The organism is Mycobacterium sp. ELW1 (assembly GCF_008329905.1).
GTDB lineage: Bacteria > Actinomycetota > Actinomycetes > Mycobacteriales > Mycobacteriaceae > Mycobacterium.
On sequence record NZ_CP032155.1, the window covers coordinates 5,717,984 to 5,831,806 of the forward strand.

113 protein-coding genes and 4 pseudogenes (2 of these 117 only partly in view) are annotated in these 113,823 nt (G+C 65.7%); 62 read left to right on the forward strand and 55 right to left on the reverse strand.

Annotated features, from left to right (window positions below):
- From D3H54_RS27440 to D3H54_RS27460, 5 genes are all read left to right on the forward strand, one after another.
- Positions 1-295, forward strand: partial view of an acyl-CoA dehydrogenase family protein gene (locus D3H54_RS27440; RefSeq protein WP_168214984.1) — the 3' end only. The gene continues 914 nt to the left of window position 1, outside the view; only the last 295 of its 1,209 coding nucleotides appear in the window; its start codon lies beyond the left edge, outside the window; its stop codon occupies positions 293-295.
- Positions 292-1,323, forward strand: coding sequence for an acyl-CoA dehydrogenase family protein (locus D3H54_RS27445; RefSeq protein WP_432246431.1), 1,032 nt, complete (start codon positions 292-294; stop codon positions 1,321-1,323). Before D3H54_RS27440 ends, D3H54_RS27445 begins: the two co-directional genes overlap by 4 nt.
- Positions 1,324-1,338: 15 nt before the next feature.
- Complete coding sequence (locus D3H54_RS27450) at positions 1,339-2,481, forward strand: acyl-CoA dehydrogenase family protein (protein ID WP_149382869.1); 1,143 nt, start codon at positions 1,339-1,341, stop codon at positions 2,479-2,481.
- 110 nt (positions 2,482-2,591) lie between these two features.
- Complete coding sequence (locus D3H54_RS27455; protein WP_149382870.1) at positions 2,592-3,332, forward strand: FadR/GntR family transcriptional regulator; 741 nt, start codon at positions 2,592-2,594, stop codon at positions 3,330-3,332.
- The gene (locus tag D3H54_RS27460) at positions 3,329-4,153 is read left to right on the forward strand and encodes a PaaI family thioesterase (protein WP_149382871.1); all 825 of its coding nucleotides are present in this window, start codon (positions 3,329-3,331) and stop codon (positions 4,151-4,153) included. Before D3H54_RS27455 ends, D3H54_RS27460 begins: the two co-directional genes overlap by 4 nt.
- 17 nt (positions 4,154-4,170) lie before the next feature.
- Here D3H54_RS27460 and D3H54_RS27465 read toward each other — a convergent pair whose 3' ends face one another.
- The 4 genes from D3H54_RS27465 to D3H54_RS27480 are packed head-to-tail and all read right to left on the reverse strand — an operon-like array spanning position 4,171 to position 7,681.
- Positions 4,171-4,401, reverse strand: coding sequence for a fibronectin-binding protein (locus tag D3H54_RS27465; protein WP_286199024.1), 231 nt, complete (start codon positions 4,399-4,401; stop codon positions 4,171-4,173).
- Positions 4,402-4,455: 54 nt separating this feature from the next.
- Entirely contained in the window at positions 4,456-5,295 is an 840-nt protein-coding gene (locus tag D3H54_RS27470) for an enoyl-CoA hydratase/isomerase family protein (RefSeq protein WP_149382872.1), read from the reverse strand.
- Between the two features lie 11 nt (positions 5,296-5,306).
- Positions 5,307-6,467 carry a thiolase C-terminal domain-containing protein gene (locus D3H54_RS27475; protein ID WP_149382873.1) on the reverse strand — a complete coding sequence of 387 codons (1,161 nt, stop codon included), beginning with the start codon at positions 6,465-6,467 and terminating at the stop codon, positions 5,307-5,309.
- Positions 6,464-7,681: a Zn-ribbon domain-containing OB-fold protein gene (locus tag D3H54_RS27480; RefSeq protein WP_149382874.1), complete on the reverse strand. Its 1,218-nt coding sequence runs from the start codon at positions 7,679-7,681 to the stop codon at positions 6,464-6,466. The genes D3H54_RS27475 and D3H54_RS27480 overlap by 4 nt, the downstream gene beginning before the upstream one ends.
- Positions 7,682-7,785: 104 nt before the next feature.
- On the opposite strand from D3H54_RS27480, the gene D3H54_RS27485 reads away from it, so the two are divergent.
- Genes D3H54_RS27485 through D3H54_RS27500 form a run of 4 tightly spaced genes read left to right on the forward strand, consistent with a single transcriptional unit; the run spans position 7,786 to position 11,690 of the window.
- On the forward strand, positions 7,786-8,664 hold the full coding sequence (locus D3H54_RS27485; RefSeq protein WP_168214985.1) for an SDR family oxidoreductase: 879 nt from the start codon (positions 7,786-7,788) through the stop codon (positions 8,662-8,664).
- Positions 8,661-9,809, forward strand: a complete 1,149-nt coding sequence (locus D3H54_RS27490) for an acyl-CoA dehydrogenase family protein (RefSeq protein ID WP_149382876.1) — start codon at positions 8,661-8,663, stop codon at positions 9,807-9,809. Before D3H54_RS27485 ends, D3H54_RS27490 begins: the two co-directional genes overlap by 4 nt.
- A complete protein-coding gene (locus D3H54_RS27495) occupies positions 9,806-10,897 on the forward strand; it encodes an acyl-CoA dehydrogenase family protein (RefSeq protein WP_149382877.1) in 1,092 nt (363 codons plus the stop codon). The genes D3H54_RS27490 and D3H54_RS27495 overlap by 4 nt, the downstream gene beginning before the upstream one ends.
- Before the next feature lie 13 nt (positions 10,898-10,910).
- Positions 10,911-11,690, forward strand: a complete 780-nt coding sequence (locus tag D3H54_RS27500; protein ID WP_149382878.1) for an SDR family oxidoreductase — start codon at positions 10,911-10,913, stop codon at positions 11,688-11,690.
- Between the two features lie 57 nt (positions 11,691-11,747).
- Here the strand turns inward: D3H54_RS27500 and D3H54_RS27505 are convergent, their stop codons facing one another.
- A complete protein-coding gene (locus D3H54_RS27505) occupies positions 11,748-12,575 on the reverse strand; it encodes an enoyl-CoA hydratase/isomerase family protein (protein ID WP_149382879.1) in 828 nt (275 codons plus the stop codon).
- Positions 12,576-12,735: 160 nt separating this feature from the next.
- Between D3H54_RS27505 and D3H54_RS27510 the strand changes: the two genes are divergently transcribed.
- From D3H54_RS27510 to D3H54_RS27530, 5 genes are all read left to right on the forward strand, one after another.
- The gene (locus D3H54_RS27510) at positions 12,736-13,566 is read left to right on the forward strand and encodes a mycofactocin-coupled SDR family oxidoreductase (protein WP_149382880.1); all 831 of its coding nucleotides are present in this window, start codon (positions 12,736-12,738) and stop codon (positions 13,564-13,566) included.
- A gap of 13 nt (positions 13,567-13,579) precedes the next feature.
- On the forward strand, positions 13,580-14,377 hold the full coding sequence (locus D3H54_RS27515; protein WP_149382881.1) for an SDR family oxidoreductase: 798 nt from the start codon (positions 13,580-13,582) through the stop codon (positions 14,375-14,377).
- A 59-nt stretch (positions 14,378-14,436) separates the two neighbouring features.
- On the forward strand, positions 14,437-15,549 hold the full coding sequence (locus D3H54_RS27520) for a cytochrome P450 (protein WP_286199332.1): 1,113 nt from the start codon (positions 14,437-14,439) through the stop codon (positions 15,547-15,549).
- A gap of 90 nt (positions 15,550-15,639) precedes the next feature.
- Entirely contained in the window at positions 15,640-16,266 is a 627-nt protein-coding gene (locus tag D3H54_RS27525; protein ID WP_149382883.1) for a cysteine hydrolase family protein, read from the forward strand.
- On the forward strand, positions 16,263-16,733 hold the full coding sequence (locus tag D3H54_RS27530; RefSeq protein ID WP_149382884.1) for a lipoprotein LpqH: 471 nt from the start codon (positions 16,263-16,265) through the stop codon (positions 16,731-16,733). The genes D3H54_RS27525 and D3H54_RS27530 overlap by 4 nt, the downstream gene beginning before the upstream one ends.
- A gap of 29 nt (positions 16,734-16,762) precedes the next feature.
- Here D3H54_RS27530 and D3H54_RS27535 read toward each other — a convergent pair whose 3' ends face one another.
- The 8 genes and pseudogenes from D3H54_RS27535 to D3H54_RS27570 form a co-directional block, all read right to left on the reverse strand.
- Entirely contained in the window at positions 16,763-18,223 is a 1,461-nt protein-coding gene (locus tag D3H54_RS27535) for an MCE family protein (protein WP_149382885.1), read from the reverse strand.
- Between the two features lie 2 nt (positions 18,224-18,225).
- Positions 18,226-19,368 carry an MCE family protein gene (locus D3H54_RS27540; RefSeq protein WP_149383782.1) on the reverse strand — a complete coding sequence of 381 codons (1,143 nt, stop codon included), beginning with the start codon at positions 19,366-19,368 and terminating at the stop codon, positions 18,226-18,228.
- A pseudogene (locus D3H54_RS27545) lies at positions 19,368-20,704 on the reverse strand (MCE family protein). Before D3H54_RS27545 ends, D3H54_RS27540 begins: the two are co-directional and overlap by 1 nt.
- On the reverse strand, positions 20,701-22,080 hold the full coding sequence (locus D3H54_RS27550) for an MCE family protein (RefSeq protein WP_149382886.1): 1,380 nt from the start codon (positions 22,078-22,080) through the stop codon (positions 20,701-20,703). The pseudogene D3H54_RS27545 and the gene D3H54_RS27550 overlap by 4 nt, the downstream one beginning before the upstream one ends.
- On the reverse strand, positions 22,077-23,105 hold the full coding sequence (locus D3H54_RS27555; protein WP_149382887.1) for an MCE family protein: 1,029 nt from the start codon (positions 23,103-23,105) through the stop codon (positions 22,077-22,079). The genes D3H54_RS27550 and D3H54_RS27555 overlap by 4 nt, the downstream gene beginning before the upstream one ends.
- 28 nt (positions 23,106-23,133) lie before the next feature.
- Positions 23,134-24,402, reverse strand: a complete 1,269-nt coding sequence (locus D3H54_RS27560) for an MCE family protein (protein ID WP_286199025.1) — start codon at positions 24,400-24,402, stop codon at positions 23,134-23,136.
- A 56-nt stretch (positions 24,403-24,458) separates the two neighbouring features.
- Positions 24,459-25,313, reverse strand: coding sequence for an ABC transporter permease (locus tag D3H54_RS27565; protein ID WP_149382889.1), 855 nt, complete (start codon positions 25,311-25,313; stop codon positions 24,459-24,461).
- Entirely contained in the window at positions 25,310-26,020 is a 711-nt protein-coding gene (locus D3H54_RS27570) for an MlaE family ABC transporter permease (RefSeq protein WP_149383783.1), read from the reverse strand. The genes D3H54_RS27565 and D3H54_RS27570 overlap by 4 nt, the downstream gene beginning before the upstream one ends.
- A gap of 1,298 nt (positions 26,021-27,318) precedes the next feature.
- Here D3H54_RS27570 and D3H54_RS27575 point away from each other — a divergent pair.
- On the forward strand, positions 27,319-27,828 hold the full coding sequence (locus D3H54_RS27575) for a CAP domain-containing protein (protein ID WP_149382890.1): 510 nt from the start codon (positions 27,319-27,321) through the stop codon (positions 27,826-27,828).
- A 538-nt stretch (positions 27,829-28,366) separates the two neighbouring features.
- Here the strand turns inward: D3H54_RS27575 and D3H54_RS27580 are convergent.
- Both D3H54_RS27580 and D3H54_RS27585 read right to left on the reverse strand, forming a co-directional pair.
- Entirely contained in the window at positions 28,367-28,981 is a 615-nt protein-coding gene (locus tag D3H54_RS27580) for a TetR/AcrR family transcriptional regulator (protein WP_149382891.1), read from the reverse strand.
- Positions 28,974-29,987, reverse strand: a complete 1,014-nt coding sequence (locus D3H54_RS27585) for a Rieske 2Fe-2S domain-containing protein (RefSeq protein ID WP_149382892.1) — start codon at positions 29,985-29,987, stop codon at positions 28,974-28,976. Before D3H54_RS27585 ends, D3H54_RS27580 begins: the two co-directional genes overlap by 8 nt.
- 147 nt (positions 29,988-30,134) lie before the next feature.
- On the opposite strand from D3H54_RS27585, the gene D3H54_RS27590 reads away from it, so the two are divergent.
- The 5 genes from D3H54_RS27590 to D3H54_RS27610 all read left to right on the forward strand — a co-directional run bounded on the left by D3H54_RS27590 (position 30,135) and on the right by D3H54_RS27610 (position 34,406).
- Positions 30,135-31,130, forward strand: coding sequence for an LLM class flavin-dependent oxidoreductase (locus D3H54_RS27590; protein ID WP_149382893.1), 996 nt, complete (start codon positions 30,135-30,137; stop codon positions 31,128-31,130).
- Positions 31,131-31,208: 78 nt separating this feature from the next.
- On the forward strand, positions 31,209-31,994 hold the full coding sequence (locus D3H54_RS27595; RefSeq protein WP_149382894.1) for a FadR/GntR family transcriptional regulator: 786 nt from the start codon (positions 31,209-31,211) through the stop codon (positions 31,992-31,994).
- Between the two features lie 69 nt (positions 31,995-32,063).
- Positions 32,064-33,293, forward strand: a complete 1,230-nt coding sequence (locus tag D3H54_RS27600) for a CaiB/BaiF CoA transferase family protein (RefSeq protein ID WP_149382895.1) — start codon at positions 32,064-32,066, stop codon at positions 33,291-33,293.
- 246 nt (positions 33,294-33,539) lie between these two features.
- On the forward strand, positions 33,540-33,908 hold the full coding sequence (locus D3H54_RS27605; RefSeq protein ID WP_149382896.1) for a DUF732 domain-containing protein: 369 nt from the start codon (positions 33,540-33,542) through the stop codon (positions 33,906-33,908).
- A 12-nt stretch (positions 33,909-33,920) separates the two neighbouring features.
- Complete coding sequence (locus D3H54_RS27610; RefSeq protein WP_286199026.1) at positions 33,921-34,406, forward strand: CAP domain-containing protein; 486 nt, start codon at positions 33,921-33,923, stop codon at positions 34,404-34,406.
- Between the two features lie 87 nt (positions 34,407-34,493).
- On the opposite strand, the gene D3H54_RS27615 is transcribed toward D3H54_RS27610, so the two are convergent.
- A complete protein-coding gene (locus tag D3H54_RS27615; protein ID WP_149382897.1) occupies positions 34,494-35,096 on the reverse strand; it encodes an Rv1363c family protein in 603 nt (200 codons plus the stop codon).
- Entirely contained in the window at positions 35,093-35,692 is a 600-nt protein-coding gene (locus tag D3H54_RS27620; RefSeq protein ID WP_210419612.1) for an Rv1363c family protein, read from the reverse strand. Before D3H54_RS27620 ends, D3H54_RS27615 begins: the two co-directional genes overlap by 4 nt.
- 472 nt (positions 35,693-36,164) lie before the next feature.
- Between D3H54_RS27620 and D3H54_RS27625 the strand changes: the two genes are divergently transcribed.
- The 10 genes from D3H54_RS27625 (at position 36,165) to D3H54_RS27670 (ending at position 48,522) form a co-directional block, all read left to right on the forward strand.
- Positions 36,165-36,572 (forward strand): hypothetical protein, encoded by a 408-nt coding sequence (locus D3H54_RS27625; protein ID WP_149382898.1) that lies wholly within the window; start codon positions 36,165-36,167, stop codon positions 36,570-36,572.
- A 1,332-nt stretch (positions 36,573-37,904) separates the two neighbouring features.
- Complete coding sequence (locus tag D3H54_RS27630) at positions 37,905-38,591, forward strand: MlaE family ABC transporter permease (RefSeq protein ID WP_432246435.1); 687 nt, start codon at positions 37,905-37,907, stop codon at positions 38,589-38,591.
- Entirely contained in the window at positions 38,588-39,463 is an 876-nt protein-coding gene (locus D3H54_RS27635) for an ABC transporter permease (RefSeq protein ID WP_432246436.1), read from the forward strand. Before D3H54_RS27630 ends, D3H54_RS27635 begins: the two co-directional genes overlap by 4 nt.
- A 3-nt stretch (positions 39,464-39,466) precedes the next feature.
- Positions 39,467-40,897 carry an MCE family protein gene (locus D3H54_RS27640; RefSeq protein ID WP_149382900.1) on the forward strand — a complete coding sequence of 477 codons (1,431 nt, stop codon included), beginning with the start codon at positions 39,467-39,469 and terminating at the stop codon, positions 40,895-40,897.
- A 44-nt stretch (positions 40,898-40,941) separates the two neighbouring features.
- Positions 40,942-41,970 (forward strand): MCE family protein, encoded by a 1,029-nt coding sequence (locus D3H54_RS27645; protein ID WP_149382901.1) that lies wholly within the window; start codon positions 40,942-40,944, stop codon positions 41,968-41,970.
- Positions 41,967-43,310, forward strand: a complete 1,344-nt coding sequence (locus tag D3H54_RS27650) for an MCE family protein (RefSeq protein WP_149382902.1) — start codon at positions 41,967-41,969, stop codon at positions 43,308-43,310. The genes D3H54_RS27645 and D3H54_RS27650 overlap by 4 nt, the downstream gene beginning before the upstream one ends.
- Positions 43,310-44,650 (forward strand): MCE family protein, encoded by a 1,341-nt coding sequence (locus tag D3H54_RS27655; protein WP_149382903.1) that lies wholly within the window; start codon positions 43,310-43,312, stop codon positions 44,648-44,650. Before D3H54_RS27650 ends, D3H54_RS27655 begins: the two co-directional genes overlap by 1 nt.
- Positions 44,647-45,783: an MCE family protein gene (locus tag D3H54_RS27660; RefSeq protein WP_149382904.1), complete on the forward strand. Its 1,137-nt coding sequence runs from the start codon at positions 44,647-44,649 to the stop codon at positions 45,781-45,783. The genes D3H54_RS27655 and D3H54_RS27660 overlap by 4 nt, the downstream gene beginning before the upstream one ends.
- A gap of 1 nt (position 45,784) precedes the next feature.
- Entirely contained in the window at positions 45,785-47,248 is a 1,464-nt protein-coding gene (locus D3H54_RS27665) for an MCE family protein (protein ID WP_149382905.1), read from the forward strand.
- Between the two features lie 758 nt (positions 47,249-48,006).
- Positions 48,007-48,522 (forward strand): DoxX family protein, encoded by a 516-nt coding sequence (locus D3H54_RS27670; RefSeq protein ID WP_149382906.1) that lies wholly within the window; start codon positions 48,007-48,009, stop codon positions 48,520-48,522.
- A 196-nt stretch (positions 48,523-48,718) separates the two neighbouring features.
- Here D3H54_RS27670 and D3H54_RS27675 read toward each other — a convergent pair whose 3' ends face one another.
- Complete coding sequence (locus D3H54_RS27675) at positions 48,719-48,937, reverse strand: sensor domain-containing protein (RefSeq protein ID WP_149382907.1); 219 nt, start codon at positions 48,935-48,937, stop codon at positions 48,719-48,721.
- 89 nt (positions 48,938-49,026) lie between these two features.
- Here D3H54_RS27675 and D3H54_RS31355 point away from each other — a divergent pair, with 89 nt between their 5' ends.
- From D3H54_RS31355 to D3H54_RS27685, 3 genes and pseudogenes are all read left to right on the forward strand, one after another.
- Positions 49,027-49,188, forward strand: a complete 162-nt coding sequence (locus tag D3H54_RS31355) for a hypothetical protein (RefSeq protein WP_168214986.1) — start codon at positions 49,027-49,029, stop codon at positions 49,186-49,188.
- 108 nt (positions 49,189-49,296) lie between these two features.
- Complete coding sequence (locus tag D3H54_RS27680; RefSeq protein WP_149382908.1) at positions 49,297-50,658, forward strand: Mu transposase domain-containing protein; 1,362 nt, start codon at positions 49,297-49,299, stop codon at positions 50,656-50,658.
- Positions 50,655-51,326, forward strand: a pseudogene (locus D3H54_RS27685) (ATP-binding protein); the annotation flags it as partial. The gene D3H54_RS27680 and the pseudogene D3H54_RS27685, both read left to right, overlap by 4 nt.
- A gap of 64 nt (positions 51,327-51,390) precedes the next feature.
- Here D3H54_RS27685 and D3H54_RS27690 read toward each other — a convergent pair.
- From D3H54_RS27690 to D3H54_RS27700, 3 genes are read right to left on the reverse strand one after another with little or no spacing between them, the layout of a single operon-like run.
- Positions 51,391-53,022, reverse strand: coding sequence for a tyrosine-type recombinase/integrase (locus D3H54_RS27690; protein WP_210419600.1), 1,632 nt, complete (start codon positions 53,020-53,022; stop codon positions 51,391-51,393).
- Between the two features lie 34 nt (positions 53,023-53,056).
- Positions 53,057-53,371, reverse strand: coding sequence for a helix-turn-helix domain-containing protein (locus D3H54_RS27695; protein ID WP_067393169.1), 315 nt, complete (start codon positions 53,369-53,371; stop codon positions 53,057-53,059).
- Positions 53,368-54,435, reverse strand: a complete 1,068-nt coding sequence (locus D3H54_RS27700; RefSeq protein WP_149382636.1) for a tyrosine-type recombinase/integrase — start codon at positions 54,433-54,435, stop codon at positions 53,368-53,370. Before D3H54_RS27700 ends, D3H54_RS27695 begins: the two co-directional genes overlap by 4 nt.
- Before the next feature lie 139 nt (positions 54,436-54,574).
- On the opposite strand from D3H54_RS27700, the pseudogene D3H54_RS27705 reads away from it, so the two are divergent.
- A pseudogene (locus D3H54_RS27705) lies at positions 54,575-54,748 on the forward strand (ATP-binding protein); the annotation flags it as partial.
- A gap of 1,559 nt (positions 54,749-56,307) precedes the next feature.
- Here the strand turns inward: D3H54_RS27705 and D3H54_RS27710 are convergent.
- From D3H54_RS27710 to D3H54_RS27730, 5 genes are all read right to left on the reverse strand, one after another.
- The gene (locus D3H54_RS27710) at positions 56,308-56,937 is read right to left on the reverse strand and encodes a 3'-5' exonuclease family protein (RefSeq protein ID WP_168214987.1); all 630 of its coding nucleotides are present in this window, start codon (positions 56,935-56,937) and stop codon (positions 56,308-56,310) included.
- Positions 56,937-57,692, reverse strand: coding sequence for a hypothetical protein (locus D3H54_RS27715; RefSeq protein ID WP_149382910.1), 756 nt, complete (start codon positions 57,690-57,692; stop codon positions 56,937-56,939). The genes D3H54_RS27710 and D3H54_RS27715 overlap by 1 nt, the downstream gene beginning before the upstream one ends.
- Positions 57,693-58,403: 711 nt before the next feature.
- A complete protein-coding gene (locus tag D3H54_RS27720) occupies positions 58,404-59,789 on the reverse strand; it encodes an alpha/beta hydrolase (RefSeq protein ID WP_168214988.1) in 1,386 nt (461 codons plus the stop codon).
- Between the two features lie 152 nt (positions 59,790-59,941).
- Positions 59,942-60,655, reverse strand: a complete 714-nt coding sequence (locus D3H54_RS27725) for a hypothetical protein (RefSeq protein WP_149382912.1) — start codon at positions 60,653-60,655, stop codon at positions 59,942-59,944.
- Between the two features lie 130 nt (positions 60,656-60,785).
- Positions 60,786-62,456, reverse strand: a complete 1,671-nt coding sequence (locus D3H54_RS27730; RefSeq protein WP_149382913.1) for an FAD-binding dehydrogenase — start codon at positions 62,454-62,456, stop codon at positions 60,786-60,788.
- Between the two features lie 44 nt (positions 62,457-62,500).
- On the opposite strand from D3H54_RS27730, the gene D3H54_RS27735 reads away from it, so the two are divergent.
- Together D3H54_RS27735 and D3H54_RS27740 are read left to right on the forward strand one after the other, a co-directional pair.
- Positions 62,501-62,866 (forward strand): hypothetical protein, encoded by a 366-nt coding sequence (locus D3H54_RS27735; RefSeq protein ID WP_149382914.1) that lies wholly within the window; start codon positions 62,501-62,503, stop codon positions 62,864-62,866.
- Between the two features lie 60 nt (positions 62,867-62,926).
- Entirely contained in the window at positions 62,927-63,949 is a 1,023-nt protein-coding gene (locus tag D3H54_RS27740) for an iron-containing redox enzyme family protein (RefSeq protein ID WP_149382915.1), read from the forward strand.
- Here the strand turns inward: D3H54_RS27740 and D3H54_RS27745 are convergent.
- Positions 63,926-64,156, reverse strand: a complete 231-nt coding sequence (locus D3H54_RS27745) for a CDGSH iron-sulfur domain-containing protein (RefSeq protein WP_210419613.1) — start codon at positions 64,154-64,156, stop codon at positions 63,926-63,928. The two genes, D3H54_RS27740 and D3H54_RS27745, sit on opposite strands and share 24 nt — an antisense overlap.
- Complete coding sequence (locus D3H54_RS27750; RefSeq protein ID WP_432246624.1) at positions 64,153-64,848, reverse strand: HemK2/MTQ2 family protein methyltransferase; 696 nt, start codon at positions 64,846-64,848, stop codon at positions 64,153-64,155. Before D3H54_RS27750 ends, D3H54_RS27745 begins: the two co-directional genes overlap by 4 nt.
- Before the next feature lie 127 nt (positions 64,849-64,975).
- Here D3H54_RS27750 and D3H54_RS27755 point away from each other — a divergent pair, with 127 nt between their 5' ends.
- Positions 64,976-65,674, forward strand: a complete 699-nt coding sequence (locus tag D3H54_RS27755; RefSeq protein WP_149382917.1) for a phosphodiesterase — start codon at positions 64,976-64,978, stop codon at positions 65,672-65,674.
- Here the strand turns inward: D3H54_RS27755 and D3H54_RS31360 are convergent.
- The 3 genes from D3H54_RS31360 to D3H54_RS27765 all read right to left on the reverse strand — a co-directional run bounded on the left by D3H54_RS31360 (position 65,671) and on the right by D3H54_RS27765 (position 67,440).
- Positions 65,671-65,844: a hypothetical protein gene (locus tag D3H54_RS31360; protein ID WP_168214989.1), complete on the reverse strand. Its 174-nt coding sequence runs from the start codon at positions 65,842-65,844 to the stop codon at positions 65,671-65,673. The two genes, D3H54_RS27755 and D3H54_RS31360, sit on opposite strands and share 4 nt — an antisense overlap.
- Positions 65,845-65,952: 108 nt before the next feature.
- The gene (locus D3H54_RS27760) at positions 65,953-66,939 is read right to left on the reverse strand and encodes an LLM class F420-dependent oxidoreductase (protein ID WP_149382918.1); all 987 of its coding nucleotides are present in this window, start codon (positions 66,937-66,939) and stop codon (positions 65,953-65,955) included.
- 36 nt (positions 66,940-66,975) lie between these two features.
- The gene (locus D3H54_RS27765) at positions 66,976-67,440 is read right to left on the reverse strand and encodes a GatB/YqeY domain-containing protein (protein ID WP_083120853.1); all 465 of its coding nucleotides are present in this window, start codon (positions 67,438-67,440) and stop codon (positions 66,976-66,978) included.
- A gap of 99 nt (positions 67,441-67,539) precedes the next feature.
- Between D3H54_RS27765 and D3H54_RS27770 the strand changes: the two genes are divergently transcribed.
- From D3H54_RS27770 to D3H54_RS27790, 5 genes are read left to right on the forward strand one after another with little or no spacing between them, the layout of a single operon-like run.
- A complete protein-coding gene (locus D3H54_RS27770; RefSeq protein WP_149382919.1) occupies positions 67,540-68,754 on the forward strand; it encodes a DUF7847 domain-containing protein in 1,215 nt (404 codons plus the stop codon).
- A gap of 13 nt (positions 68,755-68,767) precedes the next feature.
- Positions 68,768-69,421, forward strand: coding sequence for a DUF4129 domain-containing protein (locus D3H54_RS27775; protein WP_149382920.1), 654 nt, complete (start codon positions 68,768-68,770; stop codon positions 69,419-69,421).
- Complete coding sequence (locus D3H54_RS27780) at positions 69,418-70,539, forward strand: DUF4350 domain-containing protein (RefSeq protein WP_149382921.1); 1,122 nt, start codon at positions 69,418-69,420, stop codon at positions 70,537-70,539. The genes D3H54_RS27775 and D3H54_RS27780 overlap by 4 nt, the downstream gene beginning before the upstream one ends.
- Positions 70,536-71,519, forward strand: a complete 984-nt coding sequence (locus tag D3H54_RS27785) for an AAA family ATPase (RefSeq protein WP_168214990.1) — start codon at positions 70,536-70,538, stop codon at positions 71,517-71,519. The genes D3H54_RS27780 and D3H54_RS27785 overlap by 4 nt, the downstream gene beginning before the upstream one ends.
- Complete coding sequence (locus D3H54_RS27790; RefSeq protein WP_149382922.1) at positions 71,519-72,841, forward strand: DUF58 domain-containing protein; 1,323 nt, start codon at positions 71,519-71,521, stop codon at positions 72,839-72,841. Before D3H54_RS27785 ends, D3H54_RS27790 begins: the two co-directional genes overlap by 1 nt.
- A gap of 1 nt (position 72,842) precedes the next feature.
- On the opposite strand, the gene D3H54_RS27795 is transcribed toward D3H54_RS27790, so the two are convergent.
- Positions 72,843-73,835: a stage II sporulation protein M gene (locus D3H54_RS27795; protein ID WP_149382923.1), complete on the reverse strand. Its 993-nt coding sequence runs from the start codon at positions 73,833-73,835 to the stop codon at positions 72,843-72,845.
- Between the two features lie 28 nt (positions 73,836-73,863).
- On the opposite strand from D3H54_RS27795, the gene D3H54_RS27800 reads away from it, so the two are divergent.
- Positions 73,864-74,748 carry an RDD family protein gene (locus D3H54_RS27800; protein ID WP_149382924.1) on the forward strand — a complete coding sequence of 295 codons (885 nt, stop codon included), beginning with the start codon at positions 73,864-73,866 and terminating at the stop codon, positions 74,746-74,748.
- On the opposite strand, the gene D3H54_RS27805 is transcribed toward D3H54_RS27800, so the two are convergent.
- On the reverse strand, positions 74,745-75,209 hold the full coding sequence (locus D3H54_RS27805; RefSeq protein ID WP_149382925.1) for an anthrone oxygenase family protein: 465 nt from the start codon (positions 75,207-75,209) through the stop codon (positions 74,745-74,747). The genes D3H54_RS27800 and D3H54_RS27805 overlap by 4 nt on opposite strands.
- A gap of 83 nt (positions 75,210-75,292) precedes the next feature.
- Here D3H54_RS27805 and D3H54_RS27810 point away from each other — a divergent pair, with 83 nt between their 5' ends.
- Positions 75,293-76,225, forward strand: coding sequence for an AraC family transcriptional regulator (locus D3H54_RS27810; RefSeq protein ID WP_149382926.1), 933 nt, complete (start codon positions 75,293-75,295; stop codon positions 76,223-76,225).
- On the opposite strand, the gene D3H54_RS27815 is transcribed toward D3H54_RS27810, so the two are convergent.
- The 6 genes from D3H54_RS27815 to D3H54_RS27840 are packed head-to-tail and all read right to left on the reverse strand — an operon-like array spanning position 76,212 to position 80,792.
- Complete coding sequence (locus D3H54_RS27815) at positions 76,212-76,553, reverse strand: hypothetical protein (protein ID WP_286199027.1); 342 nt, start codon at positions 76,551-76,553, stop codon at positions 76,212-76,214. The two genes, D3H54_RS27810 and D3H54_RS27815, sit on opposite strands and share 14 nt — an antisense overlap.
- 44 nt (positions 76,554-76,597) lie before the next feature.
- Complete coding sequence (locus D3H54_RS27820) at positions 76,598-77,770, reverse strand: cation:proton antiporter (protein WP_286199028.1); 1,173 nt, start codon at positions 77,768-77,770, stop codon at positions 76,598-76,600.
- On the reverse strand, positions 77,752-78,129 hold the full coding sequence (locus D3H54_RS27825) for a hypothetical protein (protein ID WP_149382927.1): 378 nt from the start codon (positions 78,127-78,129) through the stop codon (positions 77,752-77,754). The genes D3H54_RS27820 and D3H54_RS27825 overlap by 19 nt, the downstream gene beginning before the upstream one ends.
- A 25-nt stretch (positions 78,130-78,154) precedes the next feature.
- Positions 78,155-78,655 (reverse strand): nuclear transport factor 2 family protein, encoded by a 501-nt coding sequence (locus D3H54_RS27830; protein ID WP_286199029.1) that lies wholly within the window; start codon positions 78,653-78,655, stop codon positions 78,155-78,157.
- A complete protein-coding gene (locus tag D3H54_RS27835) occupies positions 78,648-79,397 on the reverse strand; it encodes an SDR family NAD(P)-dependent oxidoreductase (RefSeq protein WP_149382929.1) in 750 nt (249 codons plus the stop codon). Before D3H54_RS27835 ends, D3H54_RS27830 begins: the two co-directional genes overlap by 8 nt.
- Positions 79,398-79,445: 48 nt before the next feature.
- On the reverse strand, positions 79,446-80,792 hold the full coding sequence (locus D3H54_RS27840) for a carotenoid oxygenase family protein (protein WP_149382930.1): 1,347 nt from the start codon (positions 80,790-80,792) through the stop codon (positions 79,446-79,448).
- An 89-nt stretch (positions 80,793-80,881) separates the two neighbouring features.
- On the opposite strand from D3H54_RS27840, the gene D3H54_RS27845 reads away from it, so the two are divergent.
- The 3 genes from D3H54_RS27845 to D3H54_RS27855 all read left to right on the forward strand — a co-directional run bounded on the left by D3H54_RS27845 (position 80,882) and on the right by D3H54_RS27855 (position 83,505).
- Positions 80,882-81,406: a PadR family transcriptional regulator gene (locus tag D3H54_RS27845; RefSeq protein ID WP_149382931.1), complete on the forward strand. Its 525-nt coding sequence runs from the start codon at positions 80,882-80,884 to the stop codon at positions 81,404-81,406.
- 83 nt (positions 81,407-81,489) lie between these two features.
- On the forward strand, positions 81,490-82,251 hold the full coding sequence (locus D3H54_RS27850) for a PadR family transcriptional regulator (protein WP_149382932.1): 762 nt from the start codon (positions 81,490-81,492) through the stop codon (positions 82,249-82,251).
- Between the two features lie 174 nt (positions 82,252-82,425).
- Complete coding sequence (locus tag D3H54_RS27855) at positions 82,426-83,505, forward strand: histidine phosphatase family protein (RefSeq protein WP_168214991.1); 1,080 nt, start codon at positions 82,426-82,428, stop codon at positions 83,503-83,505.
- Here the strand turns inward: D3H54_RS27855 and glpK are convergent.
- Complete coding sequence (glpK, locus tag D3H54_RS27860; RefSeq protein ID WP_149382934.1) at positions 83,502-85,067, reverse strand: glycerol kinase GlpK; 1,566 nt, start codon at positions 85,065-85,067, stop codon at positions 83,502-83,504. The genes D3H54_RS27855 and glpK overlap by 4 nt on opposite strands.
- 1 nt (position 85,068) lies before the next feature.
- Between glpK and D3H54_RS27865 the strand changes: the two genes are divergently transcribed.
- The 3 genes from D3H54_RS27865 to D3H54_RS27875 are packed head-to-tail and all read left to right on the forward strand — an operon-like array spanning position 85,069 to position 88,055.
- Entirely contained in the window at positions 85,069-85,824 is a 756-nt protein-coding gene (locus D3H54_RS27865; protein ID WP_149383790.1) for a class I SAM-dependent methyltransferase, read from the forward strand.
- A gap of 47 nt (positions 85,825-85,871) precedes the next feature.
- Complete coding sequence (locus tag D3H54_RS27870; protein WP_149382935.1) at positions 85,872-87,350, forward strand: glutamate-cysteine ligase family protein; 1,479 nt, start codon at positions 85,872-85,874, stop codon at positions 87,348-87,350.
- Between the two features lie 27 nt (positions 87,351-87,377).
- Positions 87,378-88,055, forward strand: coding sequence for a class I SAM-dependent methyltransferase (locus D3H54_RS27875; RefSeq protein ID WP_149382936.1), 678 nt, complete (start codon positions 87,378-87,380; stop codon positions 88,053-88,055).
- Positions 88,056-88,243: 188 nt separating this feature from the next.
- On the opposite strand, the gene D3H54_RS31365 is transcribed toward D3H54_RS27875, so the two are convergent.
- Positions 88,244-88,561: a hypothetical protein gene (locus D3H54_RS31365; protein WP_168214992.1), complete on the reverse strand. Its 318-nt coding sequence runs from the start codon at positions 88,559-88,561 to the stop codon at positions 88,244-88,246.
- Here D3H54_RS31365 and D3H54_RS27880 point away from each other — a divergent pair.
- On the forward strand, positions 88,548-89,591 hold the full coding sequence (locus tag D3H54_RS27880) for a cysteine peptidase family C39 domain-containing protein (protein WP_168214993.1): 1,044 nt from the start codon (positions 88,548-88,550) through the stop codon (positions 89,589-89,591). The genes D3H54_RS31365 and D3H54_RS27880 overlap by 14 nt on opposite strands.
- Positions 89,592-89,616: 25 nt before the next feature.
- Positions 89,617-90,717 carry a C39 family peptidase gene (locus D3H54_RS32400; RefSeq protein WP_502707701.1) on the forward strand — a complete coding sequence of 367 codons (1,101 nt, stop codon included), beginning with the start codon at positions 89,617-89,619 and terminating at the stop codon, positions 90,715-90,717.
- Between the two features lie 22 nt (positions 90,718-90,739).
- On the opposite strand, the gene egtE is transcribed toward D3H54_RS32400, so the two are convergent.
- From egtE to D3H54_RS27930, 9 genes and pseudogenes are all read right to left on the reverse strand, one after another.
- Positions 90,740-91,855, reverse strand: coding sequence for an ergothioneine biosynthesis PLP-dependent enzyme EgtE (gene egtE / locus D3H54_RS27890; protein ID WP_149382939.1), 1,116 nt, complete (start codon positions 91,853-91,855; stop codon positions 90,740-90,742).
- Entirely contained in the window at positions 91,852-92,817 is a 966-nt protein-coding gene (gene egtD, locus D3H54_RS27895; RefSeq protein ID WP_149382940.1) for an L-histidine N(alpha)-methyltransferase, read from the reverse strand. The genes egtE and egtD overlap by 4 nt, the downstream gene beginning before the upstream one ends.
- Positions 92,814-93,506, reverse strand: a complete 693-nt coding sequence (gene egtC / locus D3H54_RS27900) for an ergothioneine biosynthesis protein EgtC (RefSeq protein WP_149383791.1) — start codon at positions 93,504-93,506, stop codon at positions 92,814-92,816. The genes egtD and egtC overlap by 4 nt, the downstream gene beginning before the upstream one ends.
- On the reverse strand, positions 93,506-94,792 hold the full coding sequence (egtB, locus tag D3H54_RS27905; RefSeq protein WP_149382941.1) for an ergothioneine biosynthesis protein EgtB: 1,287 nt from the start codon (positions 94,790-94,792) through the stop codon (positions 93,506-93,508). Before egtB ends, egtC begins: the two co-directional genes overlap by 1 nt.
- Positions 94,789-96,077: pseudogene (egtA, locus tag D3H54_RS27910) on the reverse strand (ergothioneine biosynthesis glutamate--cysteine ligase EgtA). Before egtA ends, egtB begins: the two are co-directional and overlap by 4 nt.
- A gap of 77 nt (positions 96,078-96,154) precedes the next feature.
- Positions 96,155-96,796, reverse strand: a complete 642-nt coding sequence (locus tag D3H54_RS27915; RefSeq protein WP_149382942.1) for a sensor domain-containing protein — start codon at positions 96,794-96,796, stop codon at positions 96,155-96,157.
- Positions 96,797-96,800: 4 nt separating this feature from the next.
- Positions 96,801-97,229, reverse strand: a complete 429-nt coding sequence (locus D3H54_RS27920; RefSeq protein ID WP_210419614.1) for an organic hydroperoxide resistance protein — start codon at positions 97,227-97,229, stop codon at positions 96,801-96,803.
- Positions 97,230-97,312: 83 nt separating this feature from the next.
- Positions 97,313-98,761, reverse strand: a complete 1,449-nt coding sequence (locus D3H54_RS27925) for a catalase (protein ID WP_149382943.1) — start codon at positions 98,759-98,761, stop codon at positions 97,313-97,315.
- A gap of 148 nt (positions 98,762-98,909) precedes the next feature.
- Entirely contained in the window at positions 98,910-99,374 is a 465-nt protein-coding gene (locus tag D3H54_RS27930; protein WP_149382944.1) for a hypothetical protein, read from the reverse strand.
- A gap of 128 nt (positions 99,375-99,502) precedes the next feature.
- Here D3H54_RS27930 and D3H54_RS27935 point away from each other — a divergent pair, with 128 nt between their 5' ends.
- Positions 99,503-100,003, forward strand: coding sequence for a hypothetical protein (locus tag D3H54_RS27935; RefSeq protein ID WP_149383793.1), 501 nt, complete (start codon positions 99,503-99,505; stop codon positions 100,001-100,003).
- Between the two features lie 346 nt (positions 100,004-100,349).
- Here the strand turns inward: D3H54_RS27935 and D3H54_RS27940 are convergent, their stop codons facing one another.
- Genes D3H54_RS27940 through D3H54_RS27950 form a run of 3 tightly spaced genes read right to left on the reverse strand, consistent with a single transcriptional unit; the run spans position 100,350 to position 103,807 of the window.
- Positions 100,350-101,459, reverse strand: coding sequence for a DUF4185 domain-containing protein (locus D3H54_RS27940; protein WP_149382945.1), 1,110 nt, complete (start codon positions 101,457-101,459; stop codon positions 100,350-100,352).
- Between the two features lie 45 nt (positions 101,460-101,504).
- Positions 101,505-102,539 (reverse strand): aspartate-semialdehyde dehydrogenase, encoded by a 1,035-nt coding sequence (locus D3H54_RS27945; RefSeq protein ID WP_149382946.1) that lies wholly within the window; start codon positions 102,537-102,539, stop codon positions 101,505-101,507.
- 2 nt (positions 102,540-102,541) lie between these two features.
- On the reverse strand, positions 102,542-103,807 hold the full coding sequence (locus D3H54_RS27950) for an aspartate kinase (protein WP_149382947.1): 1,266 nt from the start codon (positions 103,805-103,807) through the stop codon (positions 102,542-102,544).
- Positions 103,808-103,901: 94 nt separating this feature from the next.
- Here D3H54_RS27950 and D3H54_RS27955 point away from each other — a divergent pair, with 94 nt between their 5' ends.
- Complete coding sequence (locus D3H54_RS27955; RefSeq protein WP_149382948.1) at positions 103,902-104,603, forward strand: nitroreductase family protein; 702 nt, start codon at positions 103,902-103,904, stop codon at positions 104,601-104,603.
- Here D3H54_RS27955 and D3H54_RS27960 read toward each other — a convergent pair.
- Complete coding sequence (locus D3H54_RS27960) at positions 104,544-104,987, reverse strand: hypothetical protein (RefSeq protein WP_149382949.1); 444 nt, start codon at positions 104,985-104,987, stop codon at positions 104,544-104,546. The two genes, D3H54_RS27955 and D3H54_RS27960, sit on opposite strands and share 60 nt — an antisense overlap.
- 133 nt (positions 104,988-105,120) lie before the next feature.
- Here D3H54_RS27960 and D3H54_RS27965 point away from each other — a divergent pair, with 133 nt between their 5' ends.
- The 7 genes from D3H54_RS27965 to D3H54_RS27995 all read left to right on the forward strand — a co-directional run bounded on the left by D3H54_RS27965 (position 105,121) and on the right by D3H54_RS27995 (position 112,533).
- Positions 105,121-106,374 (forward strand): ammonium transporter, encoded by a 1,254-nt coding sequence (locus D3H54_RS27965; protein WP_149382950.1) that lies wholly within the window; start codon positions 105,121-105,123, stop codon positions 106,372-106,374.
- Positions 106,375-106,467: 93 nt separating this feature from the next.
- Entirely contained in the window at positions 106,468-107,775 is a 1,308-nt protein-coding gene (glnT, locus tag D3H54_RS27970; protein ID WP_149382951.1) for a type III glutamate--ammonia ligase, read from the forward strand.
- 19 nt (positions 107,776-107,794) lie between these two features.
- Entirely contained in the window at positions 107,795-108,688 is an 894-nt protein-coding gene (locus tag D3H54_RS27975; RefSeq protein ID WP_083120886.1) for a class II glutamine amidotransferase domain-containing protein, read from the forward strand.
- A complete protein-coding gene (locus D3H54_RS27980) occupies positions 108,676-109,362 on the forward strand; it encodes a GltB/FmdC/FwdC-like GXGXG domain-containing protein (protein WP_149382952.1) in 687 nt (228 codons plus the stop codon). Before D3H54_RS27975 ends, D3H54_RS27980 begins: the two co-directional genes overlap by 13 nt.
- Entirely contained in the window at positions 109,363-110,700 is a 1,338-nt protein-coding gene (locus D3H54_RS27985; RefSeq protein WP_149382953.1) for an FMN-binding glutamate synthase family protein, read from the forward strand.
- Entirely contained in the window at positions 110,697-111,884 is a 1,188-nt protein-coding gene (locus D3H54_RS27990) for an NAD(P)/FAD-dependent oxidoreductase (protein WP_149382954.1), read from the forward strand. The genes D3H54_RS27985 and D3H54_RS27990 overlap by 4 nt, the downstream gene beginning before the upstream one ends.
- Complete coding sequence (locus tag D3H54_RS27995; protein ID WP_168214994.1) at positions 111,859-112,533, forward strand: helix-turn-helix domain-containing protein; 675 nt, start codon at positions 111,859-111,861, stop codon at positions 112,531-112,533. The genes D3H54_RS27990 and D3H54_RS27995 overlap by 26 nt, the downstream gene beginning before the upstream one ends.
- On the opposite strand, the gene D3H54_RS28000 is transcribed toward D3H54_RS27995, so the two are convergent.
- Positions 112,505-113,359 carry a hypothetical protein gene (locus D3H54_RS28000; protein ID WP_149382956.1) on the reverse strand — a complete coding sequence of 285 codons (855 nt, stop codon included), beginning with the start codon at positions 113,357-113,359 and terminating at the stop codon, positions 112,505-112,507. The genes D3H54_RS27995 and D3H54_RS28000 overlap by 29 nt on opposite strands.
- 395 nt (positions 113,360-113,754) lie before the next feature.
- Here D3H54_RS28000 and leuA point away from each other — a divergent pair, with 395 nt between their 5' ends.
- Positions 113,755-113,823 carry the start of a 2-isopropylmalate synthase gene (gene leuA / locus D3H54_RS28005; protein ID WP_286199030.1) on the forward strand. It continues 1,809 nt past the right edge of the window, so 69 of the gene's 1,878 nt are visible here — the first part of the coding sequence; it begins with the start codon at positions 113,755-113,757; its stop codon lies off the right edge, out of view.

Here is a 113,823-nt window from a genome sequence, read left to right on the forward strand (position 1 = left end):
GGCCCGCGGAGCGACAACGGTGCGCGCACTGGCCGAGGGCCGCGCGGTGGGCCCGGAGAGCAGCGTCGACAAGCTGTTGTTCGCCAAGGCCGAAAAGGACATCAACGACTTCATCCTCGATGTCCGCCGCGAATGGATGATCAGCGGTGTGGGAGCGCACGACGCCAAGGAACTCGATGCGGCCCGCGCGAAGTGGTGGTACACCCGGGCCGCGACGATTATGGGCGGAAGCGCAGAGGTCCAGCGCGGCATCATCGCCGACCATATTCTGGGACTCCCGAAGGAGAAGCGGTGACCGGGCAGGCGACCGACGAGTCGTGGCCGATGATCGAGGAAGCCGTCTTCCGGCTGTTCGACGACCTGGCCGCCACGAAGCGCGACGAGCACACGTCAATCGGACCTCAGCTGGAAGATCTGGGATGGTCCGACATCGAGGGGGAGTATCCAATTCAAGCTTGCGAGTTGCTGTTTCGGGCCGAAGGTCGGTCGCTGGCCCAGACCGACTGCCTCACCAAGGTCATGCTGGCGGAGCTGGCGCCCCTGCTGGACGGACCTGTCGAAGGCCTCGTGCTGCCCGGCATCGCCGACGGCTACACCCCTGGTTCCGATGGTCGAGGCGTCAACGGAATCCTGCTCGGACCGCTGCCCGGTAAGGGTCGACTGGTCGTTCCGGTACCGGCTGCCGACGGCGCGGTGTCCATCGGGATCGTCGACGTCGATGGGCTCGACGGTGAACGACTGGACACCTTCGACTCGTCGGCACATTGGACACGGGTCAGCGGGTCGATGGCAGTCGAGCGCGTGGACGCCGCCACGGAGTGGCACCGCGCCGTCGTTGCGGCGCACCGGGCGCTGGCAACCGAGCTCATCGCACTGGCCGACCAAGCCCTGCGCATCGCGGTCGAACAGGTCAGCGTCCGCATGCAATTCGGTTCACCCATCGGTTCGTTCCAGTCGCCTCGGCACCTGCTCGCCGACGCATCGGCGGGCCTGGAAGGCGCGCGCGCACTGGTTGACGAATGCTGGCTTTCCACAACACATTCCGGCGTCGGTTCGCTCCCGCCGGCCGGCGGTGAACTCACCGCGCTCACCGCCAAGGCTGCCGCGGGCCGAGCCCACCGGGCCGTGTCCGATGCCGCCATACAAGTATGTGGCGCAATCGGCCTGACCATCGAGCACGACCTGCATCGTTATGTGACCCGCGGCTTTCAGATCGACGCGTTGTGCGGGTCTTACCAACGACTCGAGGCGCTGCTCGCAGACCGCCTCTTCACCGACTATTCCCCTGGCGAGGCGCTTCCCGCGCTGGTCGCCCTGGGCTGACGAGGGTAGGAATCCATGCGCCGCAACATTTTCGAAGAGGTACACGACGACTTCCGGGCCACCGCACGTAAGTTCTTCGAGCGCGAATGCGTGCCGAACGTCGAGAAGTGGGAACGCGACGGGAAAGTCAGCCGCGAGGCCTGGCTGGCTGCCGGCGAGCACGGCCTGATCGGCTGGGAATTCGACGAGAAGTACGGCGGCCTCGGCGTCAAAGACTTCAGGTTCAACCAGATCATCTCCGAGGAGATGTTCTTGACCGGCTCGGTCGGCATCGGCCTCGGCGTGCAGAACGACATCCTGATGCCCTACCTGCAGAACCTCACCACCGATGAGCAGAAGGAACGCTGGCTGCCCGGCTTCGTCAGAGGTGAACTGATCGGCTCGATCGCGATGTCGGAACCCGCCGCCGGCTCCGACCTCGGCGGCATCAAGACAACGGCGCGCGACGCGGGTGACCACTGGGTCGTCAATGGCCAGAAAACCTTCATCAGCAACGGGCTCCTGTCGAAACTCGTACTGACCGCCGTCAAAACCGACCCGTCGGAGCGGCACAAGGGCATCAGCCTGCTGATGATCGAGGACGGCATGGAGGGATTCACCCGCGGTCGCAAGCTGGACAAGATCGGCCAGTACTCCGCGGATACCGCCGAGCTGTTCTTCGAGGACGTCAAGGTGCCCAAGGAAAACCTGGTCGGCGAGCTCAACCGTGGTTTCTACCATCTGGTGTCCAACCTGCCCAGCGAACGCGTCGGCGTGGCCTGCTACGCACTGCCCGCCGCCCGCCGTGCGCTGGACCTGACGAAGGCCTACGCGCTCGAGCGCACGGCCTTCGGGCAGCCGATTGGAAAATTCCAGGTCAATCGACATTTCCTCGCCGAGATGCAGACCAAACTCGATGCCGCCCAAACGTATCTGGATCAGTGCGTCTTGTCGGTCAACGACGGAACGTTGAGCGACCAGGATGCCGCTGGTCTGAAGTGGTGGACTTCGGAAGTGCAGTGGGAGATCATCGACCGCTGTCTGCAGCTGTACGGCGGCTACGGCTACATCAACGAATACGAAGTGGCCCGGCTCTGGCGCGACTCCCGGGTTCAGCGGCTCTACGCCGGCACCACCGAGATCATGAAGGACCTCATGGGCCGGGCGATGGGGTACTAGGGATGACGTTGGTCACTGACGGTCGCAGATCCCCAGTTCCGAGGCGGAATTCGGCTAATCTGGCAAAATAGTTATTTGATTCGCGCGTTGCATAAGCGGTGGAGGTTGTAATGGAGGTCACCAGTCTTCGCGAGCCGAAGATGGCCGATCGGGTGGCCACCGTGCTGCGCCGGATGTTCATTCGTGGCGAGATCACCGAGGGCACGATGCTGCCCCCGGAGTCCGAGCTGATGGAACGGTTCGGGGTGTCACGTCCGACGCTGCGCGAAGCGTTCCGGGTTCTCGAATCCGAGTCGTTGATCCAAGTCCAGCGCGGCGTCCGCGGTGGCGCGCGGGTAACCCGACCCCAGCGTGAGACGCTGGCCCGCTACGCCGGCCTCATCCTCGAGTACGAGGGAGTGCGGGTGAAAGACGTCTACGACGCACGGGTGATCCTCGAGGTTCCGATGGTCGAGCAACTGGCCAAAGACCGCAATCCCAAGGCGCTCGCCGAGCTCGAAGAAATCGTCGAACGCGAATCGCAGTTGCAGCCCGGTAGCGACGCCGTCGATCAACTCACCGACTTCCACGCGGCGATTGCGCGGTTGTCCGGCAATAGCACCCTGCAAATCGTCAGCGACATGCTGCATCACATCATCGAGAAGGCCAACCGCTCGCTGCAGCCCACCAAGGGTGCCCGCGCCGAGCAGGCTGTCCGGCGATCGGCCAAGACCCACCGGATGGTGCTGGACATGATCAAAGCGGGCGATGCGGAGAAGGCCGGCGAGCTGTGGAAGCGGCACCTGCAGAAGGCGGAGGAGTTCGTCCTGACCGGCGCCGAATTGTCCACCGTCGTCGACCTTCTCGAATGACCGGGGTCGACGAGGTCATCAATACCCACGACCTCGAGACGCCGGATTCGATTCAGGTCCGGTTCGGAATCTCCTACGTCGAGTCCAAGCCGGCCGAGGCTCTCGCCGCGTTGACCATGCCAATGGAGCGCTTCCGAAACCCGATCACCGGTGCGCCCACGCTGGGGCCGCTGGCCATACTCGTCGACGCGGCGGCCGGAATCGTCAATCACTACCGCCGTCGGCCCGGCGAGTGGACGGTGTCCAGCGAACTGTCGATGGATCTCAGTCTTGGAGAACTCCCGGAACTCGACGGCCCCGTGCTCGCCACCGCGCACGCATTCGGTCCGCTGGGCGCCACTTCACTGGCGGTCTGCACACTGACCTACGGCGACACCGTGATCGGCGGCGGAACGGTACGGTCGTTCTTCATCGCCGGTGACGTGGTCCCGCAACACCGCGTGGAGACGCTTCCGCGATCGGCGTCGACCACGTTCGCCGACCTGATGTCGGTGCACGTGACGAGCGATGAATCCGACTCGGTGCTGTCCCAGCGGGTCGACCCCAATCTGAACAACGACATCGACATCGTGCATGGCGGGGTGGCGGCCGCCGGTCTGGAACTCGCGGCGTCTGCGGCGATCAACAGGGGCGCCCCCGCCGAGCTGTTTCAGACCGCGTCATTGCGCGTGAATTTCCTGCGCCCGTTCTTCGCCGGAACGGAATCCCGTTATGTCGGAACGCCGTTGCGCATCGGGCGCGCCAGCGCGGTCGGCGAGGCAGAGGCCATCGGCGACGACGGCAAGGTCGCACTCACCGCGCGGCTGACCGCCTACCGCTGATCGGTCGGCGGCACCCGTCAATTCGTCGGCGCCCCCGGCGGCCCCGCAGCGGGTGCCAGTCCCCCGCCACCGTCCTGCGAAGGCACTGATTCGCCGCCGGCGGCGCCCGGTTGCTGGGTGAGGTCGACGTCATGGTCGAGGTCGGGCGCAATCGGGAAGAATCTGCACAGGAACGCGGCCGCGAGTTGGCATGGATCGTCAACGGGATCGGCGCCGGCGGGTGCGGAAAGGCCCAGGGCTGCTGTCATTACGCCGACCGCAACGACGGCAGGCCGCATCCTCCTGGCTATCACGTCTAGCAACTACTTCTTGGACCGAGCGCGGAAGGCCGCGACCCGCTCCTTGAACTCGGGCGTCGAGAACGACGTCAACTCCTCGGCGAGCGCGTACTCGAGCACACCCTGTGCGGCCCGGGCCAGGTGCATGTTGAGCGCGACCTTCGACGACCGGAGCGCCTGCGGCGGGAGCGCGGCGAATCGCTCACCCAAGGCCAGTGCTTCGTCGAGCACCGCGTCATCGTCCACGACCTTCGTGACCAGATTCAGCTTTTCGGCGGTCTCTGCGGTAATCCGATCACCGAGCAGCACATATTCTTTCGCCTTCATCATGCCGATCAAGAGTGGCAGCATGGCGGCTCCACCATCGCCCGCGGTCAGTCCGACCGCGACGTGTGGGTCGGCCAGGTAACTGCTCTTCCCCATCACCAACAGGTCGGACAGCAGTGCGATCGAACAGCCGAGTCCGACGGCTGGACCGTTGACTGCGGACACCAGCGGCTTGGGAAAGTTGATCACCTCGAGGAAAACCGTGCGGGCCTCGTGGATCTGAAACGTACGCGCCACCTCATCCTCGATGAGGCGCCCGAACATGACCATGTCGCCGCCGGCGGAGAAGGCCTTGCCCACTCCGGTGGTGACCACCGCACGCACATCGTCGTCGGCGTCCAGCACCTTCCAGATGGTGGCGAACGCGTGGTGTACCTCCTCGGTGACGGCGTTGAGCGCTTCCGGACGGTTGATGCTCACGACGTGGACGTTGCCGCGCTTCTCCACCAGTAGCCACGGCGCGAACTGCTCGTAGCCGGCAAGCGTCGCCGGTGCGAGCGGAGCGGGGGGCGCGGATTGGGTGTCAGAAGTCGTCATGTGAGGTCCCGTCAGTTCTTCTCGTTGGAAAGGATGGTGACAGCGGAGACTGCGGTCGGTCCGCCAATGTTGTGGGCCAACGCGACTCGGGCGCCATCCACCTGATTCTCGGCTTCTCCGCGAAGTTGGTTGAACAATTCGTAGCATTGCGCCACCCCTGTGGCGCCCGGCGGGTGGCCCTTACCCTTCAGACCGCCGCTCGGATTGACGGGCATCGACCCACCGACATAGTGCTCGCGGCTCTCGACGAGTTTGTACGCCTCGAAGCGCTCGGCGAATCCGAGGTCCTCGTAGCTGATCAACTCCACCCCGGTGAAGCAGTCATGGACCTCGGCAACGTCGATATCGCGCGGGGTCACCCCGGCCATGCTCATCGCCGCCCTCGCCGCCCGGACTGTCGGTGGGAAGGTCGTCATGTCCGTCTTGTGTTGGTGCATCACCCGGTCCATGCCCAGTCCGACACCGCGCACCCACACCGGACGATCGGTGTACCGGTCCACGACGTCGTCGGCGGCCAGGATGACCGCAGCGGCGCCGTCGCTCTGCGGGGTGCAGTCGTAGAGACCGAAGGGGTCCACCACCATCGGCGCCGACAGCGCCTGCTCGACGGTGATTTCGTAGCGCAGCTGGGCTTTCGGGTTGGTCACGGCATGGAAGTGGTTCTTCACCGCCACCATCGCCATGTGTTCCTTGGTGGCAGGCGACTCGTGTAGATAGCGGTCGACGTGCAGCGCGAAGTTGGCGGGAGCCACCAGGCCCAGCGGGTAGTCCCAGGCGTTGTCGCGCGTCATCGCCGCCCACTCCCAGAACGTGGTATTCGACGCGGTCTCGCGCACCTTGTCCGCACCCACCACCAGCACCACGTCGTACAGCCCCGAGGCGATCGCCAAGGTGCCGTTACGAATGGCATCATTGCCGGTGGCACAGGCGTTTTCGACTCGGGTTACCGGAATGCCGGTGAGATCGAGGGTGTCGGCGAGGATGCCCGACGGGAATCCGTCGGTGGTGGCCAGCTCACCGAACCAGGCTGCCTGGATCTCGGACTTCTTGATGCCCTTGTCGACGTTGCCGACGCACTCGGCGTAGGCCATCGGGATCAGGTCTTTGATGCCGAGGGCGAAATGTTCGGCAAACGGCGTCATTCCGGCCCCTACCATGGCGACGCGTCTCATGCCTGGGCTCCCTCGGTTGCAGTGGGTTGGAATGCATACCCGTAGTCGGGGATGCCGGCGCGATCGGCGACCTTGCGCAGTACCACCGATCCGGCCTGACCAATCGTGACCTCGCCGGCAGGGACGCCGGTGACCTTCATCAGCGCACGGACCGGACTGCCGTCGAGTTGCACCACGGCGATCGAATACGGGCCCGGCAGATCCGGTACCGGGATCCGAATGGTCGTCCGGGTGTACACCGTCCCGGTGCGTGGGAGCGGCTCCAACCGGTACTCGGTAACCAATGCGCCGTCGTCGTCGACCCTGGCCCGTGGCGGGAATTGCGGCGCTGCGTCTATCCCTGGATGCTGCTCGAATACCGCCGCCTCCCAACGCAGCTTCGGCTCGAAGGCACGGGCATAGGCGGGCAGCGAGATCGGGATGCCGTTGCCGTCGGCAGTGCGAAATGCGGGCAGGTCGCGAGCAGGTACCTCGTTGCGATTGACCGGCACGGCCGACGACGCCGGGGTGACGTGGGCTGCCGTCACGCTGGACTGCTCGACGGCCAGTAGCAGACCGCTCGCGGCGTCCCGCTCGATCAACGCGGCCAAGGCGCGAATGACGCCGGACGCCGACACATTCGCATCCTCCAGCGCCGACGAGGCGTCGAGGTCGCCGCCGAGTTCCTTTGCCTTCACTCCGACCACGGCGACGACGGGCTGCGCGTTCGGCAGGCGAAGGCGTTCGACCGTCGCCTTCACGCCGATCTCGCGTTGCAGCCGTGAATCGCCATATTCGTGTCGTGCGCCGTCCTCACCGCGGGTGGTGGTGGGCAAGCTGCGAGTCTGACGGGCCACCGGATCAACCCGCACGCCCTCCCGGCCGATCAGCACCGCGGCCGCTGCCGCGGTCGCCGAATCGTCGGCTGCCAGCACGAGGGTTCCCTCGCCGGCGCCGAGAATCTGGTCGAGCACCGCGGGTGCGCCACCGAGAACCTCTGTGACCGCGACATCGGCCGACAACGACAAGCCGGCGAGCAATACCCCTCCATTGCCCCCCTCCAGCAGCGGGAAGTCCCGCGACACCAGCACGACGCGCTGTGCGGTCGCGCTTGGGTCGGCGGCCCGGCCCGCGGCGACGGCCATGGTCAACGCATCCTCATCGGGGCCCTTGACCCGTCTTCCGCGCAGCGTCCACGGCGGCAGGTAGGTGCCGATCGAGCTGACCTGAGTCATAGAACCTCGCTTTGGTCATGGGTGTGTACCCGGCCCAACTAATGAGCTATATAGTTATAGCATTCAAGCTATCAGCCGAGCGACGGAGGAAGGGTTCCCGAGCCGTGAATAGTCCCAATGGGCGGACCCTGAGCGGTCGCGTCGTTGTCGTGACCGGCGCCAGCCGCGGCATCGGTGCGGCAACCGCAATCCGGGCCGCCGAAGACGGCGCCGCCGTTGCACTGCTGGCCAAGACCGCGACACCTCATCCAAAAATCGCCGGCACGCTCGCCGACACCGCGGAGGCGGTAGCGCGTGCCGGGGGGCAGCCGCTGCCGCTGACCTGTGACGTACGGGATGCCGCCGCAGTGGCCTCGGCCATCGACACGATTGCTGAGGCATTCGGCGGTATCGACGTGGTGATCAACAACGCAGGTGCCCTCGATCTGCGGCCGACCGAGAGCCTGCCGCCGACGAGCTTTCGGAAGCTGTTGGAGATCAACGTCGAGGGTCCGTTTGCGGTAGTGCAGGCCGCCCTGCCGCACCTGCGCCGTTCGGCCAACGCGCACATCGTCAACATCGCTCCGCCGCTCAGCCTGAACCCCAAGTGGGTTGGCACCCACGTCGGGCACACCGTCGGCAAGTACGCCGAAAGCTTGCTCACCTTGGGCTGGGCTGACGAGTTCGCGTCGATACCGATCGCGGTGAACTCGCTGTGGCCCGCCACCACCGTTGCCAGCACCGGAATGCTGGCTGCGATGGGCGAAGCGGCCGTGCGCGCACAGGCTCGCAGCCCCCAGATCATGGCCGACGCCATCCACGCACTCGTGAGCCGACCGGCAGCGCAGTACAGCGGTCACTTCTGCACCGACGAGGAAATTCTCCGCGAAGACGGTGTCGAGGACCTTTCGAAGTACCTGCTGGCCGCCCGCGAAGAGGACCTGACGCCCAACTTCTATCTTCCGTCGACACCGCTGCCTGCGGGCTCGCGAGTCGCCAGATGAGTTCGTTCGACGAGCTCAGTGCGCACACCCCCGAGTTGGTCAAACTGCGCCTCGGGGTTCGCGACTTCTTGCGGTCCGATCGCGCCGAGTTCGGTTGGGCGCCAGCCGTCGACGCGTGGCTCGGCCAATGGGACGAAGGGTTTTCGGCACGCCTTGGCGCTGCGGGTTTCCTCGGATTGACGATCCCCAAGCAATACGGCGGCCACGAGTTGAGCCATCTGCATCGTTATGTGGTGACCGAGGAACTGATCGCCGCTGGTGCGCCGGTGGCCGCGCACTGGACGGCCGACCGCCAGGTCGCGCCGAGTCTATTGACCTACGGCACCGAAGCGCAACGCGAGCGCCTACTCCCCGAAATCGTTGCAGGCAAGCTCTATTCGTCGATCGGGATGAGCGAGCACGGTGCAGGATCCGATCTGGCGGCCGTTGCCACCAAGGCAGTACGGACAGACGGAGGCTGGCTACTGTCCGGCACCAAGGTGTGGACCAGCGGTGCTCACCATGCGCATCAGGTCGTGGTGTTGGCCCGCACCAGCCCACTGGATCCGAAGCGCCGGCACGCGGGATTGAGCCAGTTCCTGGTGCCCTGTGACGCCAAAGGCGTTCGCGTGGAACCCATCCTGCTGATGTCGGGGGCGCACCACTTCAACGAGGTGGTCCTGGACTCGGCCTTCGTCGCCGACGCCGACGTACTCGGTGAGATCGGCAACGGCTGGCATCAGGTCACCTCCGAGCTGTCCTTCGAACGCAGTGGCCCCGAGCGCATCCTGTCCACCGGGCCACTCCTACTCGCGGCCATCCGTGCGCTCGGCTCAGGGTCTCCCCCCGACGACCGCACCGCCGCCGACGTCGGCCATCTGCTGGCACAACTGATCTCGCTGCGCCAACTGTCACTGTCAGTGGCCCGAGCACTCACCGATGGGGGTGACGCGGCGAATTTGGCCGCACTGGTCAAGGACCTCGGCACCCGCTTCGAAGCCGAGTCGGTCGAGTTGGTCGCCGATCTGATGGAGGGCTCACCGCGGCCGCCGGAGTTGGACGCCATGCTGACGACGGCGTGGTTGCACAAGCCGATGTTCACGTTGCGAGGCGGAACCAACGAGGTGTTGCGCGGCGTCGTGGCGCGCGGAATGGGGTTGCGGTGAGCGCTGTTGCCGGGGGCATCTTCGCGTCGAAGACCGCCACAGACGACGACACCGAGTTACGGGACCTGATCGATCAGCTCGGGCGACGTTCCTACGACGCCGCCTTGGGGCGCCGAGGCGTCCCCGACCGGTTCGACGCCGACCTCTGGCACAACCTCAGGCAAACCGGGTTGGCCCGGCTGACGAGCACTCCTGACAGCGGCGCCGGTCCACGGGAGCTGGCCGTGGCGCTGTACGGACTGGCTCGCCATGCCGCAGCTGTCCCCTTGGCCGAGACCGACGCGCTGGCGGGATGGCTTGGTCAACAGGCTCACATCGGCCTGCCCGACGGGCCGCTCACAGTGGCCATCGTGGACGCAGAGCCCCAAGGCGGACGGATGAGTGGCACCGCGGTTGAGGTGCCGTGGGCGCGGGCCGGCGCGATCCTGCTCGCCGCCCGCGGCCGCGATGCGCTTCGAGTCGGTGTGCTCAAGGCGGCCGACAGCACGGTGCGCGAACACCACAACCTCGCCGGAGAGCCGCGTGATTCAGTCGAATTCAACGTGGCCGCCGACCAGTTCGAGGTGCTCGACCCGGCCCTTGGTGTCGAGCTGGTCCTGCGCGGCGCATGGGCGCGGTGCGTGCAGATCATCGGTGCGCTCGACGCTGCGGCGGCCCTGGCAGTGGAACATACTCGTCAACGCGAGCAGTTCGGTCGTCCACTCAGCGCTTTCCAGTCCGTACAGCAGTCATTGGCCGCCCTTGCGGGCGATATCGAAAGAGCCCGCGCTGCAGTCGAACTCGCCGTCGCCGCCGCTACCGAGTACGGATTTGCCGCCGCACCTACCGACTACGCCGTGACGATTGCCAAGGTCGCGGTCGGCCGCGCAGTCGGACCCGTCACCACCACCGCACACCAGCTGCACGGAGCGATCGGCGTCACCAGTGAGCACCCGCTCTGGTTGTTCACGCTGCGTGCCCAGAGCTGGCGTACCGATTTCGGCACCACCAATGACTTTGCTCGTCGGCTCGGAAGGTTGGCGCTGGCTGCCGACGATCCGTGGGACCTGGTAACGGGCGATCTGCCCCAACTCGACAACACCAATTAACAAAGGAGAACCGGTGACGGTAGAAAAATTCGAAGGCGCGTCCGCGATTGTCAGCGGTGGCGCGGGGGGGCTCGGTGAGGCGACCGTGCGTCGGCTCCACGCCGACGGCCTTGGCGTGGTGATCGCCGACCTCGCCGAGGACAAGGGCAAGGCCCTGGCCGACGAGTTGGGCAGCCGCGCCCGGTTCGTGAGCACCGACGTCACGAGCGATGAAAGCATTCTCGGCGCGATCGAACAGGCCAACGAGCTGGGTCAGCTGCGCTATGCGGTCGTCGCACACGGCGGTTTCGGTGTGGCCCAACGGATCGTGCAACGTGATGGCAGCCCCGCCGACATGGCCGGCTTCACCAAGACCATCGAGCTGTACCTCAACGGCACCTACAATCTGACCCGGCTGGTGGCGGCCGCGGTTGCCACTGCTGAGCCGCGCGCCGACGGCGAGCGGGGGGCCATCGTGATGACGGCTTCCGTCGCAGGGTACGAAGGGCAGATCGGCCAAACCGCCTATGCCGCTGCAAAGGCCGGTGTCATCGGGTTGACCATCGCAGCCGCACGCGACCTCAGCTCGGTGGGCATCCGAGTCAACACCATCGCGCCGGGCACGATGAAGACGCCGATCATGGAGTCGGTTGGCGAAGAGGCGATCGCCAAGTTCGCCGCCAACATCCCATTCCCGAAGCGGCTGGGCGCTCCGGACGAATATGCGGACGCGGCGGCGTTCCTGATCAGCAACGGCTACGTCAACGGCGAGGTCATGCGCCTCGACGGCGCACAGCGCTTCACTCCGAAGTAGTCCCGACATCCGACGTCTGGCCGGCCACGCTGTGGCCGGCCAGACGTCTTTCACCGGCTACAGGCGGCCGTCCACCTGGAGCGCCGGGTGTACCCACGTCGGTGAATTCTTCTGCTTGAACGCACGGAAACCCTCCCGCGCCTCCGGCCCGAACAGGCTGGTCTGCATGCCGATCCGATCGAACAGGCCGAGGTAGCCGTCGAGGCTCGATTTGATCACGCCGCGCGCCCCCGGGGCGGTGCGACAGCACTGCGCCAGCAGCTCTTTCGAGACGTCGAGTAGGTCGTCGTGGGGCACCACTCTGGCCACCATGCCCCATTCGACGGCCTCCTCCGCGGTCAAGGTGCGACCGGTGAACATCAGATCCTTGGTGCGGACGGGCCCGATCATCCGCGCTAGTACCTGGCTGTAATAGGTGTCGGCGATGCCGCGGAACAGTTCGGGCACCCGGAACGTGGCCCGGTCGCTGACAACGGCGAGGTCGCTGCACATCGCGATCTGAAGGCCGCCGCCTTGGCAGAGTCCGTTGACCGCCGACACCACCGGTTTCGGCGACTGCCGCAGAACATCGAAGGGCGTCACGTCCATGCCCATGGTGGAGGCGAAGTCCATCCAGTTGTCCTCGGCGGCCTGGCCCAGGTCACCGCCGGGGGCAAACACGTCGCCGGTACCCGTGATCAACAATCCGGCGAGGTCGGGATCGGCGTTGACCCGGCTGATCGCGTAGCGGATGCCGAAATACATAGCCGGCGTCATCGCGTTGCGCGCCTCCGGGCGGTCCAGGGTGCAGATCGCGAACGCACCTTGTCGTTCAAATGTCAGAAAAGGTGTGCCAAGCCAATCGCCGTCGGGTGGGCGCGGACCGCCGGTGGGGCTTACGGACATATGGGATCCCTTCCTAGCGACGACTGTCTTCGTCCCTCAAATTAGCCAAATAGTTGTATGATTCCAACTTTCCGGCGTAGCATTCCCAACGTGGCGCACGTCACTGCACGGTGTCCACTCAGCTTCGGCGCGATCACTAGCGAACTTTGGAGGCACACGAATGGGTTCACTCGACGGCCGGGTCGTCTTCATTACAGGCGCTGCGCGCGGCCAGGGCCGTTCTCACGCGGTCGTGTGCGCGGAGCAGGGCGCGAACATCGTGGGTGTCGACATCTGTGAAGACCTCGACGTCGTGCCCTACAAGCTGGGCAGCTACGAGGATCTCGAGGAGACTGCACGCCTGGTCGAAAAGACCGGTCAGGAAATGCTTTTCGAGAAGGCCGACGTGCGCGACCTTGCGGCTCTCCAGAAAGTCTTCGACGCCGGCGTCGAGCGTTTCGGCCACATCGACACTGTGCTCGCCAATGCCGGTGTCGTCTTGACCAACGCTGACGAACGGGACGCCTCAGAAGCGCTTCGGTTGGGCCTGGACATCATGCTCGTCGGGGTCTGGAACGCCTTCCAGGTCGCGATTCCCCACATGAAGGAGCGTGGCGAGGGCGGCAATCTCGTCGCCACGAGCTCGATGATCGCACTCCTGGACCTGACCGATGGCCGCGGCGGCAGCGACTCGTACCTGATGTCCAAGGTCGCCGTCGTCGGCCTCGTACGGGCGTACGCGGCCATGCTCGCGTCGGACCGCATCCGCGTCAACGCCGTCGCGCCCACCAACTGTGCAACGCCGATGATCACCGAGAACCCCGCGCTGTTCAAGGTGATCGAAGAGAACCCGCGGATGGTCAACGCCGTGCAGACCGCGTTGCCGGACCTACCCTTGGTCGAGCCGCGCGACGTCAGCAACGCGATCTTGTTCCTGATCAGCGACGCGGGTCGCTCGTTCACGGGAAGCCTGCTGAAGGTGGACGCCGGCATGGACGTCCGGCGAGGCTAGCCGGCACGCCGCGATGCACTACGGAATCGAGGGACGATCGGCGCTGATCGTCGGCGGAAGCAAGGGGATCGGCTTCGAAGTCGCCAAATTGCTTGCCGCAGAGGGCGCCAAGGTGGCGGTGCTCGCCCGCACCAAGTCAGACGTTGATGCCGCAGTCGAGCAGATCCGCGCCGAAGGCGGTGCCGCGCTTGGCGTCACCGCTGATGTCAGCAACGCCGAGCAACTCGACGATGCCGTGCGTGAGGTGACCGCGGTGCACGGTGCGCCGCTGATCGTGGTCGGGCAGGCCAAGTACCAGCGGCCGGGGGACTTCGCGGACATCAGTGACGTGAACGTCTACCGCGAATCCTTCGAAATGCACACGATGAGCCAGATTTTCCTGCTCCAGGCCGTACTGCCTGCGATGAAACAAGCCGGTTGGGGCCGTTTCGTGCACATCGGATCGGCCACAGCCAAGGAGCCGGCCGGCAACATCCATCACGCGGTGGCCAACACCAGCCGGCCCTCGACAGTCGGACTGCTCAAAACCGTTGCCGACGAGTACGCCCAGTACGGAGTCACGGTCAACACCGTCGCGCCCGGCTGGATCGAGACCGAGAACGCACTGGCATATCTGGACCAACATCTCGGCGCAAGCACCGAGGCGCAGCGGCGCGACTTCATGCTGACCAAGGCGCACGTGCCCGCAGCACGCATGGGCAAACCAGCCGAGATCGCCTCGCTGATCGCCTACCTGAGCTCAGACCCAGCGGGATATGTGACCGGAAGCTGGATCGAAGTCGATGGTGGACTACACCGGTCGGCGTTCTAACCCTAGGAGCATTCGTGGATATCCTTGGCGCACCGGAACTCTCCTTTGCCAGCCTGCCGATGGCAGCTGACCGCGGTGTCGGATGGAAGACCGTGCGCGACGCTGGGCGGGTAGTGAGCATCGACGGTTGGTACTACCTGTCCCATCGTGAGGACGTGCTCGCCGCGCTGCGCAATCCGGAGTTGTTCTCGTCGAAGAAGGCTTTCGATGTGCTGGGCAGCCCCATTCCCCTGGTACCCATCTCGTTCGATCCACCCGAACACACGCGGTTCCGAAAGATCTTGCAGCCCTTCTTCAGCCCACACACCCTGGCGGAGATGTTGCCGTCGCTGCAGATGCAGGCGCTCGATATCGTCGACGAGATCGCCAAGAAGGGCGAATGCGAAGTCGTGGCCGACCTCGCCATCCCCTACCCGTCACAGGTCTTTTTGACGTTGTTCGGGTTGCCACTGGAGGATCGCGACAAGCTCGTCGCGTGGAAGGATTCAGTCATCGCGCTGGCGGAGTCGCCGTCCCTCGACGGCGTCGACCTCACGCCCGCAATGGAATTGCTCGCCTACCTCACCGAAGCCGTCAACGAACGAAGGGCCCAACCCGGCCCTGACGTCCTTTCGCAGGTACTCAGTGGCGATGACGCCCTCGACGACGCCGAGGTGATGGGGCTCAGCTTCCTCTTCGTGCTCGCCGGCCTGGACACCGTGACGGCGGCGATGAGTTCCGCCCTTCTCGAGCTCGCCCAGAAGCCGGGCCTGCGCGCTACGCTGCGCGAGCATCCGGACCAGATGAGCGTCTTCGTCGAGGAGATCATCCGGTTGGAGCCACCCGCACCGATGCTGCCCCGGGTGACCACCGCAGAGGTCACCATCGGCGACGTCACCCTGCCCGCCGACACCCGGGTGCGACTGTGCGTCGCCGCGGTCAATCGTGACGACAGCGACGAGATCTCCATCAACGACGTCGTGATGGACGGAAAGGTGCACCGGCACTGGGGCTTCGGCGGCGGTCCGCACCGCTGCCTAGGGTCACACCTGGCCCGCATGGAGCTCACGCTCGTGCTCGACGCGTGGCTCAAGCGCATTCCCGAGTTCGCCGTGGAACCCGGCTATGAGCCGCACATCGCTTTCCCCGCACAGACTTTCGCGCTGCAACGCCTACCTCTGAAATTCGGGTAGCGATCTCCCGTGAATCACTCACACACGCTACGAAGGGATCTGCCGGTGTCTCTCACGAGTGGTGTCGGCAATGGGTTACGGTGAGTCGTGATGTCTTCCTCACCGCTCACCGCCGAAGCCGCCAGCATCGCCGTCGTCTGCGTGGAATGCCAAAACGGCGTTCTCGGTGCGGAATCGGTGTTACCTGCACTGGCTGCCGACGCCGGTGATCTGGTTGCGAACCTAGGCCGCCTGCTGAACGCGGCGCGCAACAACGGAATACGCGTAATTCATGCCACCTATGAGGGACTGCTGGGTGGCACCCCAACCGGCACGGCCCGCCTTTGGCGGGCACTGGCCCCGGCCACCGCCAGCTGGGCACCCGGCACAACGGCCACCCAAGTGGTTGACTCCCTGCTGGGACCCGACGACCTCGTCCTTCCACGCCACCACGGGTTGTTCCCCACCCTCGACTCCGAATTGTTGCCCGTGTTACGCGGTCTGGGCATCCGGACGATCGTCCTGACCGGGGTGTCACTCAACCTCGCCATCACCCACACCGCAGGGCATGTCACCCAAGCCGGGTTCGAGCTCGTGGTACCCCGTGATGCGGTGGGCGGCACCCCGGCCGACTATGCCGAGCAAGTGTTACGCAACACCATCGCGGTGCTGGGCCGACTCACCACCGTTGACGACCTCATCACCGAGTGGGCCGATTCAGGTGGGGTCGGTGCATGAGCGCGATTGGGCGGACCGCGTCGCATAGTCGATCCCGTGGTCTGGCCGCGGCCCTGTTGAGCGTCGCCGCAGTCGCGAGCTGCTCGAATGATAGTCCCGCCGCCGCACCGCCGCCGCGCGATGCCGTACCGCCTGGCACGGCTCAGGTGAAATTGGGTAGCGATGACGCCGGAACCACCCATTCCGTGGCGTGCACCACCGTGGCATCGTCGATAATCATCAAGACGGGCAACGATGCCGCAGGAACCACGTCGACACTCACCAGCGCCGACGGGCTCACCGTGGCATCGGTCGACATCCGTGATGTCGCCGGATTCACCGGTAGTCAGCGGGCCGGCCTGCAGGGTGACGCCAACGTCCACATGACTGGGCCGTTGTACGTGATCACCGGGACGGCGCGGGGCTTCAGCACCAACAATCCGAGTGCTACTGCGATGCAACCCTTTTCGATCACCGTGTCTTGCTGACTACCCCCGGCCGGGGGCCGTTGCGGGGATCAGCCCCCGGCCGAAGGGGTCAGCATCTGCTGCCACGTGGGTACCTGCGGCGCACCCTGCGCGAGGTTCGACTGGGTGTGCACCGTGCCGTCTGGTCCGACGTATTCGCCTGTGGCAGGCTCATATTGAGCAGCGGGCACTGGCGGAATCGCGGGTTGCAGGGGCGCTTGCGGTGCCGGCGGGGTGCCGGGCGGTAGCTGCGGAACCGGTTGGCCGGAAAGGGTCGCGTTGGGGTCACCCTTCCAGTTGAGGCCATCATTGAGCGGCACATACTGCTCGTCGCTCTCGCACATTTTGGCCGTGGGGGCCCGCTTACCGGGCACGGTGATGCACGGATAATTGCGCGCACCGCGCACGTCCCACATGGAGTCCTGCGGAACCCGGCAGTAGATATCGCCCGGGGGGCGTTGCGGCGCATCCTCGAAGTTGGCCGTGCGCTGTTGTTGAGGCGGCAGAAAGCCGGTGTTGCACACCGGCGGCACGTTGATGTTCGTGTTGAAGCTCAGGTACGCACCCTTGTAGGGCGACTTGGTCCCGAGGTTGGCGATCAACACGCCCTGCAATGCGTTGACCCCCTGGGGAAGTACCACCAGGAGCTGCTCGACGGCCGGCTGGTAGGCCAAGGCGACCTGGCCGACGCTGACCAGATTGGCGAGCACGATCGGCAGTGTCGGCCGCAGGCGGTCCAGCAGTTGCCGTGCCTCATCCGCCGCCGGTCCGCCTTTGTCGATGACCCCGGCGACTGCCTGGTCCTGAGTCTGGAGCTGGTCGGTGATCGTGGCCAGGTGTGCCGCCCACGCTTGCACGTCATCCGAGGTCTGCGATTGCGAGTCCAGCAGCGGTTTGGACTGGTCGATCAGAGTGGTCAACGCATCTTGCTGCTGCCTGGCACCGCTGGCCACCCGCGTGGCGCCTTTGACCAGCCGCGCGAGGTCAGGCCCCAGTCCGCCGAATGCTGTGTAGCCCTCGTCGACAACCGTTTTCAGGTTGTCTCGCGGAATCGCCTGCAGTCCCCTGTTTGCGGCGTCGAGCAGGCTGTTGATCGGGGGCTGGACCGATGTCCGGCTGAGCGGGATGGTGTCACCATTCCTCAGCGGTGCCGATGTCCCGTTGCGCGGCTGGAGGGCAAGGTATTGCTCGCCAACTGCCGTTTGACTGTGCACCTGCGCGTCGAGATCCGACGGGATCGAGACATCGGAGTGCAGGGACAGAACTGCCTCGACGCCTTTGTCAGTCAAGCGCACATCTGTCACTTTGCCGACTTCAGATCCGCGGTAGGTGACATTGGAGCTCGAGTACAGCCCACCGGCTTCGGGAAGCTCGACGGTGACGGTGTACCGCCCGATGCCGAAAAGCAGCGCCGGCAGTCGCAGGTAGGACAACGCCACGATGAGCGCGGCGATCACCGAGACGATCGTGAACACGATCAACTGAATCCTGACGAAGCGAGTCATGCGCATGGCTAAGGCCCCTGATCGAGGTGATAAGGCAGAGTCAGCGGGTTCCCGGCGGTGTAGGGGCTGGGCAGCTGCCCGATCGTGCGTCCCCACTGGATCTCGAGTTTGGTCAAATTGCCCTCGAATCGGGTACCGGTGAATATCCCCTGGTCGATCCGGCTCAATGTGAGATCGATGACCGCGGTCAGGTTTGCGTAATCGCCGCGCACCCAGTTCTCCAGTGTTTCGTTGGGCCACGGGAATGTCGCGAGCAGGCTCAGTGAACGCGTCAGGGCGGGACCTGCGTTGGCTAGCGAATTAAGCACCGGTCCCAGCTCTTTGAGAATCTTGACGAGGCTTTCTTTTGTTTGACTGACCGAATGAGCGGCCAACTCGCTGAGCTTGCCGAGTTGGGTGAGGGCTTCGGTGAGGTGGTCCCGTTGCTGGTTGAGCACCTCCAGAGCATCGGGAAGCACGCGAAGTGTCTTGTCGAGCACTGGTTTCTGGGCGGCGAAGTGGCCGACCAGGCTGTTGAGCCTGTCCGTTGCGTCGATGATGTCGCCGGTTTGGTCGTTGAGGTATCCGACGAATTTGTCCACCTGTCCTATCAGGCTTCGCAAGTCTTCGCCCCGGCCGCCGAACGCTGTGCTCAGCGTGGCGATGATGTCCTGCAGTTGGCCCACGCCCCCGCCGTTGAGCAAGAGCGACGCCGCAGCCAATGTCTGCTCGGTGCTGGGATAGGCGCCGGCCGACGACAATGGGATCACCGACCCCTCGTGCAGCTTGCCCTGGGCGGGTACGTCGGCCGGGGGCGCAAGCTCGACGTGCAGCGAACCCAGCAGGCTCGTCTGACCGAGCTTCGCTGTCGCGTTGGCGGGCAGGTCGACGTCGCCGGCTAACTGGATGGTCACCAATGCGTGCCAGCCCTGAAGGTCGATCGCGGTGACATTGCCGACGTTGACGTCGTTGACTCGCACCCGGGCGTTGCGCTGTAGATTCTGCACTTCTGGTAGCTGGACTTGAATTGTGTAGGAGCCGGGACCACCCCCCGCGGTGCCAGGCAGCGGCAATGAGTTGGCGCCGCGCCAACTGCCGCAACCGGTCAAGCCGGCCATGGCCAGCGCCACCGCGACGGTCGCCGAAAGCGCACGAACCCCCTTCGGGCGCATCACGATCCCCCGCCCTGGGGCGTCATCATTCCGGGCAGCCCCGCCGCCGGATCCGTCGGCTTCGCTTCCGCCGGGTACACCGGCGATCCGTCAGCCGGCGTCGGGGGCGGCCCGGCGGGCGGCGGCGGGGGGCCTCGGCGGGTGGCGGCGGCAACGCGTTCGGGCCGTAGGTGGGTCGGAGAAAGTCTTCGCTATAGGTGATCTCGTTGGGCCGGGCTTGTGCGCCCACGAAGAAGTTTTCACCCAACGGCAAGGTGTTGTATTGCCGATTCTTGACGATGGGCGCCAGATATTGGGCGCATAGTTTGGCCGACTGTTCGTTACCCATCCGGGACGCCGCCTGAATTGCCCCACAGATGAATGAGATCGGGTTGGAGAAGTTGTTGAGCGCCAAGGCCCCGGTGAACGCGGCGTTCGCCGGTTCGTAGATGTTCAAGAAGTTCTGCAACGCGGTCGGCGCTACGTGCAGCGTCTGCTTGAGGTCATCGAGGCTCTCCACCAGCGTGGTGGACAGCTGCCCGAGTTTGTCGGACGTCGTGCCGAGGGAGTCGCGGTTGTCCCGCACAAAGCTGGCAACGTCACCAACTACATCGTTGAGGTCCTTGACTGCGTTTCCGACCTCGTTGGGATCGTTGGCCAGTAAACCTGTTACCGCAGCGAGGTTCCCGTTGAGTTGGCCGAGCAGTGCACTGCTGTCCTTCAGCGCCGACACCAGAGCCGCCAGGCTTTTGACGGTGCCAAAGATGTCATCGCTGTGGTCGCCCAGCGTCGAGAAAACCTTCGATATCCGGATCAGGGCTTCCCGAATGTCTCCGCCCTGCCCGCGCAGGTTGTCGGCGGCCGTGTTGATGAATGCGCCAAGGGTGCTTACGCCGCCTGGCTGAGTGGGCTGCAAAGTCTGCGTCAGCTTTTCCAGCTGCTGGCGCAGGTCGTCATATTCGACCGGTACAGCGGTGCGCTCCAACGGAATTACCGCGTGGTCCGAGAGAGCGGCACCGCCGTTGTATGCGGGCAGCAGCTGTATCGCACGCGGGGTCACGACCGCCGGCGAGATGATCGCGGCCTGCGCGTCGGCGGGCACCTTGTACTTGGCGTCATACCAGAAGGTGATCTTCGCGCGTTCCGGCTGCGGTTCGATCTTCTCGATCTTGCCGACCGGGACGCCGAGAATTATGACGTCGTCACCCACATAGATCCCGTCGCTGTTGTCGAAGTAAGCGACGACGTTGACCCGGCTCGCGACGTTGCGTAGCTGAAGCACGAGGACAAGACCCGCCACCAGGCACAGCGCGACGACGGTGGCAATACCGACCTTGGACAGACGTGCGAACCTCATCGTGGCCCCTCAGCTGGCGGTTGCGTCGGCCCGGGCGCAGGACCCGCCGGCGCAGCCTCACCGGGCGCCGACTGATAAATGGGCAGCGGCGGTGTCGGTGTGGAGGCATACCCCGGCGCGGGCAGCGCCGGCGGCCCTGGCGGCGGTCCGCCGCGAGGTGATGCGGGAGGCGGTTCCCGATACGGGTAACAACCGGTCGGTCCGGGCAGCGGCAGACCCGGCGGACCACACCCCTGATCACCCGGCTTGCCGGTGATCGCATCCGGGAGGGTCATTTTCGGCTCGCCGCCCTGCCCGGTGCGCGGGTAGGGCACCGGCAGTGCGGGTGTCCCGGGCTGACCGATTTGGGGGTCGCTACGCTGGGACGGCAACAGGGTGTTGGGATCGACGCCCAGGTCGGAAAACGCCGCATCGATAAACGGTTGGACGAACTGGCCTGGGAAGAGATTGACCAGATATGCCTTGAAAAATGGCCCGGAAGCCACGGATTCACCCAGACCCAGTGCATAGGCGTTGAGCAGCTTGATGGATTTCTGCACGCGATCCTTGCGGTTGTTCACGATCGCGAGAACACCGTTCAGTTTGTCCAGGGCGGGCCGCAGCGTGTCGCGGTTCTCCTTGATGACACCGGCCAGCTGATGACTCAGTGCCGAGATGTTGCCTGCGATCTGATCGAGAGCCGCGTCCTGCGTCTGCAGCTCGCCGAGCAGGGCGTTGGCGTCGGTAATCAGACCCGCGATTTGATCGCTGCGGTCGCCGAGCACCTTCGTCGCCTCGTTGGCGTTCGCGAGCAGGTTGCGCAATTGCTCGTCGCGATTGTTGAGCGTCTGCGAGATGCGCTCGATGCCCGACACCGCGATCTTCAGGTCCGGAGGGGTGTCTTGGAAGGTTTGAGCCAGCGTCGACAGCGAGTTCGAGAGCTGATCGGTGTTCAACCCCTTGATGGTCTTGGACAGGTCGCCGAGGGCGTCGGTCAGTTGGTACGGCGAACGCGTGCGGTCCAGCGGAATGGTCTGGTTCAGAGAGCCGTTGCCGCGCGGGGTCACCTCGAGGTATTTCGAGCCCAGCACGGTTCTGGTCTTGATCGCCGCTTCCGTGCGGTCTCCCAGCCGTACGTTGCGGTCAATCTTGAACTTGACCAGGACACGGTTCCCGTCCAGCGTGATACCTGACACCTCGCCGACCCTCAGGCCCGAGACCTGCACGCCCTCACCGCCTTTGAGCCCACCTGCCTCGGCGAAGTAGCCGGAGTACTCCTTGGTGTCGGAGACGAAGGGCAACTGGTGAAAACTGAGGAGGAGCGCGACAAGACCCAGGACGACAGCGATGCCGATGCCGCCGATGATGTATGGGTTGCGTTCGGAGAACGTCTTCATTTCGGCGCGCACCGCCCGGTGTCTTGGCCGGCAACCTTGATGTACACCGGTTCGCCGCCCTTGCCGTTCATCTTGAGAACCGCATCGCACAGATAGAAGTTGAAGAAGTCGCCGTAAAGTCCTTGCCTGGCCAGAAGTTGATACTTGTCCGGAAGCTTGTTCAGCAAGTTATCGACGTAGTCGTGGTCGCTGACGACAATCGAGGCGACGCGGTCGAGCTGGCGAACGGTCTCCTGCAGTGGAGGGCGAGCCTGTGACAACAGATCAGCGATGGTTCCGGCGGCCGCGTTGGCATTTCCGAGCGCACCGCTGATGTCGTCCTTGTGGGCGGCAAGACCCCGCACCAACTGCGAAACGGAATCCACCGCCTTGTCGAACTGCTTGCTCTGATCTCCCAGTGATCCCAGCACGGAATTTAGATTGTCTATCACCTGCCCGATCAGCTGGTCGCGGTTGGCCAACGTATCTGTCAGCGAAGCCGTCTGCGCCAGAATCGATTTGATGGTCGCACCCTGCCCCTGAAGAGCCTGGATGAGCTCACCCGTCAACGAGTTGACCTGCTCTGGATTCAGCGCGCGGAACAGCGGGCGCAACCCGCCGATGAGGGCGTCCAGATCGAGGGCAGGCAGCGTGTTGGAGATCGGAATTGTCTGTCCCGGTTGGAGTCTCCTGACGTCTCCGGGACCCTCCAACAGAGCCAGGTACCGGTCACCGACCAGGTTCTCGTACCGGACGACGACCTTTGTCCCTGCCGTCAGCAGCACCGAAGAGCTTGCGCTGAATTCGACGTGGACGGTGGAGTCGTCCTGGATCACGAGGTTCTTGACCTTCCCGACCTCGACTCCGGCCACGCGGACAAAGTCTCCGATCTTCAACCCGGAGACGTTGTTGAAGGTTGCGTTGTAGTTGGCCGTGGTGTCAACGCGCAGCTGTGCGAAAACGGCGAACAGCGCGACGATCGCGAACACACATACCACGCCGAACACAGCCAGGCGCCAAACCACGCCTCCAAGTGAGATTTTCAAAGGTCATGCCCTCTGTCGTCGATTCGGTTCACGGTGCCGGCGGAGGGCCCGGCGGCGGCGGCCCTGGGGCGGGTCCGGTCAGCTCGGCAGGCAGCGGTCCCGGCGGTGGCCACGGGTTATCTGGAGACGGTGGCCCCTGGCACCGGATGCTCGGCGGATTGGGGACGGCGCGGGTGACGGGGAAGAAGTTGGCGTAGCACGGATGACCCAAGCCGACGTTGCCGCGGATGTCCGTGCCGGTGCCCCAGCCGGTGTTGGTAACCAATTGGCGGACTGGGAAGTTCTTCGACGCGTCGGGCAATGAGCCGCAGCCCGGTTTGCCCCCGGGGCCATTTTTGGCGGCGACGATGGGCAGGTTGTCAGGATATACATACGGATCGTTGCCCAGCAGGATGCCGACGTCGAGAATCACCGACTTGCCGTTGCCGCCGGCGGCTGTGTAAAACCCGTTGTCCAAGCCCCACTTCGCGCCCGTGAGCAGACACGTGTACTCGGGGTTGTACTTCAGGAGCAGATTCGTGGTCGGCTCGAGGACATTCACCGCCCGTATCAAGTTGTCTTTACTCGGAGCCAACACGTCAATCCCGCTGTTCGACAAGCCAATCGCGTTCAGCAGCAGGGCATCCAGCGCCCCCGCGTGACTGGTGATGGTCGCCCCGGTGGTATCGATGGCATTCAGAGTGGCCAGGATGTCGGGCGCGGCAGCGCCATACGTGTCGCTGAAGGACTTGAGCGAACGCCAATCCTGGCGGATCGCTTCACTGCGCGGGTTGATGGCCCCGAGTACCTCATTGGCATCGGTGACTGCCTGTCCGAGGGCCGGGCCCTGACCGCGCAACCCCTCCCCCAAGGCGCTCAATATGGCGTTGAGCTTGGCCGGGTCGACCTGGTTCAGCACCCCTACGAGGTTCTCGAAGATGGTGTTCACTTCGGTGCTCACGGTAGTTGCCGGCACGACCGCGCCCGCGGCAAGGTGCTTGGCACTGGCATCGTCGGGGGCAACGAGATCCACAAACTTCGGTCCGAACGCGGTCGGCGCCATGATTTGCGCCTTGACGTTGGCGGGGATGTATGACGTTTGATCCGAGTAGATGTCGACTTTGAGGCTGACCGGCGTACCCCCGGCGACACCGCTGACCCGTCCCACTTCGATGCCGCGAAACTTCACTTTCGCGTTGGTCTCCAGGATCAAGCCCGCCCGCTGCGCTGTGATCGTCACCGGAATGGAGGAGCGAAACGATCGCGTGAACATGCCCGCGGTGAAGACCATCACCCCGACGATCAGCAGAATGAGCATGGTCGTCCACCACGCCGGATGTAGCCCTAGGACACGGTCTCTCGTCGGCATCGAAGCTATCCGGACAAGTGGAAGTTGCCGGACTCGCCATACGTCGCGAGCGCTATGACCAATGCGACGGACACCGCTGCTACCAGCGAAGCACGCACCGCGCGCCCCACCGCCTCACCTACACCGGCCGGACCACCCGATGCATTGAAGCCGTAATAGGTGTGCACGAGCATGATCACCAGCCCCATGACGACGGCCTCCAGGAACGACGCGAAGATGTCAAATGGCTGCAGGAAGGTATTGAAGTAGTGGTCGTAGACGCCGCTGGACTGCCCGTAGACGAAGATGACCAGAAACCGGGTGAAGGCGGTCGCCGTGATAGTCGCCATACAGAACAACGGAATGACCACGATCACCCCGGCGATCAGCCGAGTCGACACCACGTAGGCGATCGCCCTGACAGCCATCACTTCGAGTGCGTCGATTTCCTCATTGATCCGCATCGCACCCAGCTGCGCGGTAGAACCGGCGCCGACGGTCACCGCCAGCCCGATAGCCGCGATCGCCGGCGTGGAGAACCGGACTTGAACGTAGGCCGAGAAAAACCCGGTCAACGCCTCGACTCCGATGCTTCCCAGTGACGTGTATCCCTGGATAGCGACCAGGCCTCCGACAGACCCGGTCAGCAAGATGATGATCACCACGGTGCCGCCGATCACCGCCAATGCGCCTACACCCAAACTCATTTGGGCGACCAAGCGGGCGATCTCCCCCTTGTAATACCGCACTGCGTCGCGGCAGCTTCCAATCGACTTGACGTAAAACGCTGTCTGGTCACCGATTCGGTTCCAACCCGCCGCGAACGATGCTGCGGCGCGTCTGACTTGCGGCAGTGGGTAGCGGGCGACGTTGTAACTCATTGCAACCCCTTGAAACTCGCCGCTGTGAGGAGCACATCGATGATGAAGAGCACCACCGCCGCGTAAACCACGGTTTCATTGACCGCGTTGCCCACGCCCTGCGGGCCGCCACCTACCGTGACGCCCTTGTAGCAGGCGATCAGACCCGCCGCCACGCCGAACACCGCGCCTTTGAGGAGGCACACCACCACGTCACTGGTACCGATGATGAGCGTCAAACCCGAGGCGAATGCCCCTGGGGTGACGTGCTGTACGTAGACGGAGAACACGAAGCACGAGACGATGGCGACGAGCGACACAATCGACACCAGAAGAAACGAGACGAGGGTCGCGGCTAGGACACGCGGGACCACCAACGCCTGGATCGGGTTGATGCCGATCACTCGCATGGCGTCGAGTTCTTCGCGGATCGTCCGCGCACCAAGATCGGCGCACATCGCTGTCGCCCCCGCGCCGGCGACCACCAGCACCGCGATGATCGGACCGGTGTTGACGATCACCGCCAAGGAGGTGGCTCCGCCGGAGGCGTCGGACGCGCCGATCTCGCCCAACAGGATGTTGAGGAAGAAGATCGTCAGCATGTTGAACGGGATCGACAGCGCGATCACGGGGAATAGCGACACCCGCGCCACAAACCAGCACTGGTACAGGAACTCGCGCCACGCGAACGGCGGCCGGACCATAGCCACGAAGGTGTCCAGCGACATGGCGAAAAAGCTGCCCACCTCGCGAACTGGTTTCGCAAGGGCCGAAGTGGCGGTCACCGCCGGTTATCCCCGCGCATTTCCGTCGGACCCATAAACCCTAAATTCCTCCTTGTCACGCGGCGCGACGCCAAGGTGTGATCCCGATCTCTCGACCGGTGTCGGTGAACGCTACATCACAGTTTTCGAAAATTGCAAGGCCGTTGTCAACACCGGTGTAATTTTGCTGACGCGAAAATAGGCCGACGGGGTTACGAAGCTCCCCGCCTTGCGACACGCCGGTCATACTTGTCTCAGAGATCAGCCCCGGATACCCGCTGCCAAGCGTCGCGACATGGCCTTTTATCCAACACCGAGCCGTTAGGCCACCGTTCCTGGCCGCGGCTTCTGCGGGGCACAAGCGGTCCGTCGTACGCGCCGCCGGAGGCGCAGCGACTATTCGCCACCGCGAGTCCTCTACTTATTTCAATTTGCCGTAGCGGCAGGTCTATATCGTTAGCGGCCATGCGCCGAATATCGATTTGAATGCCTGCAATTGGAAACCGTGCGTATGCGCGTCAGAATCAGAAGCCGTGTGGCGGCACTCCCGTGCACTACCGCCGATGCTACAATAATTTTACAAACACCGGCCATTGAATTGTCGTTGTCGCGCGGATCGATCGGATCATTTCGACCCCCGACGGCGAGACAGGGGTGACTTGCCGGCGGCAGCCGCCTCGATCCGGCCGCGCGCTCAGACACCCCGTCCGATCGCCGGCAGGCGGCGAGGAATCGGGCTCGACCAGTGGTTTCGCGGCGAAAGGACGCAGCGCTGATACCGCTCTCTTGCGCCCTGGCCGCCGGTGGACACGCTCGGTGCCGCCATTGAGAACACCGGGTGGCCATTTCGGGCTCGCATCAAGCAATGGCGCGGGTTGTCGGACGTCAGTCGCCAAAAGTGATGCCCCCAGCGGTGCGTCGCTCGGAATTTCGGTCTGCGAGTCGGCGCCCCGTTGTGCAATTGATCCTGGGGCTGACAATCGCTGAGCGGCCGCCCAGGGACCGCCGCTCGAAATACTGATAAATATATCTATATAACGATTTAGAGAGTTCGCGCCCGGGCTTTTTGCCGGACGCTGTCCGGATGGCGTAATGGTGCCATACATGAAGCGTTGCGCACGATTTCGGTAGATCGCGGCCGGCGGTCCGACGAGTCGAGCGGGGTGCCCGAACCGGCTCTCGTCGATCAGTTTCGGACCTGAGGCGAGCATTGCTGACGTAAGCTCACGGCGAGTGGTGGTCCGGGACTGCAGGAGACACGAATGAGTGGATATCGCGTGACGAAGGCTCCCCACAGGGCGGTCGTGGCGCTCGCGGTGGTGCTGCTCGCCAACCCGGTGCTCGACGCGCCATCGGCGCACGCCGATAACTCCCGGCAGCTCCGAAGCATCTTCATCGACATCTACACCGCACAGCAGCGCAACGGTTGTAAGACCGATCCTCGGCTGGACAACCGGCTCGTCGAGGCAGCACGCATTCATACGCTCGATGTACTAGCAAACCGGGACCTCAACGGAGACATAGGTTCCGACGGATCTACACCACTGGACAGGGCAAACGGTCAGGGTTTCGTCGGCAAGGTCGCAGAGACAGTGGCCATCAATCCCGCGCTGGCCATCAGCGACATCGAAGTTTTGCAGCAGTGGTGGTCTGACCCCGCTTCTCGCGCGACCATGCAGGATTGCGGTAACACCGCCATCGGAGTGTGGTCCGAAAACAGTCTGGACCGCACCGTGGTGGTCGCGGTGTACGGCCAACCCGTCATTCCCTGACCCGGCCGGGGGTCACCTGACCAATCCCAATCGCGGAATCAGCGGCTCAGCGTCGCAGTCACGGGCCCAACCGGGTTGCAGACCGTCCTGGCCGGATCTCCGTAGCGCACGCAACCCACTCCGGAGGCCGTGTACGTGGCTGTCGATTGGGGTGGGTCGAAGAACACCTCTGCCGAACCCCAGCCGTATGCGCTGGCGCATCTGCCCTGACTTCCGGCGGAGGCAAGGCACACAGTGGCATTCATCGGCTGAGCGGGACCCGTACAACCCGTCGCACGGATGGTCGCAGTCGCCTTGGTCCCCGTTGCCGGGTCTTCGACAAGTCGCGGCGCGGAGAGTCCGAACGAACAGTTCAAGTCGTCGGCCCACGCGGTTCCACTCGGTCCCGGCAAGCCGATCAGCACGCCTAGGCAGGCCAAGAGAATGCCCGACGCTCTTCGGATCATCGCTGAATGGTAACGCCCGCGGCCGTCACCGGGATAGCGAACTGTTTAACTATTTGTCCGGCGGCACCCAGGGGCAAAACGCTGAGCGCGTCTCATGGCTGGGCGTTCACGGTCCGCCACAACAGCTCGGTGGCCGCCGCGAGGACGGCCGTCCGGTCGACCGACGCGATCTCGTTGTGGCTCACCATCAACCAGGACCGCTCGAGCATCGCCATAACGGCGAGCCCGCTGGCAGCGGGATCCACGCGGAGTGGCGTGACCGCCACCTTGGCGATACCTGCCCCAGCGCCCAGGGCGGCGGCGGTTCGGCGATGCGAGCGGGTGACGCGCGCACGGAACTTCGGATCAGTGGGCATGTCGTCGGCGGAACGGATGACGAAGGCGCCGCTGCGGTCGAGATAATCGAAATAGCGCTCGACCCACATCTCGAGCTGGTGGCGCGACGGCGGAGCGTCGAGCTCTCCGAACGCTTCGGCAACCTCGAGCACCTGCCGGTAGGTCTGCGTGCCCAACTCAACGAAGAGCTCGGTCTTGTCTGCGAAGTAGTAGTAGAAACCCGCACGGTTCACGGCCGCGAGATCGGTGATGTCGCGGATCGTCACACCGGAGAAGCCCTTGCGCGCGAACGCGATCCGGGCAGCGTCCAGAATCGACTCGCGAGTGCGGTCAGACTTGCGGACGACGCCTGCCGACGACCGGTCAGACACGTTGCGAGACCGGCGGCGCCACGGACTCGGGATAAAACGTACTCGCCCAACGCCGCAGGGCGCGAAAGCCCGCCGCCTCCGAGGTCGCCAGCCCAGGGGGTTCGAGATAGAGCTGGTGCTCCCAGATCTGAATGTCGTCGGGCAGAGCCAGTTTCGCCGACTCCAACCGCGCCTGGAAGCTATCCGGCTCGGCGCCGTCCTCCGCGCTGATCCAGTAGCCGGCGAAGATGTCGGATGTGGTGTCGTCGACGGGAGTCGCGCATATCGAGATGACGCGGATGCCGTCGCGCATGTGCTCGCCGTTGAAGCTGAGCCCGATGCCGGACCAGTAGATCTCGATCGTGTTCATCGTGTCGTCGGCGCGGTCGACAACGTCGGCCCAGCGTCGGCCGAAGCCGACCTTGGCCGACCACGTCGATTCGTCGGTGTGCTCGCGCAAGACGACCGGACTCATCGGAGTCTTGTGGACGAACCGGAAGTGATGGGGATCCACCGCATTCTCGGCGATCACCTGGGGATGTACCTTCACGCTGTCGAAGCGAGTCCGGCACTCGGTGCCAAAGGGGTGAAAGGTCCTCTCGCGGACGTGCGGGCCCAGTGCCTCGAAGGCGTTGGGCACCTCCCACATAGGCGGCCGTGACTCGGCGTCGTGCCACATGTAGATGGAGTCGTTGAGTTCGGTCACCCGGTACGAGCGCACCCGGCGCCCCCGATTGGGCCGGTCCTGGTACGGGATGGCGACGTTGCGGCCCTCACCGTTCCAGACCCAGCCGTGAAACGGACACTGGATCCCCTCATCGACGACGCAACCGCCGTGGGCAAGGCTGGCACCGAGATGCTGGCAATGCGCATCGAGCACCTTGACGTCACCGTTCAATTCCCGAAAGAGAACAAGGTCGCGTCCGAAGTAGTGCTTCGGTACGACGTCCCCGACCGCGACGTCGGCACTCCAGGCGACTTGAAACCACCCGGTGGGAGCCATGCTTGGCAAACCTGTCGTCTTCATCAACATGTCCTTTCGGGGCGGGACTGTGCCATCACCGTACTCGTTTTCGACACTGGTGTCGAAAAGCGGCTTTGCTCTCCATGTCTGCGCGCGTAAGGTGGCGTGGTTCACTAAGTAAGCGATGTCGCACACGAATTGTGAGGATCAATGGACTGGGGACTGCCGTGGCCCGGGCCGGAACTGGCGGCGCAGGCTGAAACAGCCGGCGCCAAAGCCTTCTGCGCAGGCGAATTCGCCGATCTGAGCGCGTACGTGACCACCACCGAGATGGCACACAACACGTCGTCGGCACTGGTGGGCCCTGGCATTGCCTACGCGTTCGCTCGATCGCCGTTCGTGCACGCCGCGGCCGTTCGTCATCTATCCAAGGCATCGTCGGGCCGGGTCTTCCTCGGCCTGGGGGCGGGCACGTCGCGCATGAACCGGGACTGGTTCGGCATCGACGCGGCGCATCCCGCCGCGCGGATGGCCGAATTGATCCGCGTCATCCAGGCCTTCCTGCACGCCGAGAATGGCGAATCGATTCGCTACCAAGGCGAGTTCTACAACATCGATGCCGACATTCGCGCACCTGTCTTCGGCCGACTCGACGTGCCCATCCTGATCGGGGCCTTCAACAAAGTCATGACGCGCACGGCGGGACAGGTCGCGGACGGTGTGCTCGGCCACGGGTTGTTCACCGATCGGTGGTGGGCGGAGTCGGTGGAGCCCGCCCTGACGCTGGGCGCCGGAGCCAGTGGCCGTGATCCTGCCGAACTGCGGCGCTGGGGCTGGTTGATCACCGCAATCGATGATGATGATCCCGCGCGCGCCATCCAGGATGCGAAGCTGCAGATCGCCTTCTATCTGACTGTGCGCACCTATGATTCGTTGGTCGACCTGCACGGCTGGCACGACGAAGTCGCGAGGATCCGAGCCGCATTCCGTAGCGGCCGGCCCGAGACGATCGCCGATCATGTCACCGACGAGATGCTGTGGTCGATCGCGTTGTGTGGGACTACTGCGCAGGCACGCGAAATGCTCGCGGCCCGCACACGATTGCCCCACCTCGCGTTCACCTCGTCGCCGAGCTTTCTGGTCGGGCGCAAGCGAGGCGCGCGCTACGCCGCCGCCGCCATCCGACTGATGTCAGAATCGCACTGACCGGCAGCATGCGTCCACCAAATGACGGCTCAGACGTGGTTTACTGAGTGTTACAACTCAACGAATCAGGAGGTCGCGGTGGCCCGTCAGGAATCACTCGCGCCAATGATCGCACCGCAAGCGACGTCAGGTGCCGTGAGGTCACCAAAGACCGCAGAACTCGTGGCACAAACCTTGCGGAAGATGATCGTCGACGGACAACTCAAGGACGGCGACTTCCTGCCGTACGAAGCGGACCTCATGGCCCACTTTCACGTGAGCCGGCCAACGTTGCGCGAGGCCGTGCGCGTCCTGGAGTCCGAGCGGCTGGTCGAAGTCAGGCGTGGTTCCCGAACCGGGGCCAAGGTGCGCGTGCCCGGGCCGGAAGTGGTCGCGCGGCCCGCCGCCTTGCTGCTGGCCATCTCGGGGACGACACTCGCCGACGTGATGACCGCCCGGGTCGGCATCGAACCGTACGCCGCCCGTCTACTTGCCGAGCAGGGCACGCGAGCCGCCCATGCGCAACTTCGGCAGTTGGTCGAGCAGATCCCCTTGGTGCGAGAGTCAGGGACGCTGGCTCGGGCATCCGCCGAACTGCACCGCCGGTTGGTCGAACTGTCGGGCAACGCCACACTGGCCATGATCGCCGGCATGCTGCATGAGATTTCAGAGCGGCACACCAGCGCCGCCATCCTCAGCGAGCAGAACGTGGTCCCAAAGGTCCAGTACAACAAGCTGATCCGATCCTACGAACGGTTGGTGAGTCTGGTCTCTGAGCGCAATGGCACTGAGGCCGAATCGCATTGGCGCAGACACATGCAGAATTCGAGCGCGGCACTGCTCAAGGGTTATGAACAGACCGAGGTCCGCGACATCCTGTACTGAGTCGTCTGTTCATGGTGATCACCCGAGGCGCAGACCAAACATGAGGGCAAGCAAGGAAGCAGGTATCTGATGCGCAAGCCGCTCAACGGGGTTCGGGTTCTGGAGGTAGCTCAGTTCACCTATGTGCCTTCGGCGGGCGCAGTGCTCGCCGACTGGGGTGCCGAGGTGATCAAGATCGAGCATCCGGTCACCGGCGATGCTCAACGCGGACTGGTCAAAGTGCTCGGCGCGGCCGCAAGCAAGCCTGGGTCCTCTTTCGCCCCGATCATGGAGGCACCAAATCGCGGCAAGCGAAGTGTCGGATTGGCTCTCGACAACGCCGACTCTCGCCCGGTGTTCGACGAACTCATCAGGCGATGCGACGTGTTCCTCACCAACTATTTGCCGTCGGCCAGAAAAAAACTCAGCATCGACGTCGACGATGTCCGTAAAGTCAACCCGGACGTTATTTATGTGGCAGGCAGCGGCTTCGGCATGAACGGGCGCGACCGCGACGCGGGTGCCTACGACGCCACCGCGTTCTGGGCCCGTGGCGGCAGCGCCGACGGGCTCAATCCAGCCGACGCCGATCAGTCGGCGTTCATGCCCGCCGGCGCCTACGGGGACAACATCGGCGGCATGACCATCGCGGGCGGCGTAGGCGCGGCCCTCTACGGGCGCCACGTGACCGGGGAACCGTCGGTGCTCGACGTGTCACTGCTCGCGGTGGGCGCCTGGGCCACCCAGTTCAGCGTCAACATGGCCATGCTGATGGGCGGGCCGTTGCCCAAGGTGGAGCGCCGAACCCAGGCACCAGGCAATCCATTGACCGGTGCATACCGCACCGCGGACGGCAGATTCATCCAACTCTCCATGCTGCAACCCACCCGATACTGGCCGGAATTCTGTCGGCTGCTGGGACTCGACGAGTACGCCGAGGATCCCCGGTTCGGATCACTGGCGGCGATGGCCGAGCACGCCGATATCGCATACGGCCTCGTGCACGACGCCATCGGTAGGCTCAGCTTCACCGAATGCAAGGCCCTGCTGAGCACCGGCTCTGGCCAGTGGGCGCCGGTCCAAGACGCCTGGGACCTTGCCCGCGACGAGGCCCTGACCGCAAACGGCAGGATCGCGACTATCGTTGATGCAGAGGGTAATTCGCAGCGACTGGTGGCCAGCCCCATCAAGTTCGACGACGACCCCGCCGACTTGGTCCGGGCCCCACAGTTTGCCGAGCACACCGACGACGTGTTACGCGAACTCGGGGTCGACGACGACCGACTCATCGAACTCAAAATCGCCGGGGCCATCACCTGACCTCGACACGGTGCCTGCCGTCGACCTGCTTCGACAGAGCAACGTCCAGATGCTCTGTCGCATGGCTCTCACCGATCACGCCGTGTGGGGTAGCATGCGACCATAGTTTGCGTCTCACAACATCATTAGTAGAATTGGTGCGCGCGACGATCACCGAAATCCGTGCCCCTAGCTCGGTGATTCGATGTAGATTTGCATGGGATACCGGTAGTTTCCGGTCTGCTTCGGTCAACGTTGGGACAGAACATGGCAAGTCTGATCGCTGCACCTCGTCTGCTGATCGCCGGTGCCGTCGCAGCATTGGGCACCGTGGGCGTATTCGCCGCCGCTCAGCCGGCGCACGCCGATGACATCGGCTATCTGGTCAACGTCACAGTCCGGCCCGGCTACAACTTCCCCAATGCCGACACCGCTCTGGCCTACGGGCATGGCCTCTGCGATCAGATCAATTCCGGCGTGAGGTACGGCCAGCTGGTCAACACCATCAAAGCCGACTTCAACACCAGCGACGAATTCCAGGCGTCGTATCTGATCAGCCAGGCCGCTGAAGAGCTCTGTCCCGCCGCGATCTGGCAGCTACGGCAGTCCGCCGCAGGTTACGTCCCAGCCGCATAGTTAGGAAAGACGTTGGCATCGAGAGGTATTCAATTCACTCTTGTCGCAGGTGCGGCCACCGTACTGACCGTCGCCAGCGCACCAGCCGCGCACGCCGACAACACCCGCCTCAACAACAGTGTGGTCACCAACGTCTACACCGTTCAACACCAGGCGGGGTGCACCACCGACATTAAGAAGAACCCGGCACTGACGCAGGCCGCCGAGTGGCACGCCAACGATGTTCTCACCAACCGCACCCTCGACGGCGACCTGGGCTCCGACGGCTCCACGCCGCAGAGCCGCGCGGCTGCAGCCGGTTTCACGGGAACGGTCACCCAGACGGTGGCTATCAACCCCGCACTGGCGATCAACAACCTCGATGTCATCAACCAGTGGTACTACGACCCCGCCGCCTTCGCGATCATGTCGAACTGCGCCAACACCGCGATCGGCGTCTGGTCGGTCAACAGCCTCGACCGCTCAGTGCTGGTAGCGGTGTACGGCCAGCCCGCCTGACCCGGCCCGAACGCAACACCGCGTGCCTCCACCAAATCGGGCTGCCCTCAGCGGCCGCTGAATTGCCCTCTGGGCCCGCACGATAGCTCAGATGGGATCGAATCCCGAGATCAGCCAGTGGTCGTGAATTTTCTCCATGGTCACCCGAACACTGGATGCGGTCTGTGTGGGCGCATCGGTGCCGACGACGACGGTCTGGTCGACGAACAGCAGCACCACCGCATGATCGGGTTTGGCCGAGACCGACGCCGCGGCGGGCACCGCGGCCTGGGCGGAGATCTTCTTCTCCTTGGCGCCGGGGATGACGACGTTGTTGATCAGCTGGGTGTAGGCGTCCAGGAAGCTTCCGGTCAGCCGGTCGCGTGCCGCGCCGAGGTCCTTGTCGGCGGTGTCGGGCTTGTAACTCAGCAGCGCGACGGTGGAATCCTTTGCGGCCTGGACCGATTCGTTGGCCGCGGTGGTGGCGTCCCGGCGCGACGAATCCTCCCATCGCAGATAGCCGGCCGCCGCCGCGAGCAGCAGCGCCACGATGGGCAGCACACCGAAGGCCACTGCCCCGGCGACGCTGAACTTCTTCTTCGGTGCGGTCTCGGCTGCGGCGGGGGTGTCGGATTCGGTGTCGGTGAGTTCGACCGCGGTGGGCTCGGCGTCGATCACTTCTGGGTCTGGTTTCTCGTCGTCAGCCGTCACGGTACGAACTCCACTTTCGAGACCTTCGCTTCGTCGTTGCCGGTCTTCTTGACCGTAAGGCGCATCCGCCAGGACCGCGGCTGCTGGTTCTCCGCACCGCGATTCGAGGTCACCACGGTAACGGCTACCAACACTTGACCTTCACCACCGGACATCGACTCGAGTCCGGCTTCGGTGACCGTGCCGACGGATTTGGACTGCGCCTGTTTGACCACCTCGATGAACGGCTGGGACCGCTTGGTGAAGTCGTCGTAAAACTGGTCGGTCGCCGAGTCGAGGATGCGCTGCACGTCCTTGTCGACCTCGGCGGCGTCGATAGTGGTCAGGTTGATGGCGCCCTGCCTGCCGACCCCGACGAGAAGGTCTTGCAGCTGGTTTGTCTTCCTGACGTCATAGGCGCGGTAGCCGAGCCATCCGGTCAACCCGCCAAGGGCAACCACCACGACGATCCCGACGATCAGAGCCAGACGTACGTGCGAACGTGCGGGCTTCGAGGCCGGCGGAGTGTCCTCGACTTCCTCGATCTCCTCGGGCGTCGGCTCGGCTTCATCAGCCGTAACGGCCTCATCCTCGGGCGGGGCTTCCACGTCAACCATAATTCTTCCTCTGCTTCGATCCGGAGTCACCGCCACGTCCATCTTGGCCCGTTCACGCAGGCCCGCCAGCTCGCGCGACGGACCCGGCGTCTGGCACTGCGGCAGAGTTCGATCGGCCGCAACACGGCTGCGTGGAGCTCGATGGGTTCACCCCAGTGATACAGTAAAACATACATCTATTTAGCATTTGCCGATTGCGCGCCGAACCCGCCGACAGGAGGAGATCCGAAATCCTCCGGTGAGGGCCGACGAGTCCGCGGCAAGAGTTTCTGCCGAGTGGCGGCTGCCAGATCGTCGGGAACTCGACGACCGGTGGGTGCCAACATGTCCGCCGACGACATGCGCGCAGCTGGTGTTCCGTCTATGTTTTCGTCATCTAGCCCGCACCAGACGCGGATGTGACACTCTGACAGTCATGCTGGCTCACGCCGGATTCCGGAAACGAGCCGCCTTCAAGAAAGGCACGCTTGCCATGTCCACACAGCTGCCTAGCCTCCTTATAGCCGCGGCCGCCGTCGCCAGCCCAGTACTGGTGCTCTCGGTCGGTGCTCCCAGCGCGATCGCCGACGAGCCGAGCTGTTCATTCGAACTGACTGCGCCGCAACGCACTACGCTTCCCGGCACGAATGGCACCGTTGCCGTGACTGCGACGGTTCGGGCCGTCAAGTGCACGGGTCTGGCCGAGGCCACGGATGCGGTCGTGTGCATCAACACCCCCGCGGGTTCTCAGCAATGCAACAGAAGCCCGGCTTGGTCGACAGCTCAGGTGTACGTCACCACCGGCCTCAACGGCACCTTTACCGCACAGGGCAAAGGGTGCTGGGGGGTGTTCGAGCACGCCGACTGCCGCGACCTCGGAACGGTGAACGCCAACCTTTGAGCCGGCGTCGGCATACACATCAGCAGGACGCAAGTCGACATCGTCCGCTCGTTCGAGCTATTGGGCGCCGAACCGATCCCGCCCTCGGCTAGGGAGATCTGCAGGTTCGGGAACTGCCGCAGCTGAGTTCCCGGAGTCTGACGCCCACCGACCTGGCGCCGGGGTGCCACTCAACCGTGCAGTATTTCCCACGGTCGGGCAGGCAGCCGCCGGGTGCGGATCGCTCGGGGGGCGAGAAACCTCATCGCGAGCAACGCTGCAAAGTCGAATCCGCATACTCGAACAACAACACGGCTGTCGAGCGGTGTAGCGGCTTCACCATAAAGCATCGTCGAACTAGTTAAATAGGTATATATTTATCTACTGGAAACGCTGGCGAATCGCGGCGATTTAGTGGCTGGTTATTGGGCCGCCCGACCGGGGAGGCACCGGGCTGCCAGAAGCGCAGGCGTGCCCTGACAGACGCACACCGGACCGCGTCGCGTGCGGGATCCGCCGCAGCACCCTACGCAGCACCGATGCTGGCGAACCGGCGGCCGCCGAGCATGCGATGGCCGGGACGGCCGTGGCGATCGTCCACGTGAAGCCCCTGGAGAAGGGCTGCAAATTGCACCCTTCGGCATCGCTTTCGATGAATAGAGAGCCGGGAAAAAAATATTTACCGGACCTACACCACTGGCATTTTCCGAGTCGCGCGAAGAATGGAATTCGGGGATCCCAACAGCAGAATATTGATGCGATTATCCAAGCAATGCGTTATTCGGTCAGCAAAGCGGACGGAGGGGCTGCCGGAAGGATCTGATCACGAGTAGCAACTGCGTCGGCTGTTCTGAGTCGGCGCGACTCCACTCGCGGCACCCTCGACGCCACCGGGCTGACGCGGCCTGGGTGTCAGGGGTCGTCCCCGAACTTCCAGTCGCTCTAGCTGCACCGATGATCGCGACCATGGCGGGCGGCGAGCACCGTAAGCAACGCGGCGACAGTCAAGCTCGTGCGGTGGCGGGCTCGGAAACACAGTTGGGAGGCGTTCGCCCCAGCCCGTATCGGGCAAACTTGGACTGCAGCCCTGCCGCGATGACCGATGAAACGCAGTTCGTTCGGCAAAATATTGGTACAGCCGAAAATTCTGGTGTACGGTTCCCCGCGACGACATGCGAGCTGAACCACAGTTATTCGGACATCAGTCCGGTGAGTTACGCGGAGGCAATCGCGAGGCATGCAAACCTATGAGAACCAGGAGGTGCGACGAGGTTGGTAACGACAGGAAACGCCGCTAAGCCTCTGCGTGCGCTCGGCGACTTCTTCGCCACGACCCTCGACACCTTCGTACTGATGTTCAAGCCGCCCTTCGCGTGGCGGGAGTTCCTGCTCCAGACGTGGTTCGTGGCCCGGGTGTCCATCGCACCGACACTGTTGTTATCGATCCCGTTCACAGTCCTGACCGTGTTCATCATCAACATCCTCCTCGTCGAGCTTGGCGCCGCCGACTTCTCCGGAACCGGTGCCGCACTCGGCGCCGTCACCCAGATCGGCCCGCTCGTCACCGTGCTGGTGATCTCGGGCGCCGGCGCCACCGCGATGTGCGCCGATCTAGGAGCCCGCACCATCCGCGAAGAGCTCGACGCCATGCGGGTGCTGGGCATCGACCCGGTGCAGGCGTTAGTGGTACCCCGCGTCCTGGCCGCCACCCTGGTCGCCGTCATGTTGACCTCGCTCGTGACCATGGTCGGCATCGTCGGCAGCTTCTTTTTCGCGGTGTTCTTCCAGAACGTCACCCCCGGCGCGTTCGCATCCGGACTGACGCTGCTGGTCGGCGGGACCGATGTCGTCGTAAACCTCGCCAAAGCGGCGATCTTCGGTCTGGTCGCCGGCCTCATCGCCTGCTACAAGGGCATTTCGGTCGGCGGCGGCCCCCAGGGCGTGGGTAACGCGGTCAACGAAACCGTGGTGTTCACCTTCATGGCCCTGTTCGTCATCAACGTCATCGCCACCGCCGTCGCGGTCAGGATCACCTCGTGACACAACCACCACTCCCAGCGCCCGCGAGCGCGGTCAGCACTCTGCATCCGCGCCTACGCCGGTACTACGCGTCGGTATCCAAAGCCTGGAGCCGCGTCGGTGAGCAGACCCAGTTCTACGGTTGGACCGTCCGCGGCATCGGCGACGCCGTTGTGCACTACAAGGTCGAAGTTGTCCGGCAGATCGCCCAGATGAGTCTGGGTGTCGGTGCGTTGGCCCTGATCGGCGGCACCGTGGTGATCGTCGCTTTCTTGACCTTGTCCGCCGGCTCGCTCATCGCGGTGCAGTCGTACAACCAGCTCGCGCAAATCGGAGTCGAGGCGCTCGCCGGCTTCACGTCGGCGTTCCTCAACGTGCGGCTGGTGTCGCCACTGGTCGCCGGAATCGGTCTGGCTGCGACCATCGGAGCTGGCGCCACCGCCCAACTGGGTGCCATGCGGATCAGCGAGGAGATCGATGCGCTGGAAGTGATGGGCGTGCGGTCGGTCGCCTATCTTGCATCGACCCGGGTCTTGGCCGGAGTGTTGGTCGTCATCCCGCTCTACTGCGTTGCAGTCATCATGGCCTTCGTCGCCACCCGGTTCGGCACCACCTACATCTATGGGCAGTCCACCGGCGTCTACGACCACTACTTCAACACGTTCCTCAACCCGACTGATCTGATCTGGTCATTTCTGCAGGCAATCTTCATCGCCATCGTTGTCATGCTGGTGCACACCTACTACGGCTTCACCGCCACCGGTGGGCCCGCCGGCGTCGGCGACGCCGTCGGGCGCGCAGTCCGAACCTCCTTGGTCGCTACGGTTTTCGTCACGCTGTTCGTCTCGCTGGCTGTCTACGGCCAGTCCGGTAACTTCCACCTGTCGGGTTAGCCGATGGAATCATTGCGCAAAGACAGTCGACTGAACCCCGGATGGTGGACGCTGTTCCTGGTTCTTTTCCTGGCCGCTGTGGTCTTCGTGACCGGCGCGCTGTTCTCCGGGACCTTCAACTCCTATGTGCCCATCATGTTGACCTCGGATCGATCGGGCCTCGTGATGGAGCCGGGCGGCAAGGTCAAGATGCAAGGTGTCGAGGTGGGCCGAGTCGGCGGCGTCCAAAGCGGCGACCCGGTGAGTCTCAAGCTGGAAATCTTTCCTGATCAACTTCAGTACCTGCCCGCCAACATCGGTGCCCAAATCCGGGCAACCACCGCCTTCGGCGCAAAATTCGTCGACCTGACGTATCCGGCCAACCCAAGCCCGCAGCACCTGCAGCCAGGGGCGGTAATCGTCGCCTCGAACGTCTCCACCGAGGTCAATACCGTCTTCCAGAATTTGATGGGCGTGCTCAAGCAGATCGACCCGGCGAAGCTCAACGGTGTGCTGTCCGCATTGGCCGAAGGCTTGCGCGGCCAGGGTCCGGCCATCGGTCAGGCCACCACCGATGCCAACGAGGTCTTGTTGGCCCTCAATCCGCGCGCCGACACGTTCAAGCGAGATTGGCAGTCGTTCAAGCGGTTCAGCGACACCTACAGTGCCGCCGCCCAGAACATCCTGACGGTGCTCGACGCCGCCAGCACGACCAGTGACACGATCACCACCCACGCCAAGACTCTGGATGCATTGCTGCTCAACCTGACCGGCCTGTCCCACAGTGGCGAAAACGTTCTGGGGGCAAGCAAAGACAACCTGATCACCTCGATCAACGATCTCGAGTCGACGACCAGCCTGTTGCTCAAGTACAACCCAATGATTACCTGCACGATCGTCGGCGGAAAGCACTTCCTGGACAACGGCGGCTACAAGGGCGCGGGCGGCAACGGGAAGTCGTCGATCACCGACGTCGGCCTGCTGCTGGGCGACGACCCGTACTCCTACCCCGAGAATCTGCCGGTCGTGGGCGCCAAGGGCGGGCCCGGCGGTAAACCAGGATGCGGATCGTTGCCTTACGTCGAAAAGATGTACCCCGTACGACAGTTGGTCACCAATACCGGATGGGGTACCGGCAACGACATCCGGGTGAATCCGGGCATCGGTTTCCCGGGTTACAACAACTTCTTCCCCGTCACCCGTGGCAACCCCAGACCGCCAAGCATCCGAAACCTCTTCGGAGGCCCAGCCCCCGGCCCTATCCCCTACCCCGGTGCGCCGCCCTACGGTGCACCGATGTACGCGCCGGACGGCACCCCCCTGTGGCCGGGTCTACCCCCGGGTGTGCCGTCGACATCGCCGCCGCCGGACCCCAACGACATCCCGGCGGGCGCAGAACCGTTCACTCCGCCGGTTCCCGCCAGTCTTGTGCCGACACCGCTGCCGCCGCCGTGAGCGCACCAAAACCGCACTGCCACAAGCCATGAAAGGTCACTGTCGTGAGAACTAACCTGCGGGGCGCCATCTGGCGACTTGCTGTGTTCGCGGTGGCAGCCGCGCTCGGAGTGTTCGCTCTCTTCGCGATTTTCGCCCAGCTGCGCTTCGAGGAGGGAACGACCTACGGAGCGGAGTTCAGCAATATCAGCGGACTGCAGACCGGCCAGTTCGTCCGCATCGCCGGCGTCGAAGTCGGCAAGGTGACCGACATCGCGATCAAGCCCAACAACGAAGTGCTGGTCCACTTCACCGCGGACGACAGCGTGATTCTGACCAAGGCCAGCCGTGCGGTGATCCGGTACGACGACCTCATTGGTGGTCGCTATCTGGCCCTCGAAGAAGGCCCGGGCAGCACCGATAAGCTGCGGCCGGGCGAGACGATCCCGCTGGCCAACACCTCACCCGCACTGAACCTCGACGCCCTCATCGGTGGCTTCCGGCCGCTGTTCCGCGCCTTGAATCCCGACCAGGTCAACGCCCTGTCGGGCCAACTGATCAAGGCGTTGCAAGGCCAGGGGGCCACCATCGGCTCATTCTTGAATCAGACTGCGGCGCTGACGAACTCCCTCGCCGACCGGGACCAGCTGATCGGGCAGGTCATCGTCAATCTCAATACCGTCGTGGGGTCGCTGGGCGATCAGAGCAGGAACATCGATACGGCGGTGGCCTCGCTGTCGGACCTGGTCGACGCGCTGGCCCACCACAAAGACGACATCAGCAACTCGGTGGCCTACACCAATGCAGCTGCGAATTCGGTCGCCGATCTGCTCGCTCAGGCGCGCACCCCGCTGAAGAAGGTGGTGGCCGAGACCGACCGGTCGTCGAGCCTGGTGGTGGCTGACCACGACTACATGGACAACCTGCTCAACACGTTGCCCGAGGCCTACCAGCAGTTGGGCCGGCAAGGGCTGTACGGCGACTTCTTCAGTTTCTACCTGTGCGAGATCGTCCTGAAGATCAACGGCAAGGGTGGGCAACCGGTATACATCAAACTCGCCGGTCAAGACACCGGGAGGTGCACACCGAGATGAAGTCCTTCCGTGAACGCAACCCGATCATGATCGGCGCCGTCGGAGTCGGCCTCACCGCCGGGCTGATGCTGCTGGCACTGAATTACGACAAGCTCCCGTTCATCAATCGCACCACCAGCTACAGCGCGTACTTCGCCGAGGCCGGAGGCCTCAATGCCGGTGCCCCCGTGCAGGTTTCCGGATTCAGAGTCGGGGACGTGGAAAGTGTCAAGCTCGACCACGCTCGGGTCCTGGTGACCTTCAACGTGGCCGACAACGTCCACATCGGTGACCGCAGCGAGGCAGCCATCCAGACGAAAAGCCTACTTGGGTCGAAGATCATCGAAGTCACCCCGCGAGGCGACGGCAACCAGAGCGGTCCGATTCCGCTGGATCGCACTCATTCGGCGTATCAGTTGCCCGATGCGCTCGGTGACCTCACCGCGACGATCAGCGGACTCAACACCGACCAACTGTCAGACTCGCTGGCGGTTCTGACAGACACCTTCAAGGACACGCCCCCCGATCTGAAGCTCGCGGTCGCGGGTGTACAGCGGTTCTCGCAGACCCTGAACGCCCGCGACGAGCAACTGCGCAACCTGCTGGGCAATGCCGACAAAGCCACCAAAGTGTTATCCGAGCGCAGCGATCAGGTGGTCTCGCTGATCAAGAACAGCAATGCGCTGCTCGTTCAATTGCAAAGCCAGAGCGCAGCCCTCGATCAGATCGCCGGTTCCATCTCGTCACTGTCCCGGCAGGCGAAGGCCTTCATCGACGAGAACAACACGACCTTCAAGCCCGCGCTCGACAAACTCAACGGGGTCCTGGCGATCGTCGACAACCGCAAAGAGCAAGTGCAGAAGTCGATCAAGTTACTCAACGCCTACGCCATGTCGCTCGGTGAGTCGGTGTCCGCCGGCCCGTTCTTCAAGGCTTACATCGGCAACCTGCTACCAGGCCAGTTCCTTCAGCCGTTCATCGATGCCGCCTTCTCCGACCTCGGTCTGGATCCGCACGTGCTGGCGCCCTCACAGCTGACCGACCCGCCAGTCGGCCAACCCGGCACGCCTGCGCTCCCGATGCCCTATCCCCGCACCGGGCAGGGCGGCGACCCGAATCTCACTCTGCCGGATGCGATCACCGGCAACCCCGGTGATCCGCGCTACCCGTATCGTGCGCCGCTGCCGGCACCGCCGCCGGGCGGTCCGCCACCGGGACCGCCCGCCGCGGCTCCCCCGGGGTTCGAGTCGGTGCCCTCACCCCCGGTGTCCGGTCCGTTCCCCATCGGAGCTCCGGGTGAGGCACCGGCGCCCGGACCGCTGCCGACACCCGTCCCAGCACCGATCGCGGGAGGACAGTGATGACCGGAGGCCGACGCCGACTCGGTGTGGCTGCGGTGCTCGCCGTCCTCCTGGTGGCCGGCACCGTGCTCGTCATGCAGGCCAAGGAGCACATCGACCGAGTGAACGTGGTGGCGTACTTCGCCAACAGCAACGGCATATTTCCCGGCGACGAGGTCCGGGTTCTCGGGGTGCCGGTCGGGAAGATCGACACCATCACCCCGGAGGCCACCCGGGTCAAGATCGCCTTCTGGTACGACGCCCAATATCAGGTGCCGGCGGACGCCAAGGCAGTCATTCTCTCACCGTCGCTGGTCACCTCCCGCGCCATTCAACTGACCCCGGCGTACACCAGCGGGCCCACGATGGCAGACCACGCCGTCGTCCCCGAAACACGCACCGCGGTCCCCGTCGAATGGGACGACTTCCGCCAGCAATTGCAGCGGCTTACCGACACGCTGCAGCCGACACAACCCGGCGGTGTCAGCACCCTCGGCGCACTGATCAACACCTCTGCCGACAATCTGCGCGGCCAGGGTGCGAACATCCGGCAGACAATCATTCAACTGTCCCAAGCCTTTTCCGCACTCGGAGACCACAGTAAGAACATCTTCAGCACCGTCAAGAACATTTCAGCGGTGGTCACGGCCCTGCAGAGCAGCCAAGACCTGCTGCGCCAACTCAATCAGAACCTCGCGGCAGTCACCGGACTGCTCGCCAACGATCCCAGCGAGATCGCCAACGCCGTCCGCGATGTCAATTCCGTCGTCGGCGAACTGACCACCTTCGTCGCCGCCACCAAAGAAACCATCGGCACCACCTCTGACAAGCTCGCTTCGGTGAGCACTGCGCTCAACCAAAGCCTGGACGACGTCAAACAGACACTCCACATCGCCCCGACCGCATTCCAGAACTTCGTCAACATCTACCAACCGGCCCAGGGCGCGCTGACCGGTGCGCTGGCGGTCAATCAGTTCGCCAACCCGATCGAATTCATCTGCGGCGCAATTCAGGCCGCGTCCCGGCTCGGTGCCGAGCAGTCGGCCAAACTCTGTGCACAGTACTTGGCGCCGATCATCAAGAACCGCCAGTACAACTTTCCGCCCCTCGGACAAAACGTCCTGGTCGGCACTCAGGCTCGGCCCAACGAGATCACCTACAGTGAGGATTGGATGCGGCCGGATTACGTTCCGCCGCAACCGCCACCCCCACCGGCAGCCCCGGCCGGCGCACCCACCGACCTCACGCCACTGGCCGCGGAATCAGCGACACCTTCTGCGCCGTCGGCAGATCCGATCGCCGTAGGCCCCGGTGGCGGACTGGCCAGCATCATGGTTCCGCCGGACGGCGGTCCGCGATGATCAGACTTCGCCGCATCGGCGCCCTCGCTCTCATCGCGTCGACCATCGTCGGCGCGTCCGGATGTGCACAGTGGCGCGGCGTCAACACCTTGGACCTACCCGGCACCGAAGGCCACCGCAACCACCCGTTCACGATCGAGGCGCAACTGCCCGATGTCGAGAACCTGCAACGTAATTCGCGGGTCCGCGTCGGCGACGTCACGGTCGGAAATGTCACCAAGATCGAGCGCCAAGGCTGGCATGCACTGGTGACCATGAGCCTCAACGGCGACGTCAAGCTCCCCGCCAATGCCACCGCCACGGTCGGGCAGACCAGCCTGCTCGGCTCGCTCCATGTCGAGCTCGCGGCGCCGGTCGGCGTTCCGCCGCAGGGCCACCTCGGCGAGGGATCGTTGATTCCGTTGTCCTCAGGGTCGATGTACCCATCGACGGAACAAACCCTCGCTGGCATCTCCATGCTCCTCAACGGCGGCGGCATCGGGCAGGTGCAGGACATCACCCAGTCACTCAGCACCGCTTTCGCCGGGCGGGAAGGCGATCTCCGCAGCCTGCTCACCCAACTGGACCAATTCGTCGGGTCTCTCAAAGACCAGACCACCGACATCATCGCGGCCACCGACAGCTTCAACGGATTGGTCAGTCAGCTCGCCGATCAGAAGCCGGTGCTGGACAAGGCATTACAGAAGATCCCTGCTGCACTGCAGGTGCTCAGCGACCAACGTCAGCATCTGGCCGAGGCACTGACCGAACTAGGCAGGCTCGGTGCGCTGACCACGGACACGGTCAGCCAGAGCAAGGAAAATCTGATCAAGGAGCTCGCCGACCTCGGGCCGGTTCTGCAGTCTCTCGCCGACGCCGGCCCGGCACTGACACGTTCGCTGAGTTTCTTCTCGACATTCCCGTATCCGAAGGAGACCCTCAACAAGTGGCTGCGCGGCGAGTACGCCAATCAGACGATCATCTTGGACTTGACGATGAGCCGACTGGACGCCGGCCTGTTCACCGGCACCCGCTTCGAAGGCAATCTGACGGAGCTGGAGATGCAGTGGGGCCGAACGATCGGCCAGATGCCCAGCCCGTACACCGCAGTCAATCCACTGGTGGTGCCCTACCACGGCGATCAGGGGCCCTGACATGCACATGACCCGGCGGATCTGGATACAGCTGATCGTGTTCCTCGTGGGATCGGCGGTGGCGTTCTCCATCATGATCTTCGGCTATATGGGCTTGCCGAACCTGCTTTTCGGCATCGGCCACTACCAGGTCACCGTTCAACTGCCAGACGCCGGCGGTCTGTACGCCCGCGGCAATGTCACCTATCGAGGCACCGAAGTCGGTCAGATCAAGGAGGTCCGGCTGGTCAAGGGCGGTGGGGTCGAAGCGGTTCTCTCGCTACGCTCCGATATCAAGATTCCCTCCGACCTGCAAGCCGAGGTGCACAGCCAGACCGCGGTCGGCGAGCAATTCGTCGCACTGTTACCGCGCAACGCCGATTCGCCACCACTGCGCGACGGTGACATCATCACCGAGGCCAATTCCAACGTCCCGCCGTCGATCAACAGCCTGCTCGATGCCACTAACCGCGGACTGCTGGCGATTCCCCAAGAAAACCTGCGCACCACCATCGACGAGGCGTCCACCGCGGTCGGCGGATTAGGCCCCGACATTTCGCGGTTCGTCAAGGGATCGACCGCGCTCGCCACCGACGCACGGCAGAACCTCGACGACCTGACCAACGTCGTCGACCACGTCGGTCCCCTCCTCGATACCCAGACAGATACGTCGAACTCGGTGCAGGCCTGGTCATCTCACCTTGCGAGCATCACACAGCAACTGCGGGACAACGACGCGGCGGTGGCCGGAACCCTGGAAAAAGGCGCCCCGGCCGCCGACGAGGTGCGTGCGCTCTTTGACAGGGTGCAGCCGACCCTGCCGCTCCTGGCGGCCAACTTGGCGAGCATCGCACCGGTATTGATCACCTATCGCGCCGACCTCGAGCAGATACTGGTCCTGCTGCCGCAGGCCACCGCGATGATGCAGGCAATTGACGTTCCGAACATGAACAATCCGAGCCCGTACGCAGGCGGCCTGCTGGCCTTCAACCTGAACCTCAACGTGCCTCCACCGTGCACGACGGGCTTCCTTCCGGCCCAGCAGCGACGCACCGCCAGCTTCGAGGACTATCCCGCACGCCCAGAAGGCGACCTGTACTGCCGGGTGCCGCAGGACTCGCCGCTCAGTGTTCGCGGCGCCCGCAACATTCCGTGCGAAACGGTGCCCGGAAAGCGAGCGCCGACGGTGAAAATGTGCGAGAGCAACGAGAATTACGTGCCGCTCAACGACGGTTACAACTGGAAGGGCGACCCCAACGCCACCTTGACGGGACAAGGGGTTCCGCAGTTGCCGCCAGGCTCCGAGCAGCCCGCACCGCAGGCGATTCCGCCCGGGTCGACACCACCTGTGGCCGTCGCCCAGTACAACCCGGCCACCGGGGACTACGTGGGACCCGACGGAAAGGTCTACACCCAGGGGAATTTGGCTCACAATGGATCCGGGCCGCAGACCTGGCAATCGATGATGGTGCCGCCCGGCAACTGATCGAACAGCCCTGGGCGTCACAAAGATGCCCGGGCCAAACATCGGAAGTGGCCGGTTGTTGTAGTGCACTGTCGTCCGAACGGGGCGCAGATGGACGCGGCCTCGTCGGGGCCGGCATGTGGCCGGTTCAATGGCCAACGTTATGTCTCGCCTTCATGACGGCCAGCTGGGCCGCGGAGTGCGCAGCGGCGAGTTCCCAAAGATGGCTTTGTAATGCTCGCTGGACGGCGGCTTCGTGACCAACACACGCCGGCAGCATCGTCACCGTCGTCGACGACGATCACTCTCCTGTCCTCGGCGGGGACGCTCAATTCGACTGCTCCTTCTAACCACATCACACGCCGCGCCTTCGTCGTCACGCGACGACGTACTCTCCTGTCCTCGGCGGGATCAAGGAGCTGTCGCTGGACCTGCGATCGACCAAACCACCCGCGACTTCAACGCTCACCGTTCTGGAAACGGCAACCATGGCCCCCACTGATGCATCACCTATGTCCTGAGAACACAGATCATCGCCCCGCCACGTCACCGACTGCCGCCGCATCGCCTATTCGATTCGCCCGCCCGCACAGAACCGGGATCACGACCCGATCGACACTTGAATCGTCCCCATCCCCTGCAGGAACATCAATTACTGATGCGCGTGTTCCAAAGCATCGAAGGAGCCGAGCACAGCCACAAACCATGATCGCGATCGCGGCGGAGCTCGCCCTCGACGCCCCACGTATGCGGCGGGTCGATGCTTTAGCTTTAGATGCATGACTGCATACAGTGTTGGACTGCTCCTGCTGCGCGTCGTCCTCGGCCTGACTATGGCAGCGCACGGCTACAACAAGTTCTTCGGTGGCGGCCGGATCAAGGGGACCGCGGGCTGGTTCGAAAACATCGGGATGAAGCCCGGCACGTTCCACGCGCGGGTCGCGGCGAGCACCGAGATGGCCGCGGGCATCGGCCTGGCGCTGGGACTGTTGACGCCGATCCCGGCCGCGGGCTTCGTGGCGCTGATGCTCGTCGCGGCGTGGACGGTGCACCGGCACAACGGCTTCTTCATCGTCAAGGAAGGCTGGGAGTACAACCTCATCCTGGCCACCGCCGCCGTCGCGATCGCCACGACCGGCGCAGGCAGATTCAGCCTGGATTACCTGCTGTTCCACCGCACCGACGTCTACCACTATCTGCGCGGGTGGTGGGGTCTGCTGATCGCGGTGGTGCTCGGCCTGACCGGCGGCATCGGTCAACTGGCGATCTTCTACCGCCCGCCCGCCAAGGCCTGACTGAGACCGTCTGGCAGTAGTGTCAAGACGAGCACGCCCGACGGTAAGGCCGTGGGCAATTCAAGCCTCTCAAATCTTGTCTCGATGCATCCGGCACTTACACCGCCCCCGAGCTGTCGGGTGGCCGGAGCGGATACCGCCAATTACTGACATGTCAAGTGCACTCAGACAACACGACCGCAGTCATCTCAGTGCCCTAGGCATGCCCGCATCTCCTGGACGACAACAAAACTGAGACCAGACATCTCTCGTCACCGCCGGGATCCCGGTACGTCTGCCCGTAGGCGCCCAGGGCGTTGAGGCCGGCGTAAGCGGAGTCCATTCCCCACACCATGGTGCTCACACAGTCCGGCGGTTCGTAACGGTCGCCGGGATCCAGGACGGACACCCCGTGATCGGTCGCGCCGGCTTCCATCGCCTGTGATCCGACCAGGTCCTGGACGGTGTTGACGTTCTGACAGCGCCACCTTGTGGCGGGCCGCGACGTGGGGTGTACTTCTCGCCGTGCAGCCGGTCCTCGGCGCCGCGATCGGTCTGCAACGTGCCATGGTGTCGGTCGAGCTGGTCGATCCGCGGGGCCGACTCGCACCGATCGCCGCCGCCGCGGCGGCCGCGATCCTGGCGGCAGGAGTCGCAGTGACCGCGCTCACTGAAATTCCCCACTGACGCTCACTGAAATTCCCCACCCGTGTGGCTCCGCCGAGAAGGGCGGGCCTCCTTCGATGCTGCTGGTGTCTGACGCCAGTTGCTTCGTCGAAGGAGGCCCGCTTTCTCATGCTCACATGGGAGGACGATGTGGAAGTACATGCCCTGGCCAAGCGTGGTTGGACGATCTCGGCGATCGCCCGTCACACTGGCTTCGACCGCAAGACGGTCCGCAAGTATCTGGCCGGCGACGGCACCCCGGGGGTCCGCGCCCGGCCCGACCCGGATCCGTTCGATCCGTTCGTCGACTACGTGGTCGCGAGGCTGACCGAGGACCCTCATCTGTGGGCCCGCACCCTCTACGACGAACTTGAGGAGCTGGGGTTCGGCCTGTCGTATCAGAGCCTGACCCGCAACATCCGCGCCCGGGATCTGCGGCCTGTCTGTGAGGCGTGCCGGACCGCCACGCAGCGTCCGAACGCGGTGATCCCACACCCGCCGGGTGAGGAAACCCAATGGGATTGGCTGGAATTGCCCGATCCACCGGCATCGTGGGGGTGGGGCAAGACCGCGCACCTGCTGGTCGGATCGCTGGCGCATTCCGGGAAGTGGCGCGGCTATTTGGCGCCGAGTGAGGATCAGCCACACCTGGTCGCCGGCCTGGACCGCATCAGCCGTGGTCTGGGCGGGTGCACTCGGGTGTGGCGGTTTGACCGGATGGCCACGGTGTGTGACCCCGGTAGCGGGCGGGTGACCGCGTCGTTCGCCGGGGTGGCCAAGCACTACGGCGTCTCGGTGGCGATCTGCCCGGCTCGGCGCGGCAACCGCAAGGGTGTGGTGGAAAAGGTTAATCACACCGCCGCCCAACGCTGGTGGCGCACCCTGGCCGACGAGGCCACCCCTGAGCAGGCCCAGGCAAGCCTGGATCGTTTCGTCCGGGTCCGTGGTGACACCCGACTGCGGGCCACCGCAGATGGGCCGACCGCGGTCGCCGTGGTCGCCACAACGGAGCCCCTGCACCCCGTGCCGGCGCAGGCGTATCCGGTGATCGTGGCCGAGGCCCGCACCGCATCGCGCCAGGCGATGGTGTCCTACCGCGGCAACCGCTACTCGGTGCCCCCGGAACTGGCCGCCGCCAATGTGGTGGTGTCACATCCGGTCGGCGGGCAGTTCTGCGACATCGCCACCACGAGCGGGATCGTGATCGCCCGCCACCGCATGGCCGCTGACGGGCTCGGGGTGATGGTGCGTGACAGCGGGCATGTGATCGCCCTGGATGCCGTGGCAATGGCCACCGCGGCGACCGGGCGGCCACACCGCCGCAAGGAACGCATCCCACCCGGGCCGGCTGCCAAAGCCGCTGCCGCACAACTACTTCACCTCAAACAGCCATCCGTCACAACTATTGGATCTTCCACTCCGTCAACCGATTCCACCGTGATCGATCTGTCCGTTTACGAGCGGGCCGCCCAGAACAGGACCATCCAATGACCCCCACGCCACCCAACGCCATGACCGCCACGCAGGAGTCGCCGTCGGCGGCGGCGAGCCGCTATCAGCAGCTGCGCTCGCACCTGGCCGAACTCAAACTCACTGCGGCCGCCGAGGCGCTGCCCGCGGTGCTCGACCAGGCCACCGCCGAAGGCCTGTCGGTGACCGTCGCGTTGGAGCGGCTGCTGGCCGTCGAGGTCGAGGCCAGCACCGCACGCCGACTGGCTGGCCGGTTGCGGTTCGCCTGCCTGCCCACCCCGGCCACCCTGGCCGACTTTGATGTCGATGCCGCCGCCGGCATCGACCGCAAGCTCATCGACGAACTGGGCACCTGCCGCTACCTGGAAAGCGCGACCAACATTCTGCTCATTGGACCACCCGGTACCGGAAAGACGCATCTGTCCGTCGGATTAGCACGAGCTGCAGCACATGCCGGCTACCGGACCTACTTCACCACCGCGGCCGATCTGGCCGCCCGGTGTCACCGCGCCGCGATCGAGGGACGCTGGGCCACCACCATGCGGTTCTACGCCGGCCCGACACTGCTGGTGATCGACGAACTGGGGTACCTACCACTGCCCGCCGAAGCCGCTTCAGCGTTGTTTCAGGTGGTCTCACAACGATATTTGAAGACCAGCATCGTCATCACCACCAACCGCGGAGTGGGAAAAGCGCACTTGTTCACGCGAACCTGTGCGGAAGTGGCGTCGTAATGTGACACGTTCGCACCTGTCAGGGTTCAGCGAGCTGCTCGGGCAATCGGCCATCGTCGAGGTGATCGGCGAGGTAGATCATCGCTCCTTCGGGTCTCATCCCGAATGCTGCCGCGACGAGTTTCGGGTCGATCGTGTTGACCAGATCGGCCAGCCGAGTGCTGCGCAGCATCTTGGGTGGCAGACCGCATGGATCGAGCAGGTGACTCATGTATGCCTCGGACGCCGGTCGCCGGTCGGCTTTGGTGCCGCGGGTGACGATCACGTGCGGGTTGTTGGTGCGCAGGGTCTCGCGGTGATCGAGGCTGCGTTGCAGAGCGATCCAGCTGACCGGGTCCAGCGGCACGGGGTGGGGGCGCTTGCCGAGCCGGATCGAGCGATCACTGGTGTCGATGTGGTCGACCTGCAGCAGCCGCAGCTCACGGCTGGAGGCACCGTGCAATATGGCAAGGAGTCCGAAGAGGGCCTCGTGCGGGTGCGCGGCAGGGTCGGCGCTCCAGCGGCGAAACAGGGTGCGTTGCTGGGTGATGGCGACGGTGCGGCCGCGAAATCCCCTGTGACGCTTGGCCGACATGCCGCGCGTCGGGTCGATGAGCACCGCACGGTAGTTGCGTGCGAATCGGAAGAATTGGCCCAATACAGTCAGGCGTCGCGCTCGGGTGTTCGGCAGTCCGGCGAGGAACGCCTCGATATCGGTGACGTCAACGAGTGCCCAATCCTGTTTGCCGCGGTGGGTATCGAGGAAACAGGCGAGGTCGCGCACTATCGTCAACGCTGACTCGATGGTGCGGTCGGTGCGGGGCCGGGTGCCCGCACGCCGGGCCCGGTCGCGGGCGTGCAGCATGGATTCGGCGAAGGCCGCGACAGCGGCGCGCATCGGAGCCGGGGTGGCATCGATCCGTTTCTTGCGCCGTCCAGCGGCGAGCCTCTGGTCCTGGTCGGTGGCCATCGCCAGTCCACGCTCGGTGAAGAACGTCTCCAGGGCACGCGCCAGTGATCCCATCGACCGGCCGGGCCGGCGGGCTCGCTCGAGCACGCTTTGCGGGTGGTTGGGGTGTTCGTCTTCGAGAAGTCGAGCAAGCGTGGTGATCAACCTGCAGGCGCGAGCGGGACAGTGATGGGCGGCCAGATGCGCGACGAAGTCGTCGAGCCAGTCCGGTGGTTCGGCGAGCCCAGCGGCCAGGGTCTCGCCGCGTACGAACGGCCGGTCGGGGTGGCGCTGCCAGCATCGCCCGCACATACCGCGCCCGGCGTGGCGGCGCAGCTCACCGCAGGACACACAGATGCGGGGCGGCTCCTTTGGCGGGCCGGGCCGCGAGCACCGGCCACACCACCCAGTCGAGCGGAGATAGCCGGGCTTTGCGCAGCGCGGGCACGCCGATTTCGCAGCGGCGAGCGCGGCCCGCTTCTGGCACGGCCGACACACCGTCTCACCGCGGAATTTGATCGGTCCGCCGCATTCGCGGCAGCGGCGTGAGCACAGCACGCACCGGCCCGTCTCCGGAATCAACACCCGGCCCTGGCCGCAGCCCGGGCATCGCGCCTTGGCCGCCTGCTCTCGTAACCGGCGGGTGCACCGGCAGCAGTGCTCGCGGCCGATGTATCCGACCGGTGCGCCGCAGTCGAGGCAGTCTCGTTGCCGTTTCCCCATCAGCCGCAACCCGTTCTAACCCTTGAGTGGGGCCCTACATTGGCGGCATCGACCGACCCCGCGCGGTGGCGGTCTTGGGCTCTGAGACAACTGGGCGCGGCGATGGCGCGATCTGTTCGACTGGGGTGGTGTCGATCTCGAACAAGTCATCTGCGGTGCAGTCCAGCGCGGTGCATAAGGCGATCAGCGTCGAGAGCTTGATCTGGGTGGGCTCTTTGGTCAACAGCGCTGACACCGACGCCGCTGATAACTCCAGACCCGCTCGCTCGGCCAGTAGCCGCCGCAGCTCGGTGCCGGTCCAGACCTCGCGCTGGGCCGCGGCCATCCGTAGCCGCCATCGAATCTTCATGCCGTCCCGTCCTCTCCGCTCAGCTCGGCCAGCGTCGAGGTGACCGCACGCCGGTAGGCGTCCTCGATGAATGTCGCCGACGGCCGCACATACCGCATCGTCGAGCTCACCGTCCAATGCCCCAACAGCTGTTGAATCGCAACCAGATCCACACCGCGCTCATAGTTGTGAGTAGCGCAGGCCCGGCGCAGCGCGTGCGGGCTGAACCGCTCGGTCGCCGGCCGGCCCTCCAGCTCCATCAGATATCGCAGCCGATTGCGGATCGTGCCACGATGCAATGGGCCGCCGGACTCGTCGGCGAACAGCACCGGCGAGTCCGGGAACTTCGGGCGCACATCGGCCAGAAACCAGCGCAACAACACCTCCAGCCCGTCCAACATCGGTACCCACCGCGGCCGGGGACCGGACATGTGGGCAGCCTTGCCGAACCGCACGTGCAACTTACCGAACGGTCCACGATCGAAATGCACGTCCGGAATCTCCAGCAGCGCAGACTCTTCCGACCGCAACCCAGCGTGATACAGCGTCCGGAACATCGCGTAGTCCCGCGCGGCCGGACCGTACTTGCGGGCGGTGGCGATCCTCGACTTCAGGAACTCGAAGAACTCGCTCACCCGCTCCGGGGTCGGCGGCGCCGCGACTGCCGGCGAGTCGTCACCCACGTGCCGGGAGGCGTTGAACTCGTCCACCGGGCATACCAACCGCGTCCCGAACATGGCCTCGATCTCAGCAGCCTTGCGGGTCTGCAGAAACCGATGGAACCCCTTGAAGATCTGCACGTACTCTCGGCGCGTCGACGCCGCTCGCCCCGCCATCGCCAGCTCGCCGACCACCCGATCGATGTCCTCACTGGTGACCTCCCACGCCGGACGCCCCAGCGCCGCCAACGTCCGCTCCAACAACCCAATATCATTGTCGATCGTCACCAGGCTGAATCCTCGAGCATGCCACGACGCCACGAACGCATCGACGCATTCACGTTGAAACACAACAGGATCGGCAGAAATAGGCTCGACCGGTGCGGCGCCACCGGGAATCAGCCGCAGACCCTCCACTAGCCGCACACCTTCTTCTCACCTAACTGGTTAAGGCAGCACCTAATATATCGCGACCACGCCTTGAAGATCGGCAAGACACGCAGACCAGTCGAAAGCCCAGCTAGCAGGGCAAAACGGTCACAACGAACATGTGCCAGCTCCAGTTGCATGGGGCGAGATCCTCGGCGACACCACCGTGGCCGCCGCCATGCTCGACCGCCTGCTGCATCGCTCGGTGGTCATCAACCTCGACGGCGAGTCCTACCGACTACGCGACCACCACGCCGCCGCGGAAACCCTGCGCCGAACCACCACCAGAACCCGCCAACAACTACACTGACCGCTGCTCACAGGTGAGGAATTTCGGCGAGCACACCTGAGGACATTCGATGAGCGCCGTCAGAATGCGCAACCGCCGGACACTCCCGAGTGGGAGGAGTCGTTGAAATCCCTTGACGTCGTGGTTGCGAACACTCCTGAGCATCATCTCCCCTTCTCAGTAGCTTTCAGCGTTCCCGTCGCCTTGGACCTGGTCGAGGAGTGGGTGGCTGAGCATCGCCGATTGCCGATGGCTGGAGTAATGGTCAACGGCGATGACTTCTACTAGGCATAGGGGTGTGGGGGGTACCCCCGCTAGCGTTGAAAGCTTCGCCTCGAACGGCCAGCGCCTCCTCTCTCTGACGTGGCTGGCACAGGCCGCAGGTGCTGGGGGCCTACGAAACGCCGCCGACAGACTTGAACGTGTCTACAAGGACACGGTGCATCTTCTGCAGCGCATCGCCGTCAACCATCAGAGCTTCGCAAGCCGATACGGCGTCTAGCGGGTAACCGTCGATGCCAGCCGCATTTTCGTCGGCGGCTCGGTCTTCGGCTCGTTTGTGGAGCCCATAAATCTCCGCTTCTTATCGAGCAGATACGCCTGTTGAGCGATGATGTTGCAGGACCCGCTGCTCCATCTCCCAGACCTTCGAGGCCGTCGAAAGGGAGCGACCTGAATCTGGCCGTCGATAGAGGCTCTCGTCGTACCAGGTGAGAAGCTCGCTCTGTCTGCTTGACGAGAGTTGAAGCAAGTGCCCTGTGAGCTCGATTAGTTTGTTCCGCCTCCACGCCGAGTATTCGAGCGATCTGGCAGCTCGATGTGAGTAGAACACGCCGAAAATCGACACGAGGATCGCCAATGTCGCGAGCAGCGTCGCCGCCATCTTTCAAAGGCTACGGGGCAAGTACTATTCGAGCAGCCCTGAGGTCTGCAGCCCGCCCGCAGTAGCGCCGACAGCCGCCATCAATAACCGGCGTCGCCAATGCCTTGACCTGCTAGTTCTTCGCGTCCCCAACGTAATCAACGGTGAAACGGCCAAGTTGTCTCGTTCGCATCGAGTAGTTCACCGAAACTCCAGGCACCGGATAACCCGACTAGAGTGACTACGGGCGATCAGTAGGGGGAACTTGACCTGCAGCTTCGTAGACCCACTCGCGGATATGTCCCCACAGAGCATTCGCCATGGCCATGCCGAGTGGTTACCTGAATCGACTCTCCGTCTGCGTTGGTCGCTGCGACGACCAACACTTCTTTGTTGTCCTCCACCACCCTGTAAAGGTCAATTGAGAAGCCATCTTCAAGCCCTTTGATTTGTACTGGCAGGTCGGTCATTCGATACCCCTCACATGGTCTCCGGCTTCCACCCTCGCCTAGAAATGAACCCCGTTCGGACGGGCGGGCGTCAGTGCCTTCACTCGCAGGATAGAACGGTCCCTCCGCCGTCAATCCGCAGTCGCGTCCCTAATCTCAAAGGGGCGAGTGCCCTATACGTCGTCGAATCAGTCAATGAGCGCACCTGACGCGCCAGCGGACGACCAGACCTCCTAGGTCAGCGACATGTTGGCGACGTCGTCACGTCTCTAGTACGCAAAGACGTCACCGCATCCGCGCAGATCCGTCTCGATCCGAATAGGTAGATATCCAAAAGTCCGCTCAGCAATATCAGCTACCCCGTTGGCTCTTGCCTCATCCATCAAAGTCTCTAAGAGAGGGACTAGGTATAGGACGTCACGCACGGCATACGCCAGTTGCTCCTCGGTGAAAGCGGAGGACATCCAGTCTGATGTCTGCTGGCTCTTATCCAGCACGACCCCGAGGAATCGCTGCAGAGTCGGCTTTAGGCTGTGCTCACCCGCGTCCACTTCAGGCCGAACGATCTTCGACAGAATCTTGGTACAGGCCACGTTTCGCGCACTTGCCTTCCAGTGAAAGCGCATGAATCTGAGATCGAAGGGCGCGTGATGGAAGACCTTGCGAACCTGTTCAGACGTCAGCAACTCCCGCAGTCTTTCGGGTTGATGGCCATTCAACCTAATGACCTGCGTCGCCACGTCCGGTACATGTAGCTGGCAGGTTCCAATCCGGTCGAACCGCCAATCCAAACCGCTGGTCTCTATGTCCCATGCAACGAGCCTCGCGTCCCTGACAGCCGTTTCGAAATCGGACGAGACATCGCCCTCGACGAGGTCAACTTCTTGAAGCTTGGTCATCATTGCCCGCCTTTTCCGGTGACGTCGGCCAGAGGGACAGGCCTGCTCTGATCCGAGATTGCGTCAAGATCCTCTTTGAAAAAATCACGAAACGACCCCTGTCCGAAGAGCATGGTCGGGACGTCCCCACGTCGCCTTCTGTTCGCGTACAAGGTAACCACCACCTTGTCGTCGAAGCTGTACGAAGTGTAGGTCGGATCGCCAGCGCGATAGTAGATGCGAATGTCAGCTTGACATGCATCTGAGGTTCCCAGCCGCGCGAACTCCTCTGCTGTCTCCAAGACGTTGTCGCGGACCTTCTGCGAGGTGTAGGCGTACCGCTTTGCTAGAACTTCCATGCTCGCGTCATCGTCGGGATCTGGGAGAAACAGTCGAAGGGAATTGCCCTTGACCTTGGCGAACTCTTCGATCTTCGTCCAGTGAAACTTTCGCCAACTGCTCCCATACGCGATGAAGACAGATACATGTTTTGACGTCTTGAACAGTTCATCCCAAGGCACATCGAGCCAGTTCATACTCACGCGATCTAGACCCGCCGCGTTGATGTCCGCAGCAAGGTTTGTCTTTTCGAGTACCTCTTCCATGAAGTCTCGCTTAGCTCTGAGATCCCAAAGCAGCGCGAGTCCACCAGTCGTTATCAGCAGTCCACCAGCTTGGTTCGCGGTGGCTTGCAGCGCGTTGTGCGCCTCAAACCAAAGGATGTTGGACAGCCACATCAAGCCGATGCCCGCCAAGGCGACAAGCGATGCAGTCATCGCGGTCTTATAAGTCGTCAACTTTGACCGTATGGCGCTATCGCCGCTCAAGTTGACTCACCCGCCGACCTCACAGCAGCCAGAATAGGTGCGCCTGCCGACAATTCTGTGTCAACGTGCCGGTCGACAGCCCGAGGTTCTGGTCCGGTTGTCGTCCCGCTGCTACAACATCTTCTGTTGGGCGTGGACCATCTGCGCTCGACGAGCCAGAGGCGGCGTGGGAATTCAGCGCCAGGCCGTATGTGAGGCGGATGAAATCTCCTCTTGAAAGCGCCTGGCCAGCACGTAACCCCTCTGGACTGTCCGCCCGCTGTCACGAGCGTGTCACAAGTGTGCCGACTTCCAGCGGACGCGAGGAACGTGTGTGAGGACGACGTTTCGCAAGTCAGTATCAACGGAGGACGTCGGCGGATTGGCCAGAGAGTCCATGGATCGACTTCCCAAGCTGGCTGATGACCGGCAACCGCGGGTCCGCAGTCAGTCCGCCGTAACGTCGTTCGCACTCTTACGCATCCAACGGAATCAACCGAATGACGTGTCATTTCAAACGTTTCCAGCGTCGCCTTCATCGCCAAACCCGCTGGTGGTGTCGTTCGGGACGAAGAGGTCGTGGGTTGGAATCCCGCCACCCCGACTGCGAAAAGTACGAGGGCCTCGATCGATTATTCGATTGAGGCTTCTTCTTTTTCTTCTTTTGCCGACAGCCTTTCTCTACAGCCCGAGCGCTTGGTAGATGCCGGCCCGCTCCCGGTAGGCGTCCGGCAGCGGCGCGAAGATCGTCCAGTCGTGGAACTGGCCCTTCCTGAGCACAAACGTGAAGTCCGCACCCGCGGCGGTCGCTTTGTCGCGCAGGCGCAGAGCCTGCTGGGTCAGCAGGTCCCGAGAGCTCGAGTAGACCGTCGTCGGCGGCAGCCCGGCCAGCGATCCGAAGATCGGGCTGACGACGGGATCGGTTGTGGCGAGATCCCCCGCCCACGTCAGGAGGTTGTTGTCGTGCCCTTCGTGGGGGTTGCCCAGCAGCGGATCGTCCACCGGATTGGGGAAGGTGTCACTGAGGTCGAGGGCGGGAGCCATCAGAACGAGGCGATGCGGCTGGGTGCCGCTGCGTTTGACGATCTCCTGCAGCGCGGCCAAGGCGATGGTGCCGCCGGCCGAGTCGCCCATCACGCTCACGTTGTCCGAGCCGTGCGCGGCGATCTGCGCGCCGATGAAGTCGGCCATCACCGGGATGTCCGTTGCGGCAGTGCCAACGGGCGCAAGGGTATACAGGGGAACCACGATCGTCGCGTGGGTATCGCGGGCCATGTCGGTGTAGGTCCACCAGTGGAAGATGCTGATCTGCCCGATGAACGAGCCGCCGTGAATGGCCACCACGTACTGGCCGCTCGGATCGCGCGGCGTCAGCGTCCACACGGCCATGCCTTCGTATTCCGTCTTCTGCGCTGTGATCCCGGACAGCAGGAAGAAGTCCGGCTTCCCGTCGGTGAAGAACGGAATCTGCGCGCTGGTTCCGCTCAAGCTGAAGGGCAGATTGAAGGTCTTTGTCACGAAATTGATGGCACGCAGGCCGGCCACCACCGCGCGCTGGAAGATCGTGGGCGGCGGACCGCTGTACAAACTTTCGTCGACCGGCGGCGCCGCCTCCGCGGCCACTGCCTCTGACGTCGAGGTCACCCTTGCCGACGATGCGTGGGCGACGGTAGAGGAGGTGGGATTGACCACCAAAGACGTTGTGGCAGTTGGCTTTGCCGCTGCCGCCGCAGGCGAGACCGCGTCCTGGTCGTCGCGCCGAGTGGCCCCGAGGACGGAGAGTGCCACCGCGACGACGTTGGGCGTCTTGGGTGCGGGGGCTGTCGACGTGATCCGCACCGGATTCGAAACGACCGACAGTGCTTGGGATTTCGTCGCTGGACGAGGTTTTTGTCGAGCGCTGGAGGCGGATGTGTTCTTGGTCGACGCCGCCGACGAGGAGGCACCGTCCGACGCGGATCCGGTATCCGCCCACGCCACACCTTGGGCGGCCAGCGCTATTCCCGCACCCACCCCGAGGGCGGCGGCAAGCCCGCCGATTCGTCCGACGAACACGCCTGCTGCCATGGCCCGACCTCCCGACGACGCTGTGGTTAGGCCGAAGGTAGCAGGACTGCCCTGGTCGCAAGGCGATTTGTCGACGTGGCCGGCCAGGCGACCATAGGCAAAAACCGTTCGCCGGGTCATGCGGCGAACGGTCCGGCCTCAACGGCTGCGCGTCAGAACGGTGGCGGCGGCAGCCCCGGCGGCGGCGGCAGCGGGGGCGGGCCGGGTAGCGGCGGCGAGCCCGGCAGGAACGGAATCCACGGCGGCGGCGGCAGCGCGGGTGGCGGCGGCAGCGGCGGCGGTCCGATCGCGGGCGGCGGAGGCAGCGGGCCGAGCGCCGGCGGCGGAGGCAACGGGCCCAAGGCCGGTGGCGGAGGCAACACCGGCGCTGCCGGCAACGCGGCAACCGCGGGTGGCGGTGGCAGCGCGGGGGCTGCCGGAGGCGGAGGCAACACCGGCGCTGCCGGCAATGCAGCTGCCGCCGGAACCGCGGCTGCGGCCGGAACCGCGGCTGCCGCAGGAGCCGCCGCGCCCGTCAAGGCCGCGAGCGGGTTGCCACTCTGGAAAGCGGAGAACACCAGCGCAGAGCCCACACTGCCGGCCACAGCGGTAGTACCACCGATCGCACCATTGGCGATCGGTACCCCGATGGCGAGCCCGACGTTCTGCGCGGCCTGGTCCTGGGCGGTCTGACGGGCCTCGTCCACCGAACGACCGATGGTGTTGTTGTACGTATTCGTCAAGCTGTCGAGGTACGTCTGCAGATCCGACCCCTGATCAGCCGTCGCGCTGGGGGCGGCTACACCTGTACCAGCCGCCGCAAACAAGGTCCCCAGCGACAACGAAGTCGCAGCCACCGCTCGAAGCGATGTATGACGAAGGCTCATATCGGCCTCCTTCCTGATGGCGCCATAGTATCGGGCCGGGCGATAAACCGACACTTACGTTTTTCTAAGCTATCGCCAATCCGGCCAGCAACGTGACAAAGCCTCAGTTCAGGAACACCGTCAGGCAGGCTCACAATGCTGTCGCGGCCGCCCTACCCGCGGCACGCCCGGAAAACAGACAGCCTCCCAGGAACGTGCCCTCCAACGCGTTGTACCCGTGCACGCCACCGCCGCCGAACCCGGCGACCTCCCCCGCCGCATACAGACCGTCGATCGGCTTGCCGTCCATTCCCACCGCCCGCGACGACAGATCGGTTTGGATGCCGCCGAGCGTTTTTCGGGTCAGGATATGCAGCTTCACCCCGATCAGCGGCCCCGCAGCCGGGTCGAGAATCCGGTGCGGCGCCGCGGTCCGGCCGATGCGGTCGCCGATGTAGCGACGAGAGTTGCGAATGCCTTGTACCTGAGCGTCTTTGGAGTACGGGTTTGCCATCTGCAGGTCGCGCGACTCAATCTGTCGGCGAATCAGCCCGGCATCCAGCAGCGGTTCGGCGGTGAGCGCATTCATCTTCGCCACCAGCTCGTCGAGGCCGTCGGCCACCACGAAGTCCGCTCCGTTGCGCTTGAAGGCCTCCACCGGCGCCGGCGCACCCTTGCTGAACAACCGCTCCTTGAGGAATCCGGCACGGTCCTTGCCGGTGATGTCGGGGTTCTGCTCGGAACCCGACAGGGCGAACTCCCGCTCGATCATCTTCTGAGTCAGGATGAACCAGCTGTGGTCATACCCCGCGATCTCCGGGGTGGTGCGCAGATAGCGCAGCGTGCCCAGGGTGTCGTAGCCGGGCAGGTACGGCTGGGGCAGCCGCCGCCCCAGTGCGTCGAACCACATCGATGACGGTCCCGGCAGAATCCTGATGGCATGTTCGGGCCAGATCGGTGCCCAGTTCTGCACACCTTCGGTGTAGTGCCACATCCGGTCTCGGTTGACCAGTCGCACGCCGGAGCCGGCGGCGATGTCGAGCATCCGGCCGTCGACGTAGGCCGGTACCCCGGTGATCATCGACGCGGGCGGTGTTCCCATCCGCTCCGGCCAATAGCGCCGGACGATGTCGTGGTTCCCCCCGATACCGCCGGTGGTCACGATCACAGCCTGAGCCTGAAACTCAAAGTCGCCCAAGCGGTCCCGGTTCGACGGTGCACCGCGTGGTGCGTCGTCGGGCGCCAGCACCGCGCCCCGCACGCCGGTTGCGGCACCGTCCGCGATGACAAGTTCGTCGACCCGGTGCCGGTGCCGGAACGTCACCAGGCCGCGCTCGGCGGCAGCCAGTGCGGAGTTGACGAACGGCTCGACCACGCCGGTGCCGGTGCCCCAGGCGACGTGGAAGCGCGGCACCGAATTGCCGTGCCCGTCGGCGCGGAGGTCACCCCGCTCAGCCCAGCCGACGGTCGGCAGGAACGTGATGCCGTGCCCCAGCAGCCAGGAGCGTTTCTCACCGGCGGCGAATTCGACGTAGGCGCGGGCCCACCGCACCGCCCAACTGTCCTCATCGTCGACCCGGTCGAATTGCGCACTTCCGGACCAGTCACCCCAGGCGAGCTCGAGACTGTCCTTGACGCCCAGCCGACGCTGCTCGGGGGTGTCGACCAAGAACAGGCCACCGAACGACCAGAACGCCTGCCCGCCGAGGTTGGCCTGGTTCTCCTGGTCGAGCAGCAGCACCTTTTTACCGCGGCTGGTCAGTTCGTGGGTGGCGACCAAACCGGCCAGGCCGGCGCCGATCACGATGACGTCTGCGTCCATTTGATCTGAACCCTTCGGTGTCGACAGAGGATTATCGTCCCCCCATGACGGAAATCAGTTTCGATCGGTGGTACCGGCCACTGGCTGCTCCGCTGGGTTTGGGCCCCGGTCGCTGCGACGTCTCGGTCGCCGGCGGGATCCTGCACGTGTCGATGGGCTGGGGTTTCTCGGCCGACATTCCACTGGCGTCGATCACCGATGCCAAGCCGGCGAAGGGGCCTTTTCTCGGGTGGGGGGTGCACGGCTGGCGGGGCCGATGGCTGGTGAACGGCTCGTCGAAAGGCGTCGTCGAACTGAGCATCGATCCCCCGGTGCAGGCCAAGGTGGTCGGAGTGCCGACAACGCTGCGATCTCTACTCGTCAGTGTCACCGACCCCGATGCCCTCATCTCCGCTTGCTCATACAAGTAAAACCGCAACTGGAGTGACCCACGGGGTTTAGCTCCTCGCCTCTGCGGGGACAAGCTTTCAGTGACGCTTGCTCCCATAGTTGTAGAACCGCGCCTCCCCGAAGCTCGTGGGCCGGTATCGATGGCCGTCCTCGAGCTTCTCACCGAACGTGCGCCGCGCAACTATCTGCAGCGGATCGAAGCATCGCTCCATGACTCCGATCCTTACGGCATCGACATCCAGCTTGCGCTCTACGTCTGCTACGAGCTGCACTACCGCGGGTTTGCCGGAGTCGATCCCGGTTGGGAGTGGAACCCGGGCCTTCTGTATCTGCGCGCCCAACTCGAAGAGACGTTCATGACCGCTGTGCAGCGCGATGTCGGTGACATCGGTCCCGAAGACACGGCCGACGCCGAGATGGCGAAGCTGACGATCGAACCGGCCGACGGCACGGGCCCGTCCTACTATCTGCGCAGCACGGGCACCTGGGAGCAGATGCAGGAGTACTTCGTGCATCGCTCGCTCTACCACCTCAAGGAGGGCGACCCGCACGCGTGGGCCATCCCCCGGTTGACCGGACTTGCCAAGTCGGCCTTTGTGGCCATCGAGTTCGACGAATTCGGCGGTGGCAGAAGCGATCACGCGCACCAGCAGCTCTTCGCGGACCTGATGGTCGCAGCCGGCCTGGACGCGAGCTACCTCGGCTACATCGACGCGGTGCCCGCCGCATCGCTGACCGTGGTGAACCTGATGTCGATGTTCGGACTGCACCGTGCGTATCGGGGCGCTGCCATCGGGCACTTCGCCTCCACCGAGATCACCTCGTCGCCGGGATCGCGCCGACTGGTTGATGCCATGGAGCGCATGGGTGCGCCGGACACGTGCGCACAGTTCTACCGTGAGCATGTGGAGGCTGACGCCGTGCACGAGCAGGTGGTCCGCACCGACGTCGTGGGCGATCTGGTGAGCCGGGAGCCGGCGCTGGAGCGGGATGTCATCCTCGGAATCCGGGCCCACCTGATGGTGGAGGACCGGCTCGCCGATCACCTGATGCGATGCTGGACCAGCGGGCGCAGCTCGCTACGCCGGCCGCTGAGTAGCTGACGACTCGCCGTCGCCGGTACGCCGGCGACGGCGATGACTGGTGTCGCACAGCGGATAGGTCTTGCTGCGCTTGCACATACAGATCGCGACCATGAAGCGGTCGGACTCGACGACTGAGCCGTCGGGCATCTCGATCCGCACCGGCCCCTGCACCATCATGGGGCCCGCGTCGACGATCCGGATCACCCGGGGTTCGTTGTCGCTCACCGCTTTTCCGCGCGAATCACCACGATTTCCTCCTCCCGCCGACCACGCGGCAGCATACCGATCTTCTCCATCCAGGACGCTCGAGCACTCAGCACCGGCCCGAACGGAATGATCTGGCTGAGAACCACGTCCGCGCTCAGCCCTGCGCCGCGCAAGCGGCTCAGCGACTGCTCGGTGTCCGAGAACTCGGACTGCACGATGAGCATCGTTCCGGTCTTGCTGAGCAGTTCGGCCGCCGAGTCACACAGTGGATCCAGCACCTGGCGGCCGTCGGCGCCGGCATTCCAGGCCGTCGGCGGCCCCACTTGCGCGGAGATCTCCTCGAGGTGAGCGTCGGGACTCGTTGGCACATAAGGCGGATTGGAGACCACGAGATCGAAGGGACCTTCCGCGAGGGCATCTCCCCAGGTTCCCAGCCGCGTGTCGACGCCGACGCCGGCTTCATCGGCATTGTCGGTCGCGCATCGAACCGCCTTGGGGCAGATGTCGAATGCGGTGACACTGCGAGCTCCCAATTGCGCGGCAGCGATCGCGATCACACCGCTTCCGGTGCAGAGATCGACGACACGACGGCCGGAGACAGCGCCGGTGAGGGTCATGGCTTCGATGAGCAGTTGCGAATCCTGTTGTGGCGCATATACGCCAGGAACACTTCCAACCGAACTTTCAAGGTCGGGGTAGAGAATGGTCAACATTGGCCTTTCGACAGTTGATCGCGCCCGTGTTTTCTCACCGCGCTGCGGAAGAAATGCCCGATTACAGGGGCGTTAAACCCGCTGATGGGTTTGCCCGCGTCACCGACCGGGAAGGCCGTTCGGTGTGAAAGCTTCCGATCTTGCAGCCTTACCCATCGCCGCCGGCGCGGCCCTGCGCCAGCGTCGCCTCTTCCATCCCAGCGGGGTGTTGGCCAACGGCACGATCGAACGGTTGTCGCCACCGAATGAAGGCCTGCCGATCGAATCCGGGGACGTCGTCGGCCGTATCTCCAAGGCGGTGGGCACCCCCGGCGCCCTGCCGGACGCCGCGGGGTTGGCCTGGCGGATGTCCCCTGCCCCGTTCGCGGCCACCCCGTGGGACGTCTTGCTGGTGTCAGCGGGTTTCGGATCGAGCGCGATGGTGCCCAACCGGGTGGCATTGCGCGCGGTGACATCGTGGTCGGAGGCCGTGTACTCGAGTCTGCTGCCGCTGCGATACGAGGACGAGCTGTGGTGGATTCGCGCTCGTCTGACCACACCTGTCGGCGGTTCGGGATTGTCGTTGCGGGCGGTGCATCAACGGATCAACGGCGACGGTGTCGACTTCGACATCGAGCAGGCGTGCGGCGGCGGCGAATTCACGCCGCTGGCCGCCCTGCGGCTCACCGAGGTGGTGCCGCTGGCCAAGCACGCCGAGCGTGACATCTCCTTCGACCCGGTCCGGCACAGCGCACCGGAAGTCCGGGTCTGGCCCGAATGGTTGCGGAACTTCCGGGCCCTGGCGTACCGCAGCAGCCGCGAAGGACGCGACGGCGAGTCCTAGTCGGGCGGCTCCTGGTCGGGGGACTCGGCGACGTCAGGGGCCAGCTCGCGGGTGGCCATCCCGCCTTGGCCGCCCTTATCCGTGGGACCGGGCCGGCCACCGCGCGGCTCGTCCTGGTGGTCGTCGGTGTAGTCGGCGTGGTCTTCTTCATCCGAGGTGCGGTCGGTCATGACCACCGGGATTACCCCCGCGCCATGCGTTTCAACCCGTCGGTGGGGCGTATCACGCCGGCCCCACCTGTTCGGCACCAAACACCGAGTGGAATAGGGGATTTGCGATCAGTTGGCCGCGTCGCGCAGCTTCGCCAACAGCGGTTCGGCCGCCTTCGCCAGGAACTCGTCCTGCCCCTCGTCACCGATCTGCACGAGTGCGATGTCGGTGAATCCGGCTTCCCAGTACGCCCTGACCGATTCGACGATGGCGTCCAGGTCAGGCCCGCACGGAATGCTGTCAGCGACGTCCTGCGGTCTGACGAACTGGGTGGCGCCCGCGAATCCGGCCGGGGTGGGCAGGTCGGCGTTGACATCCCAGCCGCCGCCGAACCAGCGGAACTGGTCGTGCGCGCGCTGGATGGCGGCGTCGCGGTCGGTGTCCCAGCACACCGGGATCTGCCCGATGACCCGGCCGCCGCCGGCCAGACCGGTGGCCCGGCGAGCCCCGTGCCAGGAGTCGACCAGTTTGCCGTCGGGTTCCACGGCGATCAGGTGGTCGCTTGCGGCCGCAAAGGCCTCCACGGAACGCTCGCCCGACATCGCGACGCCGATGGTGACCGGCTCGTCGGGGACGTCCCATATCCGTGCCGAATCGACTTCGAAGTATTCGCCCTTGTGGTCGACGAGTTCACCGCTCAACAGCTCGCGGATCACCACGATCGCCTCTTTGAGCATGTCCTGGCGCCGCTGGATCGTCGGCCATCCCTTGCCGACGACGTGTTCGTTGAGGTTCTCACCCGAGCCCAGACCGAGGGTGAATCGCCCGTCGGCCAGGATCTGCAGGGTCGCGGCCTGCTGCGCGACCACAGCGGGGTGGTAGCGCATCGTCGGGCACGTCACGTACGTGTAGAGCGCCACCCGCTCGGTCGCGTGGGCGACCGCGCCGAGCGTCGTCCAGGCGTTGGGGGCGTGCCCTTGGGATGTCAGCCAGGGCGAGAAGTGGTCACTGGAGACTTCGAAGTCGAAGCCCGCTTGTTCAGCCGAAACAGCGTAGCGCACAAGGTCTTTGGGCCCGCTCTGCTCGGTCATCAGGGTGTATCCGAAGCGCGTCATGCGCGTCGAGTACCCCGACGCCGGAGAGCGAAACGACTACAAGCGCGCTTTGACCGCCGCGGACAGCCGCGACCCGTCGGCCTTGCCCGCGGCGATCGCGTTGGCCGCCTTCATCACCAGACCCATCTGCTTGGTCGACGGGCGTTCACCGATCTCCTCCGCGACCTGTGCGATCGCGGTGTCGGCCACATCGGCCACCTCGGCGTCGGTCAGCGGGGTCGGCAGGTACTCGTCGATGATCCGGGCCTCGGCGTGTTCCTCGGCGGCCAGCTCGCCGCGCCCGTTCTGGGTGTAGATCTCGGCGGACTCGCTGCGCTTCTTGGACTCCCTCGCGAGGACTTTCAGCACCTCCTCGTCGGAGAGGTCGCGCGCCTGCTTGCCCGAGACCTCCTCGGTCTGGATCGCCGCGAGCAGCAGCCGCAGCGTCGCGGTACGCAACTTGTCCTGGGTCTTCATCGCTTCGGTGAGGTCTGATCTCAGCCGGTCCTTGAGCTCCGCCATGGCGCAAACGCTACGCGCCCGGGATGGCGGGGACGTTGAGAAATACTTCGCCGCTCGACAGGATGGGCTGATGAGCTACGACGTCGGGGACGTTCGCCGGTGACGGTACCGCCTGCCGGACCTCCAGGACCGCCGCCGGGATGGCCTGGTCAACCGCACTTCCCGCCGCCCGGATATCCCTCGCCGGGTTACCCACCGCCCGGCTATCCACCGCCCGGCTATCCCCCGCCTGGTTACCCACCGCCCGGGTACGGGCCGCCGGGCTATCCCCCGCCGGGCTACCCACCGCCGGGTTACGGCCCTCCTGGATTCCCGCCGCCCGGCTACGGCCCCCAGCTGCCGATGGCGGCAAAGCCCGGCATCATTCCGCTGCGGCCGCTGTCGCTCAGCGACATCTTCAACGGCGCTGTCGGGTACATCCGGGCCAACCCGAAGGCCACGCTGGGTCTGACGACGGTCGTCGTGGTGATCACTCAGGCGCTCGCGCTGATCCTGCAGTTGGGTCCGCTGCTCTCGATGGGCAAGGTGGGCGCCCAGACCGGTGAGGAGCTGTCCACGCCGGCGTTGGTGGGCTCCGCGGCGTCCAGTGTGACCAGCGGGCTGACCACCGCCCTGGCCGGAATTCTGCTGTCCGGCATGCTCACCGTCGTCGTGGGCCGTGCGGTCTTCGGCACGAAGATCACCGTCGGCGAGGCGTGGCAGCGTCTCCGCGGCAGGCTGTGGGCATTGATCGGGTTCAGTGCCCTCGAGGTCCTCGCGGTCCTGCTGTTGGTGGGGGTGGTCGCGGCGGTCATCGCCGGTGTCGCGGTGGCCGGCAACGGCACCGCTGCGGTGATCATCGGCATTCCGCTGGTGCTCGGGTTGATCGCTGCGCTGGTCTACCTCTACACCGCGCTGTCATTCGCGCCGGCCGCCGTCGTACTCGAGCGCAAACCGATCGTGGCATCAATCCGGCGCTCGTTTGGCTTGGTAAGCAACCACTTCTGGCGCATCTTCGGCATCCGGCTGCTCGCCTCGGTGGTGGCCGGGGTCATCGCCGGAGCGGTCGCCGTCCCGTTCAGCATCGCCGGGCAGGTGTTCCTCCTCGGAGCGGACTCCTCGGGGCCGATCATCCTCGCCACCACGTTGACCGCCGTCGGGGGTGCGATCGCGCAGATCATCGTCGCACCGTTCACCGCAGGGGTGACGGTGCTGCTGTACACCGACACCCGCATTCGCGCGGAGGCGTTCGATCTGGTGCTGCAGACCGGTGCCACCGCGGCGCCCGCGGACACCGCGGCCGCCGACGATCTGTGGCTCACACCGGGGCGCTGACGCGCCGATCACCATGCCTGTCATCGACATCGACCGGGAGACCGCTCACGACGCGGCCCAGCGTGAGCTGGCCAAACCGATCTACCCGAAGGAATCCTTGACCGACAGGCTCAATGAGTGGCTACAGGAACTGCTGTACCGGGTGATCGCCAAAGGGGCTTCCATTCCAGGTGGGTGGTTGACCATCGCGGTGCTGGCGATCGTGGTGGTGGTGGCGTTCGTCGTCGCGGTGCGCATCGCCAGGCGGACGATGCGCACCAGCCGAGGTGGCGACGCGGGACTGTTCGGCATGCGCGAACTCAGCTCGGCCGAACACCGGGCCACCGCTGAATCATATGCGGCGCAAGGAAACTGGGCCGCGGCTATCCGGCACCGGCTTCGCGCGGTGGCCCGCCACCTCGAGGAGACCGGTCTGCTCAACGCGGTCCCGGGCCGCACCGCCAACGAACTCGCCGCGGATGCCGGCGAGCTGCTGCCGGCGTTCGGCGGCGACTTACGCCGGGCGGCAACGGTGTTCAACGACGTCACCTACGGCGAGCAACCCGGTACCGAACCGGACTACCGCATGGTCGCCGCCCTTGACGAGGCCCTGCGCCGGCACGCCGGCCCGGCGGGTTCCGAGGGCGATGCTCCCGTCGTCGCCGACACGTGGGCTCCGCTGCGGTGAGCGCCACCCTCGGCCAGCGGTGGCGCACCGGACGCTGGATTGTCCTGGCGCTGATCGTGATCTCGGCGATCGCGGCGGTCAGCGCGGTCCTCACCGCGCCGCGACCGGGCGGCCGGATGGATCCGGACTCCACCAGCCCCGACGGCGCGCACGCCCTGGTCGCCCTGCTGCGTGAGCGCGGTGTCGACGTCGTCGTCGCCGACACCGTCGCCGATGTCGAGAATGCCGCCCGCCCGGACACCCTGCTACTGGCGGCCGAGACGTACAACACCCGGGGCGAGGATCTACTGGCCCGCCTGGCGGATGTCCCGGGCGACCGGCTGCTGCTGGAACCCACCTCGCGGGTACGGCAGGCGCTGGCCGCCGATATCCGCCTCGGCGGTGCCAGCATGCTGACTTCCGAGCCCGATTGCGACCTGCGCGAGGCGAACCGCGCCGGGACCGCGCAATTGGGCGCCACCGAGACCTATGAGAAAGCCGGCGACCTCGACGTGACCCGCTGCTACGGCGGCGCAGTGGTGCGCTACCAGGACGGCGGCCGCACCGTCACCGTCGTCGGCACCGCGGACTTCATGACCAACGGCGGCCTGCTCAGCGAGGGCAACGCGGCGCTGGCGATGAATCTGGCCGGTGACCGGCCGCGGCTCATCTGGTATGCCCCGCAGAAGCCGGAAGGTGAAGGGGCAGAGGGCTCGTCGCTGACCGATCTGATGCCCGACGCAGTCAGCTGGCTGGTGTGGCAGCTGTGTCTGGCGGTGCTTCTGCTGGCCGTATGGCAGGGCCGCCGGTTGGGGCCGCTGGTTGCCGAGAAGTTGCCGGTGGTGGTGCGAGCATCCGAGACCGTCGAGGGCCGTGCCCGGCTCTACCGGTCTCGGCGAGCCCGCGGACAAGCCGCCGAGGCCCTGCGTACCGCGACGCTGCAGCGGCTGGCGCCGCGACTCGGTTTGGGCCCCAACGCCTCTCCAGCGGCGGTGACATCCGCGGTCGCGCAGCGCTACACCGGGGACCCGAACACCGTGCAGCATGTGCTGTTCGGGCCACCCCCGTCGACCGATACCGATCTGCTCCAACTAGCCCATGCGCTCGACGACATCGAAAGGCAGGTCACGACGTCGTGACGAATTTTGCCCAGCCACCCTCCCCCATCGCCGAGCATGACGCGGCGCGCAGCGCCCTGCTCGCCCTGCGCAGTGAGATCGCCAAAGCCGTCGTCGGCCAGGACGCCGTGGTGAGCGGGCTGGTGATCGCCCTGCTGTGCCGCGGACACGTTCTCCTGGAGGGTGTTCCGGGCGTGGCGAAGACCCTTCTGGTGCGGGCGATGTCGGCCGCGCTGCAACTGGATTTCAAGCGGGTTCAGTTCACCCCCGACCTGATGCCGGGTGATGTCACCGGGTCGCTGGTCTATGACGCCAAGACCGCGGCGTTCGTGTTCCACGAGGGGCCGGTGTTCACCAACCTCATGCTGGCCGATGAAATCAACCGGACTCCGCCGAAAACCCAAGCCGCACTGCTGGAGGCGATGGAGGAACGTCAGGTCAGCGTCGACGGCGACCCGCGGCCACTGCCGGACCCGTTCATCGTGGCCGCCACGCAGAACCCGATCGAGTACGAAGGCACCTATCAGTTGCCCGAGGCGCAACTCGACCGGTTCCTGCTGAAGCTGAATGTCCCGCTCCCGCCGCGCGATCAGGAGATCGCGATCTTGTCCCGGCACGCGAATGGTTTCGATCCGCGCGACCTGAGCGCCATCCGCCCGGTGGCCGGCACCGCCGAACTGGCCGCGGGCCGCGAAGCGGTGAAGCGGGTGCTGATCGCCGACGAGGTGTTGGCCTACATCGTCGATATCGTCGGCGCCACGCGGAATTCCCCGTCGCTGCAGCTGGGTGTGTCACCGCGCGGCGCGACCGCTCTGTTGAGCACGGCACGGTCGTGGGCCTGGTTGTCCGGCCGGGGATACGTGACCCCGGATGACGTCAAGGCGATGGCTCGGCCGACGCTGCGCCACCGCATCGCGCTGCGCCCCGAGGCCGAACTCGAAGGAGCGACCCCCGACGGCGTGCTGGACGGCATCCTGGCCGCGGTGCCGGTGCCGCGCTAGTGATCCTCACCGGACGCGCCGGCCTGATCGCTCTGCTGGGCGCCCTCCCGATCACGCTGTCGCCATGGCCGGCAACGACATTCGTCGTTGCCCTGCTCGTGCTGCTGGTGATCGTCGCCCTCGACATGGCGCTGGCCGGAAGTCCGCAAGCTCTGCGCCTGACCCGCGAGCCCGACACCTCAGCGCGGCTGGGGCAGACGGTGGATGCTGTGGTCCACATTCACAACACCGGGCGCCGCCGGTTCCGCGGTGCGGTGCGGGATGCCTGGCCGCCCAGCGCGTGCGCAGAGCCGCGCGCACACTCACTCTCGCTTCGAGCATCCGAAACCAGCACTGTCACAACCCTCTTACGGCCCGTTCGCCGCGGCGATCTGCGGTCGGAGGTTGTCACCGTCCGCTCGATCGGGCCGTTGGGTGTCGCCGGCCGGCAGCGGTCGCATCCGATCGCCGGGCAGGTTCGGATCCTGCCGCCGTTCCTGTCCCGCAAGCATCTGCCGTCGCGGCTGGCCCGGCTGCGGGAGATCGACGGGCTGCTGCCGGTGCTGATCCGCGGCCAGGGCACCGAATTCGATTCGCTCCGCGAGTATGTCGTCGGCGATGACGTCCGCTCGATCGACTGGCGCGCCACCGCTCGTCGCGCCGACGTGGTGGTCCGCACCTGGCGCCCCGAACGCGACCGGCGTGTGGTGATCGTGCTCGACACCGGCCGCACGTCGGCGGGTCGTGTCGGTGTCGATCCCACGGCCCGGGACCCGGGCGGCTGGCCACGGCTGGACTGGTCGATGGACGCCGCACTGCTGCTGGGCGCGCTGGCATCGCGCGCCGGCGACCATGTCGACTTCCTGGCCCACGACCGGCTCACTCGCGCAGCGGTTTTCGGCGCCTCCCGCACCGAGTTGCTGGCCCACCTGGTGGAGGCGATGGCGCCGCTGGAGCCGGCGCTGATCGAATCGGATGCGACCGCGATGGTGGCCGCCGTGCAGCGCCGGGTGCGCCGTCGGGCACTGGTGGTGCTGCTGACCGACCTGAACTCTTCGGCGCTCGACGAGGGGCTGCTGCCGGTGCTCCCACGGTTGTCCGCCAAACATCAGGTGATCGTTGCCGCGGTGTCGGATCCGCGGGTCGACGAATTGGCCGCCGGTCGCGCCGATGCCGCCCAGGTCTACGACGCTGCGGCCGCCGAACGGGCTCGCAACGACCGGCGCAGCATTGCCAGCCGGCTGCGGCACAGCGGTGTCGAAGTGGTCGACGCCTCGCCGGAGGATCTCGCGCCGGCCCTGGCCGACCGCTACCTGTCGATGAAGGCCACCGGCCGCTTGTAGGTCAGCCTGTCGGCACCACGTCGGGCGCGTCCTCGACGTCGCCGGTTTCTCCGGCGCGGCTGGCTTTGCGGCCGAAGTAGACGACATACGCCAGAAATCCGGCCTCGGCGGCAATTCCGATGCCGATTCGGATGAAGGTGGGCAACGGCGCCGGCGTCACCAGCGCCTCGATCAGCCCCGACACCAAGAGCACGCCGGCGAGCCCGACCGCCGCCGCCACCACCGCACGGCCCTGCTCGGCGAGCGCCTGTCCGCGTGGCCGGTCGCCCGGCGAGATGACCGTCCACCCCAGGCGCATGCCGACCGCTCCGGCCAGGAACACCGCCGTCAGTTCGAGCAGCCCGTGCGGGATGAGCAGCCCGAACAGCACATCGGCCTTGCCCGCGTGGATCATCAAGCCACCGACCACACCGAGGTTGGCCGCGTTCTGGAAGATCACCCACGGGATCGGGATGCCCAGCAGGATCGCGAACGCGATGCACTGCGCGGCCACCCAGGAGTTGTTCACCCACACCCGCAACGCGAATGAGCCGGCCGGGTTCTCGCTGTAGTACGAGGCGAAGTCGTGGTTGATCAGATGTTCGATCTCCTGCGGCGTGCTCAGCGCCGACTGCACCTCCGGGCTGCCGCCCACCCAGATTCCGATGACCGTCGCCACCGCGAAGAACGCGACGGCCGTCGCCAGCCACCAGCGCCACGCGCGGTAGGCCACCACGGGGAACGACACCGTCCAGAACCGGGCGAACTCATGCCACATCGGGGCGTGCGCACCGGTGACCGCGGCGCGGGCCCGCGCCACCAGGCTGGAGAGCCGCCCGACCAGAACCGAGTCCGACGAGGCCGAACGCACCATCGACAGATGCGTCGAGACCCGCTGGTAGAGCTCGACGAGTTCGTCCACCTCCGGCCCGGAAAGGCGACGGCGCCGCTTGACCAGCTGCTCGAGCCGGGTCCAGGTGTCCTGGTGGGCCAGCACGAATGCGTCGACGTCCACCCGGCCGACACTAGTACCGTGGACCGTTATGGTGCCCGAGACGGTGGTGACCGGGGACGCCGTCGTCCTCGATGTCCAAATCGCCCAGCTGCCGGTTCGTGCCGTCGGCGCCCTGATCGACATCGCGGTCATCCTGGTCGGCTACATCATCGGTGTGTTGCTGTGGGCCGCCACGATCACCCAGTTCGACGAGGCGCTGTCCGCCGCGGTTCTGATCATCTTCACGGTGCTGGTGCTGGTCGGCTATCCCGTCGTCTTCGAGACCGCCACGCGGGGAAGGACACTCGGCAAGATCGCGATGGGCCTTCGGGTGGTGTCCGACGACGGCGGCCCGGAACGCTTCCGCCAGGCACTGTTTCGGGCGCTGGCGGGCTTCGTGGAGATCTGGATGTTCATGGGCGGACCCGCGGTGATCTGCAGCCTGGTCTCGCCGCGGGGCAAACGCATCGGCGATGTCTTCGCCGGCACCGTCGTGATCAGTGAACGCGGCCCGAAGATGCCGCCCCCGCCCGTGATGCCGCCGTCGCTGGCGTGGTGGGCCGCCTTGTTGGAACTCTCCGCGCTTGGCCCCGAGCAGGCTGAGCTGGCGCGTCAATTCCTTTCTCGCGCACCAGAATTGGACCCCTACGTACGTGACGACATGGCGTACCGCATCGCCGTCGACGTGGTCGGCCGCATCTCGCCTCCGCCGCCACCGGGCACACCGCCGCAATACGTTCTGGCCGCCGTGCTCGCCGAACGGCACCGCCGCGAGCTGATCCGGCTCCGCCCACCGGAGCCCGTCCCGCAGTATCCGGCCGGGCCACCGCCGTCGTATCCCGCTGGGCCGCCGCCGTACCCGGTCGGGCAGGCGCCGGGGCCCGCGCCGTCGGCGCCACCGCAGCGCACCGACGGGTTCGTACCACCCAGCTAGCGCACGCGTACACCGATCAGCATCAGCACTGAACCGGCCAGCGCCGCTGCCGTCCGCATGTGGTTCCAGAGCGTCCAGGTCCGGTAGTAGTCCTGCCACGGCAACGATTCGGCGGCCAACCGGTCGTTCAACGGCACGTTGACCGCGACCGTCACGATCAACGGCACCAGTGCGAGCACCGCCCCGGCCACCAGCCAACCGCGACCCGGAAGCCGCAACTGCGTCAGGGCGGCGATACCCACCACCAGGGCGATCAAGGCCGCGCCCATTAAGAGCGCTAAGAACGGTGTATTGGTCCCCGCCTCGGCGTTGATACCGCGCATCGCGGTGGCGGCGTCGGCGGGGCCGGTCCGGTCTAGGCCGCGCATCACGAACGTGGAGAACGCGTAGAACACACCGGCGACGACGGCGGCGGAAATCGCGGCCGCGGTGATCAGCACGACGACGGGAGGATTCGGCATCCCGCCAGTAGACCGGACTGCTGGCGAGACCCAGAATGGCTGATAGTCCCCGATGCATACGCAGGAGTCTCTAGGCTGCGCCTGTGGACGCTTTGGTGGGCCTGCTCGACGGGGTGCGCGCTCATGGCGCGTTCGTTCTGCGGATGGTGCTCGACCCACCGTGGTCCATGCGGCTCCAGGACGAAGCCCCGCTGACGGTCATCTGCGTGACCGACGGCGGCGCGGTGCTCTCCCCCGACGGTGGCGCGGCGATCACCCTGCATGCCGGTGACGTGGCCTTGACCCGCGGCACAGCGCATTACCTGCTCGCCGACGACGTCCGCACACCCGCGCAGATCGTCATCCACCCGGGTCAGCGGTGCACGACGCTGACCGGTGAGGACCTGGCGTTCGCCATGGCGCTGGGTGTGCGGACGTGGGGCAACAGCGCGACCGGCGCCACCCACGCCGTCGTCGGGGCCTATGAAGGCCACAGCGCGGTGAGCGCCCGGCTACTCGACGCACTGCCGGACGTCGCCGTGTTGTGCGCCGCCGACTGGGCCAGTCCGCTCCCGCAGGCATTGGCCACCGAGGCCGTCCGCGACGGCCCCGGCCAGGAGGCCTTCCTCGATCGGTTGCTCGATCTGCTCCTGCTGGACTTCCTGCGAACCTGGTTCAGCCGACCGGGCAACGCCCCGCCATGGTGGACCGCCGAGGCTGATGCGGTCGTCGGCCCGGCGATCCGACTCATGTACAACGATCCGGCTCACCTGTGGACCGTTGCGAATCTTGCTGCCGCGGTGGGGAGTTCACGCGCTTCATTCGCCAGGCGATTCACCACGCTGGTCGGCGACTCACCGATCGCGTTCCTGACCGCATGGCGGCTGGCCCTGGCCGCAGATCTGTTGAGCTCATCCGACCTCACCGTCGGCGCCGTCGCACGCCACGTCGGCTACGGCACACCGTTCGCGCTCAGCACGGCGTTCAAACGGGCTCACGGTCTGAGCCCGGCCGCCTTCCGGGCTAGGAGAACGTAGCCGACAGAATCGCGATGTCGATGATCAGCAACACCCACGCGACGACGGGAACCACCCAGCCGCGTGGATGTTTCGCCGTGAAGATGGTGATGACGACAGCCAGGACCGCGATCACCGGCGCGCCGTAGGTGAGCAGGCCGTAGACGAAGCCGCTCGGTTTCGGGCAATTGGGGTTGCTGCACGCAGCGGTCCCCATCACCGCGCCCATGGCGAACAGCTGGACGGCCCCCGCACCCACAAGGGTGGACAGCGCCAGCAGCCAGTTGATCCAGAGCCGTGCCCGCGGCGCCTTCTCGGGGTGGGTTTCGGTGGCGTTCGATGAGGTCATGGACGTCGGCTACCCGAACCGGACACCCGGCACACGTCGTGGCGTCACGCAGCCGGCGCTGGAGGCTGTTCCCGGTGCCGTCGCGCCGCGATCACGCTGGCTATCGAGGTGACGCCGATGGTGAGCAGCGCACCGAGCATCAGCGCCGAGGGCTCGCCCGCGCTCAGCAGACCGTTCTGGGTGCCGAGAGTGGCTGCGGCGACCGGCACTCCGAGCTGAGCGGCGGCCAACGCGGCCAGGGCCAAGGGCTGCCCGGTCAGCCGTCCGGCGCAGTGCGCGAGTACCGCGCCGACGCCCAGGCCAACCCCCAGCAGGATGTAGGCCGGATGGTCGCCGAGTTCGCGTACCTGCAATGAGGCGCCGAGCCAGACGAAGAACAGCGGACTGAACAGGCCCTCGGTGATGCCGAACAGCTGGCGGGCCAGTCGCCTCGGTTCGCCCGCCGCCTTGACCGCCAGGCCCAGAGCGAAGCCGGCCAACATGATCGACACGTGGGTGGTGATCGCGAGCGTGGCAAGCGCGAACAGGATGATCAGGCTGATGCGCAACTCGAGGGCGAAGTTGTTGCGCCCGGAGAAGTGATGCAGCCGCCTGCGCCAACCTCGACGGGTGGCCACCCAGAGCCCGAGGAACACCGCGCCGGCGCAGAGTGCGATCAGCAGCGCACCGGAGGCGGCGGCCAGCGCGTGGTTCGGGTCGATCACCAAGGGCAGCAACACGATCGACGTCGCGTCCGCGATCGCGATCTGCGCGGTGACGGCCTGCACCGCGGCCCCGCCGAGGCCGAGTTGCTGGATGACCGGCAGGGCCAGTGCTGCCGACGACGACGCCATCAACACCGCATACACGCCCGTGTGACCGGTGTGGAACACCGCAGCCAAACCTGCCGCCAAGCCGGTCGCGACCGCGCCGACCAGAACCGCCCGGACGACCGCCATCGGAATCGAGGACCGCAGGGTGACGTCACGGATCGGCACATGCGTGCCCACCACGAACATCACCAACGCGAACCCGATGTCGGCCAGCAGCGTGAATGTCTTGTCACCGGGGTCGACGAGGCCGAATCCCGTTCTGCCGATGAGCAATCCCATCGCCAACTCGCCGATGACGACCGGAATCCGCAGTCTCGGCACCGACGCCAGAAGTGGCCCAGCCAATCCGATGACCGCGACCAGCGCCAGGGTGGAGAAGCCGAAGCTCACGCCGAGTGCACCCACGACACGAGCCGGCACGGGATCGCGGTGTTCTCGTCGGTGAGGAAACTGGCGCAGACTCGGTGGTAGCCGTCGGCGATCTGCAAGGCATCGGCAGGGGTGCCACGCACCAGCAGTATCGGGGAGAGCTTCTTGCCCGCCTCGATCTTCGCCAGATCGGACTTCACATGCGGATTGTCCACCGGCAGCGCCGTCAGCCGGGCCGCTCGGAGAATGTCTTTGGCCTTGCGGTACACCGGTTTCGCTGATCGGAGGGCGGTCACGGTGGCTGTCACTGTGGCGTCTTCGGCGAGCATGCTCAAATAGTCCGCCGCCGCGTCATAGTCGTGGTCTTCCGGGTCGTCCAGCCATTTCACCGCCATGGTGTGGTGAGGGTACTCGCAACCCCTACAGGGCAAAGCGTTTCATGAGGACAGACAGCGGATCGGCAGCGTCGCGGGTGCCGCGGGGTCCGGGCTGTTCCGGGGCGACGAACACGTCCGGACGGGTCCACTCCCGCACGGCCCAGCGCTCAGCGATCGCCCACCGGCCGGCTCGGCGCTCCATCAGGTCGACGTAGCGCGCGCCGGTGGTGAAATTGGCGCGCCGGCCTGAGCCCGGCGGGCCCCAATGCGTTGCCATCACGTAGGTCTCGCTGATGGCGGTGTCCTGGTCGACGAAGTCGACGTGGTGGTTGCCGATGAAATGCATTGTTCCGGCGAGATATTCGAGGCTCTTACTCACCCACGAGACGTATTCGCCGACGGTTCCATCGAAACCGGTGTGATGGTCGATGCCGTCGTCGTGATAGGCCTGCCGCACCAGATCGAAGTCGAGACGGTCGATGCCTCGGCAATAGAGAGCGACCACATCGCGGATCGCGTGGACATCGGTTATCCGGTCAGACACCGTAGCCGCCGTCCACGTCCAGCTTCTGGCCGGTGATGAACCCGGCGCGCGGCGAGGCCAGGAAGCACACCGCCTCGGCGATATCGGCGGCATCGCCGAAGCGACCCAGCGGGGTGTTGCGCCGGGCGGCGTCGAGCGCCTTCTCGTCGAGGTCGCCGTCGGCGATCAGTCGCTGCGCGTTGCCGTCGACGAGCATCCCCGGACCGACGCAGTTGGCGCGCACCCCGAATCTGCCCTCCTCGGCGGCGATCCCGCGGATCAGCGCTTCGATGGCGGCCTTCGGGGCGACCGACAGGCCGTCGCGGACCGCGAAGCGTCGCGTCGCGGCGGTGGTGACGGCCACCAGGCTGCCCCGCGATGAGCGAAGGTGCGGCAGGGCGGCGGTGACGACGTTGAAGAAGCCGGCGGTGTCGGTGCTCAGCTGCTGATCGAACCGGTCGGGATCGACGGTGCTGAGGTGCCGCATCGGCACGTGCGCGCCGGCGGCGTGGACGACGGTGTGCACGCCCCCGGCGCCGGCGAACGAGTCGACGACGCGGCGTACCGCCGCCGCATCGGTGATGTCGAGCTGCTCGGCGGCCGCACCGGTGCCCGCGAGCTCCGTCGCTTTGGTGGCGTTGCCGCGGTACGTGAAGCCCACCCGCGACCCGCGCTCGACGAGCATCCGGACGATCTCGGCGCCGATCCCGCCGGTACCGCCGACGACGACGGCTGTGCCCGGTAGCGCGCTGAAGTCGCCCATGGGCTCATATCGTCGCAGGGCCGACGCCGGGCTGGTGCTGGAGTACCGCTAGGCAGGAATCCAGTTGCCGTGGAAGCCGTATGGAACCCGCCGCGGCAGCTGGATTCGGGCCACCGGTTTGCCCGCGAAGTCCGACGCATCCAGGATCACCAGATCGCTTCCGTCGCGGGCGCCGTCGTACACGTATGCGATGTACCAGCCGTTGCTTTCGTCGGCCGGTCCCGATGTGGACGGGACGAAGACCGCCTCCCCCGGGCCACCCGGCACCAGTCCGGTGCTGAAGCGGTGCTCGACGGCGCTGCCGTCGGTCAGGTCGTGGCGCACCAGGCTGGCGTCGCCGACGGAGACCGAGTAGCGCGCGGGCAGACCGGCCAGCCGGTCATCGATCCGCGGGAATTCCACCGCGCGGTCGTCGAGCTGACGCTCGCTGACCGTGCCGTTCTGCAGGTCGATCGTCCAGCTCCACATCACCGCATTGGCGTCGAATCCGCCATTGTCCCGCCACAGTTCGGCATAGCGGACAGCCTGCAGCACAATCAATTTCCCGTCGGCGGACTCGTGCGCGTTGGCGACGTGGAAGATGTAGCAGGGGTCGATGTCGAACCAGCGCACCTCACCGAACGGATCGTCGCGCCGCAGCACACCGAACCGGGCGCCGTAGTCGTCGTCCCATCGGTAGGGCATGTCACCCTCGCCGCGCATCGCGATGTCGAGGTTGAACACGATCGGCAGGTCCATGAAGATCACGTGCTCGGCGGTCATCGCGAAGTCGTGCATCATGGTGTGCGCCTTGACGTCCAGTGGACGGTTGATGGTCAGCTCACCGTTGGCGTCGGCGCGGTGATAGGTGACGTACGGCTCGAAGATGCTGCCGTATCCGAAGAAGTGCAGTTCTCCGGTGGTCGGGCAGATTTTCGGGTGCGCGGTCATCGAGTTCTGCAGCTTGCCGCCGAAGTCGTAGCAGCCCACCGTTTCCAACTCGTTGGTGATCTCGTACGGGAACGAGGACTCCACCAGCGCCAGCGTCTTGCCGGCGTGGTTGACGACGTGGGTGTTGGCGACGGCTGCCCGCAGGTCACGCGTGCCGTCCTCGCGGTAGAGCGGGAACGGATCGACGAAACTGTCGGTGCGCACCCAGCGATTGCGGTACCACTTGGCCGCGCCGTCTTCGATGCGGACGCCGTGGATCATCCCGTCACCGGTGAACCAGTGACTGTTGGCCTCGCGCGGGTTCGGGCCGTTGCGCAGGTACCAGCCGTCGAGGTCGGGCGGGATCGCTCCCTCGACGGGCAACGCGTACTCGGTGAGCTCGTCCGGCACCGGCGCGTAGTTACCGCGCTGGAAGAACTCCCCTTCGGCGGGCAAGTTGGTTGTGTCGGTGGTGATGTCCGTCATGCCGCTAACTGTGACAGTCCACTGATGACCTGTCAATGGTGGTACATGAGATAGTCCATAACTGACATGTCGAGCCTTACGATGGTCGCGTGAGTCTTCGGTACGCGGCGCTGGGCCTCCTCGCCCAGGAGCCCGGCAGCGGGTACGACCTGCTCAAACGATTCGATGTGTCGATGGCCAACGTGTGGCCGGCGACCCAGAGCCAGCTCTACGGCGAGCTCAACAAACTCGCCAATGCGGGCCTGATCGAGGTCACCGACGTCGGCCCGCGCGGGCGCAAGGAATACCGCGTCACCGATGCCGGACGTCAGGATCTGCTGCGCTGGATGACCAACCCCCAGGACGACCCGCCGTACCGCAGCGCGGAGTTGCTGCGGGTGTTCCTGCTCAGCGAGATGACTCGCGAGCAGGCCCGGGCCTACATGGTCTCGGTCGCCGAGCACGCCGAAGCCGAGCTCACCCGCTATGAGCAGGTGCGCGACTGTATGGAGTGGGGCGACAGCGACGTCGGGTTCTACGGCCGCGCGGCCCTGGAATTCGGACTGCGAGTCGAGGCGATGGAGGCCGACTGGGCCCGCTGGGTGGTCAAGGAAATCGACCGGCGATCCAACTGACCGTTGCATCGCGATAGTTTCCGATATATCGTCAACGTATCGGAAGCGCATTCGGCGTTTCCAGACCAGAAACGAGAACCTCTATGAACACCCCATTTCCCCAGTTCGGAGGCCCGGATATGGGCCGCCCCAGCTTTGGCCCCGGCTTCGGTCCGGGTTTCGGCTTCGCACCGGCAGGCCGTGGTCGCCGCCACGACCGGCACGGCCGCCGCGAGCTCCGCGAGCAACTACGTGAGCAGTTCCGCGAGCACGGCGACCGCCACGACGGTCCGCCGTTCGGCCCGCGCGGCGGCTTCGGCCCGGGCTTCGGCCCGGGCTTCGGTCCGGGTTTCGGTACCGGCTTCGGTCCAGGCTTCGGACCCGGTGGCGGCGGACGCGGCGGTCGCCGCGGACACGGCCGCGGTCGCGGTCGTCGCGGTGACGTGCGCGCCGCAATCCTCAAGCTGCTCGCCGAGCGGCCGATGCACGGCTACGAGATGATCCAGGAGATCGCCGAGCGCACCCAGGATCTGTGGAAGCCGAGCCCCGGCTCGGTCTACCCGACCCTGCAGTTGCTGGCCGACGAAGGTCTGCTGGTGGCAAGCGAATCCGAAGGCAGCAAGAAGCTTTTCGAGCTGACCGACGAAGGCCGCGCCGCCGCCGACAAGATCGAGACCGCCCCGTGGGACGAGATCACCGAAGGCGCCGACCCGGGCCAGGTCAACATCCGTGCCGCCGTAGGCCAGTTGTTCGGTGCCGTGCGGCAGGCGGCTTTCGCTGCCAACCCGGAGCAGCAGCAGCGCATCATCGACATCGTCAACACTGCGCGCCGCGAGATCTACCAGATCCTCGGCGAATCCGAGTAACCAGAACTTGGGCGCGGTTTCGTGCGCGCAGCGCTCGAAACCGCGCCCAGTTCATGCTTCGATGCCACAGTGCTGAGACTGATCGCACTTGCCGTCACACTCTGCATTCTCGGTGGGGCACTACCGTCCGCCAGCCGAGCCGACACCTGGCGTGTCGTCCGCACTGTCATGCTCATGCGCCACGGGGTGCGACCGCCGAACAAGGAACCACCAGTCCCGGTGTCGATCGCTCCTGACCCGTGGCCGGCGTGGAGCACCCGCCCGGGCTGGCTCACCGATCACGGCGCGGCGGCCGTTCGTCTTGTCGCAGCCGCCGACGCGCGCCGCTTCATCGCCGACGGCACACTCCCCGCTCACGCCTGCCCTCCCCCGGGTTCCGTTCGCATCGTCTCCGACTCTCTGCAGCGCACCATCGCAACCGGTGACGCGTACGCTTCATCGCTGGCCGCCGGCTGCGGGATCGTGAATCACCATGCCCCACAAGGTGAAGCGGATCCGCTTTTCGACGCATACCGCACATCGGACATCACGACCGCTGCGGCACAGGAGGCTGTCGCGTCGACGGTCGGGCCCGGCGGCGTGACTACGCTCGCGCAGCAATACCAGTCGGCGCTCGACGCCGTGACCCACATCGTGTGCGGCAACCGGCCTGATCGGTGCGGTCTCGCCGATGTGCAGAGCGGCACCGAGGTCGACCCGTCCGGCGCCCACCGCCCCCGACTCACCGGCGCCTTGGCCTACGGGTCGGTGATCTCCGAAGTGTTGGAGCTCGAATACGCCGAAGGCAAACCGCGTGCCGATGTCGGGTGGGGGCGTGCCACCGCCGACGACATCCGGCTCGTCGGGAGCCTTCACGCGCTGGAGCTGTCGATCATCGCCCGGCCCCGCCCACTGGCGGTGGCCAACGCGGGCAAGATCGCCGACGTCATTCGCGACGCTGTGGACACCGGGCCGCCGCTGACCGTCATCGTCGGGCATGACACCGAGGTCGCAAACATCGCCGGCCTACTCGACGCCCATTGGTCCGTCACAGGTTTCGCCGACGACGAACCAGCACCCGGCGGCGCACTCGTCTTCCAGCTGCTCGAGGCGCCGAACGGAGACCAGGCCGTCCGAGCCTCGTATCGCTCTCAAACGCTGGAGCAGATGCGCGCACTCACCGACGGCGATTCGACCTGGGTTCCGCTGGCAATCCGCGGTTGCCCCGGCGAGCTGTGCTCACTCGACTCGTTCGTCACAGCGCTGACGACCTAGACCGCGACCCAGTCCAGCGTGCGCTGCACGGCTTTGCGCCATCCGGCGTAGCCGGCCTCACGTTGGTCGTCGTCCCACGCCGGCGACCATCGCCGGTCCTCCTGCCAATTGGCGCGCAAGTCATCGGGATCGGCCCAGAATCCCACCGCCAGCCCGGCGGCATACGCCGCGCCCAGTGCGGTGGTCTCGGCGACCACCGGGCGCACCACATCAACGCCCAGCACGTCGGCCTGGATCTGCATGCACAGCTCGTTCTGGGTGACACCGCCGTCGACCTTCAAAATCTCAAGGTGCACACCAGAATCGGCTTCCATCGCGTCGACCACGTCGCGGCTCTGGTAGCAGATCGCCTCCAGCGTCGCCCGGGCAACGTGCGCGTTGGAGTTGTAGCGGGACAACCCGACGATCGCCCCGCGCGCATCCGAACGCCAATACGGCGCGAACAGTCCCGAGAACGCCGGCACGAAGTACACGCCGCCGTTGTCGGCGACCTGCCGCGCCAGGGTCTCGCTCTGCGATGCGCCGCTGATGATGCCGAGCTGATCGCGCAGCCACTGCACGGCTGAGCCCGTCACCGCGATCGAACCTTCAAGGGCGTAAACAGGTTTCGCGTCTCCGAACTGATAGCACACGGTGGTCAGCAACCCGTTCTCGCTGCGCACGATCTTCTCGCCGGTGTTGAGCAGCAGGAAGTTGCCGGTGCCGTAGGTGTTCTTGGCCTCACCGGGGCTCAGGCACACCTGCCCCACCATCGCCGCCTGCTGATCGCCGAGGATTCCGGTCAGCGGCACCTCACCGCCCAGCGGACCGCCGGACAGCGTCACCCCATACGGCTCCGGCGACGACGACGGCCGGATCTCCGGCAGCATCGCGCGCGGAATCCCGAAGAGCGACAACAGTTCGTCGTCCCAGTCCAGCGTCTCCAGGTTCATCAGCATGGTGCGGCTGGCATTGGTGACGTCGGTGACGTGCACACCGCCGTGGGTTCCCCCGGTCAGATTCCACAGCACCCAGGTGTCCGGCGTGCCGAACAGCGCGTCACCGCGTTCGGCGTCGGCGCGGACGCCGTCGACATTCTCCAGAATCCACTGCAGCTTGCCGCCGGAGAAGTACGTCGCCGGCGGCAGACCGGCTTTGCGCCGGATGATGTCACCGCGGCCGTCCCGGTCCAGCGCGGCTGCGATGCGGTCGGTGCGGGTGTCCTGCCACACGATCGCATTGTGGTACGGCCGTCCCGTCTTGCGGTTCCACACCAGGGTGGTCTCGCGCTGGTTGGTGATGCCCAGCGCGGCCAGGTCTTCGACGGACAGCTTTGTCTTGTTCAACGCCGAGACCACCACGGTCTGCGTGCGTTCCCAGATCTCCACCGGGTTGTGCTCCACCCACCCGGACTGCGGCAGGATCTGTTCGTGCTCGAGCTGGTGCCGGCTCACCTCAGCGCCCTTGTGGTCGAAGATCATGCAGCGGGTGCTGGTGGTGCCCTGGTCAATCGAGGCGACGAAGTCAGCCAACTGTGCTCCTCTGACGTGCGATGCTGCTGATGCAGCCGACCTTTCGTCCATGATGGCCTACATGGCATCCGAGATCATCGACATCGCTGACATGCCGCGGGGTGGCCCGGATGCGTCGTGTCTGGATCGCCTGCTGGAGACCGACCGTCCGGAATACCTCGACCGCGACGACGTCGACGACGAGGTCAAGCGCGGCATCGTCACGGCGCTGGACGTGATCGGCAACCTGTTCCGTGAGCACGACCGCAACGCCGAACTGGTGCTGCGCGAGGTCGCCGACGTCGTCGACCCCACCATCCTGGAACTCGGCGCCGGTCACGGGGCGCTGTCGCGCAAGGTGCTCGAGCAGCACCCGACCGCCCATGTCACGATCTCCGACGTCAACGCCGAGTCGGTGGCGGCGATCGCGGCATCCGATCTCGGTGAACATCCGCGCGCCACGGTGCGGACCATCGACGCGACCGCGATCGACGCCGACGACGGCTCGTTCGACCTGGCCGTCTTCGCATTGTCGTTTCACCACCTACCGCCCATCCAGGCGGCCCTGGTGCTCGCCGAAGGCACCCGGGTGGCCAACGAACTTCTGGTCATCGATCTGCCCCGGATGCCGTCGCTTCTGCACATCGCCAAACTGGCGGCGATGGCGCCGCTGGTGTGGTGGCCGTTCGTGCACGACGGTCTGGTCAGCTCGCTGCGCTCCTACAGCCCCTCTGCGCTGCGGGCCCTCGGTGCTCATGCCGGCGTCGAGGTGGAGGTCAGCACGAACCCGTTCGATCGGCAGGTTCTGCGGGCGCGGCGGCGCGGTTGATGGCGATTTGCTTGCGCAGCTTGGTCTGAACCGGTTGCATCGACCCCATGGGCGATGAGGTCAAGCACGCCACCTTCAACCGGGCGCATCGGCAGCAGTACCGGCGCAAGGTCCAGTTGTGCCTGGACGTGTTCGAAACCATGCTGGCCCAATCCAGCTTCGAGTTCGACCGACCGCTGACCGGGATGGAGATCGAATGCAACCTGGTCACCGATGACTACCAGCCGGCCATGTCGAACCAGGAGGTCTTGGCCGCGATCGCCGATCCGGCCTACCAGACCGAATTGGGCGCCTACAACATCGAATTCAACGTCCCGCCGCGGCCACTGCCCGGCCGGACGGCACTGGAGCTGGAGGCCGAGGTTCGGGCGAGCCTGAACGCCGCCGAGACGAAGGCCAATACCGACGACGCGCACATCGTGATGATCGGCATCCTGCCGACGCTGATGCCCGAGCACCTCACCGGTCACTGGATGAGTCCGTCGCTGCGCTATCAGGCGCTCAACGATTCGATCTTCACCGCCCGCGGCGAGGATATCCTCATCGACATCACCGGCCCCGAGCGGCTGAGCATGCACGCCGAGTCCATCGCTCCTGAATCTGCCTGCACCAGTATGCAATTGCACCTGCAGGTGTCCCCGGCCGACTTCGCCGCCAACTGGAACGCCGCTCAGGTGCTGGCCGGCCCGCAGCTGGCCCTCGGTGCCAACTCGCCGTATTTCTTCGGCCACCAGCTGTGGGCCGAGACCCGCATCGAACTGTTCGCCCAGGCGACCGACACCCGGCCCGACGAGCTCAAGGCGCAAGGCGTGCGTCCGCGAGTGTGGTTCGGGGAGCGCTGGATCACCTCGATCTTCGACCTGTTCGAAGAGAACGTCCGCTACTTCCCGTCCTTGTTGCCCGAGTTGTCCGACGAGGACCCGGTCGCCGAGCTCGCGGCAGGCCGCACGCCCACCCTGTCCGAACTGCGGCTGCACAACGGCACGGTCTACCGCTGGAACCGGCCGGTCTATGACGTCGTGAACGGCCGGCCGCACCTTCGGGTGGAGAATCGAGTGTTGCCGGCCGGACCGACGGTCGTCGACATGATGGCCAACTCGGCGTTCTACTACGGCGCCTTGCGAGTGCTGGCCGAAGAAGACCGCCCGTTGTGGACGAAGATGAGTTTCACTGCGGCACATGACAACTTCATCGAATCTGCTCGGCACGGCATGGACGCCCGGCTGTACTGGCCAGGGCTGGGCGAGATCACACCCGACGAGCTGGTGTTGCGTACCTTGCTGCCGATGGCCGATGAAGGCCTGCGCCGTTGGGGAGTGGCCACCGAAGTACGCGACCGCTATCTCGGCGTGATCGAGGGTCGCGCGAAGACCGGACGCAACGGGTCGGCATGGCAGATCGCCACGGTGCAGGCGCTGCAGAATCGCGGTATGGCACGACCACAGGCACTGGCCGAGATGCTGCGGCGCTACTGCACGCTGATGCACAGCAACGAACCGGTGCACACCTGGGACATCACCGAGTGACCGACGGGTCCTTGTAGGTTGAGGTTCATGGACTCTGAGGTCATGGATTGGGACGACGCCTATAGGGAGGAGGGCGCCTTCGCCGGGCCGCCGCCGTGGAACATCGGTGAGCCGCAGCCCGAACTGGCCGCTCTGGTCCGGGACGGCGAGATCAGCGGTCATGTGCTGGACGCCGGCTGCGGGCATGCCGAGCTCGCGTTGGCCCTCGCGGCGACAGGCGCCACCGTCGTCGGTATCGATGTGTCGCCCACGGCGATCACGGCCGCAACCGAGGCCGCCCGGCAGCGCGGCTTGAGCAACGTGACCTTCGAGTGCGCCGATATCACTGCCTTCACCGGCTACGACGAGCGGTTCGCCACGATCATCGACAGCACGCTGTTCCATTCGCTGCCGGTCGACGCCCGCGACGCCTATCTCGGTGCGATCCATCGGGCGGCCGCACCCGGGGCGCGGCTCTTTGTTCTGGTCTTCGCGAAGGGCGCCTTCCCGCCGCACCTCGAGACCAAGCCCAACGAGGTCGACGAGGACGAGCTACGCGCTGCGGTGTCGAAGTACTTCGTGATCGACGACATTCGGCCGGCGAAGATCCACTCCCACAAGCCCGCGTTCGCCGACATGCCCGAGGGTGCGATGCCGTTCGACCTCGACACGAAGGGCCGACTGATGATGCCGGCCTACTTGCTCAGCGCCCACAAGGACGGCTGAGTACCGCCGGCGCTGCCGGCAAAGAATTTGCGGGTGGATAGTATTTCGCCCGAGCTTCCCGATCTAGCAAACGAATTCCCGCACGCTCACCTAAGCTGTCCCTCGGCGTCGGGACATCGGACGCCTGCAGTGCTATATCGGAGTCGGGGCCGAGGGGACGCAGTGCTGACCGGGAAATCGATGACGCCTCACTGGGCCGTCTTGTATGCATGGCTGATCGCAGGCCTCGTCGGGCTCGGTTTGGGCGCCGCGCTGTTGGCGGGCACAGCGGTCGCAACCGCGGACACCGGCTCGTCATCCACGGGCGGCAGCACCTCCACGTCCGGCAAGGCGACGTCGTCGAAGCATGGCGTCGCCTCCAGTCGGCGCGCACCGGTGGCGGCGAAAAGCGCACCCGCGCGAACCGACGCGACAAACCGGAGCACCCGCACCAGCCGGGCAACGCCGACAACCCCCGTCACCGCAGCCGCCCCGACACCGACGCTGAACCCGGTGCAGGCGTTCATGCGTCAGCTCAACTACATCTTCGCCAACAAGCCACCGTCGATCGAATCGGGCACCCAGACTTCAGGCGCCGGCGGCACCGTGTCGGGCACCGTTATCGGCAAGAGCAACAACGGTTTCACGCTCAAATACTCGATCGGCGACCAGCCGACCAACGGCTCGGTTGTTCTCGACCCGGTGACGGGCGCCTACACGTACACGCCCAACACCACGCTGCCCTCGGGCGCCATCATGGACGAGTTCACGATCGTCGCCGACAATGGCTCCGCGGCCAAGCTGCACGGACCTCTCGGCGCGGTACAGAACGCGCTGCGTTCAATTGCGGTGCAGCTGGGCGCATCCGGAATCACCACCGCCGATGCCGCCATCTACGTCGACCTGGACAACCCCGCTGTTCCGACGATCATCGGCAACCCGGACGTCACCAAGCAGTACTGGGTGACCAACGGCCGCCAGACCTCCGGCCTGGCGGCCGTGGTGATGGCAGTGGGTCAGCTGACCGGCACGATGCCGAACATCGCGGACTGGATCGCCAAAGCCAAGATCACCGACAGCGTCGAACGGCAACTGTTCGTCAACGGCAACCCCACCGGTCAGTACCGGAAGATGTACTTGGACGACGGCACCGACTGGGTGTGGACCGGCGACGCGTTGGAGCTGCTCAGTACGAGCGGTAACGGGATCAACGTCTCGACGACGTACTTCCCCAAGACCAAGGCTGACGTAGCCCTGACCAGCATGGCATCCGCACTCACCGCCGGTTCGGTCGTCCTCGTCAGCATCAACGCCCCAATCCTGGGTTACACCAACCCCGTGAACCACTTGGTCGTCGTCCTCGGTATGAACACCGAGACGGACCAGATCTTCGTCAATGACGCCGCGTGGGGCGCCGACGGCCAGAACCGGGCGATGTCGTTGACCGACTTCATGAAGGCGTGGGAGCCCAACTACCCGCTGGGCATCGCCACCCGCCCGTTGGCGGCCGCGGCAGGCCAACCCCTGACACAAGCCGATCTCGCGCTGGCGGCCTGAGGCTACGGAACCGGAGAGCCGAAGTATGAATCGGATCAGGCGACTCGCCCCCTTGACCCTCGCGGCCTGCGGGCTGGCCGTCGGCGCGGGGATTCTGCTCGCGGGTGCAAGCCCGGTCGCATCGGCCGCGCCGGCCGACTCCAATCACTCGTCGGTGAGCTCAGGGTCCGCGTCGAGTGCGCGAACGTCCGGGCCGCTACGCGCCGTAAAAGCCACTGACTCGAACAAGTCCCGCGCGAATGCGAAAACGCCGACAGCTGCACCGGTCGCGGCGGCCGTAACGCAGCGCCGCCTCCCGACGCTGCCCGCGCTCCCTACACCGGCCGCGGTAGTTCATGCGGTACAGGATGCGCTGACGACCCTCGGGCGCGACTTGGGCCGGTCGACCATCAGACCCACTCCACCGTCGGCGAATGAATCATCGACTGCCACAACACCGCTGCGAGACCCACCGGCGCCGGGGGACGTCGTGTACGGCAATCCCCTGCAAAACGTCAAATACTTTATCTCTCAGGGGAACAACAACACCTGCGTGCTGTCCTCGACCGCCATGGTGATCGGACAACTCAAGGGGCCGGGCGGTATGCCCACCTGGTCCGACATCGTCCAGGAAGCCAAGGACACTCCCAGCTATTCGTCCTCGCGGAATTCGGGTTCGGTCTGGAGCAAACTGCTGAAAAAGTATGTCGCGCGAACGGGGAACATCTACGACCCGGTGGCCGACGAGTACGTCTACTACGTGGACAGCATGGCGTTGATGGAAAAGCACGGCGTCGACGCGACGATGACCACCTTCACCAAGAGCCAGGGCGATCTGGCATTGGCCAATTTGAAGACGGCTCTGAACACCAGCTCCGTTCTGGTGGCCGTGAACAACCGGATCTGGGCCGAGGCGATCGGCGGCGCACATAGCGCGAGGCGGTTCGGCACCGCCAACCACGCCATCACGGTGCTCGGCATCAACGCGACCAAAGAAATCATCTACATCAACGACTCCGGTGGGACGGGCGGACAAGGTTTGGCCGTTCCGTTGGACGGCTTCATGGAAGCCTGGCAGCGCGGCCAGTACCTGTCGGTGAGCGCTCGTCTGGCCGCCCCGAGTAGCCAGGCGGCCCTGGCGGCCTGACGCCGATTTGCGCCGAGACCCTTCAGGTCACCGCTCGCAGCGCGACGACCAGCGCTTCGAGATCTTCGGTGCCGGCGTCGACGTGCGGCGAGATCCGCAGTACCGGCGTCGTCAACTCCATCGGGGCGCGCTCGACTCCGGCCGCGGTGGTGACAATGCCGTGCTCGTCGATCAGTCGGGCTCGCACCTGGACGGGGTCGGCGCCGGCGGTGGGCTCCAACGTGGTGATCGCCGTCGGCGCGTCCTCGGGTTCCACCACTCGCCACCCCTGCACCTCGGCCAGCATCGTGCGGGTCTGACGTCCGAGCGCGGCCAGCCGCTGGCGTACCGTCTCCGGCCCAGCCGCGAGATGCTGTCCCACTGCGACCGAAAAGCCGACCCGCGCAGCGATATTGGCTTCACCCAACTCCAGGCACTGCAATGCCGAAACCGCACCGGCCCACGGCGGGGATTGCAGCAGATCAGCCAGTGCCGGGCGCACCGCCAGCACTCCGACCCCGCGCGGGCCCGCCAGCCATTTGCGCGACGACGAGTAGACCGCATCCGCGTCGCTCACACAGTCGATGTGGCCCAGCGCCTGCGCGGCATCGACGATCAGCGGGACGCCGATCTCCCGGCACACCCCCGCGACCGCGGCGACTGGTTGTACGACACCGCGGTGGCTGCCGACCGCGGTCAGGTGGACCATCGCCGGCGGCGCGTCGGCCAGGGTGCGGCGGGCCGCCTCCGGGTCGACCCGGCCGAGACTGTCGACGGGGAGCTCCTGCCGGGTGAAGCCGCGCGCAGTGAACTCCACCAGGTTGGGGCCGTACTCGCCGGGCAGGCACGCCACGGTCCGTTCCATCGGCCAGACGCCGAGCAGGAGTTGCAGTGCGTTGCCCGATCCGGTGGTGAAAACGACGTCGTCCGAGGACATTCCGGTCAACACCGCAACACCTGCGCGCCCGGCGTCGAGAACCGGAGCGGCTGCTTGCGCAGCGACGTAACCGCCGACCTCAGACTCGTGGCGGGCGTGAGCGGCCGCCGCCTCGATCGCCGCCAGGCTCTGCCGTGAACATGCCGCGCTGTCGAGGTGCACACCGGCCGCGGGCAGCCGCGCCTCCCGCCAGCTGTCAGCCAGGGTGTCGGGTGCGCTCACTTCACCGCCAGCGACAGCCCGAAGTCCCCGGCCTCATCGGTCCACCACTGCGTTCGCCGCAGGCCGGCCGCCTCCAGCTCCTGCGCTACCGCCTCGGGCCGAAACTTGCACGACACCTCGGTGAGCATCTCCTCGCCTGCGGCGAACTCGACACGCAGGTCCAGCCCGGCGACGGCGACCTGCTGCGGAGACGTTGCGCGCAGCCACATCTCGATGCGCTCCTCGTCGGGGTTCCAGCGGGCGACGTGCTCGAAGGCGTCGATGTCGAAGTCGGCGTCCAGTTCTCGATTGACCACGGTCAGGACGTTGAGGTTGAACCGCGCGGTCACACCGGCGCTGTCGTCGTAGGCGCGCACCAGGCGTTCGGTGTCCTTGACGAGGTCGGTGCCCAGCAGCAGGCTGTCCCCGGGGTCCAGCACGTCGGCGAGCGCGGTGAGGAACTGCGCGCGCGGGGCAGCGGTCAGATTGCCGATGGTGGACCCGAGGAATACGAACAGCCGGCGACCGCCCGACGGGATCTTGGCCAGGTGTTCCTCGAAATCGCCACACACCGCGTCGATGTCGAGTTCCGGATACTCCTGCTCCAGCGCCGCTCCCGCCAGTTCCAAGACACTCGAGTCGACGTCGAACGGTACAAATCGCCGCAGGGAACCTTTGTCGCGCATGGCGCTCAGCAGTAGCCGCGTCTTCTCTGATGTTCCGCTGCCGAGCTCCACCAGCGTGTCGGCACCACTGGCGGCCGCGATCGCCGGGGCCTGAGAACGCAGGATCTGCGCTTCGGTCCGGGTCGGGTAGTACTCCGGCAGGCGGGTGATCTGGTCGAACAGGTCGCTGCCGACAGCGTCGTAGAACCATTTGGGCGGCAACGACTTCGGTGTCTGTGTCAAGCCGTGCAGCACATCGTCGCGCAGCGCCTGGGCGGCAGCGTCGGCGGCCAGGTAGTTCGACAGCGTGAACGTCACAAAGATCCTTTCAGCGGGGTCAGCGTCACCTGTCCCCCGCTCACGTCGACGAGATGCCGGTCCGGGATGTCCTGCCAGTCGGGGTGATCGTCATAGGGTTCGCTGGCCAGCACCACTCCGTCACTGCGGCGCAACACCGACAGTGTGTCACCCCAGGTGGTGGCTAGAAGCCGAGACCCGTTGGCGGCCATGATGTTCAGTCGGGCGCCCGGATCTGCCGCACCGACTTCGGCGATGGTATCGCCGAGGTTTTCCGGTCCGCGGTCGAAGATCAAGGCAGCCAACATGGCACTGTCGACGGTCGATTCGGCTTTCGCGCTGACGGGCAGTACGCCCCGGTCGACCACGCCGTTGTGGGACAGCAACCAGCTGCCATCACTGAACGGGGCGGACGCACTGGCCTCGATCGGCATGCCGACCGTTGCCGAACGTACCGCTGCGACAATGCAATTGCTGTGCAACGCCGGGGAGACGGAGGCGAACGACACGTCGCCCCACAGTGGTGACGCGCTGCGCCAGCGGCGCACCTCGCCGCCGTCAAGGAAGCCCACGCCCCATCCGTCGGCGTTGATCAACCCGTGCTTCTGCCTGCGCGGCGCGTAGGACTGCACCCTCAACCCGCACGGCGGATCGAGGACCAGCGAGGCGATCGATACCGGTTGGCCCAGCCAGCCCAGATGCCGGCACATCAGACGTCCCACGCCAAGCGCACACCGGAGAAGATCTGCCTGCGGATCGGGTGATCCCAGTTGCGGAAACTGGGCCGCAGCGTGTCGGAGCCCACCGCCCATGAACCACCGCGCAGCACCTTGTAGTCACCGTCGAAGAAGGGCTCCGAATAGCGTTGGTAGATCATCGGTGTGAAGCCCGGCCACGGCCGCAGCGGCGAGGTGGTCCACTCCCACACATCTCCGAGCATCTGCTCGGCGCCATAGGCCGACGCCCCATCGGGGTAAGCCCCGACCGGCGCAGGACGCAGCGCCTCCCCGCCGAGGTTGGCCCGTTGCGGCGTCGGTTCCCCCGAGCCCCATGGGTAGCGACGGCGTGCCCCGACCACGGGATCCCAGGCGGCGGCTTTCTCCCATTCCACTTCGCTCGGCAATCGTGCGCCTGCCCACGCCGCATAGGCCTCGGCTTCGAAAAAGGTGATGTGCTGGACGGGTTCGTCGCCGGGGATGTCCTCGACGTGGCCGAACCGGGTTCGGGTGCCGTCCGGATTCCAGAACTCCGGTGCGCTCAGGTCGGTTTGGACTCGATGTTCCCATCCGCGCGGTGACCACCATCGTTGTTGGGTGTAGCCACCGTCGTCGATGAACTGCCGCCACTCAGCGTTGGTCACCGGCACCCGGCCGATGCGGAACGCCGGCACGTCGACGACATGGGCGGGGCGCTCGTTGTCCAATGACAGCGGTTCGGTCACGGCGTCGACACCGAGGACGAACGGGCCGCCGGGCACCAACACCGAGCTGCCGGCCAGCCCGGGCCGGCCCGGGGGCAGCGTCATCCGATGGGCCAGAATCGGTGCGCCGCTGCGCAAATTGAGCGCCTGCAGAATTGTCTCGTCGTGCTGGTTCTCGTGGCTGATCACCAGGCCGAAGCGGAACGCGACCTCGGCGTCGTCATCGCGGTGGGGCAAGGTGTCGAGCACGTCGAGTGCCGCGGCCCGCACGCTGGTGCAGTATGCGCGGGACTGCGCCGGTGACAGCAGCGGGAGGTCGACGCGGCTGGCGCGGGAATGCACGAACGCGTCGTAGAGGCCTTCGATGTTGGCGGGCAGCATGCCCGGCCGATGCGGGTCACCGTCGCGCAGCAGCCACAGCTCCTCCTGTTGCCCGATGTGGGCGAGGTCCCACACCAGTGGACTCATCAGCGGGCTGTACTGGCGATGCAACTCGGCGTCGTCGAAGTCGGTCAGCGTCAGCGTGCGCCGGCGGGCCCGTTCGAGGTCCCGGGCCAACGTCTCGCGTGCGATCACGCTGTGGCCTCGGCCATCCGCAGGACGGCACCTTCGATGCCGCGCTCGATCGTCTGGTCGGCGAAATCGTCGGCTGGGCAGCGGCCTGCTTCCACGTTGTGCACCAACCGCCGCATCGACTCGGATAATTCCGCGGGAGTCCGGTCGGCCACGAGCGCAACGCAACGATTGGCCGCCTCGTAAAGGCGGTCGTCCTTGAGTCCGACCCGGGCGGCCAGGTCCCATGCCGTCGCGACCGGTTCGACGGCCTCGGCGGCCAACTCGGCCAGCGCCGGGTCGTCGAGCAGGGTGACGACGAGGAACACGACCGCGGGCAGCAGAGCGTCGGGCACGCTGTCGAGGTAGCGGATCTCCAGCCAGCGCCGCGGGCGCACCGGCGGAAACAGCGTGGTGAGGTGGTAGTCGAGGTCGGCGGTGGTCGGGCGGCGATCGCCCAGCAGCACGAGGCCGTCGGCCCAATCCGCGAACGGCACGTGCTCGGTGACCGCGACCGGATCCGGGTTGTGCACCAGCATCACCGGCGCCTTGAGCGCGTAGCGGGCCCAGTCGGTGCAGGGATCGTCACCGCTCGCGCCCAGGACCGGCCCGCAGCGCGCCGAATCCAGCTGACTCCACACCCGCTGCCGGGTCGACACCCAGCCGGTGAAGTCCCCGCCGAGCAGCGGCGAATTGGCGGCGATCGCGATGGTCGTGGGGCCGAGCGCGTGGGCGAGCCGAACCCGCTCGGCCCAGCCGTCGCGGGGACCGGCATCGAGGTTGATCTGGATCGAGGCCGTCGAGGTCATCATCGCGGCCCCGGCGCTCGCCGTCCCGGACGCCACGAAGAACTGTTCCATCGCCTGGTAGCGGGCGCCGGGATTGATTCGTTGAGTGCGGCGAAGCGGGTCGGCGCCGAGCAGGACCAGTCCGAGGCCGGCCTCGGCGAACGCCGAACACAGCGTCGTCCGGTCAGCGGCCAGCGCGGCGATCGCCGGTAGGGGGCCGTCGGCCGGCGGGCCGGAGAGTTCGACGGCACCCCCGGTTCCACGGTGACGGCGCTGCCGCCGGGCAGCGGTCCCACGGTGGCGATCACGTCGCTCAGTTCCGACCAGCCCGGACGCCGCAGTGGATCCGCCAGATCGAAGCAGTGCGCCTCGAGTTCCAGACCCACCCGGCCGATCGGCCCGTCGTCCAGTGAGGCGCCCGCGATGTGCAAAGCGGCCGAGGATGAGCTGTTCAGGACACGTTCTTCGACACCCGACCCGCATGGTGCCCGGCCCGGCTCCGAGGTGACGGCGAACGTCATGACTTCCATCTTCCAGACCGCACCGACAAATTTCGTCGATCCGCGGCTGACCCGTTGATGACGTTCACCCGACCTCGCTATAAACCCAGTGTGTTCTGCATGGCGCCGGCCAGTACGTTGACCGCCGGTCCGCCGTTGCCGGACTGGCAGACCTTGGCCTGCAACAGCACGTTTTCCCGCAACCGCGTCTGGGTGAAACACCGCCGATCGGTATCTGCTTCCTGTTTGACCCAAACAGCGTCGGTAGCGGTCGGGGCCGCACCGCCGAACGACCACACCTGAGTCGTTCCGTCGTCGAGGTGCATCGCGGTCGTCTGGCCGGCGCACCCGACGGTGCGGTCGACGACGCGGTGGTACGCGCGGGTGGCGGCGTCGGCGGTGGCGAACACCCCGATGGCCTGTTTGACCAGGTGGTTCTGGTCGGTGGCCGAGGTTTGGGTTACCGCGCTGTTGAACGACGCCAGGTCGGGGTCGTTGAAAACCTCGGGCAACCCGATGTCGGCCCAGTTGTTGCAGACCGGCAGCTCGACCCAGAACCCCTGGACGGGGTCGGTGCTCACCGACTCCCACGTCATCGGAGCCCCGACGATGTTGCCCACCGAACCTTTGGCGAGCACGGCATAGGAGACCACGCCCGGGTCCGCCGGGCGGGCCTGCACCGGAGCGGCCCCGATCACGCCTGCTGCCAGCACTGCGGCCGCCGCGGCGGCGGTGCGCATCACATCAGACCTTGGCGGTCAGCGTGACGTCGATATTGCCGCGGGTGGCCTTCGAGTACGGGCACACCTGGTGAGCCTTGTTCATCAGGTCCTCGGCCTGGCTCTGCTCGAGTCCGGGGAGGTAACCGATGAGGTGGGCGTTGATGCCGTACCCGCCGTCTGCGTCCTTGCCGAAGCCGACCTGCGCGGTGACGCCCGATGCGCTGTCGAGCCCGATCTTCTCCGACCGCGCCACCAGTTGCAGCGCACCCAGGAAGCAGGCGGCATAGCCTGCCGAGAACAGTTGCTCGGGGTTGGTGCCCTCGCCGCTGCCGCCCGCCTCCTTGGGTGGCCTGGTTTCCAGATCAATTCGGTTGTCCGACGACTTCACGTGGCCGTCACGTCCGCCGCCGCTGGCCGTCGATTCCGCGGTGTAGATGACCTCGATGCTCATGGCTTCGATCATGCCAGGCCGCGAGATCGACATGTTGGTCGCGAAAATTCGCCCAACCACAACCTTCACGTCGATTTCGGCCGTTACCCGGTCTTGCCTCGCACGCCTTCCTCGATTTTTTTGCCGAGGTCGGCATCGATGTTGCGCCAGTACTCGAACACCCGGGACAGCACCGGCTCCTTGACACCCTTGGATACATGACCGATGACGTTGTGCGCCAACCGGTCTCGCGCGTCATCGTCGAGCACCTCGCGAACCAGGGTGCCGGCCTGGCCCCAGTCGTCATCTTCTTCACGAAGGGTGTACGCCGTGCGGACCATGTCGCCGTCGGAGACCCAGTGCACCTCAGTCGCCCGCGCGGGATCAGCCTGCGGACCACCGACCGAGTTCGGCGCGTACACCGGGTCAGTCACGTTGTGGATCCGCATCGCACCGTCTTTGGAGTAGCTGTGCACTTCGACTCTCGGTGTGTTGACCGGGATCTGCTTGTAGTTCACCCCGAGCCGATGCCGATGGGCGTCGCTGTAGGAGAAGCCGCGTGCCAACAGCATTTTGTCCGGGCTCAATCCGGTGCCGGGCACGACGTTGTTCGGCTCGAAAGCAGCCTGCTCCATCTCGGCGTGGTAGTCGGTGACGTTGCGATTCAACGTCATTCGACCAACTTCCTGCAGCGGGTAGTCGCTGTGCGGCCACACCTTGGTCAGGTCGAAGGGATTGAACCGGTATGTCTTGGCATCCTCGAACGGCATGATCTGCACGTGCAGCGTCCAGCTCGGGAAGTCGCCGCCCTCGATGGTGTCGAAGAGGTCCCGCTGGTGGTAATCCCCGTCGCTGCCGGCCAATTCGTCACCCTCCTCCTGGGTGAGGAATTCAATGCCCTGGTCGGTCTTGAAGTGGTACTTCACCCAGAACAACTCGCCGGCGGCGTTGATCCAGCTGTAGGTGTGGCTGGAGTAGCCGTTCATATTGCGCCAGGTCTTCGGGATGCCGCGGTCACCCATCAGCCAGGTGACCTGGTGTGCGGATTCCGGTGAGAGCGTCCAGAAGTCCCACTGCATGTGGTGATCGCGCAGGTTCGACGATTGCAGACGCTTCTGGGAGCGGATGAAGTTCTGGAACTTGATCGGATCCCGCAGGAAGAACACCGGGGTGTTGTTGCCGACGAGATCGAAGTTGCCCTCGGAGGTGTAGAACTTCAACGCGAATCCGCGGGGGTCACGCCAGGTGTCTGGGCTGCCGCGCTCGCCGGCGACAGTCGAGAATCTGGCCACCATGTCGGTCTTGGTGCCGGGCTGCAGGAACGCCGCACGAGTGAATCTGCTGACGTCGTGCGTCACTTCGAACGTTCCGAACGCACCGCCGCCTTTGGCGTGCGGCTGGCGCTCCGGGATACGTTCGCGGTTGAAGTTGGCCATCTGCTCGATCAGGTAGTGGTCCTGGAGCAGGATCGGGCCGTCCGGCCCGACAGTCAGAGAATGTTCGAGGCTCGGGGCTGGAGCACCGCCATCGGTCGTCGCAAATTTCTCAGTCATCGTCTCCCCTATCTGGTCTCAGCGCCTATCTGATGGCGTGTACCCACGACCCGTTCTACTCTCCCAAATCGACGCCGGAGGGATCCTGAACAACCGGGTGCCCAGCGTCCCTGGGGGGATGGGACGCTGGGCACGTCTGCCGGTCCGGTCAGGGACGCGGGGTCGGGGTGGCAATGCCGCCGGGGCCGGCGCCGCCCGGGCCTCCGGGCGCGACTCCGGGGCCGGCGCCCGGACCCTGCCCGCCCGGAGCACCCGGTCCTCCGGGACCGCCGGGACCCATCGGGCCCCACGGCCCGGCGCCGGGCATCATCATCCCTGGGCCGCCACCAGGTCCGCCCCGGTGGGGGAACTGCTGCGAGTCACCATCTCCGCGGGGGTGGTGCCAGCCGCCGTGGCCGCTGGTGCGACCGAGGATGAAGCCGGTGAAGAAGACCGCACCGACAATGAAGACGGTGCCCGCGACGATCGCGACCCAGGCGGCGACCTGGTTCAGCCGGTTGGGCCGGGTGGCGACGGGAACCTGGCCGTAGTACGGCGGCGGCGGTGGCGGCGGGTCGAGAGTGGCGACAGGGCTGGTTACGGGCTCGTCGGCCCGCTCGGGTGTTTCGGTCATAAGTCGATGATGCGAGCGTGCAGCCCAGTGCGGGTTAGGTGCCGCCTTTGAAAAGACTGTGAATGACGGATTCTGGCTGGCATGGCCGTTTCCACCCGCAGCAGGCCGCCCCGCGCTATGAACCAAAGATGAACAAGCTGCTCAACTCGCTGACCGAGGCCGAGTTCGTGTTGATCCGGGAGACCGAGCCGGCCGCACTGACCGACCTCGACGAGGACGCGCTGTTGGACCTGCACAGCAGGATTCGGCGAGCCCGCAACAAGTACGTCGGGCTCTACCGCCGCAAGGGCGCGGCGAAAGTCTCGGCGAAGGGCGCCCGAGGTGCGGCCCGATCAGCCAACGAGCGCAATGGCGCCAAGGCCGAGATCTTCGAAGGTGCGCTGGGGCGGGTGAGCAAGCAACTCGGTGTCGCGGCAGCACGCAGCGCCCGTGAACTCAAAGAGGAGCGACTGGCCCGGGCCCGTCAGGAAAGTTCGGCTCCGGCCACGCCGGCCAAGGGCGGCGGCAAGGTGGCGACGCTGGGTCGGGCCCGGGTGGACCAGTCCCGTCAGTCTCCAGGCCGCAAAAAGCGCGAGGCCGGGTCGATTGCAACCGGCGCGCGGAGGCAGGCCAAGCGCGACAACCGCTGAGTTCCGGCAGGCAACTGGACAGTCTCAGCGAACTTTGCGACTATTGCCCGGGGATTGCCGTGAAGGAGCGTTTGCTGTGCTGTTGTACCTCTACCTCACTGGCATGCCGCTATTCGTCTTTCTAGCTTGGGTTTTCTCCGAGGCCTTTCACCCAGGTGAGGCCGTGCGAAACGGAATACGCCTCCCGCTGATTGCCGCGGCGGGTCTCTTGTGGCCGGTGTTGCTGGTGGGAGTTGCCCAAATACAGGTCATGCGGATACGAGCGAAGCTCGTTGATCCCCAGGCCAGCACTGCCTGAGCGACAATCGTGGTACCCGCGGACGCAGCGCGGCGCTGACACAGGCACTCACCACGGCTTGATCGGGTTCACCGCGAACTGCAGCACCCGATACGGCGCGCGGTCGCGCGGCGTGGTGTTCCACTGACTGATGAACACCCGCACTTCATCCAGCGTCGAACCCGGCGAGATGTAGCCGCCGTAGGGCTGCGCCAGCCGGTTGTCCTCCGGCGGCGGCAGGCTCTCAACCGGATCGGGCCAGTCACCCGCCTGCACCACCGTCGTCACGGGCGCGGTTCCCAGACCCGTCGGGTCGTAGGCCACCCGCATCTCCATGTTCCCGGTGCTGGCGTTGAAGTACGACAGCACCGGCTTTCCGTCGACCTGCCGCATGCTCATCTCGCCGATCTTGTCCGGCCACAACGGTGTCGGTGTCTTGTTCCAGCCGCCGCCGGGACCCGCCGCCCAGCCTTGCCAGCGCGCGCGGTCGGTGAAGCTCTCTCGCGTTGCGCGGTAGAGCATCACCGGCCCGGATCTGTCGAAATTGTTGGCCACGATGTACACCCAGCCGGTCTGCGAGTCCGGCGTCGGAATCGGGTCGTAGTAGCCACTGATCTGCGTCTGATGGCCGCCGGCGTACGAGGCGGGACGCTGCGAGCCCGCGACGGTCTGCCAACCGCCCTGCCCGGCAACCGCTTTCACCAGCCGCGACGTCTGCGGCACCAGGTCTTTGGTGGTGGTCACGAGCAGATAGTTCTGCCGGTTGATCTGCACCACCCCCGCGGGCAGCTGGGAAGCACCTGGCGGCTTGGGGTCAGCCAGCAGCGGTTTGTCCACCCCGACAACCCCGGTGTAGCGGATGCCGTCGGGATCGTCGACCGAGTCCCCGGCCACCCGCAGCGCGACCGGTGAGAACCACCCACCGAATCCGACGCCCTGGCCGGCGAAGCTGTCACCACAGATCTGGAGCAATTCGGTTGGGAATTCCATGAACTCGCACAAATCGGTGGCGCCGATACCGTAGTCGCGAGTCGGCGTCCCGGTACCGGCGATCGGTCCGATCCGCACCACCTGGCCCGGCGCCAGCGGCGAGAGGATCGGGTCAGGAGCCGGACTCGGCGGGTCGGCGATCGCCGTCGGCGCCAGCACCAGCGCCGAGATCGACGAAACTGCGCACACCACTCGCACTGTCACGCCCAAACTCACGTTTCGGCGCAAAGCGGATCAGAGCTCGGCGGCCAACAGCTCGGCGATCTGAATCGTATTGAGGGCAGCACCTTTTCGCAGGTTATCGCCCGAGAGGAACAGGGCAAGGCCACGACCGTCCGGCACCCCGGGATCCTGGCGGATCCGGCCCACCAGAGTTTCGTCCACCCCGGCAGCGGCCAGCGGTGTGGGCACGTCGACCAGCTTCACCCCGGGTGCACCGCCGAGCAGCGCAGTGGCCCGCTCCGGCGAAATCGGCTGAGCGAATTCGGCATTGATCGACAGCGAGTGCCCGGTGAACACCGGTACCCGAACGCACGTCCCGGACACCGCGAGATCGGGGATGCCGAGGATCTTGCGAGATTCGTTACGCAGCTTCTGATCCTCGTCGGTCTCAAAGGAGCCGTCGTCGACCAACGAGCCTGCCAGTGGCACCACGTTGAAGGCAATGGGCGCAACGTATTTCACCGGGGCCGGGAAATCCAGCGCCGACCCGTCGTGCACCAGTTCCTCGACACCGGAGATCACCGCACGGGCCTGAGTGGCCAGCTCGTCGACGCCGGCCAAGCCGCTGCCCGATACCGCCTGATAGGTCGACGCGATCATCCGCACCAGCTGGGCTTCGTCATGCAGCACCTTGAGCACCGGCATCGCGGCCATGGTGGTGCAATTCGGGTTGGCGATAATGCCTTTAGGCCGATTACCGGCGTCTCGGGCGAAGTTCACCTCGGACACCACCAGCGGCACCTCGGGGTCCTTGCGCCACGCCGACGAGTTGTCGATCACGACCACACCGGCAGCAGCGAACCGCGGCGCCTGCACTCGCGACATCGTCGCGCCGGCCGAGAACAACGCGATGTCCAGACCGGTGGGATCGGCGGTCTCGGCATCCTCGACCTCGATCTCCTGGCCCCGGAACGGCAACTTCTTGCCCGCCGAGCGGGACGAGGCGAAGAACCGCACGCTGGTCACCGGGAAGTCGCGCTCCTCGAGCAGGGTGCGCATCACCTGGCCGACCTGGCCGGTGGCTCCTACAACACCGATCGCGACCATGACTACCGCCCTGTTCCCGCGTAGACGACGGCTTCTTCCTCACCGCCGAGGCCGAACGCCTCGTGCAGCGCGGCGACCGCCGTGTCCAGCTCAGTGTCCTTGACCAACACCGAGATTCGGATCTCGGAGGTGGAAATCAGTTCGATGTTCACCCCGACCTTGGCCAGCGTCTCGCAGAATGTCGCGGTCACGCCGGGATGGCTGCGCATGCCCGCGCCCACCAGCGACACCTTGCCGATGTGGTCGTCGTAGAGGACCTTGGTGAAGCCGATCTCACCCTGCAGCGCGGAGAGCTTCTCGACGGCGGTCGGGCCGAGGTCGCGGGGGCAGGTGAAGGTGATGTCGGTCTTGCCGTCCTCGACCTTCGAGATGTTCTGCAGCACCATGTCGATGTTGACGTCGGCGTCGGCGACGGCGCGGAACACCATTGCCGCGTAACCGGGTACGTCGGGCAGACCGACAACGGTGACCTTGGCCTCGCTGCGGTCGTGGGCAACTCCGGTCAGGATGGCGTCTTCCATGGGGATGTCCTCGATAGATCCAGTGACAATCGTGCCGGGCTTGTCGGTGTACGACGACCGGACATGAATCGGAACGTTGTAGCGGCGGGCGTATTCCACGCAGCGGAGCATGAGCACCTTCGCGCCGCAGGCCGCCATCTCGAGCATCTCCTCGAAGCTGACGGTGTCCAGACGATGCGCGTTGGGCACGATGCGCGGGTCGGCGGTGAAGATGCCGTCGACATCGGTGTAGATCTCGCAGACATCGGCGTGCAGGGCGGCAGCCAATGCGACGGCGGTGGTGTCCGAGCCGCCGCGGCCCAGCGTGGTGACGTCCTTGGTGTCCTGGCTGACACCCTGAAAGCCGGCCACCAGAACGATCTGTCCCTCGTCGAGCGCCGACCGCAACCGGGTGGGTGTGACGTCGATGATCTTGGCGTTGCCGTGGGTGCCGGTGGTGACGACGCCGGCCTGCGAGCCGGTGAAGCTGCGGGCTTCGGCGCCCAGCGATTCGATGGCCATCGCGACCAGCGCGTTCGAGATCCGCTCACCGGCCGTCAGCAGCATGTCCAGCTCGCGGGCGGGCGGTGCGGGGCAGACCTGCTTGGCGAGGTCCAGCAGTTCATCGGTGGTGTCGCCCATCGCCGAGACGACCACGACGACGTCGTTGCCGGCCTTCTTGGTTTCGACGATGCGCTCGGCGACGCGCCGGATCCGGTCGGCATCGGCCACCGAGGATCCGCCGTACTTCTGCACGACGAGCGCCACTGTCTGCCCTTTCGAAAGAGTGGGATGTCGGCTCTAAGGATAAGGGGTCGCAGCACCTGCTTTTTCCGCCCCGATCGGCGGTAACGTCGCGGCGGTGCCTGACCAACGCGCCGACCCGCCCCGCGACCGTCATGCCCGGACCCGGGTGCCGATCCACCCGCCGATCGCCGCACGGTGGAGTCCGCGGGCCTTCGACCCCGAGGCGGTGGTCACCTCAGAGCAGCTGATCGCCCTGATCGAGGCGGCCCGTTGGGCCGCGACCTGGGGACATCGCCAGCCGGTTCGATTCGTGGTGGGGCTGCGCGGGGATCGGCGGGCAGGAGCGGAGCGACCGGGGAATCTGGCTGAGGCGTTCAACGCGCTGAGCGGCTTACTCCGCCGCGGCAACAGCTACGCCCACGCCGCCGGCGCGCTGATCCTGGTGTGCGCCGACGAGGGCGAGGACGAGCGCACGGCCCTGTACGCGGCCGTCGATGCGGGCGCGGCCATCGCGAATCTGTCCATTGAAGCCGTCGCCCGGGGCCTCATCGCACATCCGATGGCCGGCTTCGACGTCGACGGCGCCCGCACCGCATTCGACCTGCCGGACGATGTGCGTCCCCTGGCGGTGGTGGCCGTGGGCGCACTGGGCGACCCTGCGCAAGTGACGCCGGAGATCGCCGAACGCGACAGCCGGCCCCGAGAGCGGCTGCCGCTCGAGGAGATCGTGCTCAACTGGTCAGGAGCATGGCCGTCGTCAGGAGCAGGTGCGTCGCAGCTCGCCGAGCTTGGCGACGATCCGGTCGTTGAGCAGTGACATCTCGTAGACCTGAGGCGGCGCCGGTGCGCCGGGCGCGCGGTTCTGGGTCTGAGACCGCAACGTCGGCAGCCCGCTGACGAACTGGTTGGCCAGCTGTGCCACCTCGGTGGCCTGGGCGGCCAGCCCCGGATCAGTCACCTTCTGCGCCCGTTCGGCCAGGCCGTCGGCCCACTCCTTATAGGCGCTGTCCTCGGCGACGGTCGGCACGCCCTCGTTGCCTTTGGAGTCGATCTTCGCGGCCTGGGATCGGCTGAAGTCGAGGAAGTCGATAACCGGCTTGCACTTCTCCGGCGGCCCGTCGAACCACTTCGAGTAAATGGCGAAGCCGACCGCGATGACCACCACGGTGATGGTGAGGACCCAGCGCGGACGTCGGTGCATGGTCGCCCAGCGTAGCGAAGCGTCAACGTTTAACGCGGCGGCAACACCACGAGGGTGTCCACGTAACAGAAACATCGTTCACTGCCGGTGAACGGCCCAACCATGGACGGGCCGCCCACCCGCAGGAGATTAGATGGATACAGGGACCACAGCATTCATGCTGTGTTGCATCATCGGGCTGACGATGATGATCCCGGGCCTGGCGCTGTTCTACGGCGGCATGGTCTCGGTCAAGAGCTCCACCAACATGATGATGATGACGTTCGGCGCTGTCGCCATCGTCGGCGTGCTCTGGATTTTGTTCGGGTTCTCCATGACGTTCGGTACGTCCTACGGAGGATTCGTCGGCAGTCTGACCGAATTCGCCGGGATGAAGAACCTGCTCGAATCGCAGACCACCATCTCCGGGCTTCCGGTCAGTCTGTTCGCGTTGTTCCAGGCACTGTTCGCCGCTATCACCGTCGCACTGATCTCCGGTGCGGCGGCCGACCGGATGAAGTTCGCGGCCTGGATGGTCTTCGCGACCCTGTGGGCGGTTCTGTGCTACTTCCCCGTCGCGCACTGGGTGTTCGCGTTCAACGGCGTCGTCACCCCGGATTCGGTCGGCGGTTGGATTGCCAACAACCTCAAGGCAATTGACTTCGCCGGTGGCACCGCGGTGCACATCAACGCCGGTGCGGCCGCGCTGGCCGTTGCCATCGTCCTCGGCAAGGGCGCCAGCTGGGGCAAGCTGCGCAAGCCGCACAACGTCCCGCTGACCCTGCTCGGCGCCGGACTGCTGTGGGCCGGCTGGTATGCCTTCAACGGCGGTTCGGCTCTGGCCGCGGGCAATTCGGCGGCCATCGTCATGGTCACCACGTTCGTCGCCACCTGCGCTGCCACGCTCGCCTGGCTGGCGGTGGAGAAGTTCAAGGACGGCCACGTCACCGGCGTCGGTGCGGCGGCGGGTGCCATCACCGGCCTGGTCGCGATCACCCCGGCCTGTGGTTCGGTGACGCCGGTCGGCGCGATCATCCTCGGCCTCGTCGCGGGCGCCATCTGCCCGTTCGCCGTGGGCCTCAAAGAGAAGTTCGGCTATGACGATTCGCTCGACGTCGTCGGCGTGCACCTCGTCGGTGGTGTCATCGGCACCCTGCTGATCGGCTTCCTGGCCAGCGACACCATGCCGAACAAGGTCAACGGCTTCTTCTACGGCGGCGGTTTCGACCAGCTGTGGCGGCAGGCTGTGGCGGCTGGAGCGGTGATGATCTATTCGTTCGCGATCGCGTTCGTCATCGCATGGGCCATCAAGAAGACGATGGGCATCCGCATCTCCTCCGAAGAAGAGGAGAAGGGTATCGACACCCACGTCCACCGCGACCCGGCGTACGAGCTCGAGTACGCCTGACAGGACTCGAGCCGGGCGTGGTACCTCCTTCCCCCGCCCGGCTCGAGCCCCTCGCGCTTCTCTCCCCATCCATCAAAGAGCTTGTTGGAGAACATGTCTGCCACCCTCGCTGAGCTCGCCGAGGCCTCAGCAACCAAGTTCATCCTCGCGCTGTTCGTCGACCTCCGCGGAAAGCCCTGCGCCAAACTGGTTCCCGTCGAGGCCGTCGATCTCTTGGCCTCAGAGGGAGTCGGCTTCGCCGGCTACGCCGTCGGCGCGATGGGCCAGGAGCCCAAAGACCCTGATCTCATGGCGATCCCCGACCCCGAGTCGTTCACCCCGATACCGTTCATCAAGGACGGCCTGGCGATCGTGCACTGCGATCCGCATGTCGAAGGCAAGCCGTGGCCGTATGCGCCGCGCGTCATCCTCAAATCGTTGATCCAGCGGGCCGCCGACGCCGGCTTCGAACCCTGGGTCGGCGCGGAAGTCGAATACTTCCTGCTGACCCGCGGCACGGACGGAAGCCTCGCCACCGCCGACACCGCGGACACCGCGGCCCAGCCGTGTTACGACGCGCGCGGCGTGACCCGGATGTACGACCACCTCACCGCGATCTCGACCGCGATGAACACCCTCGGCTGGTCCAACTACGCCAACGACCACGAAGACGGCAACGGCCAATTCGAGCAGAACTTCCAATTCGCCGAGGCGCTGACCACCGCCGACCGGGTCGTGACACTGCGCTACCTGCTGTCGATGATCGCGGCCGAGCGCGGCATGATCGCCACGTTCATGCCCAAACCCTTCTCCGATCGGACCGGCAGCGGCCTGCACCTGCACCTGTCGCTGACCAGCGGCGGCACACCGGTGTTCCCCGAGGAGTCCGACGATCGCGGGCTGGGCCTGTCGCCGACGGCGTATGCATTCATCGGCGGCATCCTCGACCACGCCTGCGCCCTGCAGGCCGTCGTCGGTCCAACGGTGAACTCCTACAAGCGAACCGGCGCGTTGACAACGGCCTCCGGCGCCTCCTGGGCTCCACGCCTGCCCACCTACGGCGGCAATGACCGCACCCACTACATCCGGGTGCCGGACTCCCAGCGGGTGGAACTACGCGGCGGCGACGGCTCGGCCAACCCGTATCTGGCCATCGCGGCCGCGCTCGGCGCCGGTATCGACGGCATCAAACGCAGCACCGACCCCGGTGCGATCGGCAACACCGACGGCCGCACGGCCCTGCCGCCGACCCTGCTGCACGCCGTCGAAGAGTTCGAGGGTGACCCGGTGGTCACCGGTGTACTCGACACCGTCGGCGACGGCGTCGCCAGCTACTTCGCCGGTATCAAGCGTGACGAATTCTTCGCCTACCACAGCGCGGTCAGTCCGTGGGAGGTCGACCAGTACCTGACGGCATTCTGACCCCGAGGAAGGAACAACCATGTGTGGGATCGTGGGTCTGCACCTGCGCAACCCCCAGCTATACCCCCGGCTCGGCGAACTGCTGACCGGCATGCTGTGTGAAATGTCCGACCGGGGAAGCGATTCCGCCGGAGTGGCCGTCTACGGTGATCCACGCTGGTCGCCGCCGGGGAAGGGCACCGTCTCGGTGCTCGACGTGGACGACAGCCCCGATCAGATGGCCGAGGCGCTCCACGCGGCGCTCGGAGAGGTATCGGTGCACCGCGTCGACGAAACCCTGCTGGTGTCGGCTGATGTCGCGCCCGAGACGCTGCATGCGGCGATCACGGCGCACTACCCGCATGCGCTGATCGCGGGGTTCGGCGCAAATGTGGCTGTGCTCAAGGGAGTCGGGCACCCGAAGGCCCTCACCGAGGCGTGGGGGCTGGCTCATGCGCAGGGCTGGCAGGGGGTGGGCCACACCAGGATGGCCACCGAGTCGGCGGTGATACCGGCCGGTGCGCACCCGTACGCGGTGGGCCCCGACCAGTGCCTCGTGCACAACGGGTCATTCGCCAACCACGCCACCATCCGCCGCGACCTCCGCGCCCAGGGTGTCGTCTTCGACAGCGAGAACGACACCGAGGTGGGCGCGCGCTTCGTGGCCGACCAGCTGGCGCGGGGCCGCGATGTCGAGACCGCGCTCAAGGAGCTGTGTGCCACCTTCGACGGCTTCTACACGCTGCTGGTGTCCAACCATGACTCGTTCGCCGTTGTCCGCGACGCGATCGCCTGCAAGCCGGCCGTGATCGCCGAGACCGACGACTGGGTGGCGATGGGCAGCGAATATCGTGCACTGGCAGGACTTCCCGGCGTCGAGAAGGCGGTCATCTGGGAGCCCGAACCAGAGGTGGTCTACGCATGGACGAGGTGACGACCTTCGATTTGGTGTCCACACCGCTACGAGAGGTGAACGCCGCACTGCACGCGCCCGGTGTCGCCGGCGGATTCCGGATCACCAACCCGGCCGGTGCGCACAACGTCGCGGTCGGCGTCGATGCGCCACTGCGAATCGAGATCAGTGGTCATGTCGGCTATTACGCCGCCGGGATGAACAAGCAGGCCGAGGTCACCATCGACGGCAACGCGGGGACCGGGCTGGCCGAGAACATGATGAGCGGCACCGTGTGGGTCAAGGGCAATGCGTCCCAGTCGGCGGGCGCCACCGCGCACGGCGGCTTGCTGGTGATCGAGGGCAATGCCGCTGCACGGTGCGGGATCTCGATGAAGGGAGCCGACATCGTGGTGGGCGGCAGTGTCGGACACATGAGCGCGTTCATGGCACAGGCGGGGCGGCTCGTGATTCGCGGCGATGCCGGTGAGGCACTGGGTGATTCGATCTACGAGGCCCGCCTGTACGTTCGCGGCGAGGTGGCTTCGCTCGGGGCCGACTGCATCGCCAAGGAGATGCGCGCCGAGCACCACGAAGAACTCGGCCGGCTACTCAAGGCCGCCGGATTCGAGGACGACGACACCAGCTCCTACACCCGCTACGGCTCCGCCCGCCAGCTCTATCATTTCCACGTAGACAACGCAGAAGTGTACTAAATGACATACGCAGAAGACGACCGCGCCCGCCTCGGCCTGCGCGAGTCAGCGACCTTCGACCGGGCCACCATCGCGGGCATCCAACGAGCCGCCGACACCGGCATCTACGACATCCGCGGCTGGGGCGCCAAACGCGCACTCCCCCACTTCGACGACCTGCTGTTCCTTGGCGCATCGATGTCGCGCTACCCGCTGGAGGGCTACCGCGAGCGGTGCGGCACCGACGTCGTGCTCGGCGGCCGTCACGCCAAACACCCACTGCACCTGGATATCCCGGTGACAATCGCGGGCATGTCGTTCGGCGCACTGTCCGGGCCCGCCAAAGAGGCGCTTGGGCGCGGCGCCAGCGAGGTCGGCACCTCGACCACCACCGGTGACGGCGGCATGACTCCGGAAGAACGCGGACAGTCGAAGTATCTGGTCTATCAGTATCTTCCGTCGCGGTACGGGATGAACCCCGACGATCTCCGCAAGGCTGATGCCATCGAGGTCGTGCTCGGTCAGGGCGCCAAGCCCGGCGGCGGCGGAATGCTGCTCGGGCAGAAGATCTCCGACCGGGTGGCCGCCATGCGCACGCTGCCCCAAGGGATCGACCAGCGCTCCGCCTGCCGGCATCCGGACTGGACCGGGCCGGACGACCTGACCATCAAGATCAACGAGCTGCGTGAGCTCACCGACTGGGAGAAGCCGATCTACGTCAAGGTCGGTGCCACCCGCACCTACTACGACGTCAAGCTGGCGGTGGCGGCGGGAGCCGACGTGGTCGTCGTCGACGGAATGCAGGGCGGTACCGCCGCCACCCAGGACGTGTTCATCGAGCATGTCGGCATCCCGACGCTGGCCGCGGTTCCGCAAGCGGTGCAGGCGCTCTCCGAGCTCGGGGTGCACCGGAAGGAAGTGCAGCTCATCGTGTCCGGCGGAATTCGTACCGGCGCTGACGTCGCCAAGGCGATGGCCCTGGGTGCCGACGCGGTGGCGATCGGTACCGCGGCGCTGATCGCGCTGGGTGACAACGACCCGAAGTACGCCGCCGAGTACGAAAAGCTCGGCAGCGCAGCCGGTTTCTACGACGACTTCCAAGACGGCCGAGACCCGGCCGGCATCAGCACACAGGACCCGGAGCTCGCCGCCCGCCTCGACCCGATCGAGGGCGGCCGCCGCCTGGCCAACTACCTGCGGGTGCTCACCATGGAGGCCCAGACCATCGCGCGCGCGTGCGGCAAGGCCCACCTGTTGCACCTGGAGCCCGAGGACCTCGTTGCGGTGACCATCGAGGCCGCGGCGATGGCGCGGGTTCCGCTTGCGGGGACGTCGTGGATTCCCGGAGCGGGCCTGTGAACGAGACCGCCGACGTCGTCATCGTCGGTGGCGGCATCGAGGGGTGTGCCGCCGCCTGGGCGTTGAGCCAGCGCGGGATCACCGATGTCGTTGTCCTCGAACGCAATACCGTCGGATCCGGGATGACCGGCAAATCCAGCGGGATTGTGCGTTGCCACTACGGGGTGAGCTCCCTGGCCGCGATGGCCACCGTCGGCCTCGAGGTGTTCGAGAAGGCCGACGAGATCTTCGGTGACGACATCGGCTTCCGCCAAACGGGATACGTCGTCGGCGTCGGTGAACCCAACGTCGACTCCTTGCGCAGCAGCATGGCCGCGCAACGGGCCGTCGGTGTGCAGACCGAGGAGATCGACGCCGCTGACGTGGCTCGGCTGTGGCCGTGTGCCGACCTGTCGCCGTTCGCCGCGTTCGGTTGGGAGGCGCGCGGCGGATACGGCGACGCCTACCAGACCGCCCAGGCGTTCGCCCTCGCCGCCCGGGCGAGCGGTGTGCGAATCCGCCAGGGCGCCAACGTCACCGGCCTGCTTACCAACGGTGACGCCGTCACCGGCGTGCACTTGGCCGACGGCACTCAGATCAGCGCCGGCAGCGTGGTGGTCGCCACCGGGGTATGGACGAATGCGTTCCTGGCGCCCTACGGGGTCGACGTGCCGATCCGGGTGGTCCGCGAACAGATCGTGATGATCTCGCCCGGCGTCGAGCTGGGGCCGGTTCCGGTGTTCTCCGATCTGGTGTCACTGCAATACGTGCGTCCCGAGGTCGGCGGTGACGTGCTGTTCGGCAACAGTGACCTGTCCGATGTGCTGACCGCCGATCCCGACGACTACCTCAACCGGGCCACCGAAGATTTCATCGATCTCACCGTCGAGAAGGTGGGCACCCGATTTCCCGGCTTCACCGGCGCAGCCATCACCTCGAGCTATGCGGGGTGCTACGACGTCACCCCGGATTGGAATCCGGTCATCTCCGCCGGCGGGCGGGACGGGCTGTTCGTGGCTGCCGGTTTCAGCGGCCACGGGTTCAAGATCGCACCGGCCGTCGGGCGCCTGGTCGCCGACCTTCTCGTCGACGGCCACAGCAGCGATCCGCGGATACCCGAGACCGATTTCCGGCTGTCCCGCTTCGCCGAGGGAGAGTTGCTGAAGAGCCCGTATCCGTATGTGGGTGCGGGGCAGATGCGATAGTGCGCTTGTGACCGATCTGCTCCGCAATCAATCGGGGACCGCCCGCGATCGCGACCCGCACGAGCCCGTCGCCGATCTGGAGTTCGAGACCGCGATCGCCCGCAACGTGCGGCAGCTACGCCAGCAGCTGGGGCTCTCCGTCGCCGACATGGCGACCAGGGTCGGCATCTCGAAGGCGATGATGAGCAAGATCGAGAACGTACAGACCTCGCCGAGCCTGTCCACGCTGGCGTTGCTGGCCAAGGGTTTCGACGTGCCGGTGAGCACGCTGTTCCGTGGCGCCGACGTGGAACGGCCGGCCGCCTTCGTCAAAGCGGGTACCGGGGCGCGGATCGTGCGCAACGGCACGAAAGCCGGTCACGAGTACGAACTGCTCGGATCGCTACGGGGCGAACACAAGCGGCTGGAATGCCTGCTGGTGACACTGTCGGAGAAGAGCACGACCTATCCCCTGTTCCAGCATCCCGGCACGGAGTTCATCTACGTACTCGAAGGCGTCATGGACTACGCCCACAGCCGCTCGGTATACCGGCTGCATCCCGGCGACTCACTGCAGATCGACGGTGAGGGCGCTCACGGTCCCGCGGATCTGATCGAGGTGCCGATCCGATTCCTGTCGGTTATCGCGTTTCCCGATTCCCAGGTCTAGCCGACTGGCCCTTGCCGTCCGACGCCGCCGTTCGGGCGCTGGAGTCGCCGGACGTGCGCGACGCGCTGGGCCGCTTGCCACCCCTGGGTGTGACGGTCTGCTGCGCACCGGTGACCGGCTGTGACCGTCGGCTCTGGCCGACGGCCGGATTCGTCGCCTTCGACGGCGAAGCGACGGACAGCGCTGACTGCTTCGGTGCACTGGCAGCCGCTGGCTGCGGGGACTCCGCCGGCGGCGTGATCTGCAGCGCTTTCGCAATGGACGGCCCGATCGACAGCAGGAGGCCGAGCGGCCCGGGATTCAGCAGTCCGAAGGCCAGCTGAAACAGCGGGGTGGAGCAGCAGTTGAACGCGGTGTCCAGAAAGACGGCGGGCGCATCGATGAACGCCTGCAGCACGGTCTGCGGGGTGGACGGGTACTTGGCGGTGTCTGCGATCAGTTGCACGATCATCACGCCGGGAGCGATGAACGGCCCGATCAAGGTGAGCGGCGCCAACACCGCGAGGGTGCCGATCACGCCGAGTGCAGCCGCGGCGTGGTCACCCATCGTCTGCACGATCTTCAGGGGGGTGCCGCCGTCCTCCCCGACGAGCCAGTGCGAATAGGTGGTGAAGTTCTTCGCCACCTGGGTCAGGATCGGGGCGGGCGGGTAGTTGACGACCAACGACACCAGATTGGCGATATCGGCCTGCACATTCGTCTGCAGGGTCTGCCACGCGCCGGTGAGGGCGACCGGGACGGCCTGCGCAGCCGGCACCGGATTGGCCGGCAGTGGCGCCAGGGCGATGGTCGCGGCGACGGTCATCGACACCCCCGTCGCGAGCATGGAGCGAACACTCAATTCCACGGACAACCCCCGATCACGGCTTGCGACGTGGTCAATTTACCTGGGCAGCGAACTCTTGGCCGCAGAACGAGCACTCTGCACCGGGAACCGGCGATCGCCGCTCTGGGCGGAGACGCGCTGTCGAGAGTCGGCTCAGCCGAAGTCGCCGGTGGCTCAGCCACCACGGACCGGCCACGCGACTGGGCCACACCCGCATGGGCGAAAACCATCAGTTCTTCGAAGGTTCGAGATGCTTGAACGCGCAAATTCACCAAACCGACTTTTGGCCAGCTGCGCGGTCGGGAGTAAAGTAGCGACTTGTGCAGCGGGTGCTCCTCCTCGGACGCCGCGACGGGGTCTGATCCAGACTGGCTTCCCGTCGCGGGTGTTTCGCGATGCGCCGGTCTGAATCCAATCCAAGACACCCGGAGCCAATCGTGACCACCCACAAGCCGTCCTTTGAT

Bases quoted from the DNA above. Each gene is read 5' to 3' on its own strand.
- D3H54_RS27450 (WP_149382869.1), top strand. From the start codon at position 1,339: ATGCGCCGCAACATTTTCGAAGAGGTACACGACGACTTCCGGGCCACC.
- D3H54_RS27455 (WP_149382870.1), top strand. From the start codon at position 2,592: ATGGAGGTCACCAGTCTTCGCGAGCCGAAGATGGCCGATCGGGTGGCC.
- D3H54_RS27460 (WP_149382871.1), top strand. From the start codon at position 3,329: ATGACCGGGGTCGACGAGGTCATCAATACCCACGACCTCGAGACGCCG.
- D3H54_RS27465 (WP_286199024.1), bottom strand. From the start codon at position 4,401: ATGACAGCAGCCCTGGGCCTTTCCGCACCCGCCGGCGCCGATCCCGTT.
- D3H54_RS27470 (WP_149382872.1), bottom strand. From the start codon at position 5,295: ATGACGACTTCTGACACCCAATCCGCGCCCCCCGCTCCGCTCGCACCG.
- D3H54_RS27475 (WP_149382873.1), bottom strand. From the start codon at position 6,467: ATGAGACGCGTCGCCATGGTAGGGGCCGGAATGACGCCGTTTGCCGAA.
- D3H54_RS27480 (WP_149382874.1), bottom strand. From the start codon at position 7,681: ATGACTCAGGTCAGCTCGATCGGCACCTACCTGCCGCCGTGGACGCTG.
- D3H54_RS27490 (WP_149382876.1), top strand. From the start codon at position 8,661: ATGAGTTCGTTCGACGAGCTCAGTGCGCACACCCCCGAGTTGGTCAAA.
- D3H54_RS27505 (WP_149382879.1), bottom strand. From the start codon at position 12,575: ATGTCCGTAAGCCCCACCGGCGGTCCGCGCCCACCCGACGGCGATTGG.
- D3H54_RS27510 (WP_149382880.1), top strand. From the start codon at position 12,736: ATGGGTTCACTCGACGGCCGGGTCGTCTTCATTACAGGCGCTGCGCGC.
- D3H54_RS27515 (WP_149382881.1), top strand. From the start codon at position 13,580: ATGCACTACGGAATCGAGGGACGATCGGCGCTGATCGTCGGCGGAAGC.
- D3H54_RS27520 (WP_286199332.1), top strand. From the start codon at position 14,437: ATGGCAGCTGACCGCGGTGTCGGATGGAAGACCGTGCGCGACGCTGGG.
- D3H54_RS27525 (WP_149382883.1), top strand. From the start codon at position 15,640: ATGTCTTCCTCACCGCTCACCGCCGAAGCCGCCAGCATCGCCGTCGTC.
- D3H54_RS27530 (WP_149382884.1), top strand. From the start codon at position 16,263: ATGAGCGCGATTGGGCGGACCGCGTCGCATAGTCGATCCCGTGGTCTG.
- D3H54_RS27535 (WP_149382885.1), bottom strand. From the start codon at position 18,223: ATGCGCATGACTCGCTTCGTCAGGATTCAGTTGATCGTGTTCACGATC.
- D3H54_RS27540 (WP_149383782.1), bottom strand. From the start codon at position 19,368: ATGCGCCCGAAGGGGGTTCGTGCGCTTTCGGCGACCGTCGCGGTGGCG.
- D3H54_RS27550 (WP_149382886.1), bottom strand. From the start codon at position 22,080: ATGAAGACGTTCTCCGAACGCAACCCATACATCATCGGCGGCATCGGC.
- D3H54_RS27560 (WP_286199025.1), bottom strand. From the start codon at position 24,402: ATGCTCATTCTGCTGATCGTCGGGGTGATGGTCTTCACCGCGGGCATG.
- D3H54_RS27565 (WP_149382889.1), bottom strand. From the start codon at position 25,313: ATGAGTTACAACGTCGCCCGCTACCCACTGCCGCAAGTCAGACGCGCC.
- D3H54_RS27570 (WP_149383783.1), bottom strand. From the start codon at position 26,020: ATGTCGCTGGACACCTTCGTGGCTATGGTCCGGCCGCCGTTCGCGTGG.
- D3H54_RS27575 (WP_149382890.1), top strand. From the start codon at position 27,319: ATGAGTGGATATCGCGTGACGAAGGCTCCCCACAGGGCGGTCGTGGCG.
- D3H54_RS27585 (WP_149382892.1), bottom strand. From the start codon at position 29,987: ATGAAGACGACAGGTTTGCCAAGCATGGCTCCCACCGGGTGGTTTCAA.
- D3H54_RS27590 (WP_149382893.1), top strand. From the start codon at position 30,135: ATGGACTGGGGACTGCCGTGGCCCGGGCCGGAACTGGCGGCGCAGGCT.
- D3H54_RS27600 (WP_149382895.1), top strand. From the start codon at position 32,064: ATGCGCAAGCCGCTCAACGGGGTTCGGGTTCTGGAGGTAGCTCAGTTC.
- D3H54_RS27605 (WP_149382896.1), top strand. From the start codon at position 33,540: ATGGCAAGTCTGATCGCTGCACCTCGTCTGCTGATCGCCGGTGCCGTC.
- D3H54_RS27620 (WP_210419612.1), bottom strand. From the start codon at position 35,692: ATGGTTGACGTGGAAGCCCCGCCCGAGGATGAGGCCGTTACGGCTGAT.
- D3H54_RS27625 (WP_149382898.1), top strand. From the start codon at position 36,165: ATGTCCACACAGCTGCCTAGCCTCCTTATAGCCGCGGCCGCCGTCGCC.
- D3H54_RS27630 (WP_432246435.1), top strand. From the start codon at position 37,905: ATGTTCAAGCCGCCCTTCGCGTGGCGGGAGTTCCTGCTCCAGACGTGG.
- D3H54_RS27640 (WP_149382900.1), top strand. From the start codon at position 39,467: ATGGAATCATTGCGCAAAGACAGTCGACTGAACCCCGGATGGTGGACG.
- D3H54_RS27650 (WP_149382902.1), top strand. From the start codon at position 41,967: ATGAAGTCCTTCCGTGAACGCAACCCGATCATGATCGGCGCCGTCGGA.
- D3H54_RS27655 (WP_149382903.1), top strand. From the start codon at position 43,310: ATGACCGGAGGCCGACGCCGACTCGGTGTGGCTGCGGTGCTCGCCGTC.
- D3H54_RS27660 (WP_149382904.1), top strand. From the start codon at position 44,647: ATGATCAGACTTCGCCGCATCGGCGCCCTCGCTCTCATCGCGTCGACC.
- D3H54_RS27665 (WP_149382905.1), top strand. From the start codon at position 45,785: ATGCACATGACCCGGCGGATCTGGATACAGCTGATCGTGTTCCTCGTG.
- D3H54_RS27670 (WP_149382906.1), top strand. From the start codon at position 48,007: ATGACTGCATACAGTGTTGGACTGCTCCTGCTGCGCGTCGTCCTCGGC.
- D3H54_RS27675 (WP_149382907.1), bottom strand. From the start codon at position 48,937: ATGGAAGCCGGCGCGACCGATCACGGGGTGTCCGTCCTGGATCCCGGC.
- D3H54_RS27680 (WP_149382908.1), top strand. From the start codon at position 49,297: ATGCTCACATGGGAGGACGATGTGGAAGTACATGCCCTGGCCAAGCGT.
- D3H54_RS27690 (WP_210419600.1), bottom strand. From the start codon at position 53,022: ATGGGGAAACGGCAACGAGACTGCCTCGACTGCGGCGCACCGGTCGGA.
- D3H54_RS27695 (WP_067393169.1), bottom strand. From the start codon at position 53,371: ATGAAGATTCGATGGCGGCTACGGATGGCCGCGGCCCAGCGCGAGGTC.
- D3H54_RS27710 (WP_168214987.1), bottom strand. From the start codon at position 56,937: ATGACCAAGCTTCAAGAAGTTGACCTCGTCGAGGGCGATGTCTCGTCC.
- D3H54_RS27715 (WP_149382910.1), bottom strand. From the start codon at position 57,692: ATGACTGCATCGCTTGTCGCCTTGGCGGGCATCGGCTTGATGTGGCTG.
- D3H54_RS27720 (WP_168214988.1), bottom strand. From the start codon at position 59,789: ATGGCAGCAGGCGTGTTCGTCGGACGAATCGGCGGGCTTGCCGCCGCC.
- D3H54_RS27725 (WP_149382912.1), bottom strand. From the start codon at position 60,655: ATGAGCCTTCGTCATACATCGCTTCGAGCGGTGGCTGCGACTTCGTTG.
- D3H54_RS27730 (WP_149382913.1), bottom strand. From the start codon at position 62,456: ATGGACGCAGACGTCATCGTGATCGGCGCCGGCCTGGCCGGTTTGGTC.
- D3H54_RS27735 (WP_149382914.1), top strand. From the start codon at position 62,501: ATGACGGAAATCAGTTTCGATCGGTGGTACCGGCCACTGGCTGCTCCG.
- D3H54_RS31360 (WP_168214989.1), bottom strand. From the start codon at position 65,844: ATGACCGACCGCACCTCGGATGAAGAAGACCACGCCGACTACACCGAC.
- D3H54_RS27760 (WP_149382918.1), bottom strand. From the start codon at position 66,939: ATGACGCGCTTCGGATACACCCTGATGACCGAGCAGAGCGGGCCCAAA.
- D3H54_RS27765 (WP_083120853.1), bottom strand. From the start codon at position 67,440: ATGGCGGAGCTCAAGGACCGGCTGAGATCAGACCTCACCGAAGCGATG.
- D3H54_RS27775 (WP_149382920.1), top strand. From the start codon at position 68,768: ATGCCTGTCATCGACATCGACCGGGAGACCGCTCACGACGCGGCCCAG.
- D3H54_RS27800 (WP_149382924.1), top strand. From the start codon at position 73,864: ATGGTGCCCGAGACGGTGGTGACCGGGGACGCCGTCGTCCTCGATGTC.
- D3H54_RS27805 (WP_149382925.1), bottom strand. From the start codon at position 75,209: ATGCCGAATCCTCCCGTCGTCGTGCTGATCACCGCGGCCGCGATTTCC.
- D3H54_RS27815 (WP_286199027.1), bottom strand. From the start codon at position 76,553: ATGACCTCATCGAACGCCACCGAAACCCACCCCGAGAAGGCGCCGCGG.
- D3H54_RS27825 (WP_149382927.1), bottom strand. From the start codon at position 78,129: ATGGCGGTGAAATGGCTGGACGACCCGGAAGACCACGACTATGACGCG.
- D3H54_RS27835 (WP_149382929.1), bottom strand. From the start codon at position 79,397: ATGGGCGACTTCAGCGCGCTACCGGGCACAGCCGTCGTCGTCGGCGGT.
- D3H54_RS27840 (WP_149382930.1), bottom strand. From the start codon at position 80,792: ATGACGGACATCACCACCGACACAACCAACTTGCCCGCCGAAGGGGAG.
- D3H54_RS27850 (WP_149382932.1), top strand. From the start codon at position 81,490: ATGAACACCCCATTTCCCCAGTTCGGAGGCCCGGATATGGGCCGCCCC.
- D3H54_RS27855 (WP_168214991.1), top strand. From the start codon at position 82,426: ATGCGCCACGGGGTGCGACCGCCGAACAAGGAACCACCAGTCCCGGTG.
- glpK (WP_149382934.1), bottom strand. From the start codon at position 85,067: ATGGACGAAAGGTCGGCTGCATCAGCAGCATCGCACGTCAGAGGAGCA.
- D3H54_RS27865 (WP_149383790.1), top strand. From the start codon at position 85,069: ATGGCCTACATGGCATCCGAGATCATCGACATCGCTGACATGCCGCGG.
- D3H54_RS27870 (WP_149382935.1), top strand. From the start codon at position 85,872: ATGGGCGATGAGGTCAAGCACGCCACCTTCAACCGGGCGCATCGGCAG.
- D3H54_RS27875 (WP_149382936.1), top strand. From the start codon at position 87,378: ATGGACTCTGAGGTCATGGATTGGGACGACGCCTATAGGGAGGAGGGC.
- D3H54_RS31365 (WP_168214992.1), bottom strand. From the start codon at position 88,561: ATGAACGCCTGCACCGGGTTCAGCGTCGGTGTCGGGGCGGCTGCGGTG.
- D3H54_RS32400 (WP_502707701.1), top strand. From the start codon at position 89,617: ATGAATCGGATCAGGCGACTCGCCCCCTTGACCCTCGCGGCCTGCGGG.
- egtC (WP_149383791.1), bottom strand. From the start codon at position 93,506: ATGTGCCGGCATCTGGGCTGGCTGGGCCAACCGGTATCGATCGCCTCG.
- D3H54_RS27915 (WP_149382942.1), bottom strand. From the start codon at position 96,796: ATGCGCACCGCCGCCGCGGCGGCCGCAGTGCTGGCAGCAGGCGTGATC.
- D3H54_RS27920 (WP_210419614.1), bottom strand. From the start codon at position 97,229: ATGAGCATCGAGGTCATCTACACCGCGGAATCGACGGCCAGCGGCGGC.
- D3H54_RS27925 (WP_149382943.1), bottom strand. From the start codon at position 98,761: ATGACTGAGAAATTTGCGACGACCGATGGCGGTGCTCCAGCCCCGAGC.
- D3H54_RS27930 (WP_149382944.1), bottom strand. From the start codon at position 99,374: ATGACCGAAACACCCGAGCGGGCCGACGAGCCCGTAACCAGCCCTGTC.
- D3H54_RS27935 (WP_149383793.1), top strand. From the start codon at position 99,503: ATGAACAAGCTGCTCAACTCGCTGACCGAGGCCGAGTTCGTGTTGATC.
- D3H54_RS27945 (WP_149382946.1), bottom strand. From the start codon at position 102,539: ATGGTCGCGATCGGTGTTGTAGGAGCCACCGGCCAGGTCGGCCAGGTG.
- D3H54_RS27960 (WP_149382949.1), bottom strand. From the start codon at position 104,987: ATGCACCGACGTCCGCGCTGGGTCCTCACCATCACCGTGGTGGTCATC.
- D3H54_RS27965 (WP_149382950.1), top strand. From the start codon at position 105,121: ATGGATACAGGGACCACAGCATTCATGCTGTGTTGCATCATCGGGCTG.
- glnT (WP_149382951.1), top strand. From the start codon at position 106,468: ATGTCTGCCACCCTCGCTGAGCTCGCCGAGGCCTCAGCAACCAAGTTC.
- D3H54_RS27975 (WP_083120886.1), top strand. From the start codon at position 107,795: ATGTGTGGGATCGTGGGTCTGCACCTGCGCAACCCCCAGCTATACCCC.
- D3H54_RS27980 (WP_149382952.1), top strand. From the start codon at position 108,676: ATGGACGAGGTGACGACCTTCGATTTGGTGTCCACACCGCTACGAGAG.
- D3H54_RS27985 (WP_149382953.1), top strand. From the start codon at position 109,363: ATGACATACGCAGAAGACGACCGCGCCCGCCTCGGCCTGCGCGAGTCA.
- D3H54_RS27995 (WP_168214994.1), top strand. From the start codon at position 111,859: ATGTGGGTGCGGGGCAGATGCGATAGTGCGCTTGTGACCGATCTGCTC.
- D3H54_RS28000 (WP_149382956.1), bottom strand. From the start codon at position 113,359: ATGCTCGCGACGGGGGTGTCGATGACCGTCGCCGCGACCATCGCCCTG.